This window comes from Acinetobacter sp. YH16051 (genome assembly GCF_013417135.1).
GTDB lineage: Bacteria > Pseudomonadota > Gammaproteobacteria > Pseudomonadales > Moraxellaceae > Acinetobacter > Acinetobacter towneri.
The window spans coordinates 57672-173014 of the sequence record NZ_VPEN01000003.1; the positions used below are offsets into that span (position 1 = coordinate 57672).

Genomic DNA, 115343 nt, shown 5'->3' on the forward strand with positions numbered 1-115343 from the left:
ATTTATGCGGCCCACCAGTCATGATTGATGCAGCAATTTCGACCTTAATGCAAAGCCGTTTGTTTGAGCGTGATATTCACACTGAACGCTTCTTGAGTGCTGCCGATGGTGCAAGTGGTCAGTCACGTTCAGCATTGTTTAAACATATTTAACACATATTTAAAAGTGGATAGGTGCTGCAATATTGTACTGAGCCTATCGAATTGCAATAGATAAAAAGTTTCCAAGGAAGTCGGTCAGTGTTGAGGCATTTAGCTCAGCACTGACACCATCATCAACACAGTAAGGCAGTGTCAAAAGCCAAAATAGCAATGCGACAACCAGCAAAGCCAAAATAGCCAAGGAGAGTTACATGGACCGTCAACAAATTGATACTTTAGTGAAGGAAATGAACGTAGACACCGCTACACGCCCTGTCGATCAGCGTGTGCAGCAAATAGTGGTGCGTTTAGTGGCAGATTTATTTCAAGCCATTGAAGATTTAGACATTCAGCCTTCAGAAGTGTGGAAAGGTCTGGAATATATTACCGATGCAGGCAAAGCCAATGAACTTGGTTTACTTGCAGCAGGTTTGGGTTTAGAACATTATCTAGATTTACGTGCCGATGAAGCCGATGCCAAAGCAGGCGTAACAGGCGGTACACCACGTACCATTGAAGGGCCACTTTATGTTGCAGGTGCGCCTGAATCAGTCGGTTTTGCGCGTATGGATGATGGTTCAGAATCAGACCATTTAGATACGTTAATTATTGAAGGTACAGTCACTGACACCAATGGCAATATCATTGAAAATGCCAAAGTCGAAGTTTGGCATGCCAACGGTTTAGGTAACTATTCATTCTTTGATAAATCTCAGTCTGACTTTAACTTACGCCGTACTATTTTCAGTGATGCCAATGGTAAATATGTGGCGCAAACGACCATGCCAGTCGGTTATGGCTGCCCACCAGACGGCACGACTCAAGCTTTATTAAACAAACTAGGTCGTCATGGCAACCGTCCATCTCACGTGCATTACTTCATTTCTGCACCAGGTTACCGCAAACTCACTACGCAATTTAACATTGAAGGTGATCAATACCTGTGGGATGACTTCGCATTTGCGACCCGTGAAGGTCTGGTTGCAACAGCGGTAGATGTGACCGATGCTGCAGAAATTCAGCGCCGTGGTTTAGACAAACCATTTAAGCACATCACCTTTAACTTTGAATTAGTCAAAGACACTGCAAATGCACCATCGACTGAAGTTGAACGTCGTCGTGCAAGTGCTTAATCCCACACCTTAAAACACAAAGTTTTAACACGTTCGCCAATACAGCATCAGCAAGTTCTTTGTTGATGCTGCCCTTAAAAGTCGGCTGTTCGCGCATGAATGATTCAGGCGCAGCAGGCAGACTTCATCAAAATTTCTATTGAATAGGATGTTCTATGAATAACAAAATTTGGGCACTCATGCTTTTGGGTGTCATGGCGACACACGTCAATGCAACAGAAAACGGTTTAGATACATTTGGATTAGGCGCAGAAGGCATTGCAGCAGGGGCTTTACCACCAGCTGGGGTATACTTACTCAACTACTATCAGAACTATCATGCCAGTGAGTTTAAAGACGGCCCAGACAATTTCCATGCCGATGTGAATGTCTATATTCCACGTTTGGTATGGATGACCCCCCAACACATTGCAGGCGGTCAGTTGGGTTTATATGCTGCACAGCCTTTGGTCGATTTGCGTTTAAATGTGATGGGCATGTCAGACTCTAACAGTGGTTTGGGCGATTTGATTATTGGCAGCATGTTGGGTTGGCATAAAGGCAATCATCACAGTGTAGCTGCTTTAGAAGGTGTGCTCGCAACAGGCGATTATGAAGATGCCAATCCACAACGTCCTGTAGTTGCCAACTTAGGTAAGAACTACAACACCATTCGTCCTATCTTTGCGTATTCTTATTTGCAGCCGCAAGGTTGGGAGTTTTCCACCAAAATGTCTTATAGCTTCAACAGTGAAAATGACGACACAAATTATCAGTCGGGGGATTATTTCGCTGGAGATTATGCAATCGGTTATCAATTGAATGATCAAGTCAAATTGGCACTCGAAGGTTATGTATTTAAACAAACCACAGATGATGAAGTGAATGGTGTCAGTATTGGCAATAAAGGACAGGCTCTATCTTTTGGTCCCGCGATTCAATACAAACGTGATAATTGGTCTTTGGAAGCAAAGTTTTTGAAAGAAACCGAAGTGGAACATCGTCCTGAAGGACACTCTTCGACTTTGAAATTGGTTTGGGCTTTTTAAAGCCCGAACCTGATTCTGCAGTGTTGCACATCAAGCTATCTTACAAAACAAAGTCAAGTTGAAAGACTTGGCTTTTTTGCAGCATCATTTTTCAAGATGGCTTGCTTCTAATTACGTGCTTCCATAAGTTGAGTTTGGTGGACTGAATTTTTAATCTCTCACGTGTTGCACTTATGCGCTAAGATTAGGCATAGCAACAGGGTGCGTATTGCGAGCAGGAGAGCCATTTTGAATCAAATAATGGATGCCGATGTAATTATTATTGGTGGCGGACAAGCAGCATTGGCCACGGCTTACTTTTTAAAACGGCAAAAAATCAATTTTCTGATCTTGGATAATCAAACGCAGTCGGGCGGTGCGTGGCAACATGCGTGGGATTCTTTACAGCTGTTCTCTCCAAATACATGGAGTTCTTTGTCCGGCTGGTTAATGCCAAAAACCGAACAGGAATATCCGAAACGATTAGAAGTGATTGACTATTTAACAGCGTATGAAACACGCTATCAATTTCCTGTGCTGCGTCCTGTGCAGGTCGAAAAAGTCCTGAAGGAAGGCAATGATTTAATTGTGTGTTCGGCACAGCAAAGCTGGCGAGCCAAAGCCGCTGTGAGTGCTACTGGAACGTGGAGTCAGCCTTTTATTCCTGCTTATACAGGACGCGAACGCTTTTTAGGCACACAAATTCATTCGGCTCATTACCGCAATGCCAATGCTTTTCAGGGCAAAAGAGTCATGATTGTCGGCGGGGGTAACTCAGGCGCACAAATTTTGGCAGAAGTGTCTAAAGTGGCCGAAACTTTTTGGGTTACACAGCAACCGCCAAGTTTTTTAGCCGATGATGTAGATGGACGGGTTTTATTTTCACGTGCCACGGAGCGCTTAAAAGCCCAGCAGGAAGGTCGCAGTATTGAACAACCGATCGGTGGTTTGGGCGATATTGTGATGATTCCAAGTGTCAAAGAAGCACGGCAACGTGATGTATTACATGGTCTGCCGCCATTTGACTATTTAACCGAACATAGTGCAGTTTGGGCAGATGGGCGCGAACAGGAAATTGATGCCATTATTTGGTGCACAGGTTTTAAGGCAGCATTGTCGCATTTACAAAGTTTGAATGTGGTTAATGCACAAGGCACAGTCGATGTGTTAGAAAATCGAGCGTTACAACAGCAAAATTTATGGTTGGTTGGTTATGGCGATTGGACAGGCGCAGCCTCGGCAACTTTAATTGGTGTTTCCCGAACCGCACGGAATGTGGCAGAGCAAATTGCTGCGTATTTGCAGACAACAGCGTAAAGTCATTAACGTGACAAAAACTGTGTTTAAAAAATGAATCATGCAATTTCAGCCATAAAAAAGCCCTCTGTAGAAGAGGGCAAGAGGGTAACTCAAAAAATTAAAGATGCTCAATCATAATAAGGTGACAGTCAGGACTTACTGTTTTGGTAAATCAAACCAAATGAACTGGCTGTCTTCTTTTGCTTCAATCACAGCATTATCAGCAAATAACAAAGCATCGCCCGCTTTAACTGTTTGCTCGCCAATGGTGATTTCACCACGAATTACATGCACATAGTTTACCGCTTGTGTTGCTGTAACTTCTAAACGATGTCCAGTTTCTAAAACAGCTGCTTTTACTTCTGCCTGTTGACGAATGTGCATTGGGGCATTGTCATTCGGGCCGACAATTAAATGCCACTGGTTGGGTGCTGTATTTGGGTCACGTTGAATTTGCTGATACGTCGGCTCTGCATCGCGTACATTCGGCTGAATCCAAATTTGCAGCATGTGTACTTCTTCATCACCATTGTTAATTTCGCTGTGCTGAACGCCTGTACCTGCGCTCATTAACTGCCATTCACCTGCAGTAATATGGCGTTCATTGCCCATGCTGTCGCGGTGGGAAATCGTACCACTTAATACACAGGTCAAAATTTCCATGTTGTCGTGTGGGTGAGTACCAAAACCATTATGTGCGGCAATACGGTCATCGTTAATGACACGTAAGGCACTAACACCCATATATTTCGGGTTATACCAATTACCAAAAGAGAAACTATGTTTGGTGTCTAACCACCCCATTTTCACATGACCACGATCTTCACTACGGTGTAAATAAGCATTCATGATAATGCTCCTATCATTTTTTTAACTTGAACTCATCTTAATCTTTTCACCGCAGCCGACCTAGAGGCGAACTGCAACATGCCGTTCTAAAATTGCAACATGTGTAGATTTTTTGCAGAACCTAGACATTTTAGAGTTTTATCGCGGCATTAAAAAACCCACGTAAAAACGTGGGTCTTTTGCGGTTTAAAGCGATCACTGATTATTCAAGGAATTTTACAGTCACGCCAGAACGTACTTTACGACCTAAATCGTTTGCATCCCAGTTGGTTAAACGGATACAACCATGCGACGCCGTTTTTGAAATGGTCGATGGGTTTGGTGTGCCGTGAATACCGAATGATTTTTTACTTAAACCAATCCAGATATTCCCCACAGGGCCGTTAGGGCCTGGTGGTAAAGACAGCGGTTTTAAGTTTTTGCCCTGAATAAAGTTACTTGGTGAATAGCTGTACCATGGGTTTGGTGCAACACCTGTCACTTTATAAGTACCTGTTGGCGATGGAGTATCTGCACTGCCAATGGTTGCTGGGAATGAGCCGACCATTTGGTTTTGTTTGTTGAACAAATACAGTTGTTTTGCACCTTTGTGCGCCACAATCAGGTGAATGTCTTCAGGTAAGTCATTGCGAACGTTGGTCACCAATAACTTTTCACCCACTTTATTAAATGTTGCATTCGGATTTAATTTCTTTAAGAAATTTTCATCCATGTGGAATTTTTCACCTAACATTTCACTTACGCGGGTGTAGTACAAGCCTTTCATTTTGGCTTGTTCTGCATAGTCATCCGGAATAGATTTCGCATAAGGACCTTTTAAGTCCGCTTCAGTAACCGTGTATTCTACAAATGCAGGACGTGAACCTTGACGTGCAACCAACGCATCCCAAGTTTCTTTGGTTAAAATACCCGTTGGGCTAATGCCATTCATTTGCTGGAATGATGCAATTGCTTTTAGGGTGTTCTTACCACTAGTGCCATCAATTGCACCTGGAGAAGCATGTGAATTGTTCAGCATCACGTGTGCACGTGCATACACAGGGAACTGACCTTTACCAATATTTTCATACCAAGTGGCATTATTTAAACCATCTAAAGTCCATGAAGCTTTTGGTGCTGCTGTGTTGGATGTAGCAGTTTGGCTTGCAGAGCTTTTTGTTGGTGCAGTGCCTACATCGGCAGTGGTATCTTCAGTTTTGTGTAGATCATCTAAGGTTTTTGAAGCCTTATTTAAATCATTTTGTTCTTGTTGCGTAATAGCAGTGTCTGTTGCATTTAGATTATTTTGTGCAGCCGATGCTTCTGTCGCTAAAGGATCAATCGGATCTTCAATAGCGGTATTGCTAATCACTTGTGGATTTAACGGTTGTTCAGCAGTAGATGCAGCAAAAGTAGTCCCTGCAAAAATGCAACTTAAACTCATTGCGAGTATTGTGCGAACCAACATGTAATTCAACCTTGAGAATTATTCATTTACATAGATAAAAACTAGCCAAGTATTGCAGAAAAACTAAGGAGATGCAGTAGTTGTTTTGTGTAAATATGCAAGATAACCCCAATTTTACAGTGACTTTTGTTTGTGTGATGTATTTCACATAAACGTAAGCTGAATTTGAACACTTAGAATAGGCTGAAAAGACGAGCAAGAAATGAAGTTATTAAAACTTCAACCTTTTTGATATGATGGCTGCAAGATTGAAAATGAGTTGGGAAAGTAAATGACGACCTTAAAAAATGATCGTTTTCTTCGTGCCTTATTACGTGAGCCAGTAGATTGCACGCCCGTATGGATGATGCGTCAGGCAGGACGTTATTTACCAGAATATCGTGCTACACGTGCGCAGGCAGGAGATTTTCTTTCTCTATGCAAAAATACTGAATTTGCCTGTGAAGTGACTTTACAGCCTTTGCGTCGTTATGAATTAGATGCTGCGATTTTATTTTCAGATATTTTAACTGTACCCGATGCATTAGGCTTAGGTCTGTATTTTGAAGTAGGCGAAGGGCCAAAGTTTCATAAAACGGTGCGTACCGAGCAAGACGTTGCCAATTTACCTAAATTTAATGCCAAGTCAGACTTAGACTATGTCATGAATGCAGTATCGACCATTCGTTCTGCTTTGGGCGGACAAGTGCCTTTAATTGGTTTTTCAGGTAGTCCATGGACTTTGGCAACGTATATGGTTGAAGGTGGTTCAAGCAAAGATTTCCGTTTCACCAAAAACATGATGTACGCACAGCCTGAAGTTTTACATGCACTATTAGACCGTTTGGCCGATGCAGTGACCGAATACTTAAATGCACAAATTGATGCAGGCGCACAGGCAGTACAAATTTTTGATAGTTGGGGCGGTGCATTGGCCCATCGTGAATATCTTGAATTTTCACTCCACTATATGCAGAAAATTGTGTCAGGTCTGCAACGTGAAAAAGATGGACGTAAAATCCCTGTTATTTTATTTACCAAAGGTGGCGGTCAATGGCTGGAGCCAATGATTGCAACAGGTGCAGATGCTTTTGGTCTGGACTGGACAACACCGTTAAATGTCGCACGTCAAACGGTGAGTGGTCGTGCCGCATTGCAAGGTAACTTAGACCCAGCCACTTTGTACGGTTCACCTGAAGCAATTGCCAAAGCAACACGTGCGATGCTAGATGATGCCTATGCCAATGGTGAAAAAACAGGTTATGTAGCCAACTTAGGGCATGGTATTACCCAGTGGGTAGACCCTGAACGTCCTAAAGTATTTATCGACACGGTTCATGAATACAGTGCCAAATATCTATAATCGCACAATGATATAGATGGATCATTTGTAGATGTATCGGTGTAATCTCAGCTTCAGTCAGGTTGTCACATCATGTGGATAACATGGCTAAAGTCAGGAGTTGAGTTTTCGACTAAGGCAGCTTCGGCTGCCTTATTTGGAATTTTATTGCTGATTGCATTTGCCCTGACTGCTTCAATGGGCAGTCAGGAATATTTCGGATTTTTCCGTTACGACTATTTATTATTCTATGCCTTAATTATTCAAGTTTGTCTTTTATATTTAAAACTGGAATCTTGGGCAGAAGCCAAAGTCATCGCTTTGTTTCATATTTTAGCGATGATCATGGAAATTTTTTTAACTCATCCACAAATTGCATCGTGGCAATATCCTCAACCTGCTGTCTTTAAAATTATGACCGTACCGCTTTTTGCAGGCTTTATGTATTCTGCAGTTGGCAGTTTCTTTGCGCGTTCTTTGCGTTTGTATCGGGTATCTTTACGGAATTTGCCGACTTTTAGCAATATGATGGCCTTGGCAGTGTTGTCGTACATCAACTTCATGAGCAAGTTTTTTATCCCCGATATTCGTTATGGCTTGTTTGCGTGGAGCGTTGTGATTTTCTGGAAAACCAAAATTCGTTTTCAATTACAACGGTCTCAATTACAACTGCCAATGTTGCCTGTATTGATGCTTTTGGCTTTTATTATTTGGGTCGCAGAAAACATTAGCACCTTTTATCAAATATGGTTGTATCCAAGTCAGGTCGATGCGTGGCACATGGTCGGCTGGGGCAAACTCGGTTCTTGGTATTTATTGCTGTTACTGAGTCTGGTTCTGGTCATGAAAATTTTGGGTTATCGCGATGCAGAAGGGCAGTGGACACTGAAAACTGAGGATCAACAGCAGCTGTAAATCTAAATGCTATCTTCAACACTAAAATCTATTTTCAAATTTAAGACCAATCTTTAAACTAAAAACCAATCGACGCTACAAAAATGCACAAAAATAATGCCTGATTTTGTGATAAATGTTTTGCCTTCTGAGTGACATCTCGCTATCTTAAAATAGTGTAATAAAAATTACACATAGCAATAAAGAATAACGATTCGAAGCATAATTTTTCGAATAATAAATCTCTGGAGTAAGGCGATGATTAAAAAATTAGCATTGGCTGCTGTCTTGGCAGTGGGTTCTACAGCAGCATTTGCAGACCGTGATGCAGGTTGTGGTATCGGTTCTCAAGTTTGGGCAGGTCAGTCTGGCAAAGTTGCAAAAATTTTAGCAGCCACCACCAACGGTATTTTTGCTAACCAATTATTTGGTATTACATTTGGTACTTTAGGTTGTAGCGGTACAGGTACAGTAACTGCACAAGTCGTGACTTTTACCAATGAAAACGCTGAATCATTGGCACGTGATATGGCAGTTGGTGAAGGTGAAAGCTTAAATGTATTGGCTGAATTGCTAAGCATTAAAGCTGAAGATAAAGCACACTTCTTTACAGTTTCTAAGCAAAACTTTGCTTCTATCTACTCTGCAGAAAACCAAACGTCTTTAGAAGTTCTGGCTTCTTTACAAAACGTAATGGCAAATGATGACGTATTAAAAGCATACGTTTAAGTTTGAATGAAAGCCCTGTGTAATTGCAGGGCTTTTTTATACCCAAATACAATGTTGAAATTCAAATTTGCCTATAAAAAACATATAAGATGTCCATGAAATTTTTTGTCTTGTGTACTGCTGCTTTTTTATCTCCTACGGTTTTTGCTTTATCTTCTGAAATATCAACCAGCCTGACTCAACAACTTTCTCCAAGTTCTGTGGCACAAAGGGCTGAAACTTTAGCCACATCTGCAAGCAATTATGTGCAAAAAGCCAAAGATTTGCACTTAGCAGAACAGGTGACTTGGCAGCGCTTAATGTATGCGCAGCAAGGCAAAAGTGAAGTGCAATATGCGGGCTATTTTGTGTCAGAACAAGGTGGAAGCAATTTAGACCAAGAGTTACTTCGCAATGTGCAGGCATTATTTGAAACAGCGCCTGCCAATCAATCGGTGCAGTGCAAATTTCCTGCACGTAGCCGCTGGTTAATTGAACAATTACAAATTCCTCAACAAGATTTGGCACAGGTGCAATGTCCTGAATTGGACGAATGGATTGGACAAATTAAACCTTATAAAGCAGTGCTGATTTATGCCACAGACTTTATGGGCAATCCAAGTTCTATGTTTGGGCATACTTTATTGCGCTTAGACCCAAAAGATCAAAAACAACTGAATTTAATTTCTTATGCTGTCAATTATGCAGCAACGGTAACGGGCAGCGAAGGTTGGTCTTATGCATGGAAAGGACTTACAGGGCAATATCCGGGTGAATATTCACTGATGCCGTATTACCGCAAAGTAAAAGAATATGGCGATTTAGAAAGCCGAGATTTGTGGGAATATGAACTGGCACTGAATGAGCAGGAAACCACATTTTTAGTGCAGCACATTTGGGAAATGAAGCATGTGCAATTTCCGTATTATTTTATCAGTGATAATTGTGCCTATCGCTTATTGGGTTTAATGGATTTGGTGCGCCCTGAGCTGAATTTACAGCAGCAGTTTAGAGTCGCATCTATTCCAATTGAAACACTAAAAGCTGTAGAGCAGGAAAATTTAGTGGCAGATGTTGTCTATCGTCCTGCTTTGGAAACTCAGTTATTGGCGCAAGCTAGACAACATGGCACAGCGTTGGCAAAAACTGCCCATCAAGTGGCCGAAGCAGAACCTGAAAATGTGGCGGCAGTTTTGCAAAATCACAGCCAAATCGATCAAGCTAAAATTCTGGAAATGGCTTATGACGATTTGTATCTGAAACTGATTGGACGCAAAATTGAAGCCAAAATTGCACAACCGCGACTGAGACAAATTTTAAGTTTAAGAAGTCAGATCAATTTAGAAAAACAACGTCAGGATGTCGCACGCCCTCAGGTCGATCCTGTGCAGGGGCATCATGCACGAAGCTTTGCTGTGCGTACTGGCGAGGTGCAAGGCGAGCATTTTGTAGAGTTGAGTCATCGACAGGCTTACCATGACTTACTTGATCCGCAAGGTGGTTTTCGTACAGGGACGCAACTCAACTTTTTAGAAGCTTCTGTGCAATATCGTGAAGACCGCTTAAAACTGAATCAGTTAGATTTACTCTCGGTGAACTCTTATAACCCAATGACCGCATTTAAAACACCACTTAGTTGGGGCTTTAATTTGGGTTGGCAGCAAGAAGCCCTGAATTCGCACGGGGCTTTTAGCGAAACGGAACAGCATGGTGTTTTAAGTTTAAAAACACAGTTTGGTTATAGCGTGGCTAATCAAGCGCGTGAACATTTGTGTTATGTGCAAATTCAAAATCATGTGCAAGCGGGTAAGGCTTTAGACAAAGTCTGGCGTGTTGGAATTGGCCCAACACTGGGTTGTCAAAATATCTGGTCAGCACGCATGAATAGTTTGGTTCAGCTTGAATTACCGTATTGGGAAGATCGTCACCAATGGCAATTTAAGCTGAACAGCCAGTTGCAATATGTACTCAACCCGCAGCATGTGTTGCGATTGGGTTGGGAATATCAACAACAGGACAAACAGGACTGGAACAAGACCAGTTTAGGCTATGTGCATTTTTTTTAAAGAGCTGTTGAATTTATACTGAATTGTAAAAAACCAGCTAAACAAGTTGAGTTGCTGGTGAAACCCGTTAAAATTTAGCAGTTTCTTTTGGCTGGGTTGTTGTGGATGTATCAAGAGTGTACGCATGAGCTTGCAGAGCAATGGAAGTCAATTTGCGAGCAATTTAAGCCAGAAGATTTGCAAGCGACATTCCAGTTTATTCAAGCACATGCAGAAGATTTTGTGATCGAGTTCTATCAGCAAATGTTGCTTGAAGAACATGCGACAGAATTTTTGTCTGCAGAGATGGTGAAGAATCGCTTAAAAAACTCTTTATATCAGTGGCTAATTTCCAGTTTTGAAGTTCCGTTTCAACACAATTATAACGAGATTGTAGAAAAGCAATTTAAAGTGGGCGATGTGCATGCACGTGTACAAATTCCATCTTGGCTGATTATTCGTGGTGTGCGCGTTATTATAAAAAAGGCTTTTGAGTTTTTTGCAACAGAAGCCAATAGCAACTTAAATCAGTTTAATTATTTAAGCCAAATTTTATGCTTTGCCACAGAAATTATGTGCCGATCTTATGAAATGAAGGTCGAAGTACATAATGATATGAAACATACCTATCGCTTATTTTCTGCCATGCAAGATGTTGCCGTGCACAAAGATCGACAACGCGGAACTTTGCTGGATTGGGAAAATGAACTGATGTTTCAGGTGGTGTCCGATCACACCAAAATGACGCAACCGATTTTATCTAAAACAGAATTTGGTTTATGGTTTATTCATAAAGCGGCTTATGCATTTTCAAGTTCGGAACAAGTACAAACTATTACTGAATTTATTTATCAGGTGGATGAATTAATTCAGAAAATTGGTCAATGTGAAAGTCAGGCACAGGCAATTGAAATGATTCAATCCATTCGTGCCAAGAATCGTGAAATTCTGCATTTAGTCGATCAAATTTTTCAGGTGTCTGAATATATCAATTCAGGCAATGATGCCTTAACTCAACTGCTCAACCGCCGTTATTTAAATACCATCGTGTCCCGTGAAATTAATTTTTCACGAAAAAATAATTCGCCTTTAACATTGTTGGCGATAGATGCCGATCATTTTAAATCAATCAATGACCGTTATGGACATGCAGCAGGAGATGATGCATTACAGTTTTTAGCTGATGTGATTTTGCAATATGCAAAAGGCAGTGACTATGCCTTCCGAATTGGCGGCGAAGAATTTTTACTGTTACAGATTGATACCACCATTGATCGTGCCTTGGTAGTCGCTGAAAATATTCGTAAACGTGTCGAAAAAGCCACATTAAAAACATCAACAGGTGAAGAATTTAACTTTACCATTAGTATAGGTGTGCATGAATATGATGGGCATCCAGACTATCAACGTTTTTTTGAAGAAGTGGATAAAGCCTTGTATATGGCAAAAAATAATGGACGCAACAATGTGTCTGTAGGTTGAATCTGAAGATGTATCAAGCTAATTTTTTAATCTAAAACCCAAAAATCCCGAACATAAATTTCGGGATTTTTTATTTGATTGAGGAACTTAGCCACAATTTAAAAACTCTCAGGCACCGCACTTAAAAATTCACGACGGGCTTCTTTATCTGTTTTAAAGTCACCTACAAAAGATACGGTACGTGTGGTCGATTCCTGTTTGCCTACACCGCGCATCATCATGCACATATGGGCTGAATCAATCACCACAGCAACACCGCGTGCTTTGGTCACTTCAGCCACAGCTTCCGCAATTTGCTGAGTCAGATTTTCCTGAATTTGCAAACGACGTGCAAACATTTCGGTAATACGGGCAAATTTAGACAAGCCTAAAACATTACCTTCAGGTAAATAGGCGATATGCACGCGACCATAAAATGGCAATAAATGATGTTCACACAGTGAGTAGAACTCAATATTTTTCACCAAGACCATTTCACGGTTGTCGGATGGAAATACGGCATTATTGGTCACTTCGGCTAAGGTTTGGCTATAGCCCGAAGTTAAATACGAAAAAGCTTTAGCAGCACGCATCGGCGTATCTTTTAGACCTGGACGATTAAGATCTTCACCAACGGCGGTTAGGATGTTTGCGTAGGATTGCTGCATAGACATAAGACGTGTTCACTTACACTGATATTGAACAAGGTCGGCATTGTAACAGAAAACTATTGCAATGCCTTGTTTAAAAGATGAAACCGATTACTGTTTAAACTTTGGGTTCTTTTCGCTGCGTTTAAGCAACACTAAAACTGCACCAGTGCCACCTTGTTTTTCAGGCGCACTCACAAAAGCCAAAACATCACGATGCTGACGCAGCCAGCCATTTACATAAGTTTTTAAAATGGCTTCAGGGCCTTTGCCATGCACAATTTTAATCACGTTCTGGTTTTCATCTTTAGCCATTTGAATGATTTGCAAAACGGCTACCCGCGCTTCTTCTACCGTACAACCGTGCAAATCAACAGCTTCAAACCAGCGTAAGTTGCCTGCTTTTAAATCTTCAAAGACTTTATGTTGCAAAGTTGCAATGCGATAGCTCAGCGAAGCTTGGCTGCCCACAGGGTTAAGCATGGCTTGCGTATCGGACAGCAAGGTATCATCGGTTTCCATAGGGCCTATGGCTGCTGCACGTTTGGCCAGCGTTTGGGCATCTGGTTTTTTCTTGGCAGTGTGTTCGATTTTTGCAATATTGCCTGCGTCCATTTTTTGAACGCCTTGCATTTGCTGACGAAACAATGCGAGATCATCTTCCTGTTGTTGCTCAGGCGTCTGAACTTTGGGTTCAGACGGCTTGGCAATGCTTGAAGTATGAGGCTGAGTGATTTGCTTTTTAAAAGATTTTAGTAAATTGTACTGTTCTTTAGAAAGCGAAGAATCATGTTTACTCATGGTATTTCAAATTGGATTATAGATTTTCAGGCTGACCAAACAGTGCCGTAAAGGCATGGTCAGGACGTGCTTGTTTCATAAAACTTTCACCGACCAAGAAACTGTGAATCTCATGGTCTTGCATCATGCGGACATCTTCTGGTGTGGCGATACCACTTTCAGTGACCAATAAACGCGCAGGCGGCAACAAGTTTTTTAAACGCAATGAGGTGTTTAAATCGACTTCAAAGGTTTTTAAATTTCGGTTATTGACCCCTAAAATACAACGCTCTGAAAGATTCAAAGCACGTTCCAATTCATTTTCATCATGCACTTCAACCAACACATCTAAGTGATGTTCAAAAGCCGTTTCCGACATTTCTTCCAACTGTTGGTCAGATAAGCAAGATACAATCAATAACACACAGTCTGCATGTAAGGCACGTGCTTCCACCACACCATACGGATCAATCAAGAAATCTTTACGCAGAGCAGGCAAGTTACAGTGTGAACGGGCAATCTGAATATTTTCATCTGCACCCTGAAAGAAATCGACATCAGTCAGCACAGATAAACAGGCTGCGCCTGCGGCTTCATATTGCTGTGCAATTTCGGCAGGGTCAAAGTTTTCACGAATAATGCCTTTAGATGGTGATGCTTTTTTAATTTCCGCAATCACCGCTGGGCGTTTGTTATGCAAGGCTTGTGCAAAGCCACGTGCAGGTGTTGCTGCACGTGCCAATTGTTCTAGGTCTGCATAACTGCGTTGTTTTAAACGCTCGGCAAACTCTTCTTTTTTACGTTCTACAATTTTACCTAAAATGGTATTGCTAATATCCACCATGATGCACCTTCCTGATTTGCTTTATGCTTCGTACTGTTTGAGCGTTTTGGTAAATTCAGACAACACGCCCATTTTTTCCAAAGCTTGTCCACCATAAATAATGTCATGTGCCAAAGCGACACCTTGTTTGTAGCTTGTAGTTAGACCCGAAACATAGATACCCGCACCCGCATTGAGTGCAATCATATTGGCCGCTTTTTCGCCTTTGTCTGATTTGTTTTTGCCTAAAGCATCTTTAATCAAACTCAAGCTTTCAGCAGAGTTTTCTACAATCAGTCCTGTTAAAGTTTGAGATTCAATTCCCACGCTTTCAGGGGTAAGTTCCCATTCGGTAATTTCACCATCTTTGAGTTCTGCAACATAAGTGCTCGAAGCAAGGCTAATTTCATCTAAACCATCTTTAGAATGCACCACCATGACATGCTCAGCACCGAGCTGTTTCATCACTTCTGCAATCGGGCGGCATAATTCATTGCTAAACACCCCAATGACAAAACGCTTTACACCCGCAGGGTTAGTCAATGGCCCAAGCAAGTTGAAAATACTGCGAATACCCAACTCTTTACGCGGGGTAACCGCATATTTCATGGCTTTGTGATGATTCGGTGCAAACAAGAAACCTACGCCCATTTCACGAATACAGCGTTCAGTTTGTTGCATGTTTAAGTCAAGATTAATGCCTGCTTGCTCAAGTAAGTCAGATGAGCCTGATTTGGTTGAAACCCCACGGTTACCGTGTTTGGCAATGGTTGCACCTGCAGCTGCAATGACAAAGGAAGAGGCGGTAGATACGTTAAATAGGTTTTGACCATCGCCACCTGTACCAACAATATCTACGAGAAAAGGAATATCGCTGACATCAATTTTGATGGCAAATTCACGCATTACACGTGCAGCAGCAGTAATTTCATCAATGCTTTCGCCTTTTAAGCGTAAGCCCATCATCAATGCACCAATTTGAGCGTCTGTTGCTTCGCCCGACATAATCGCGCGCATCACATCTTCCATTTGAGGCTGAGTCAGGTGAATTTGTTTTGTAATATGGTTGAGTGCTTGTTGAATATTCATGTGATTTGACTCGCTCATTATGCGTAAATTTCCAAAAAGTTTTTAAAGATTTGATGACCGTGTTGGCTCAGGATCGATTCGGGGTGAAATTGCACGCCTTCAACAGGCAAAGTTTTGTGCTTCACGCCCATAATTTCTTCCATCGAACCATCTGCTTCTTTGGTCCAGCATGTCACTTCCAGACAATCTGGCAAGGTTGCTTGATCAATCACCAAAGAGTGGTAACGGGTTGCAGAAAATGGTGAAGGCAGATTGCTAAAAATACCTGTGTTGCTGTGGTACATATCCGATAAACGACCATGCATCACGGTTTTAGCGCGCACAATGTTTCCACCAAAGGCTTGTCCGATACTTTGGTGTCCTAAACACACACCCAGTAACGGAATTTTGCCTGCAAAATGCTGAATTGCAGGAATAGAAATCCCTGCTTCAGATGGAGAACAAGGGCCTGGGCCAATCACCAAATACTTGGGTTGCCATCGCTCAATATCTTCTAATGTCACGGCATCATTACGAACGACTTTTACTTCCTGATTTAACTCGCCAAAATACTGGACGATGTTGTAGGTAAAAGAGTCATAGTTGTCGATCATTAAAAGCATGAGCTAACCTATTGAAAATTGAACACTTTAAGTGCTAAAGAGTCTGAGATAATTTGCTTTATTCCTGCGCCTATAACGAGAAAGGACTTTATTTTTCTTGTCGAAAAGAAGGTGGAATAAGGAAGCGCTTATCATCATAGCAAAAAATAAGCATTTTCTGCGGACTATTTATATGATAATCCCTGTTAAAGCTTATCAGCGCATTCACCAATTTATAGATTTTCAAAGCTTGCTGCGCAATGTTCAGGTTTGATCTGAAAGAAATGAACACATGATCAAACAGGGTCATTCACCAGTCATATTTTAGCTTCACACTTATAGATAACGTAAAAAATGCGCTAAAAAGTAGCATCATGGCGCATGTTATTAGCGGTTCACGTCAGGTAGTTTGAGTGCAGCGTTTCGATAGAAAATACAAATCTGCAGTATAGATATTTTCAATCAGTTTGATCGAAAATAATACAGGTTTAGGATTTTTAAACGATCTTATTATTTTTGCTCAATAAAAAATAAAGTGTTGTTTAAGATTGGTCGGATAATTTGCATTGCTTAATACAACCATGGCACAGCAAAATGCTTGCATAGATACTGTTTGAGCTATTTTTTGATCTACAATTCAACAGAAATAAAACATAAATGCACTAAAATGGTGCTATGTTTTGCAGTTTTAAATCAAATCAAATGAACAGTGTTTGAATATGGTGCAAATCGTATTTCTGACAGTATAATAGAGACAAAGTAATTTTTTTAAATGATGTATTCTCATACGGAATTCATGGTTTTAGCTTTGCTTTTAAAAGTTGGTACGCTAATTGCTTAATAACTGCCAACTACTAACACGCACTTTCGGGTGCAACAAAAAACATCGGAGCAAAATGAGCATGGCGAACAAGGTCCTTCAACTCATCCAAGAAAGTGGTGCAAAATGGGTCGATTTCCGCTTTACAGATACTAAGGGTAAAGAGCAGCACGTAACTTATCCTGCAGACAGTATCGATGAAGATACCTTTGAAGACGGTAAAATGTTTGATGGTTCTTCAATTGAAGGCTGGAAAGGAATCGAAGCATCAGACATGATCTTACGCCCAGATGCCAACACAGGTTTTATTGACCCGTTCTTTGCAGAACCAACAGTGGTTGTAACGTGTGATGTTATCGAACCATCGACAGGTCAAGGCTATGACCGCGATCCACGCTCTATTGCTCGCCGTGCTGAAGAATATTTAAAATCGACAGGTATTGGTGATACTGCTTTCTTTGGCCCAGAACCAGAATTCTTTGTATTTGACGAAGTAAAATGGGACATCGATATGTCTGGCGCGCGCCACACATTAATCGCTGAAGAAGCTGCATGGTCTACAGGTAAAGACTACGAAGCTGGTAACTCAGGTCACCGTCCACGTGTGAAAGGCGGTTATTTCCCAGTACCACCAGTAGATTCTTCTCAAGATATGCGTGCAGATATGTGTGCAAAAATTGAAGAAATCATGGGGCCTGGTCGTGTAGAAGTACATCACCATGAAGTTGCATCTTGCCAGTTAGAAATTGGTGTGAGCTTCAATACTATGGTGCGTAAGGCTGACGAAGTGCAACAGTTCAAATATGCAGTTTGGAACGTTGCGCATCAATATGCAAAAACTGCAACCTTTATGCCTAAACCAATGGTAGGCGATAACGGTTCAGGTATGCACGTACACATGTCTATCTCTAAAGATGGCAAAAACTTATTCGCAGGCGATGAATACGCAGGTTTGTCAGAAATGGCGTTGTACTTCATTGGCGGTATTATCAAACATGCCCGCTCTTTGAACGCGTTGACTAACCCATCGACCAACTCATATAAGCGTTTAGTACCGCACTTTGAAGCACCAATTATGTTGGCTTACTCAGCGCGTAACCGTTCTGCATCTATTCGTATTCCTTACGTGTCTAGCCCGAAAGGCAAACGTATTGAAGCGCGTTTCCCTGATCCAATGATGAACCCGTACTTAGGTTTTGCGGCATTGTTGATGGCGGGTCTTGACGGTATTCAAAACAAGATTCACCCAGGTGAAGCTGCAGATAAAAACTTGTATGACCTTCCGCCTGAAGAAGAAGCAAAAATCCCAACTGTGGCACACAACCTAGAAATGGCGCTTGATGCTTTGAAAGAAGATCACGACTATTTATTAAAAGGTGGTGTATTCACCAAAGACATGCTTGATGCTTATATCGAATTGAAAACTGAAGATGTACGTCGTTTGAACACGACGACTCACCCAGTTGAATTTGATATGTACTACAGCTTGTAATACATCAAAAATCTTAAATTTGAAAAACCCGCTTCGGCGGGTTTTTTGTTTTAGATGGTGCAATCATGGTTTTGAATTGGCATGGATTTTATCAAAATATAAGAATTCGCTTAATTTTTTTGGATAATTGCAGGGAATTGCGCCATCGGTCACAAAACTTTGCCTAAATTTGGGCTACACTAGGCTATCTTGTTAAGGTGGCGGAACATGCGAACACAGCCTATTTTTCCCAAGCAGGCAAATCTGCCTTCTGAATTAAAAACATGGCTATATGCAGCAGGTTCTTTGACCCAACAACTGACTCAGCTCGCAGGCGGACAATTTAAAGTTGAACCACTGCAGCAATCTTTTCAGCGTTTAAATTTACAAGATGCCCAGTGGATGCAAATGCCACATTGGCACACTTCATGGGTGCGTGAAAGCTATTTATATGGGTGTGATGAACAGCCATGGGTCAAAGCCAAAAGTATTTTTCCGATTCTAAGTTTGCAAAGCAAAGCCCGTTTATTTCAGCATATTGGCAATAAACCCATTGGCTGGTTTTTATTTCAGCGTACCAATCCGTTGTGTCAAAGGCGTGTGGTTTTGCTCGATGAAGGCTGGACACGACAGAGTTGCTATACTTGGCATGGCTGTAAATTTATTGTGCAAGAAACTTTTTTACCGCGTTTTGAGCAATTTATTCAACAACATTAAGATACGAGATTGGTATGGCATTGGCACAGCAGATCACGTGGCGTGAGCGTTTAGAAGCATATTATTATTTGTGTCGTTTCGATAAACCGATTGGCACAGAACTGGTGTTTTGGCCAACCATGTGGGCCTTGTGGATTGCTAATCAGGGCATGCCGTCTATCGGGATATTAATCCCTATGATTCTGGGCACAATTTTTATGCGCGCTGCAGGCTGTGCCATTAATGACTTTGCTGACCGTAAGGTAGATGGTCATGTAGAGCGTACTAAAACACGTCCTTTAGCCACGGGTGTGATTAGTGCCAAAGAAGCCATTTATGTATTCTTAGGTTTGGTTGCACTAAGCGCAGCCATGTTGTTATTTTTACCAATTGAAACTTTCTATTGGTCATTTGGGGCATTATTTTTAGCGTTTATTTATCCATTTATGAAACGCTACACTCATTTACCGCAAGTGTTCTTGGGAGCGGCATTTTCATGGTCTATCCCTATGGCTTATACCGCTGTAGGTGCAACGCCTGATCTTACTTGTTGGTTATTGTATTTTGGCAATTTGGCGTGGACTGTGGCTTATGACACTCAATATGCAATTACAGACCGTGAATATGATTTGAAAATTGGGGTGAAATCTACCGCAATTTTATTTGGTCGCTATGACATTCAAATTATTTCATTGTTGCAAGCGGGCAGTGTACTTTTGATTGGTACGGCATTGTGGTTAGAAAATTTACTGATTCCGTTTGGTTTAGCGGCATTACTGGTTGTGGTTGCAGACTTTATATACCAATGGAGTAAAACCAAAGATAAAGACCCGCAACGCTGTTTTTGGGCATTTCGTCATAACCGTTGGGTAGGGCTGATTATTTTTGTGGGAATTGTATTGGCTTTAATGTAAATATTTCTGTGCGATAAAAAACTGAGCAAAGCATCTGATGGTAGTTTGGTCAGGTGCTTTTTTATTCGATCGCTGATCAATTTTTGCTGTTAAAAATTAAACTGAGCATTAGAACGTGCGTACTTATGCACAAAGCACAATCAGCATTATTCTGATATATTGAGCCTCATTTTGAAGTTTGAATTAGGAATATATGATGTCACAGTCTGAGCAGCAAAGTCCTGAAAAAAAGCCAAGTCTAAAAAAGATGATTATCTTGGCAAGCTTAGGTTTGTTGATTCCTATCTTTTTGGTCAGCATGGCATTTTTAGCAGTCAATAGTGATGCCAAAAATCAGGAAAAATATAAACAACAGCAGGCAGAAATTATTGCGCGTATTGAAGCGCGTGAAGCTGCAGCACAACAAGCGAAGCAGGCCAGTCAGATACAAGCCGCTTCTGAAGCTACACCTTAATATCGAGTTGATGATTTCAGCTCAAATCTGATTGTAGTTGTCTGATACTTGGAATTTCGGTGTATCGGACAACGCGATAACCTGCCTCGTGAAACATTGCATCCCGTTCTGCATCTTCCTGTTCTTTGCCAATATGTGAGGGGTCATCTAACTCTATAATTGCAATGACCTGCATTTCTGCATTTAAGATCACAAAATCAGTCACTTTACGATTAAACAGCGCACGAATTTTATAGTGGTTGTTGGTGATTAATGCGCTAAACGCCACTTGTGCCAAGATGTGATGCTCAGGAAAAGCTTGTTTTAAACGCATAAACATTCTGCGTTCAAAAGCAGTCATCATCGGTTTGGGATAAAAGTTTTTCTTGGGGAAAAATAATTGCTTAAAAATTAAGATAAACAGGGCAAGGCTAGCCAAGCTGCCAATAAGCAAGAAAGTCGATTGACTGGATTCAAACATAGATGATGCGGTGTCGTTAGACCCTAAACAGCAGGAATAAAAAACCCACGTCATAATGCGTGGGTTTTTTAAGAATTTTGGCTCTCCCACCTGGGCTCGAACCAGGGACCTGCGGATTAACAGTCCGTCGCTCTACCGACTGAGCTATGGGAGAATCTGACACGCATTCTATGTGGGTATCTGTTTTTGGTCAAGCTGGAATTGAAAAAAAACCGTAATTATAGATTAACTGCTTTAAAAATAATCATCTAGCTTTGTTTCAACGCAGTTTTTAGAGTGCTTGAATGGCTTTTATATAATCTTCGCGTGTCTGTGGTGGGTTGGTTTTACGACATAAGTTAATTAATTGCAGCATCTCTTGCTGAGTCATTTCTGTTTTCACTTGGCTTTGAATTTGTTTTAAGGTGGCTTGTTGTTGTGCGTTCAGATCACGACTGCATTGATACAGACGTTCATACATGAGTGTCGCAGCAGTTTTATTGCTTTCAGATTTTTGCGTACATTGAAAAATTGCAAAAATCACCACAATCAGAATTGTCCAAAAAATCAGGGATTTTAACCAAGGCGCTTGCATGGGCTTTCAAGTTTTATTGTTGTTGATGAACCTAAGTTAGCGAAAAAATAGAGTCATCACAAGAGGGGATAGCCCGATCTTCACTGTATGGTTTTAATTTTGATTTAAGGGGAGAGTGAGGCCTGTTCCATTCGTTTAGAACATCATATCCACTATAAAAACAATAAAAATTGCAAAAAAAAATCCCACGTCATACTGCGTGGGATTTTTAGAATCTTGGCTCTCCCACCTGGGCTCGAACCAGGGACCTGCGGATTAACAGTCCGTCGCTCTACCGACTGAGCTATGGGAGAATAGATTGGCTCTCCAACCTGGGCTCGAACCAGGGACCTGCGGATTAACAGTCCGTCGCTCTACCGACTGAGCTATTGGAGAATCTGTGGGGCATTTTAGGGATGAAAGTTTAAGTCGTCAACACGTTCATCATCAGAAATGTATTGTTTGCTTTATAAATATTCATTTCATCTGCAAAAATAAAAAAACTGCCCATAAAGAGCAGTTTTTCTACAGAAAAATAGAAATTATTTTTCTACACCAGCATCTTGACCTGCGTATTTCGCATTTGCGTAATCCCAGTTTACAAGGCTTTCTAAGAAAGTTTTGATGTAAACAGGACGTGCATTACGGAAGTCGATGTAGTAAGCGTGTTCCCAAACGTCAATCGTCAATACTGCAACTTTGCCGTGCGCCATTGGTGTGTCAGCATTTGAAGTTTTCATAATAGAAAGTTTGCCATTCACTTCGTCAGCTACTAACCAAGCCCAACCTGAACCGAATTGAGTTGTTGCAGCAGCAGCAAATTCTTCAGCAAATTTTTCGTAAGAACCGAAAGCTTCATCAATTTTAGCAGCCAAAGCACCAGTAGCTTTACCACCACCGTTTTTCGCCATACAGTTCCAGTAGAACGTGTGGTTCCAAACTTGCGCTGCGTTGTTGAATACACCAGCTTTAGCTGCATCGCCTGCAGTTGCTTTGATGATTTCGTCTAAAGTTTTACCTTCAAGCTCCGTACCCGCGATCAAGTTGTTCAGGTTCACAACATAAGTGTTGTGGTGTTTGTCGTGGTGGAATTCTAAAGTTTCTTTGCTGATGTGTGGAGCAAGATCTTCGTAACCGTATGGTAAAGCTGGTAAAGTAATGGTTGTCATGTTTTCAATTCCTTACATTTTGCTGGGTTTTAACATTAAGTGGCTCTATTGTAATAGATTTCGAGATAAATTGCGCATTAGGTTTAAATAACCATACAGAATCAGACTCGAATGTATACATCTAAAGACGATGTTAAACACAGCTGTCATTTGAGTGAAATGTTAGTTGAAACAGTGTATTAAATTGGGTTATTTAATTCAAAATAACTATACTCAATATTAAACTGTTCTGAAATAGCTTTTGCGAGTCGTTGTACACCATAGCGCTCAGTCGCATGATGTCCGCAGGCATAATAATGCACACCTAACTCTTTGGCTTCATAATAAGTGCGTTCACTGACTTCGCCCGAAATAAAGGCATCACAACCTTGTTCAGCCGCTTTGCCAATAAAATCTTGTGCTGCACCCGTGCAGAACCCTACTTTTTGAATCTGACTTTTTTCGGCAGAAAGATGAATGGTATTAAAGCCTAAACGTGCTGTAAGATAATCACGAAATTCAGTTGCGCTCATGGCTTGCTTTAAAAAACCAATATTGCCAATAGGATGACGTTCACTAGGGTCTAAGGCTTGCAAATTTTCTAACGCTAAACATTCAGCAATGGCTGCGTTATTGCCTAGACTTGGATGTGAATCGAGCGGTAAGTGATAACCGACCAAAGAAATATCATGTTGGACTAAACTTTTGATGCGTTTACCGCGCATGCCTGTAATTGGGTAAGGTTCGCCTTTCCAAAAATAGCCATGATGCACCAACAATAAGTCTGCATTTTGCGCAATAGCGGCCTCGATAGCCTCTTGAGAGGCGGTTACTGCACAAAGAATTTTTTGAACGTCAGACCTGCCTTCAATTTGTAAACCGTTGGGCGCGTAATCTTTAAATTCATGTGTATTTAAAGTTTGATCACACCATTGAATAATTTCTTTTAATTGCGCCATAACTCTCTCAAATTGCACATATTTAGCGAATATCAAAACATATTTTGTATTGTAACTAAAGCAAGACAAAACTCTTGGGCTTTTTTATGTTTCTATTTGTGTTTCGTTTTACAATAGCTCATTCAATGACTTAATCATCAAAAAAAATTTACTTAGAGGTACAAAACGTGCGCCGGACCTTTACCTGGTTACCTTGGGTGTTACTCATTCTGGTTATTATTGGCTTTGTGACTTGGCAACAACTGCAAAAACCGAAAGTGCCTGTGGCTGCCGATGGGGTCAAAATGCCTGCCGAGAAAGTTGAACCATTAATTGATACAACACGGACAGGTGGGGTGGTGTCGTATAGCGCTGCGGTTAAAGTGGCAGCGCCTGCGGTGGTAAATATTTTTACCACACAAAAAGTGAAACAAATGGATCATCCATTGTTAAATGACCCTGCATTTCGTGAATTTTTTGGCAATCAGTTACCCGATCAATTTAAGCAAGGCCCAAATGAAAACAGTTTGGGGTCTGGGGTCATTGTTCGTCCAGATGGTTATATTTTAACGAATAATCATGTGATCGCGCAGGCTGAACAAATTGTCGTGGCTTTGCACGATGGACGCCGTGCGGTTGCAAAAGTTGTTGGAACTGACCCAGACACAGACTTAGCGGTCATTAAAATTGATCTAGAAAAACTGCCTGTATTGCCATTTAAACTGAGTGGCAATGAAGTGGGCGATGTCGTACTTGCGATTGGTAACCCATTTGGTGTGGGACAAACCGTGACTCAAGGGATTATTTCTGCGACAGGACGTTCTGACTTGGGTATTAATACCTATGAAGATTTCATTCAAACCGATGCAGCAATTAATCCAGGTAACTCAGGTGGTGCATTGATTGATGTGGCAGGGAATTTGATTGGGGTAAATACGGCAATTTTCTCGCAATCAGGTGGTTCATTGGGCATCGGCTTTGCAATTCCTGCACAAGTCTGTCAGCAGGTTTTAAACTCGATTTTAAAAGATGGACGTGTGGTTCGTGGTTGGTTAGGTATTAGTTTGTTGCCTGTGCAACAAGACAACATTTTAGAACCTGCACAAGGCGGTGTAGTGGTTGCTGATGTACTGCGCGGTGGCCCTGCAGCAGAAGCAGGTTTAAAACGTGGTGACAAAATTTTAAAAGTGAATGATGAAGCGATTACTTCAACCTCGCATTTAATTAATTATGTTGCTGCACAAGCACCGCATACGACGGTGACTGTTTCAGTTGAACGTGGTGAAGAAGCCTTAGATTTGGAAGTCGCAGTCGGTGAGCGCAAAGTTCAAAATACCGATAAGCAATTTATTCCATTGCCTGAATAATAGATTTAACAGTAACAATTTAGCCTTGCCCGTTTGCAGGGCTTTTTTGTTGGCTAAGTAAATGGAGATCGACTGGAAATAACCAAAGTGATACGGATAACGTGATTTGATTTATCTCTGGGTAGATACAAAGAGAAGGTGGGCTAAATAAACTGTATTGATGAATGATGATACTTTTTGATAGATCTAATCAATCGAGGGTTTGGTTTTGTGTGGCAAGTGTGGATGTATTCGGTGTTGATGTCTTAGAAGATTTAAACGTGCTGTTTAAACATGATGGGTCTCAACTTAGATAAAGAAAGGCATAAAAAACAGCAACCGAAGTCGCTGTTTTTCTAGATCCATTGAAATTATTGCTCTTGCTGAATACCTGCCACTAACCAGTCTTGATTAGAGCCTGCAGGTTTTACAAAGTGCCAAATTTCTGTAAATGGTTGCGGTAAACTGTTCAGGTCTTCGCTGACTGTACCTGTAAAGCGTACACTTATGACATATTGACCATTTTCAGTTGCAGAATCGACCACCATGGCATTCAAGTTAGAAAACTCTGCTACATCTTGGTCTTGGTTTGCCATAATGTCCTGATACATCGACTGATATAAATCAGGAGTTAAATAACGCTGAATTTCTGCGATATTACTGGCTGTGTTCATAGACTGAATATGGTTAAAACGCTGACGCGCTACACGTAAAAAGGTTGCAGGCTCTGAACCATCAGGCAATTGATTGCCACTGTTGGTATAAGCTGCACCAAATGGCGCGTTATTATTGGCAGCTTGACCAAAAGGCGCTTGGGTAGAAGCGGCAGACCCCCCAACAGATTGACCAAAAATATTGGTATTGTCGTTACGTGGCGCTGCAGCAGGTGGTGTTTGCGCAAACGGTGCCTGATTGGCACCGCTATTTGGCGCATACGGATTAGGCGTTAGTTTTTTTTTTGCGCCCATCTTACGGAAAATGAAGAAGGCAACAGCAGCAGCGAGTAAAATCCAAATCCAGCTTGGAATACCGCCTTTTTCCTCTTGCGCTTCGGCAGCACTTGCAGCTTGATCATCGGCCAAGGCATTGGCAGCAACCGCACCAATTGCCGCACCTGCAACACCTGCAGCAACCATACCACCTACGCCTGGACCAGATTTTTGCTGTGCTGGTGCAGTTGTTGGTTGTTGTGCTGGCGTTGTTTGACGAGGTTGTTGGTAAGACTGAGTTGGAGCAGCCGAACGACTCATGCCATGGCTTTTACCGCCACCTGCACGTTTTGCTTCTGCTGCTAACGGAGCTACCAATAAAGTCGCTGTGAGCATTGCTGCGATCAAACCACGCTGTCGAACTTCCATCAAATTTTCCTATATTAAAATAAAGTTAAGCTGTGTATTTATGCAGGCATTTGCTGCGAATTTCAATATAAATATGATATTTTTTCTTGAAACTGAAAAAATATCATCCAAGGATTTAACCTAAGTTTTCACTTAAATTCATGGCTTCAGTTAAGGCTTCATGCAAACGCGCCACCGCAATAATTTGCACACCTGCAATGGCTTTTTGTGGGGCATTGCCACGCGGCACAATAATATATTTAAATCCGTGTTTAATAGCTTCTTTTAAGCGTTCCTGACCATTTGGTACTGGGCGGATTTCACCCGATAAACCGACCTCACCAAATACTGCCAATTGTTGTGGCAGGGCTTTGCCACGCAAGCTAGAAGCACAGGCAAGTAGTACAGCAAGGTCTGAACCTGTTTCGGTAATTTTTAAGCCGCCGACCACATTCACATACACATCTTGCCCTGAAGTTTGTACGCCGCCATGCCGATGCATCACCGCCAATAGCATATTCAGACGGTTTTGTTCCAGACCTAAAGCCACACGTCTAGGCTGACCATGTGCATCATCCACCAAAGCTTGTACTTCAACTAAAAGTGGTCGCGTTCCTTCGCGGCTAATCATGACAATAGAACCTGGAATTGCCTCATCATAACGGCTCAAAAATATCGCAGATGGATTGGCAACCTCGCGTAAGCCTTTATCGGTCATGCCAAAAACGCCCAGTTCATTCACTGCACCGAAACGGTTTTTGACTGCTCGAATCATACGGTAGCGTGAGTCTGACTGTCCTTCAAAATACAAGACGCAATCGACCATGTGTTCAAGGACGCGCGGCCCCGCTAAAGCCCCTTCTTTGGTCACATGACCGACAATAAACAGCGCAGTGCCACTATTTTTAGCAAAACGAGTCAGCAAGGCAGCTGATTCACGAATTTGTGAAACACCACCTGGAGCAGACTGCAACGTTTCGGTATATAAAGTTTGAATCGAGTCCAGAATGGCTACCGCAGGGCGTTCATGCGCCAAAACTTCACAAATCCGTTCGACACAGGTTTCTGCCATGACTTTCAGTTGATCGGTGGGTAAGTCTAAGCGTTGAGCGCGTAACGCCACTTGCGAAAGAGATTCCTCACCTGTGATATATAAAGCGGTGTTATTGGCAGCCGCCATGTGAGTCGCAGTTTGTAGCAAAATGGTCGATTTCCCGATACCAGGATCTCCACCAATCAGTACCACAGAGCCCGTAACCAAACCGCCACCCAAAACACGGTCAAATTCCCCAATGCCTGTTGTTAAACGGGTTTCGTGCGATACAGACACTTTATTAAGCGTGGTAATGGCGGCCGCTTGTCCTGCATAGCCACCGCCCATTTTAGGTTGGGCACGATGCGTCACCGCAGGGGCAATACTGACCTCATGAAGTGAGTTCCATTCCCCACATTCTGAACATTGACCTGCCCATTTAGGATGATCTGCACCACATTGTTCACAGCGATAGACACTTTTTACTTTTGCCATAACCCAGTCATTGCATCAATTAAAAACTGACTACAGCATACAGAGGAATGTTCGCGAAATGAATGTTATCTGGATTTTTCATGGAAAATCATACAACCACGTGGGTGATTGTATGATTTATGATTTGAACGGAATAATTCAATGAATTGGGTTTATTTAGGGTTTGTTGACATTTCATAAATGGCTTGCGCTGTAGGCTAAAACTGAGCAGATTAGGCATGAAACGCAGGGAATAGCGAGACTATTGCCAAGTTTCATAACGCAATCTGAGAAAGTTTTAGCCACAGCCTTTCAGGGCAAGCATATTTTTTGCTGCTATTGCGTTATGCGCCAGTCATTTAGAATGACTAAATCTCCTGTCCCATGCCTTATATCAGCTAAAAAATATGCGTTGCCGCAAACATAGACGAATTGTCAACAGACCCTAATACAACTCGCCAGACTTGCGCTTCGCAATAAAGTCTTTGGATTCTTTGGCAATCACACCAGACAGTAACAACAAGGCAATTAAGTTTGGTACAGCCATTAAACCATTAAAGGTATCGGCAAATAACCAGACTAAATCTAGGGTGGCGATGGTGCCAATGAACACTGAAGCAATATAAATTAAGCGGTAAATCAACACGTATTTTTCGCCGAATAAATAAGTACAGCATTTTTCACCATAATAGCTCCAACCGAGAATGGTGGAATAGGCGAAGAAGATGATCCCGAAAGTGACGACCCAACCACCAAAGCCTGGCAATAACTGGTCAAAAACCTGTGTGGTGAGTACAGCACCTGTTGCACCACCAAAGCTATTACCTGCCATAATGAAGCCCATTACCAAAACAATCCCCGTGATGCTACAGACAATAATGGTATCAATGAAGGTACCTGTCATAGACACTAAACCTTGACGCGCAGGGTGGTCGGTTTTTGCAGCCGCAGCAGCAATTGGGGCAGAACCCATCCCTGCTTCGTTGGAGAATACGCCACGTGCAACCCCGTAACGAATTACTGCACCAATTGCACCGCCCGCAACTGCTTCACCAGTAAAGGCATCACGGAAAATTAGCTCAAATGCAGGCACGACAAGGTGTAAATTATTCAGGATAATAATTAAACCGCCTGTAACATACAGAATGGCCATAATCGGAACAATCACCGAAGATGCTTTGGAAATCGAGCTAATTCCGCCCAAAATCACCAATGCAGAAAATACGGTAATTACCACGCCAGTAATCCAAGTTTCTACACCTAAGCTATTTTCAACTGCTAAAGCTACGGTGTTGGATTGTACTGAACTACCAATTCCAAACGAGGCGACTGTGCCAAAAAAGGCAAAGATAATCGCGAGCCATTTCCATTTTAGTCCGCGTTCAATGTAGTACATTGGGCCGCCTGACATTTGCCCTTTTTCGTTTTTAATACGGTATTTAACCGCCAAAACACCTTCACCATATTTGGTCGCCATACCAAACAGGGCAGTCATCCACATCCAAAACACTGCACCCGGGCCACCGAGGACGCAAGCCGTTGCAACACCTGCAATATTTCCCGTACCAATGGTGGCAGAGAGTGCAGTCATCAGTGATGCGAAATGTGAAATATCGCCCGGTTCTTTTTGCGCTTTGTCGTGTTTGCAAAAGACTTGTTTAAAAGCCAGTGGCAGCATGCGGAATTGCCAGAACAATAAGCGGAAGGTGAGGAAGACGCCCGTTCCCACAATGAGAACCAGCATGTATGGACCCCAGACCCAACCGCTTAGGGTTTCCATCATCGATTGTAAATTTTGCATAAATTTCTTCTTATAAACGCAGTGTATAAATGCTTAGTTTGTGACTGTAGTTGAACAGTTGTAAAAATTAAGCAAGTGATATGCCAGTCTTTAAAACTTCCTGTTAAAAGAACTTGGTTTTAAGCACGTTATATTTTTTGCATAGTTTTTAGATTTTGACAATTGATGCCTTGAAATAAAATTGACTTTATCTGTGTCAGAAGTCGCAATTTTTCAGACCTGATAAGGTCAATCTATGCCAGCAGAATAGTAAGTAAGCTAGAATTTTTACTAAGCTCAATATAATCTCTCTGCATTAGCACTTTGGTCGCGGCAGTGATCGCGTTATACTTCATCGAAAATATTTTATAGGTGGTCAGATGCGTACCGTCATTTGCTGCATGAGTGTTTTGCTTACAACAGTGGTTTTGGTCGGTTGTGGTCAGTCAGGTACATTACAGTTACCCAATGACCCAAATTACGACAAACGCGCAAAATATTTGTTATATCCAGATGCTGCGCCTAAACGTGCAACGCAATCGGCAACATCGTCAGACACAGCCGTACCTGTGCAACAGCAGTTTGCTGCACCTGCTGCATCTACATCGACTACACCTTAACGCTTTCTAGATAAAGGATACATTCATGAGTTTTACCCGCATTCAAGGGGTTTTGCACGCCGAGCAATGTTCGCTACAACAACTCGCACAGCAATTTGGCACACCACTCTATGTTTATTCAAAAGCGACTTTTGAAAAGCATTATTTAGATATGGATCGTGCTTTCCACTTTATCGATCATCAAATTTGTTTTGCGGTAAAGTCAAACTCGAATCTTGCGGTATTGAATGTATTGGCTAAGTTGGGTGCAGGTTTTGATATTGTGACAGGCGGTGAATTGGCGCGTGTTCTCAAAGCAGGTGGTGATGCATCGAAAATTGTTTTTTCAGGTTTAGGTAAAACTGAAGCCGATATTCAAAAAGCGTTGGAAGTTGGGATTGCCTGCTTTAACGTAGAATCGCATGCAGAATTAGACCGTATTCAAAAAGTTGCGGCAAGCATGAATGTCAAAGCACCAATTTCATTACGGGTTAACCCAGATGTCGATGCCAAAACCCATCCTTATATTTCTACAGGCTTAAAAGAAAACAAGTTCGGGATTCCGTCTGATTCGGTATATAGCACTTATGAATATGCGGCTTCTTTAGCAAACTTAGATATCGTTGGAATTGACTGTCACATCGGTTCACAATTGACCGAAACACAACCGTTTGTCGATGCTTTAGATCGCGTGATTGTGATGATTGATACCTTAAAAGAAATGGGTATTCAGCTCAAACACATTGATATTGGCGGTGGTTTAGGGGTGACTTATAAAGATGAAACTCCACCAACGGTTGAAGAATATGCCAACGCTTTACGTCCCGCTTTAGAAAAGTTAGGTCTTAAAGTGTATATGGAACCGGGTCGTAGTATCTCTGCCAATGCGGGCGTGCTGCTAACAAAAGTTGATTTACTCAAACCGACCAATCATCGTAACTTTGCGATTATTGACGCTGCCATGAATGACTTAATCCGTCCTGCGTTATATGAAGCATGGATGGACATTCAGCCCGTAACCCCACGTACTGATGTTGAAACGCTAGAGTGGGATGTGGTTGGTGCAATTTGTGAAACAGGTGATTTCTTGGGTAAAGAACGTCAGCTTGCGATCAAAGAAAATGATGTTTTAGCTGTAATGGGTGCGGGCGCATACGGTTTTGTGATGAGTTCTAACTACAACAGCCGTGGTCGTGCAGCTGAAGTCATGGTCGATGCAGATCAAGCACATTTAATTCGTGAACGTGAAAGCATTGAATCGCTGTGGGAAAGAGAGCGTTTATTGCCATAAGGGGAATTCGAGATGTTATTAGAATTTACCAAAATGCATGGTCTGGGCAATGACTTCATGGTGGTTGATCTCATCAGCCAGCGTGCGTATTTGGATGCGCTGACTATTCAACGCCTTGCAGACCGCCACTTCGGGATTGGCTTTGACCAACTCCTGATTGTGGAACCGCCCGATTTACCAAATGTCGATTTTAAATATCGCATTTTCAATGCCGATGGTTCTGAAGTGGAGCAGTGCGGCAATGGTGTGCGTTGTTTTGCACGTTTTGTGCATGAACGTCAGCTTACGACCAAAACCAAAATCAAGGTGCAAACCAAGGCAGGCATTGTAGAGCCTGAATTGGGGCAAAACGGTTGGGTGCGGGTGAATATGGGCTATCCAAAATTCTTGCCGCATGAGATTCCATTCATTGCCGATGAGCCTGATAACTTATATGACATTGCGCTGAAAGATGGTGCTGCATTGACCATTGATGTGGTGAACATAGGCAATCCTCATGCTGTGACCATTGTGCCTGATGTATTGACTGCCGATGTTGCAGGTATTGGCCCACAAGTGGAATCACACGAGCGTTTTCCACAGCGCGTCAATGCAGGTTTTATGCAAATCATTGACGAAAAACATGCGCGTTTGCGTGTGTTTGAACGTGGCGTAGGTGAAACCTTGGCTTGTGGTACAGGTGCATGTGCTGCAGCCGTTTCGGGTATGCGCCGTGGCTTATTGTCTAATTCAGTTGAAATTGAACTGGCAGGTGGTAAGTTGCAAATCGAATGGCGTGAAGGCGATGTGGTGTGGATGACAGGGCCAACTGCTAATGTCTATCACGGTCGTTTGGATTTAAATTATTTTCAGGGCTGATGTTTCGTTCTAACATGAACAGCTCTTATCTTACTTAAAAGCACTTTTCAAAACGAATGGTGCTTTTTTGTATCTTGCAGCACGGATTAGGTATGCTGTACTGAATGTCACTCTAAAAACTTCTACTCATTATGCCGCAACTGATTTTTTTACCTGGCGCTTCAGGCAATACCGCATTTTTTCATCCGCTAATCGAAAAAATTGAAAAATTGCCGTGGCAGAATGCTGTAAAAATTGTGGCTTATCCTGAATTTAATCATCAACCTGCACATTCACAGGTACATGATTTTGCAAGTTTGCAGGCTTATGTGTTGGCGAATATCCCAGATGATTGCATTATCATTGCACAGTCGATGGGTGGTATTTTTGCAGTTGCTGCCGCGTTGCAATATCCAGAAAAAGTCAAAGGATTAGTATTGGTTGCAACATCTGGTGGCATGGATTTAAGCAGTTTTCAGGTGCAAGATTGGCGACAAGACTATCAAGCAAGTGATTTAAATTATCCTGACTGGTTTGTAGAGGCAAAGGCCGATTACACGGTAGACTTTGCTAAAATCAACATGCCTATTTTGTTGTTATGGGGTGATCAAGACCCGATAAGTCCACTGGCGGTAGGTGAGTTTTTACAACAACAATTTCCACAAGCCGTATTAAAAATTGTGCATGATGGTGATCATTTGTTTTTAGAAACACATGCAGATCAGGCGGCTGAACACATTGCTGCTTATTTATCTCAGTTTGCCGCAGTTCAGCAATCGGAGCGTGACTAATGTACGATCCGCAGCAACTATTAAAGATGTGGCTCAAAGAACGAGAAATACAACAGCAGTCACCGCATACGTTAAAAGCCTACGCACGCGATTTAAACGATTTTTTTAGCTTTTGTGAGCAACAACAACTTGCCTTATATGATGTAGAGGCTGCAGATTTGCGCCATTATTTAGCGCAAAAAGTAGAACAGCAACAGTTAAATAGCAGCAGTTTACAGCGCATGTTGTCAGCGATTCGTCAGTTTATGAAATGGGCCGAGCAAGGGCAGTATTTACAATTTAATCCAATTGATAATTTTCAGCTAAAACGTCAGCCACGACCTTTGCCGGGTTTGATTGATATTGAAACGATTCATCAAATTTTGGATCAGCCTGAACCTGAAACTGAAGTACAACAACAAATGTGGCGACGCGATAAAGCGATTTTAGAATTGCTCTATTCGAGTGGTTTGCGCCTAGCAGAGGTACAAAGTTTACGTATCCGCGATTTAGATTTTAACCGTCAATTGCTGCGCATTACGGGTAAAGGCAATAAAACCCGTATAGTGCCTTTTGGTCGCAAAGCCAAAGATGCGGTGATGCAATGGCTGCAGATTTACCCTTTATGGCAGGGCGATTTTGTACCCGATGCAGCATTGTTTATTACTCAAAAAGGTGAACCCTTAAAAGCACGCCAAATTGAAAATCGGGTGAAGTTTCAGGCGCAGCGTGCGGGCGTTAATGTCGATTTGCATCCGCACTTATTGCGACATTGTTTTGCAAGTCACATGCTGTCGAATAGTGGGGATATACGTGCAGTCCAAGAAATGCTTGGGCATAGCAATTTAAGCACCACGCAAATTTATACCCATGTCGATTTTGATCAGTTAGCGCGAGTTTATGATCAGGCACATCCACGTGCGAGTAAAAAGTAAAGCTTTACCTAAAGTCGGCATTATTTTTGCAAGTTAAAATATAGCTATTTCATACTGCAAATATTTTTCTCACAGTCAGTTGTAAAGCCTTTGTGCTGTACTTAATACTTTAAGTAAAAGCGCTTTCACCAAGATGTCATTGCAACTATTGTAGAATAATAAAAAAGTGCGTTATGCAGTATAAAGAAGCAGAAAGAGTGGGTCACACGAATAATAGACATGGATGACATTATTTTTTGTTCCACTGCATAACACTTTGGATATCAAATGATAGGCAAAACCATGATTTCGAATCTTCAAGAAAAATATGAACAATTAAGCCCAAGCCAAAAAGAAATTTTTGCAGGTTATGGCTTGCGTCAAGTGAAACATTTTGTCGAAATAAGCTTGCCGATGATCGAGCAAGAACTACCTGCCGATTGTTTAGTGCAGGGTATTAATGCCGAAGGTAAAATGCAGGCGATTCATCCGCAAACGCAACAAAGCTATTTATGGATTTCAGATCAGCAGTGGCAAGCACGCTCATCCGCTGGTAGTAAAATAGATGTAAAAGAAGATTTTATTGCAGTTTGGGAAATTTTTAATTTACAGGCCTATGAGTTGATAGATTTAAGTCATATCCACCGTGACTTTTTAGAAACTCAGCAAGTTTGAGCTGAGTTTTTTTTATGCCCTTTATCAGGGAGGTGGCGTGGTGAAAGCGCATAAATATCCATCAAAATAAAACAGATTGTTTATTTCATACCCAATAAACTGCTGAATACAGTTTTGTGAACCAGCAGTCACATTTTAAAAGAGCATTTATATCTGAAAAAATACTGCAAAAAATAAAGTTTTCTATCTTTAATGACAGTCAGATTATGGGGTTTTATGTAAGGAACTTTGCTTAAATTGTAGGCGGAACTCAATTTGAATTGCATTTCAATCAATCTTGTTGATGAGGGAAATAAATAAAAAACATAATATAAATCAAAGCTTAAAATTGCTTATATAATCGTCGCTTGGTTTGTTAATTTTTAGAAATAAAAAAGTATGAACGCATCGTTCAGTTAATTTTCGGCATTTTTAGCCTTGTTTAGACAATTCTGACTTGACCGAAATGCCGATCACATAGCAAGATAGGACACCTAAAAAATTTAAAGCGAAGAGTTATTATTAACTTTTCTCAATATTTACTTTTGCTAAAACAGCCGAGGATTACATGAAGGCTCTTGTTGCTGTAAAACGTGTGGTAGATGCCAACGTTAAAGTTCGCGTTAAGCCGGATAATAGTGGAGTTGACCTAACTAACGTTAAGATGTCAATTAACCCATTCTGTGAAATCGCAGTGGAAGAAGCGGTTCGTTTAAAAGAAAAAGGAACTGTTTCAGAAATCGTAGTGGTATCCATTGGTCCTAAAGAAGCGCAGGAACAAATTCGTTCTGCAATGGCGCTTGGTGCAGACCGTGGTATTTTGGTTGAAACAGCCGATGAGATTGGTGCACTTGAAGTGGCTAAAATCTTAAAAGGTGTTGTTGAACAAGAACAACCACAACTTATTTTATTGGGTAAGCAAGCTATTGATGACGACTCTAACCAAGTTGGTCAAATGCTAGGCGCTTTACTTGGTGCAGGTCAGGGTACTTTTGCTTCAGAAGTAAAAGTAGATGGCGACAAAGTTCAGGTAACACGTGAAATTGACGGTGGTTTACAAACTGTTGAGCTTGCACTTCCTGCAATCATCACCACTGACTTACGTTTGAATGAGCCACGTTATGCGGCACTTCCAAACATCATGAAAGCACGTAAAAAACCGCTAGACACCAAATCTCCTGCAGATTATGGCGTTGCAACAGGTACTAAGCTGAAAACTGTAAAAGTTGAAGCACCTGCTGAGCGTAAAGCGGGCGTACAAGTGAAATCTGTAGATGAGCTTGTAGAAAAATTGAAAAACGAAGCGAAAGTGATCTAATACAGAAGGATAAAAATCATGAGTATTTTAGTTATCGCTGAGCACGACAATAAAGCACTAAATGGTGCAACATTAAACGTTGTTGCTGCAGCTCAAAAAATCGGTGGTGATATCACTGTATTGGTTGCGGGTTCTGGTGCACAAGCAGTTGCAGACCAAGCAGCTAAAGTTGCAGGCGTAAGCAAAGTATTACTTGCTGACGATGCGGCTTATGCAAACCAATTGGCTGAAAACGTAGCAAAACTTGTTGCAGAATTAGGCAAAGGTTATAGCCATATCCTTGCTGCCTCTACAACAACAGGTAAAAACATTTTACCGCGTGCGGCTGCACTTCTTGACGTTAGCATGATCACAGACATCGTCGCTGTAGATTCTGCAAAAACATTCAAGCGTCCAATTTATGCAGGTAACGCAATTGCAACTGTAGAATCTTCAGAAGCGATTGTGGTGGGTACTGTACGTGGTACAGCATTTGATCCTGTCGCTGCAGAAGGTGGTTCAGCTGCAGTTGAAGCTGCTGCTTCACAAGGTGATGCGGGTATTTCTAAGTTCGTATCTGAAGAAATTGTGAAATCAGAGCGTCCAGAGTTAACAGCAGCGCGTATTGTGGTTTCAGGTGGTCGTGGTGTAGGTTCTGGTGAGAACTATCACAAAGTACTTGATCCATTAGCGGACAAACTTGGTGCAGCACAAGGTGCTTCACGTGCTGCAGTAGATGCAGGCTTCGTACCAAACGACATGCAAGTAGGTCAAACAGGTAAAATTGTTGCACCTGATTTGTACATTGCTGTGGGTATCTCAGGTGCGATTCAGCACTTGGCAGGTATGAAAGACTCTAAAGTGATTGTTGCAATCAACAAAGACGAAGAAGCACCAATTAATGCAGTAGCAGACTACTGGTTAGTGGGTGATTTGAACACTGTTGTTCCAGAATTGGTTTCTAAAATCTAAGTTCTGAGCACAGTTCAAGACGCCTCTATGTGAATTGCATGGGGGCGTTTTTTTATGGACAAATCTGTATTAAATATGAATGGTGCTTTCAGCATAAGCATTTAGTCCCTATGTTAAATACTAATATCCTATTTACCGTGTCTTAGTGGTCTGCGATAAAACTTGCAGAGCTATTATCCATCTAAAACATTTATGATATTATCCACCGTCTTTTTTAAGCTTTGCTCAATTTTATAATTTGAGTAGGAGTAGTCTTTTGTTGGTCGATACTCGGCTTACATGGCCCATAGTGGTTATTGTAGTGCTGTGCTGTTTATTTCCATTCTTTGCAGATTTAGAAGTGCCATTGCTAGATGGTGCAATGGTTCGCTATGTGGAAAATTTACAGGCACTGTTGTTGCTTTTTGGTGCAATATTCAGTTTTTTTTATATTCGACCGCTACAGCTACAAGGTGGAAACAAACAGTTTTGGTTATGGGCTGTACTTTGGTGGTTGCTGCTTTTCGGGCGCAGTACCAGTTGGGGGCGTGACTACTTTCCTGAAGTACCAAAGCCGTATTTTCGTGCAATTTCAGTCATGTTAATTGCGCCTGTAGTATTTATGCTGTTTTCACCCTACCTTAGAAAAGAAATTGCGAAAAAGTTGAAGTATTTTACGCTGCCTATATGGGCGCTAATGCTGGCATTTTCTGGACTAATCATTTCTGATGCAATTGAGCATGAACGTGCCATTGATGCATTATTTCTTCGAGATATTCAATATAAAGATTTGATGGAAGAGTTGTATGAATTTCCATTAATTCTCGGTTTGCTTTTCATTACCTATCATTTAATGAAGCAAGATAAGCCTGCAGAAAATTAAGTTTATTGCGTGTCGTGCTAAGCGTATTTCACTTTGAAATATGGTAGGTTCAGCCATTTTTCTGGGTGAGAATGATAACTACGTTAGGCTGAAATTTAATTTTTAAATTAGTATAAAAAAACACCACTAAATTTAAGTAAATTAACAAGATTAAGATCATCTCTAAAGCACAAAAACACAGGTGTATATGCTATAATTTTTCGCTGTATTTTATTTTTAGCCTGCATTTCAGGCTAATCATTTGCAAGTTTTACGACATATAAAATGCAAGCAAAATTTGTTTGCAGAATAAGGAGTATGCATGAGCGTATCGGAAATTAGACCGATTGCCATTGAGGATGAACTCAAGCACTCGTATTTAGACTATGCGATGAGCGTGATTGTGTCACGTGCGCTGCCAGATGTACGAGATGGTCTAAAACCTGTGCATCGTCGTGTGCTATTCGCAATGCACGAATTGGGCAATGACTACAACAAAGCTTACAAAAAGTCTGCCCGTGTAGTCGGTGATGTCATCGGTAAATATCACCCGCATGGTGACTACGCTGTTTACGAAACCATTGTTCGTATGGCGCAAGACTTCAGTTTGCGTTATCAATTGGTTGATGGTCAGGGTAACTTCGGTTCGATTGATGGCGATAGCGCAGCAGCTATGCGTTATACCGAAGTGCGTATGCGTAAATTGACTCATGAACTGTTGGCCGATTTAGAAAAAGACACAGTCGACTGGGAAGATAACTACGACGGCTCTGAACGTATTCCTCAAGTCATGCCTACTCGTATTCCAAACTTACTGGTGAACGGTGCAGCGGGTATTGCAGTAGGTATGGCGACCAATATGGCGCCACACAACATGACCGAAGTGGTACATGCATGTTTGGCTTATGCAGACAACCCAAATATTTCAATTGAAGGGCTAATGGAACATATTACTGGTCCAGACTTCCCTACAGGTGGCATCATCTACGGTAAATCAGGCATTGTCGATGCTTACCGTACAGGTAAAGGTCGTTTGCATATTCGTGGTAAGTATCATTTTGAAGAAGATCAAAAGTCTGGTCGTACCACCATCGTCTTTACTGAAATCCCTTATCAGGTCAATAAAGCCAAAACCATTGAGCGTATTGCTGAACTGGTAAAAGAAAAGAAACTCGAAGGTATTTCTGAACTACGTGATGAGTCCGATAAAGAAGGGATGCGTATTGCAATTGACTTAAAGCGTGGTGAAAACGCTGAAGTGATTGTGAACAATCTGTTCTTGAATACGCAATTAGAAAACTCATTCAGCATCAACATGGTTTGCCTAGATAATGGTCAGCCAAAGTTGATGAACTTAAAAGATATTATTGCGGCATTTATTCGTCACCGCCAAGAAGTAGTGACTCGCCGTACCATGTTTGAATTGCGTAAAGCGCGTGAACGTGGCCATATTTTAGAAGGCTTAACTGTTGCTTTAGCCAATATCGATGCCATCATCGAAACCATTAAATCTTCTGCCAATCCAGCCGAAGCGCGCGAGCGTTTACAGGCAGGCGAGTGGGCAGCAGGCGGTGTCGTGGCGTTATTGGAAAAAGCAGGTTCAGTATCTGTACGTCCAGATGAAATTGAAGGCGAAGACCCAAATCGTCCATTCGGTTTGGAGGGACAAATTTACCGTTTGTCTCCTGCGCAAGTGACTGCAATTTTAGAATTACGTTTGCATCGTTTAACGGGTCTGGAACAAGACAAATTACATGCAGAATATTCTGAAATTTTGGCACAGATTGCTGAATTGACCGCAATTTTGAATGACTTTAATTTGTTGATGGGTGTGATTCGTGAAGAATTAGCGCAGGTTTTACAACAGTATGGTGATGCGCGCCGTACTGAAATTGTAGAATCACGCATTGATTTCTCTCGTGAAGATTTAATCCCTGAAGAACAAGTGGTACTGACTGTTTCTCAAACAGGTTATGCGAAAACTCAGCCATTGTCTGATTATGCTGCGCAGCGTCGTGGTGGTCGTGGTAAATCTGCAACGTCAATGAAAGAAGACGATTATGTACAGCATTTAATTGTGACCTCTAACCACGCAACAGTGCTGTGCTTTACTGATGTAGGTAAAGTCTATCGTCTGAAAGTGTTTGAAGTGCCGCAAGCGTCACGTGGTGCCAAAGGCCGCCCAATGGTGAATTTGTTGCCATTAGATGCCAATGAAACCATCACCGCAATTTTACCTGTGATTGATGCACCGAAGAAATTTACAGAACGTCTGGCAGATTTCCGTAGCTATGTGAAAGCTAATGCGACACATCTACAGACTAATGCCATTATTGCAGCGCACTATGCTGAACTAGAAGCTGCATTTGCTGAACTTGCAGATGGTGATGATTTATCTGATGCACTGCGTGTTCAGTTAAAACAATTGGGTGTGGAGCTTTCTGCAACCGATCTAGATGATGAAATCATTGCTGAATTTGCTACACAAGCAGAAGCATTGCGTAAAAACTTCTATGTATTTATGGCAACAGCATCGGGCACAGTGAAACGTGTTGAATTGGAACAATTCAGTAACGTACGCTCGAATGGTTTACGAGCCATTGAATTGAATGAAGAAGATACCTTAATTGGTGTTGCCATCACTGATGGCGAACAACAAATTATGTTGTTCTCCAATGAAGGTAAAGCCATTCGTTTTGCAGAAACTGATGTTCGTTCAATGGGGCGTGCAGCCAAAGGTGTTCGTGGTATGCGTGTTAGCTTTGGTTCAGCGCAAGTTGAAGACATCGAAGATGCAGAAGTAGATGGTGATGATGAAGACAGTTCAGATTCAGCATTTATCAGTCGTATTGTGTCATTAGTTGTTGTTCCAGAAACAGGCGAAGTGCTGTGTGCTTCTGCAAATGGTTATGGTAAACGTACCCCGGTAGATGACTTCCCAACCAAGAAACGTGGCGGTAAGGGTGTGATTGCAATCAAGACCTCAGAACGTAACGGTGAGCTGGTCGGTGCAGTTGCGATTGACGCATCTAAAGAACTGATGCTGATTTCTGATGGCGGTACATTGGTACGTACCCGTGCTTCTGAAGTGGCACAGACTGGTCGTAATGCACAAGGTGTTCGTCTGATCCGTCTGGCTGAAGATGAAAAACTGGTGGGTGTAGAAGCGATTGAAGCTGTTGAAGAAGACGAGTTTGTTGAAGCGATTGAAGGTGCAGAATCTTTAGTGGCTGAAACGGATGCAGTTGCTGAAACTGAGCAAGTGGAAAAAGACGGTGAAAATTCAGTAGAAGAATAAGTTTTTTACTGATAAAAAGGGCGCTTCGGCGTCCTTTTTTATAAACGTTGACTGCATAAGGGTAAGCGATGAAAACCAAATTAATGTTGTTGGCAGCAGCGGTTGCATTGAGTGGCTGTAATTCAATGGACAATATTCCAGATCCGAGTCCTGAACAGGAAAAGGCGGCACAGCTAGCCTATGTGGATTTGCGTGATGGGAAGTATGACGAGTTTTTGGATCAGTTAGAGCCGCAGTTGCAAACCCAGTTTAAGGACAATGAAAAGCTGATGAAACGCTTTTCACGTTCAATTCCTCAAGGTGAATACAAGTCTAAGACTTTAATGACCAAAGAGATTGAAGAAGCAACCAATCAGCTTGGGCAATATAAGGTCAGCTATGAAATTGCCTATCCGGAAAATCTGGTTCAGTATGATGTTAGTTTTGACAAGCCGAATGGTAGCAACAAGATTCGTAATTTCAATATTCAAGTCTTTGGCGAATCGGGTAAATAAGTGGAATAGGAGCATTGCTATAATGCTCTATCTGCTTTGATGACCAGAAATTAAACGTCGATAAGCCAAAAAAAAGCACAAGCTACCGATCATTCCAAGATAGAGCAATTTAGGCAAGATCAGTGTTGTAGGCACACCCATCTGATTGAGTTGAATAAACATCTGCACAATTTGGGTAGAGGGCAGGATTTCGCCAACGACTTGCATCCAGGTGGGCATGGCAGCATGCGGCCAGGCCGCACCAGATAAAAAGAACAGTGGAATAGAAGTGAATACAATGACATGCCCCGCACGTTCCGGCAGATCCAGAAAACTAGCAAATAAGCAGGTCATGCCAATTATCGTGTAGATAAAAACCGCAACAGCCAGCAGCATCCCGAGCAGGTTGCCACCGCGCGGATAATCAAATAGCCAGAAGCTAAAGCCGAATAAATAGAAACATCCCAGACAACCAATGGTGAAGACCGCTAAACACATCCCAATCAATGCATTTGTGTTTAATTCTATTTTTCTTTCCCGATATACCAAAATCAGCATACTCAAACCCAAAAGAATGGTTTGGTGGATAATTAAAGGTGCAACCGCAGGAAAGACATAGCTGCCATAGCCGGACAGCGGATTAAATAAAGGAATTTGATGCACAGAAAGGGCAGGTGAAAAATCCGAGACCTTGCCAAAGCGTTCAGTATAATCTGCCAAAGTTTGCTCAACTGATGTGGCTAAGCCCAGACCAATTTGTTTGGTTACTAAAAAGTTGGCTGTACTTAAATACAGGCCAATGCCACCTGTTTCACCATGCCTTAAGCTTTGCGATAAATTGTCCGGTAGCAGTAAAATACCATCGGCTTTTTGAGATTCAACCCATTGTTTGGCTTCGGCAAAATTGCCGGTAATCGCCTCAATTTCCACATTGGGGCTTTGTGCCACCTGACCAATAATACGGGTGCTTAAGTTACTTTGTTCTTCATCGACAATAATAATCGGTAAGGCTTCAGCCTGCTGTGCCTGATAAGCGGTTGGATAAAAAAAGCTGTAAAACAAGACAGATAGAATCAGCGTGGTAAAGATCGTGCCGTGACTGACAATATCCTTGAAGCTTTGCAGATAGTAAAACCAGAGGGATTTCATTGGACTGCTCCTTTAGCTATTTTTTTAAGAAACAGATAAGCCAGCAGAGCGTAGACTAGGGCATAGATCAGCAGCATTAATCCAGCTTGCAGTGAAATATGCAATGGACTACCAATCACCCATTGTTCAGTTTGTAATTTGGCATAGGGCGTAAACGGAATAATATTGGACCAAAACTGGGTGAACAGGGGCGCATTATTTAAAGGGAGGGTCACACCTGCAAAACTCAAAGATGAACCACCATAGACCGCAATGATGCCAAAAGATTTACTTAAATCTTTGGTCGCCAGAACCACTGCACTGCTTAAAAATGCATAAGCGCTATATAGCAGAAATTGTGCCGATAGAATCAGAGCGAGCGAGCCAGCAACAAACCAGCCGCGAATTTCAATCAGCCAGAACATCCAGATCCAGGTCCATAGACTAAAAATAGCCACATAGACCAGGTTCTTAGACAGTAATGCCATCCAGATGGACGAGTTGCTAATCCAGCTTGTTAAGGTCTGTCGCTTCAGTTCCTGACCGACGGAAAATGCCACACAACAACACAGCAGTAAATGCAGAATTGCCGGAATGACATAGGGTTCCAGATAGAATTCATAATTTAGTTGCGGGTTATACAGCGGCGATATTTTGATATGCGGTGACGGTGCTTCGAGAGAAGGCAGCCGGTTGCCCAGATATTGCTGTCCGCTAAATTCAGCCAGTGCTTGCAGGGTACTGACCAGCATGGCAGACGAAATGGTATTTCCGATGCTGAAATAACTCTGGTTAAAGGCAATACTGATGTCAGCATCCCGGGCACGAACCAGACGTTGCTCGGCACCGCTGGGAATATGGATATAACCCCAAATTTTATTTTGATTTAACAGGCGCTCAATTTCAGCTGTTTGTTCCGACACTGTAGCAATTTTAAGAGTATGATTCAGCGCCACATGCTGATAAATGCTTTGACTCAGCGCACTCTGGTCTTGATCAATAATCGCAATCGGTAAATGATCCGGTTTCCCTTGAGCAAACATGCTGCTGAATAAAATAATCACCAGTGCAGGTGCGAGCGTGACCAGACACAGATCCCATTTTTCGCGGAGCAGATAGCGCAGTTCGCGCCATATACCCGTCCACATTATCGGGTCTCTTTCAGTTTAAATAACACGCTCATTCCAACTTTCAGTTCAGGAATCGCTGGTGTGGGCACAAGATGCAGCTTAAAACTTCGCACATCATAACCGCCGGTTTGGCGTGTGGTCTTAATGGTGGCAAATTCACCTTCAGCACTGATCTGCTTGATTTTAAAAGTGGCGGTTTTATCTAGGGCGGGAATATAACCTTCAATACTGCTCATTTTCTGAAACGGGGCATATTGGTCTTCACGAATATTCAGGCTCACCCACATTTGATCTTCAATCAGGCTGACCACAGGGACTGCGGTGGCTACCAGCTCCGAGACTTTGCCATAGGTTTTAGACACCGTTCCGTTTACAGGTGCTACTAATTGGGTTTCTGCCTCTAATGCATTGGCTTCATCCAGCGCAGCCTGGGCAATATCTACTTGTGCATCGGCAGAACTCTTTTGCTGCGAGGTGCTGCCACGTTTGGCACGTGCGTATTGCTGATACGCTGCTTCTGTCATTTGTGCCGCTGATTGACTGGCTGCATACAATTCATCACGGCGCTGGCGTGAAATCACACCTTCCTTAAATAAATTTGCACCACGCTCATAAGAAACTTTGGCTAAATTTTGCTGTGCTTTCAGCGATTGCCAGTTGGCATACAGGCTGGCGATATTTTCTTCTTGCGAGCCACGTTCAGCAGTCGATTGTAAGGCCAGCGCAGATTGTAAAGCCGCTGCGGCTTGCTGTTTTTTGGCCTGAATTTCCGGGCTGTTTAAGCGCACCAGCACATCGCCTTTTTTGACCCGCTGACCTTCTTCTACATAGATTTCTTCAATACGGCTTGGCACTTTGGTCGCCACCTGAACTGTTTCAGCTTCTACACGACCCTGCAATTCAAGCGGAGCTGGTTGGTAGCTTTTCCACAATCCAAAAGCGATGACTGCCAGCAGAACTGGAATCAGGGCGAGCAATAAATATTTTTTCTTTTTAGCGATTTCAGGAGCTTGTTGTTGCTCGGTCGAAGTCGTCGCGTTGTTTTCTATTTCAGTTTTTGTTTCTACCTGTTGCGCAGGCGATTTTTCTGTATCGCTGGATGAAGCCACTTCATTCACAGGATCATTGGGTTTTTGATCTTCGTTCATGTTCGGCTCCATTAGCGAATATAGTGGGTGTTGGCATGTTGAATGTAGGTTGGAAATTCTGCAATCGAGCCATGGCTTTGTAATAGTGTGGCCAGTGACATCACATATTTGTAAGCATTCAAGGCAGTTTCAGCTCGTAGTCCGCTCAGCATATTTTGTGCATCGATGACCTGTGTGGCGGTGCCCGTATCTTCTTTAAAAGACAATTCTTGGATGCGTAAATTTTCCTGTGCGGCTTTCAAGTTTTGTGCCAGAAGTACATCACTTTGCTGTGCACTAAGTGCTTCGCTATAAGATTTATAAATCAGATTTTCAATTTCCTGCTGGGTGCGTGCAGTAAGCAGTTCTGTTGCAGAGCGTTTGAGTTCGGCAGCCTGAATATTCTTGTTTTTATCGATCCCGGAAAACAGGTTATAGCGTGCGGCAACCCCGACAATCCAGTTTTCATTTTGATCCAGACTATATTCGCCAAAAGCAAATACATTTGGTTTTTTCGCTGCTTGCTGGGCTTTCACATTGGCTTGGGCCAATTGGGTATCCAGCTGCATTTTTTGAATCAGCGCAGAGTTCTGACTAAAAGTTTTTAGCAGATGATTTAAGGCCTGTGGCTCGGTTTTATTGACAAATAAAGGCGTCGAAAGCTCAGTGATGCTACTTTCCTGAAGCAGATTATTCAGCTGGAACAGCGCAGCATTCAAATTGGCCTGCGTATTTTGCTGGCTGCGCTCGGCATTATTACGTGCCACTTCAAATTGCATACGCTGGCCTTTACTGATAAAACCTTGCTGTTCCATTTTTAAGGCATTGCGATAATGCTGCTGCATGGCATTCAGATTAAACAGCGCAGCTGCATGCAATTGCTTTTGGAGCTGCACATTAAAATAACTTTGAATCAGTTCAAAACGCTGCGTATCTTGCTGCTGTTTGTTGCTGAGCTGACTACGACCGACCTGAATATTGGCAATTTCTTTGGCACTACGGGTGAGGCCTCCAGTATATATTGGCATAATCACGGAAACAGTGGGGCGAATCACCTGATCTTCAAGGATGACATTAGACGTATCCGGAATCAGACCAACTCCGCTATGAATAGTATTGTTAAGTCCATCACGCAGTGGATCGGTAATACCTGCAGGTAGATCCACGCCATTACTGGCCTCCCACTCATTAAGCCGGCCATTCACGCCTTGAGAGAGTGAATTCTCCAGATTATTTTTAAATTGCTTTAATGGAATATCGACTTCACTGTGAAAGGCATAGGCACGAACATTCAGGTCGACACGTGGCAGACCTACGCCTTTTACTGCTTCAGCTTCAAGTTTTGAAGCCTGTTCCAGACTTTGATAGGCTTGGCTGCTATAAGAATTTTGCAACAACTGACGTTCAGCATCCTGAAAGCTGATGCTCTGTGCATGAGCAAAGCTGCCATACATCATAGATGCAAGCAGATTTAAACCCCAGACAAGCTGTCTTTTATTTTTCTTTAAGTTCATAAAGTCGCTAAACTGATATAAAGCTGGTAATGTTATCCCGCTAGTATAAATCAAAGGTTCGCAGATAGAACTAGTGTAAAGTTATAGTATTGTTTCTTGTACATTTGTCTATAAAAAGCACGCTTATGCGTCCTCTAATCTTCTTTTTTTACCTTTTCTTTTTAAATAGCGTTTTTTAGCTACTTTTTCTCTATATTCTTTTAAAAGTCTTGGATTTTTTGCGATTAATTCATCCATATTGCTTTTTCCCCCCTCGAAATTCAGGATGTTGCTCTCGCATTTTTTTACATTCACTCTTTTCTCGCCAGATTTTAAAGAATAAATAAAGCTTGCTGAAGCATCTCTACGTAAAACTTCTTCTTTAAATAAAGGGGTGGCAATAGATCTCTTGCGAAAGTTAATTTAAGAGCATCCAATTCACCATTCCAGCAATTAAATTCATTCTTAGACCAAATCGTTTCCGTCTATTTCTATGGCGTTCTGTTAATATCCGAAAATGTTTAAGTTTGCCGTTGATATGTTCAATTGTGATCCTACGCCGACTGATTTCTTGGTTGATCTGTTTTGCTATTTGGGGTAATGATAAATTGTTAGGTTTCTTGATTAGAATGAGTAACTTACTCTTAATCTGATGAAATCCTTTATAGGCTAAATCTGCTATGATATAAGGATAAATAATCATCTCCTTCAAATGCTTACGCGCAATGTTCAGATCGTGTTTTCTGCCATCTTCAATCTGTATACTTACAATTTGCTTTAATTGGGGGTTAAAAATGACCTGTGTTTTTAGCGTATGTTTCTTCTTTTTACCACTATAGAATTTTCTTTGTTTTTTTGGGACGCTCAATCTGTGACTCAGTAACATCAACGATTACATAATCCCCCTCATTAAACTTTTGATTCCTTTTCGGCAATGCGAAAATCCGTGATTGAATCAGAGCATTTTCAACTTTCTGAATCGTACGATTCACATTACTTTCAGCTAGGTTATAGTCGGCGGATAACTCAATTTGAGTTCTATAACAGCGTAAGTAATTTAAAGTTAACAACAATTGATCCTCTAAACACAACGAATGAGGTCTTCCAGATTTTTTCTTGGCAAGTTCAGCATGTTGTAACACTGATACCATTTTTAAGAATAATGGACGAGGAACTCCAACAAGTCGTTTAAATTCTTCATCATTAAATCTTGTTAAATTTTCATATTTCATGAGATGAGTATAAACAATTTTTTACTTTCGCAAGAGGTCTAATATTAGTGAAAAAATAATTAGTTTTATAGCTAATCATAGATTCCAAGATATTTTGAGGTAACAAAATTACAGGTCCAACAACTTTATTAGGCCCCCAAGGAGCGTGAGGAAGTGAAAATTTTGATTTTTTCCATTCGTTATCGATTGCACAAAAGAAATGAATAGCCTCTTTTGTTTCAGTCGTTTCTATACCTAATTTTTCACATTGTTCTAATGTATATTCTGCAAAATGTTTAAAGCAAATATTAGGGTTTGTTGACAATTCGTCTATGTTTGCGGCAACGCATATTTTTTAGCTGCTATAAGGCATGGGACAGGAAATTTAGTCATTTTAAATGACTGGCACATAACGCAATAGCAGCAAAAAATATGCTCGCCCTGAAAGGCTGTGGCTAAAACTTTCTCAGATTGTGTTATGAAACTTAGCAATAATCTCGCTATTCCTTGCGTTTCATGCCTGATCTGCTCAGTTTTAGCCTACAGCGCAAGCCATTTATGAAATGTCAACAGACCCTAGTCGTTATATCTGAAATAGTGTCCGGACCTATACCATCTGCAACTAATATTAATTCTTCAAGATCTTCTAATAAGCCTGTCTGAGCTGCCTGAGAAGACTTTAAGCATGTGAGTATATATTCAACTTTAATATCGTGTGATCCTTTGCCATTTACTCCTTCTTTAGTTGCACCAATGCCAGTATATTTGGGCTCAGGAAAATGGGAGCATAATTTTCTTGCTTTAATTTCATCTTTTTCTTTAAGAGCTTCCATTAAACATTTCATAAAATTTTGCTGAGTAGTCAGAGCAGACTTGGAATGTATGTTCTCACAACGAGTTAAATAATAACTATCAATGTATAAGCGAGTATCTGTTTCCAGATTAGGGTCAAAGAAGTCAACTTCAAGTAAATTTTTATCTACCTTAAAGTGATTGAGGAATGTTGTCATTGTTTATTTCTCCTTTAATATTTATTCAAAATATCATTTAATTAGGAGTAGTGGGTGGTTTTTTTGATCAATTTGCGACAGATATTGTCGCACACATTTCAACCTCTTTTTTTGATTTAGTAAATTTATCCCTCGAATCTACATTGATTTTTTGACTCTATCTTGGCTCATAGATTGAAATAATTTTGTGCAAGACCCTGCCAGATATGGTTAAATGCCATCATTTTATTGTGTTTCACTCTGAAAGGAAAAATCATGCGCGCGTACAACTTCTGTGCTGGTCCTGCAGCATTACCGACTGCCGTACTTGAAAAAGCTCAAGCTGAAATGCTTGACTGGCATGGCAAAGGTCTTTCGATCATGGAAATGAGCCACCGTAGTGCCGACTATGTTGCCATGGCTGAAAAAGCGGAAGCAGACCTGCGCAAACTCATGAATATTCCTGAGAACTACAAAGTATTGTTCTTGCAGGGTGGTGCATCGCTACAATTCTCTGCGATTCCATTGAATTTGTTGGGTAAAAACAACAAGGCAGATTATATCCACACGGGTATTTGGTCTGAAAAAGCCTTAAAAGAAGCGCAGCGCTATGGCAATATTCATGTCGTTGAAGCGGGTATTCAGATTGAAGGTAAGCATGCCATTAGTGAACAAAGCCAATGGAACTTATCTGCCGATGCTGCCTATGTGCATTATGCAGATAACGAAACAATTGGTGGTTTGCAGTTTGCCAATATTCCAGAAACAGACAAACCGTTGGTATGTGATTTCTCATCAAGCATTTTATCTGCACCTTTAGATGTATCTAAATTTGGTCTGATTTATGCAGGTGCGCAAAAAAATATTGGCCCAGCAGGCTTAACCATTGTGATTGTACGTGAAGATTTGCTTGATCAAGCCAAGCCTGAAATTCCAAGCATTTTGAAATATTCAGCACAGGCAAAAAATGATTCCATGGTGAATACACCTGCAACTTATGCATGGTATTTGTCTGGTTTAGTGTTTGAGTGGTTATTGCAAAACGGTGGTGTAGATGCGATTCATCAAGCTAACCTAGAAAAAGCGAAATTATTATACGGTTATATCGATTCAAGCGATTTCTACGCGAATCCAATTTATAGCGCAAACCGTTCAATTATGAACGTTCCGTTTACTTTGGCTGATGCCGCACTGGAAAAACAATTCTTGCAAGAAGCTGAAGAAAACCGTTTGTTGAACTTGGCAGGTCACCGTTCTGTAGGTGGTATGCGCGCAAGTATTTATAATGCAGTGCCATTAGATGGCGTACAAGCTTTGGTTAACTTTATGGATGACTTTGCAAAACGTCACGGTTAATTGATAGTAGTAAAAAGCAAAAACCCAGCTGAATTAGCTGGGTTTTTTTTATAGAAATAGGTGAAAAGTCATAGAGGCTTGTTGATGAGTGAAACTCAGAACACAAAATAGTGTAAGCCGTAGGCGGAGAGCAGCATGCCTAATGCAAAAAATAGGCAAGACATCGGGTCGAGCTGATAGCGTTGCTCAAGTTGATGTTCTACATGCTGTAAGTTTTCTTCTTGCACGATTTTCATAGATATTATTTTCCGATGATCTATTTATCGTTAAATATTTAAATACGGCTATATTTTTAGCATAAAAAATTGATTAAATAAAGTACTAATTTTATTTTAAATATAATATCTGCCAATAATGAATTAATTCTGTGTTGATTTTTAAAATCCGCACCACTCAAGGCTTTCAGATTATCTACGGTGCTTGGTGCAGATGTTTGGGTTTTAAAATAACTTATCCACATATTCGATTTAAAATATGGCTTATTTTGAATTTATAATAAATTTAAAGCTGTGGATAACTGCGTTTTTTTGAATTTAAAATGCTTAAATAAGCATCAATATATTCATACTATCAATAGCACGCTTTTAACAATCAAAAATTGATTATAAGCCATCAGTGAAATAAGTATTGAAAGTTCCTTCTCCCTGAGGAGAAGGCGAGGATGGGGGGATGATGAATATGAATTTATTATTTAGACAGCTACTTTGAGGTTTATTTTTAATAAACTACTGTTTTATATTGTGAATATTGGCTTGAATCCAAATATTGCCACGAATGTATTGTCCAATTTCAAAGTTTTGGTGCGCAGGATTTTTAGTTGCAAGACGAATTAAAATCGCAGGCTGATTTTCATCATGAATTAGAGTGACATCATAAACAGTATAGGCTTGATTCATGAATTCAAAACTGGTTTTACCAACAACATTGCCCTGAAACCAAGCTTCATCTTCCTGACCGATATTTTCGCCATATAAATATGCGACCATTTTAGAAAAATCCACCGTTACAGGTGCTTTGTCATCTTCGGACTTAGGTTGCCATGCGTCAATTTGTTCTTGCAGATTGGCAGGTGCAACACCATCATTGGCTGCTAAAATATCATTCAGCGCACGATGGTGTTTAATTGACGCAGGATCATCGACCACCAATTGTTCGCCTTCAGCAACAGCTTCAAGTTCATACGCCCATGCGTTTAAATGCACCCAGTAGGTTTGATCTTTTTGGTATTGTTGATGGTTGACGCTGTATAAACTGTCAAAAGCATAGACAATACTGTTGTTGCCTAAATTGAGTCGAAGCACCGCTTGAGTGTTAGATTTGCAGCTAATGATACGTTCAATTTTAGCTTCAACTTTGTAAGGACTTTCAAAGCAAGGGAAAGCCGTTTTTACAGCTTGTGGTTTGTTATTTTCAACCGCAATCACTTGTGTCAATTGAATTGCCTCTTTGCTTGGGCCTTGAATCAGCCATGTGCTTTGATCCATTTCTGCTTCTTGGCGGCATAAACCCATTGGCATAATTGGTGCATCTAGAGCCAGTCCTAACCATTTTGGAACTTCGGTGCAGGGTTCATCCGTGAGTAAATTCCAATGTTCAACATGGCTGCCGAAGTTCTGATCTTCAATGCGGATGATTTCTGGTCTATTTTGATTGTTCATAAGCACTTTGAGATGTTGGGTTCTTTTCTTTACTCTTAGATCGAGGGTTATTTCGATTTTTCAAGTCTTTGGCTGAAATTTCATGTAATGCCACTGCATTTGTACAGATTGTGGACAGCGATGCAGCAGAAACAAAATCACATCCATCTACACTTTAGCATGCAATTCTGAGCATTTTAAACATACTGCAATGTAATGAGTTTGATACACTAGTCGCATATTATTATCAGGGTTGCACAGTGCTGCCATTTAAACTTTGGGTTGATGCAGATGCATTACCTAAAATTCTAAGAGAAGTCATTTTACGTGCTTCAGATCGTTACCAACTTGAAGTCACTTTTGTTGCCAATCAATCGGTCGGGATTACGCCTTCGGTACGGATTAACTCTATTCAAGTGATGCATGGTGCCGATGCCGCCGATCAGGAAATTGTAGATCGCATGAAGGAACACGACATTGTGATCACGCAGGATATTCCACTAGCGGCACAAGTGATTGAAAAGGGCGGAATAGCGATTCATCCACGTGGTGAAATTTATACTGTTGCCAATGTGAAAGCGCGTCTGCATTTGCGTGATTTTATGGATACTTTGCGTGGTGCAGGCGTACAAACAGGTGGGCCAGCACCTATTTCAGAACGTGATAAACGTGAGTTTTCAAGTAGTCTAGATCAAACCATCCAAAAGCAAAAACGTAAAACTGCTTAATACGAGTCACGCATGCCTTCTAAAACCAATATTATGATGACCTATGCCTTATTGGTTTTCATTTGGGCAACAACGCCTTTGGCAATTGTCTGGAGTGTGTCAGATTTACACATGCTTTGGGCTTTGGTGCTACGTTTTTTCATTGCTTTGCCCTTAGCTATTATTTTATTGCTGCTGTTAAAAGTGAAATTTCCACATCATCTACAAGCGTGGCATAGTTATTTGGCAGGTTCGTTTAGTCTGATCGGTTCACAAATTTTCACCTACATTGCCACCGCTTATTTAAGCTCAGGCATTATCGCCCTGATGTTTGGTCTGACCCCCATCATAGCAGGTTTGATTGGTCGTTTTGTGTTTCAGTTGCATTTGGCACGTATTCAATGGATCGGAATGACAGTGTCCATTTTAGGGCTTGGCATCATCTGCTTTGGCGGCGAAACACAGCATGTGCATCCTCTGGGTATTGTTTTAATGCTGTTTAGTGTATTGACCTACACCATGTCTATTTTCTGGGTGAAAAAAGTTAATGCGCAAGTTGAACCTGTAGCACAGGCAACTGGCTCGATTTTGGTATCAACCATTGCGGCTTTATGTATTGTGCCGTTTATTTGGCAATATGTACCGACTAGTTTGCCGAGTCTTAAATCTATCGCAGCTTTACTTTATACCGTGATCATGGCTTCTTTGATTTCAATGTTCTGTTATTTTAAATTGGTGCAGAATATTCAGGCGACCACCTTATCTTTAACCACCGTCATGACGCCAATGATTGCTTTGTTGATTGGTGCTTTACTCAATCAAGAAGCTTTATCGGTCATGGTATTTGTGGGCGCTTTGGTTTTATTGTCAGGCTTAGTGCTGTATTTTTATCGTGATCTTAAAGCAAGTCGGGCATTGGCTCAGAAAATCAAAACACCATCCTAACGATATGCAAAGATGGCGTTATCCACGTGATTTTATATACGCGAACATGCAGAAATGATTTATTTTATTTCTTAGATTATGCTTGTTTTAAAGCAACGGCTTCTGCAAGTTTGACGCGATCTTGAGGGTGTAGAGTAATAAAATACGCCCCAGTACGATATTGTCCATTTTCTTCTTCACGGCTGTAAACCACTTGCGCGGTTGCGGCTATATGGAAAAAGTTTTCAGGATGGCTGAGCGTGACATGAATATAACTGCCCGTGTTTAATTCACGTTCACTATAAAAACTGAAACCACTTTCTGAAAAATTGACCTGTTCAGGGATAGGTAACATGCTTTGTACAATTGCATCGTATAAAGACCCTGTAATAAGGTTTAATTTTTGGTTGAATAAGGATAAGATTCGAGCAATTTGTTGATCTTTTTCAGTTAATTGTTCTAATTCGTAGTTTAATGCATGATCAAATTGATCTAATTCTGCGAGTAGTAGAAAATAACGCGGTAAAACAAAATTAGCATCGTAAGGGTCGTTCAGCGCAACATCGTCAGAAATGATCTGGTAATTGATTCTCAGGGCAGCATCAATTCGTGACATGACACGACGTTCAGACGCGACGCTTTGATGCTGTAAATTTTCCATAATGTATTACCTCGGACTTGATGGTATGTTTAAACCAATCTCGCTATATATAGGGTTGAGATATACGCGCGCTCGGCGCAGTAACCACTTTATTTCTTTTATTGCCTTAGTTTCGATGATCGGTCTAACTTTGGGTGTTGCCGTCCTCATTACCGTACTTTCAGTGATGAATGGTTTTGATCGTGAATTAAAAAATCGTGTCTTGGGCATGATACCTCAAGCCACTGTTTCATCAACACAAATTTTAACAAATTGGCCAGAACTTGCAACGAAAGTTGAGCAACATAAGCATGTTGTTGGTGCTGCACCATTTACGCAATTGCAAGGCATGTTGACTGCACAAGGGCAAGTGTCGGGCATTATGGTCACGGGAATTGAACCCGAATACGAAAAGAAAGTATCCATCATTCAAAACCACATGGTTGCAGGCAGTATCGACAATCTGAAAAAGGGTGAGTTCGGTATTGTTTTGGGCAAACAAATGACTGATGCCTTGGGTTTGGGTTTAAACGACAGCATCACCTTGGTTTTACCTGAAGCAACGCCATCCCCTGCAGGGGTTGTACCGCGTTTTAAACGCTTCAAAGTGGTTGGTATTTTTAGTATTGGTGCAGAAGTCGATTCGATGATGGGATATATCGCCCTGAATGATGCTTCGACTTTGCTGCGTTTACCCGATGGTGCGCAAGGTGTACGTTTAAAACTGGATGATATTTTTGCTGCACCACAAGTATCTCGAGATATTGTGCAAGAGCTACCTGCCAATTTTTATGCTTCGGACTGGACTTATACGCACGGCAACTTGTTTAGCGCCATTCAAATGGAAAAGGCAATGGTGAGCCTATTGTTATTCCTAATTGTTTTGGTGGCTGCATTTAATATCGTGTCGTCTTTGGTGATGGTCGTGACCGATAAAAAATCGGATATTGCGATTTTAAGAACTTTGGGTGCATCACCAAGCACGATTACCAAAATTTTTATGGTGCAAGGTACGGTCATTGGGGTTATTGGCACGGTTTCAGGTGCAATCTTGGGGATTATTTTCGCGTCCAGTATCAGTGGCTTTATTGCATGGTTGAATAATGTATTAGGGCTAAACTTATTTGATGCCTACTTTATCAACTACTTACCTTCATATTTAAGATGGCAAGATGTGGTGGTGATTGTGAGCTTGTCATTAATTTTAAGTTTCTTGGCGACGATTTACCCTGCATTACGTGCCGCGAAAATTCAACCAGCAGAGGCATTGCGTTATGAGTAAGATTGTTCTGGAAGCCAAACAAGTTTCTAAATACTTTACCGATGGCAAAACCACTGTTGAAGTGATTCGTGGTCTAGATTTACAAGTTCAGCAGGGGCAATTTATGTCTATTGTTGGGGCGAGTGGTTCGGGTAAAAGTACCTTATTGCATGTTTTAGGTGGCTTAGACCGACCAAGTACAGGCGAAGTATTTTTAAATGGTCAGCGTTTTGACAATTTAGGCGAAGCTGAGCGCGGTTATTTGCGTAATCAATACCTCGGTTTTGTTTATCAATTTCATCACTTGCTGCCTGAGTTTAGTGCGCTTGAAAATGTGGCGATGCCGTTAATGTTACGCGCAGGCACGAACTATAAAGAGGTGAAGGCACAGGCAGAGTATCTGCTTGAGCGTGTCGGTTTGTCGCATCGTTTAACCCACAAACCGGGTGAGCTTTCTGGAGGGGAGCGTCAGCGTGTTGCGTTGGCACGTGCATTAGTAACAAAACCCGCACTCATGCTTGCCGATGAACCCACTGGAAATTTAGACCGCAAAACTGCAGTTAAAATTTTTGAATTGCTGCGTGAATTACGCAGAGAGTTTAATATGGCGATGTTGATTGTGACTCATGATGAAGAGTTGGCAAAATCTGCCGATACCATTTTGCACATGCAAGATGGTGTTTGGGTAGATGCTTAAGGGGCATAGTTCGTAAAGCCACTCAAAAGCGATTGCGTTTAAAACAGTAATTGCTGGAATAAGATTGTTTTGTTGAAGCCCACTTCGGTGGGCTTTATGATGCATGCCAATAAAAATAATAAGTTTAATATTCATGCTGCAATTGATTGGTCTGGCTTGGGTGATTGGGATCGCCTGTGTCGGAATACGTTCTTCTTCTTTTCCAATACATTCATTGACTTCCATGCCTAGTGCAATGGTTTTACTGATTTTATGCAGTATCGTTGTGCAATACTTGTTGCAAGCTCGCTTATCTTCAATCTATTGGAAATGTTTGAATGTAGGCGTAGCAGGTGTTTTGAGTCTTGTTTTCGGTTTGATCTATGCGGATACGCAGATGCAGCAGCGTTTGCAATGGCGTGAACTACAACCTGAATTTGCTGAAGTCGTGGTTTATGTCAGACAGTTAAATCAGCTAAATGACAACAGCATTTCACAAAGGGTTGAGGTGTTAAACCGACATCCTCAAACAGTGACATGGTTAGCAACTTTAGCACAAACTCAGGTAGATCAAGAGCAAAATTTAGAACTTGGACACTATTACAAATTAAGTGGAAAAATTCGCCCTGCGCATAGTTATGCCACAGCAGGTGCATTTGATGTAGAGCGGTGGTATTTACAGCAAAATATTATGAGTGGTTTTCGGGTTGAGCAGATTCAGCCTATCTCGGCTGAACAAATTTATGCCATGGGGTTTACACAACATTGGCGTGCCCAACAGACGCTATGGGCAAAATTTCGATTATGGATTGAACAGCAGCGTTATCAAATTCGACTGTTTATTCAGCAGCAACCTTTGCATCATCAAGGTTTAATTCTTGCATTACTCACAGGAGATAAAAGCCTATTAGATGCAGAAACTGAAGCACAGTTTCAGCGTTTTGGAATTAGCCACTTATTGGCTATTTCAGGGCCACATGTGCTGATTTTTGCAGGCATGCTATGTTGGGCATTACGTCAGCTGATTAGGTATTACCGTCCGCATTGGTATTTGTGGATGCCTAAACAATACTTGCTCATGTTGCCATTTTTAAGTTGTGTATTGCTGTACACCGCCTTTGTCGGTTTTGAAATTCCTGCATTAAGAACCTTGCTGATGTGCAGTCTAGTGACAGTAATGTTAGTGCTGAAGCAGAAGCTTCAAGGCTTTGCCTTGCTGATTTATAGTGCTGCCTTATTATTATGGTTTGATCCTTTAAGTGTACTGTCTGCTGCTTTTTGGCTGTCTTACGGGGCCTGTTTTATTCTACTGCGTATTTATCAGAGCTTGAGTGCGCAACCACGTATAGAGCTGAATCGTTGGCAGCAACTGAAACATGCCAGCAAAATTCTAATCGAGTCGCAATGGAAAATTTTTATTGCCTTATTTCCTTTGGTGATTGTGTTTTCTAAACAAGTGGCGTGGATTGCACCGCTTATTAATATCATCGCAATTCCATTGATTGGTATGCTGATCGTGCCTTTAGATGTTTTGGCAGGAATTTGCTTTTTTATTTTTGAACCCTTGGCGTCAATACTGTTTCAATTGAATGATCTAGCTATGGCTTTGTTGCGCTTGATTTTTCGGGGGATGGAAACCGTTTTTGTACCACGGTTACATACTTTGTCGATGTCTGCAGCGGTGTATGTCTGTCTATGTTTAGGCTTATTTCTGCTATTTTTACCACAATCGGTATTGCCTAAAACTTGGGCAATCTTATGTTTTGTTCCACTGATTATAGTCGATAGCCAACGACAACCATTTGAATTGACCGTACTGGATGTGGGGCAGGGACAAGCTTTATTTTTACGTTCAGGTCATTACAACATGATGATTGATGTGGGCGGTTCTTATGATGAAAGTAAGTTTAGTATTGGACAGCAAATTTTACGTCCATTTTTAGCGGTGCATGGTATTAAACAACTGGACTTGGTGGTTTTAAGTCATTTAGACCAAGACCATAATGGTGCATTTCCTCATTTGCAAAATGAAGTCAATATTCAGCATGTCTTTGCCAATCAGACCGTAGATGTGGCAGTAAATAGCAAGTTTAATTTGTGTCAGCAAGGGCAACAGTGGTCTTTACCACATCAGGTACAGATACAAGTTTTATCTCCTAAACCGAGTCAATTACCCTATGCCGCACAGCAACAAAATGAGTTGTCATGTGTGTTGTATATTTCAGTGCCATCCGCACAGCCATATCAGCATTTTTTAGTGATGGGCGATGCAGGTTGGGCAACTGAATATCAATTGTTGCAGGAATATCCTGATTTAAAAGTAGATGTGTTAATTTTGGGTCATCATGGGAGTAAGCACAGTTCTGCCTATGATTTTTTAGCACATTTTAAACCCAAATTGGCCGTGGCATCTGCAGGTTTTGATAATCGTTATGGACATCCTAGTTCTTTAGTTCAGCAACGCTTGGCTGCGCTCAATATTCCGTTCATGAACACCATACAACAGGGCAGCGTACGTTTTTCTGTAGATGCACAACAGCGTATGCTTATACAGCCGTATCGGCAGCAGAAATTGTGGTTGCAGCGTTAGTTTGGTTCTGTGTCTGGGCACGTACAGCCTGCACATCTGCCAAGGCTTCTTGCACAGGTTTATGATAGACCCCGCGTAAATCTGGATGGGCTTTATAGCGTTTATAACTCCAGTGATAATGTGTAGGATAACGACGGATCAAATCTTCAATTGCACGGTGAATAATAGCTGTCCCTGCATTGGCATCACACTGATAAATGTGCTCATCTATCGCTTCGATATACATATCAAAGCCTTGATCTGCATTTCTTAACGCATATAAGAACAAAGCTTTTGCTTTAGTTTTCTGAATCAATTTGGCGCTTAAATTACTCGATTCCAACGGAATACCAAAAAAAGGAATCATCTCACCACCTATATTTGGGGTATGGTCTGGCAAAATGACAGTGGTTCCGCCTTGTTTGAGTGCTTTAAAAATTTGACGTACCCCAGATTCATCTGTTGGGACTAAATGTGCCTGTTCACGGCTACGTGCTTGGCGCACAAAATCATCTGCCGCAGGGTTTTTGACAGGTTTATACATGATGGTCATTTGCGTATATTGAGCGATCCACGCATTCATAATTTCCCAAGTGCCAAAATGCGGCACAATTAAGACCAAACCCTTTTGTGCAGCCAGTGCATCTTGTAATAGTTCTAAACCATGTACCTGATGGATTCTTTGAATATTTTTTTGATTGCTTGATCCCCAAATATGAAAAAACTCAAAATAAGAGGTCAGTTCGTTACGAATTGCTTGCTGGGTAATCTGTTCGCGTTGTTGTGAGTTCAGCTCAGGAAGCGCAATTTGTAGATTGAGTTGAATGGTTTGAGAGGTTTTACTCAAACGCAGTGTATTGACCAAAAAAGCCAAAGATTTTGCAAAAAAACGCGCAACTGTTAAAGGTTGTCGACTGACAAAATCAAGCAGGCGCGATAAAGCCGTTGTCGGTGCAGGTTCGGTCATAACGACAGCATCAATTGATAGAAAGGATAAAGATGTAAAATATTATAGGAGAAAATACAGGCTTTAGACAGTTTTTGCCAATTCCGTGTATATAATGGAGCAAATTTACTATTTTTTGGATTGTTTCATGTCCGATTGGCCACCAAAACCACAAAATGAATCACAACAAATATCTCCACAAGCACAGCAGCCCACAGGCAATGAGTGGAAACTATTAGAAAAAGCTGTTTTAGCTTCAGTTGAAGAACAACGTCGTGCACGTCGTTGGGGGATTTTCTTTAAGTTTTTAACTTTTGCTTATATATTTTTACTGTTGGTGATAATGGGCAAAGGGTGCAGTACCACGACCACGAATCCATCGGCAGCGAGTCCACATATCGCGGTGGTGGATATTGTTGGCACAATTGCATCTGATAAGCAAAGTGTGAACAGCAATGACACCATCAAGTCACTGAAAAAAGCCTATGAAAACAGCAACAGTCAGGCGGTGGTGCTAAATATTAATTCTCCGGGTGGTTCACCTGTGCAGTCAGATGAAATCTGGCAAGAAATTCAATATCTGAAAAAACAGCATCAAGGGAAAAAACTCTATGCCGTGATTGGCGATACTGGCGCTTCAGGTGCGTATTACATTGCTTCCGCTGCAGATGAAATTATTGTCAATCCATCAAGTTTGGTGGGTTCAATTGGCGTGATTATGCCAAATTATGGGCTGAGCGGTTTAATGCAGAAGATGGGTGTGGAAGATCGTACTATGACCTCAGGTGAAAATAAAGCCTTATTGTCGATGACGCAACCTGTCGATCCTGCACAGAAAAAGCATGTACAAGCAGTATTGGATAATGTGCATGGTCATTTTATTCAAGCAGTGAAAGATGGACGTGGTGCGAAACTGAAATCACAAGATCCTGCGATTTTCTCTGGTTTATTCTGGACAGGTGAGCAAGCAGTTACACTGGGTATTGCCGATAAAATTGGTAGTCTAAATAGCCTAAAGCGTGACTTAAACCTTGATAAAGCTGTGAACTATACGATTGAACATAGTCCTTTAGACTCTGTACTGGGTCGTATGGGGGCCGCAGTGGGAGAGGGTTTTGCCACTTCAATTTCTCAACAGCTTCAGACTGAGCAAAACGCGAAATTACAATGAAACCACTGATTCATTTTGCACATGCCAATGGTGTGCCATCAAAGGTCTATCAAAAACTCTTTGATTCACTTAAAGATGATTACGATGTGATTGATGTCCCGTTGCTAGGGCCAGATAAGCGTTATCCAATTGATAACCATTGGCATAGCTTAACCCAGCAAGTGATTGACAGTATTGTACGTCAATCGCAAGGCCGTAAAGTCATAGCGTTGGGACATTCTTTAGGTGCGGTCTTGTCTTTTCAAGCAGCATTGCAACGTCCTGAGTTGTTTGAGCAAGTGATTATGCTTGATCCACCTTTAATTATGGGCAAAGCTTCAGTGTTTTTGCATTTTGCTAAAATGTTGAAACTCAAAGCGGTCGATCAAATGTCACCCGCAGCGTTGTCTTTGCGACGTCGTGATCATTGGGAGAGTCGTGCGCATGCTGCAGAATTATTGCGTCCTAAAGGTTTTTACAAAGACTTTGATGCAGACTGTTTTCAGGCCTATATTGATCATGCGTTAACAGAAGACAGTGTGCGTGGTGGGGTAGAGTTGACCATTCCAAAAATGGATGAAGTCAATATCTTCAGAACCAATCCATCGCTTTGGTGGTTGCCGCAGTCTAAGCCGCAAGTGCCAATGCAATTGGTAATTGCAGAAAAAGGGCCATTTTTAAAGCCTGGTTTTCCACAGATTACGTCCAAGAAATTTGGGATACCGTATCAGGTTACGGCAGGCGGGCACATGTTCCCCTTAGAAAAGCCTATAGAGACTGCGCAGCTGATTAAAGACTTAATTCAAGCCCAGCAAACAAAAGCAAGCGTGGTGTAAAAAAGATACTTGTTTGCACCGCGCATAAAAAACGCCTGATAACAGGCGTTTTTTATTTTGTACCCATTAAGCCAATTGCTTAAATACGGCAAAACTGTACTGGTTGCTGTAACAGTTGCTGACGATACATCACGCCTTGTGCGGTGTGTTCAAGGCTACCATTGCAAATCCATTCAACCACTTGTGGGTAAATTAAATGTTCCAATACATGTACGCGATTGGCCAAACTTTCAGGCGTATCATGCAGATTTACCTGTAATACACCTTGTGCAAGTGCTGGGCCTGCATCCAGTTCAGCTGTGACATAATGGACTGTACAGCCATGTAAGGTATCACCAGTATTGAGTACACGTTGATGGGTATGCATGCCCTTATAATGTGGCAAGAGTGAAGGATGGATGTTGAGCATTTTTCCTTCCCAAGCCTGCACAAACTTGGCACTTAAAATTCGCATAAAGCCCGCAAGAACAACTAAATCGACATTCCAAACCAGCAATTGCTGATGCATAACATCATCAAAGGTTTCACGGTCAGGGTATTGCTTATGTTCAATGACTGCGGTTGGAATACCTGCATTTTGCGCACGGGTGAGGGCATAGGCATCAGGCTTATTGGAAATGACCCCAACAATATGCCCTGAAAGATTGGCATCTATCAGGGCTTGTAGGTTACTTCCGCTGCCTGAAACAAGAACAGCTATTTTGATCATGGGTGTTGAATCACGCAAAAATTACGCGAATTTTTTCATCTGCGCCTTCAACAGATTCGGCATTATCTTGAATGCGACCCATTACCCACGCTTTTTCGCCTAAGCTGTTGAGAAGTGCTACAGTTTTGTCTGCATCATTGGCATCTACAGCAACAACCATCCCTACACCACAGTTAAAGGTACGATACATTTCAAACTGTTCTACACCACCTTCGCGTTGTAATAGTTTGAATAGTTCAGGCCATTCCCAAGAAGATTCATCAATCACTGCTTGCGCACCATTTGGCAATACGCGAGGTAAGTTACCAGGTAGGCCGCCACCAGTGATGTGTGCCATAGCATGCACATCTACTTGTTTGCATAATTCAAGCATAGATTTAACATAAATGCGTGTTGGTTCCATGGCAACGTCAGCCAGTGGACGACCATCAACCAATTGAGTTAAATCAACATTTTTTACGTCTAAAATTTTACGAAGTAAAGAGTAACCATTTGAGTGTGCGCCTGAAGATGCAACACCAATTAAAACGTCACCCGCTTTTACTTTAGAGCCATCAATAATTTTGCTTTGCTCAACCACGCCTACACAGAAGCCTGCAAGATCGTAATCTTCACCTTCATACATGCCTGGCATTTCTGCTGTTTCACCACCTACAAGCGCACAACCTGCAAGCTCACAGCCTTTACCAATACCTGTAACAACATTGGCAGCAACGTCTACATTTAAGTGACCTGTTGCATAGTAGTCGAGGAAGAATAAAGGTTCAGCACCACATACCAGCAAATCGTTTACACACATTGCGACTAAGTCTTGACCAATGGTGTCGTGGCGGTTTAGGTTCAACGCTAAACGTAATTTAGTCCCTACACCATCTGTGCCAGATACGAGGACAGGTTCTTCATAACCTTTCGGAATTTTACAAAGTGCGCCAAAGCCACCTAATCCACCCATCACTTCAGGACGAGTAGTACGCTTAGCAACAGATTTGATACGATCGACTAACGCGTCGCCCGCTTCAATATCGACACCAGCATCTTTATAGCTTAAACCAGTGGTAGGGTTAGAAGTTGAGTTGCTCATAATGAAGTCTCCGCATTCGCGGGGCCGATTATACCTGAATATACGAAACTCTTATGTTATTTATGCGCTAAAATGCTATCTTTATTCAAATATTTTAACTTCTATAACGAATAAACTGAAAAAAGGCGAATTTCTATGGTCGATCGTACCTTGCGTCGCATTTTTATCCTGTCTGGGATAGTTCTGCTCCTTTGGGTGCTGTACTTATTAAAACCGGTTGTCATTCCTTTTGTTGTTGCATTTTTCATGGCTTATTTATTTAGCCCATTGGTTGAACAATTTTGCAAAGTCGGTTTGCCACGTTGGCTATCTATCAGTTTGGTTTTTATTGGGATTGGCATCGCGCTGACTTTGGCAGTTTGGTACATCATTCCTTTGGTTTGGAAGCAGTTGATGATTGCGCGTGACAGTATTCCTGTCGGTATTAACTGGATCAATTCGACCTTCTTGCCGTGGGTGTCTTCGACTTTTCATATTGAAGAAATGGAAATTGATACCTCGCACATGAGCAGCATCGTCATGGATTATGTGCAAACCAATTATAGTGCCGATAGTATTCAGGCCATGTTATTGAGTGTTGCACAGTCTGGTCTGAATTTTATTCAAATTGGTGGTACCGTAGTGCTGATTCCAATTATTGCTTTCTATTTTCTACTCGACTGGCAGCGTATGCTCGACAGCCTGCGTCGCTTAATTCCGCGTCCTTATGAGCAAAGCACTTTAGCTGTGGTGCAAGAATGTCACAGTGTATTAGGTGCTTTCGTTAAAGGTCAGTTTTTGGTGATGATCTTGTTGGGCGTCGTTTATGCGACTGGATTGCAACTGATTGGTTTAGAAGTCGGTTTGATTATTGGGATGGTTGCGGGACTTGCTAGTATTATTCCGTATTTAGGTTTCGCTGTAGGGATTGTTGCAGCCATTATTGCCACTTTCCTACAATTTGGCATTGACTGGATGCAATTGGTTTTAGTCCTTGTGGTCTTTATGATTGGACAGGCGGTGGAAGGCTATATTCTACAACCGTTTTTATTGGGTGATAAAATCGGGCTTTCGCCAGTCGCGGTGGTGTTTGCTGTTTTAGCAGGTGCACAACTGGCTGGATTCATGGGTATGTTGATTGCTTTACCAGTAGCAGCAGTGATTGTGGTTTTACTGCGTCATTTACGTGATTTTTACGAAAAAAGTTATTTGTATGGGCAACCTGTGGTGGTGTCGGAAGATGGTGCATCGGGTGACATCAGCATTGATACAGCACAAGTTCATATTGATATTGAGCTTGATCCTCAGTCAGCAAATTCACTGCAACAGACTGAAAAATCAAGTAAGATAAAGCCCTCAGATCAGCAAAACTCCTAGGTGATTACAATTCTATGCGTCAACTGCAGTTAGATATCGAGCCTCAATTAGATGCACGGATCAGTGATTTTTCTGGTCCGGGTTGGGGGCATGTGATTGATGCAGTTCGACAGCTTCATGCAGGATTGGTCAATCGCTTTTATGTCTATGGTGGTGCGGGCACAGGCAAAAGTCATTTATTGTCTGCAATTTGCGATTCCTATTTAGAAATTGGCAAATCAGCTATTAAAGTATCCTTACTTGAATTATTGGATGCCCCAACAGAAGCAATTACCTCTTTAGACCGTTATGATTTGGTTGCTTTAGACGATATTGAAGCGATTAGTGGTGTACCACATTGGCAACGTGCGGTGTTTCACTTAATCAATTACAGCAATGAGGTTGGTGGTCAGTTGGTGTTTTCATCACGTTTTGCACCGATTGAATTAAAGCTTGAATTGCCCGATTTGCAATCACGTTTGACGCAGGCAGTGAGTGTTAAAGTGCCTTCAGGCAGTTTGTATGCAGACCGACAAGCTTTAGTGAGTTCCGTGTTAGAGCGTCGCGGGATTATCATCGACCCACAAATTATTGATTATTTGTTGTTACATGGCCCACAGCAGACCTCGATTTTGCTGCAAAGCCTTGAACAGTTGGTGCAATTACTTAAAGGAGAGAAAACGAAATTAAGTGGAGCAAACCTGCGTCAGATTTATGCTTTAATTGACGAATATCGGTAAAAATTAAAATTACTTGAGAATTTGCGCAAGCTATGCCAAATTATTCGGAAAATAATTCGAAGTTGCAGGGAATTTGCAACTAAAGAAGAAAAAAAACAAAGAAAATTACAAGGAGTACGCTTATGCTCAAGCAGAGCATCGGCATTGGTATGCTGTTTATCGCAGGTCATGCATATAGTAGTAATATCATTGTCACCACCACTGCTGACACCAAAGCAGATGATCAACAATGTTCTTTGCGTGAAGCCATTGAGTATATTAATTTAGGCATGCCCGAAGAAGGCTATTTGGGCTGTGGCGGCAAAAATGCCTCAAGTGTGATTTTATTAGAAAAGAAAGCCGTCTATCAAATTGATACTCAACTTAAAATTACAGAAAACCTTGAAATTAAAACCACCTATGACAGTAGTCTGAATGATAAAACTGCCCCAGGTTTGAATAATGCCACGATTCAGATGCGCGGCAATGAGCGAATTTTCCACATTGAAGATAGCAAGGATCGTTTCTTAAAAGTTTCTTTAAAAGAATTAACTTTACAGGGCTGCGGTGAGGAACGCTGTCGTCAGCAACAAGGTGGTCTGATTTATAATAATGAACATTTAATTTTAGACTATGTGAAACTGAGTCAGGGTGTAGCCAATCAAGGTGGGGCAATTTATAACCTCGCACAAATGACTGACGAGAAGATCCCTGCAGGTTTTATTGAGATCAAAAATAGCTTGCTTGAAGCTAACCAAGCGCAGGAAGGTGGCGTCATTTATACGCAATTCCCACGCTTTGTGATTACAACTTCAGTATTTAAAGGCAACAAAACCATATCAGTTGCTTCAGCCAATCTCTATTCTGCAGCAAGTTTGGCAGATGAAGAAATCAAAGCCTTTCCTAGTATGGGGAATATGATCGTGAGCAGTACTTTTACTGCAAATGAAGGCTATGTCATGAATGTGCTGGATGATATTGGTGTCAATAACATTAGCTTGATTGGTAACAGCCGTGGTGTGTATCTCAACGCACCTTTGGGTAAAGCCTATATTGCCAATAGTGTGATTTTGGGTAATCCACATCCTGTGAGTGTGAATACTGCAGCAAACTGTGTGCAAGCAGGTTCAGATGCAACAAGATTGCAAAATAATTTAGTCGGCGCAGGCTGTGGAGCAGGCGATAGCAACTATCCAAATACGCTATGGACTGCAAATTCGGTGCTTGCAGGTAATCTGCTTGAAGGTGCATGCCAAACCCTCAGTCAAGATAAAACGGCACTCTTTTGTCCATATCAAGTTCCTGAAAACTCATTCTTGGGCTTTATGCGCCCACGCGTATTGCTCAATTATAACAGCCTGAAAGATTCTGTGGTGTTGAATCAGGGGCAATTACAACTGGGGGATAATACGGTAGTCGGTTGTGCTGCTTCAGATCAGCGCGGTAAAAACCGTCAGTCAGATATTACCTTATGTGACCGTGGTGCAATAGAGGTGATGGTTCCTGAAACTATGGGGCTTATAGGTCAAGATATTTTGGCGGGTCAAATTGCTAAAATGTCGGTGAGTGATTTGTTGGGTGATAGTGATTTGGTGCCTAAAGAATTTTGTGATCAAGTCTATCCAAACAATCCGACAGGCCAAGCATGGCAAGCAGGTTGTGTGCAAATTGAGCAACTCGATACACGTTCTAAAGGAAAATTGACCGTAGATGAGTTGGGGAATTTGGTATATACCCCAGATTCTGCTTGGCATGGTGCAGATGTTTTTAAAATTAAATTAGTCACCAGTACCACACGTTTTAACAGCACAACACCTTATATGGAAGTGAAAGTCCAAGTTATTCAAGAACATGAAAATCGTATGGAAAGCGATAAAATAAAAGTTTCTGGCGGTGCATGGAGCGCTTACGGATTAATGGCTTTATTGGGCTTGTTGGGTTTACGCCGTAGAAAAGCATAAAGGATGAATATGAAAAATAATAAAAAAACACTATTAGGGATAATGGTGCTGTCTGCTATGTCGCTTATGGCAGCAGATAATCGTGTGATTCAGGTCACGACCTTTGAAGATCAAAATGGTGAAGACTTAAGCAAATGTTCATTACGTGAAGCGTTAGTTGCGGCCAAGCAGAATATTGCGTTCGGTGGATGTAGCGCAGGCAATACCAACCGTGGTGCAACCGATATGATTCAGTTGCAGGCTGGGGAATATATCTTAAACTCAGAATTACGCCCGCAATCTATGGTGCGTATTTATGGGGCGACAGCGGTCGACTATAACCAAGTAGATCCGATTACCCATCGTTATCCTTCAATTGCACCGTTAAAAACCAGTATTAATGCACAGGGCAATAGCCGTATTATCAATACTTCAGATACCCAAGCCAGCGTGGCGCTATACGATGTCATTCTAAAAAATGGGGATGCCAATGGTGGTGGTAATGCGAACCCTGTAGATGCAGGCAAAGGTGGTGCATTATTTGTGGCAGGCCCACTAGCTGCGAACAATGTCGAAATTCAAAATTCGCATGCAGAACAAGGTGGTGCAATTTACGTTGTTGCTCATCAAGCGGAGCGTCAAGTCAATTTAGAGAATGCTTATATCCATGCGAACCAAGCCAAAGTAGGTAGTGTGTTGGCAATGGATTGTAGTGCCAACTTGGTCAATACACGCTCTATGGTGAAAATTGACCGCAGCAGTATTGTGAAAAATGGTGCTGCAAATAGTCTTAGTACTTTTGATCTTTGCGGCCAACCAGATCTTGCGTTGACTGCCAGTACGATTGCACAAAACCAAGCTGATACCAGCAAAGGTCATATCTTTAACTTAAGTAATGCAGAAAATCATCCGCTTAGCACTTTGTCACAGGTGTATTTGCAAAGTAATACCATTGTTGAAAATAAAGCATTGAGTACTTTGTTTTATGACAATTATCCACGTATTGTCCTCTCTTTTAATATGTTGGCCTTTAACCAAGGTAAATCTTGTCGTTATGCATTCCCTGCGAGCTTAGAGCAGGCGCGCAACATCAACACAATTCGCAATGCCTTATTCGCAATGGGATCAGCGACAGAGCAAGGCGAGTGTGATTTGCCTGAAACAGCAAATAGTTCTTATGATGGTGCTAAAAATTTGGATTTGACAGGGCTTAGCTTTGATCAAGTATTGCAGCCCTTGCAAGAACCATCTGCTTATAATTTATTCCTGCCGTTGTATTATCCAAAACTTGGTTCAGACCCTGCGAAAGATTTGATTGATGTAAACAGCATGGGGTGTAGTGATTATGAACAACGTGGTTTAGCGCGGGTGAGTAATGCAACTTTAACTTTAAATCCTGATGCAAAAAATACCTGTGAAATTGGCTCTGTAGAAGTGATGCGCTTAAATGCAGCCGATATTCAAAGCTTGCGTAATGTCTCTTATGAAAGTTTATTTGCCAATTATCAGCAACAAATTGACCGTATTCAGTCTGCGATAGATCAAAGTAAAGATGCTGCATCTTCGGTCGTTTCTCAATCGCGTACTGATTTGAAAACGATGCAGGATTTGTTGGCGAATACCAAAGCTAAGCAGCAATATCGTGCCATTTATGTTGATCCATTTGCGATGGCATTAAAGCAAGATGAACCAACTGCAGATGGGAAATTTGTTCAGTTAAGACAGCTTAATTCTGACAACTTTAGCATTAGCACTGAAGTATTGGGGATTGGTGCAATTTCGGGTTCAGGTACCACATTTAGCACAGATAAATTGACCCAAGACCCATTATTCAAATGTGAATGGGATGCACAGTTGCAACGGATTGTGATGTATCGATTGAATGATAAAGTCACAGAAGCAACCGATTCAGCGTATTGTAAATACACCATTACCTCAAAATTAGACAGCAATTTGCATTCTTCGGGCTTACTTGAAGGCAAATTTAGCAATATTGCCCCAATTGCAAAAGATGATCGTGTACGACTTGAATATGGTACAGATCTTAAAGTGAGTTTTAATCCATTGCTGAATGATAGCGATGCAGGCGATGGTTCTATCAGCACTCTGAAAGAAAATACCAATAAGCCTGCATTCTATAAAGATAGTACAGAACAAGAATTGGCAATTCGTTTTAAGGAATTGCCTTCAGGTGTGATAATTACGGCAGATCGACAAGCACCTTGTCCTGGGGATTATGCAGGTGAAATTTGTTATGGTGGCAATATTCAGGTTCAAGTACGAAATAGCTTTAGCCCATTTGATTATGAGCTGAAATACACGATTTTCGATCATGAACTGGAATTTTCGCCTGAAGCGACCATTACTTTAGAAAATACAGCGAAAAATACCAATTATGAAGCCAGTGGTGGCGGTGGGGGAAGCTTAGGTTTCTGGGGTATGTTTGGTTTAATCGGATTGGCGTTCTATCGTCAACGTCCAAGAAAATCGTAATCTACCGACTCTTTATTGCAAAAGCCTCATCTGTTTTACACGATGAGGCTTTTGTTATTGGTGACTTCAAGTACTTTCTATTATCCATGAACAGATAAAATTAGTGACTCATTGCAGGCTGCTGATATTTAAGAATGTATTCCTGACGAATTAAAGGTCGTTGTTCAGGTGTTGCTTGTTGCAAGCGTTGTCCTAATTCACGACGTTCTTGCGTGCTCATTTTTTGCCAAGTTTCACGCATTTTTTGTTTTTCGCTATCAGGCAGTTGAGTAAACCAATCCATCCGCTGCTGTAAAGCTACGCTTTTTTCTGCAGGAATTTCTTTTAAGTTTTGATAGCGCTTAATTAAGGCCAATTGTTCTTCTTCAGAAAGAGTTTCCCAGGTTTCTGAAATTTGCGTATCTGCATCTTTGGAAAAAATCCAAAAACGCTCAAACCCTGCAAAACTGGTTTGTAAAAAACTGAGCGCACAACACGCAATCACAATTCGTTTAGCTGCCATGTGGAACTTTGTCCTCACCCAACACCATTAACATTTCTAAATCTTCCACCATTTGTGGAGAAAGTTTAGGAACAGATACAGCTTGATTCTGCGGCTGTGTGGTCATTTCCATTGAATTTGGCAAGACCACAAAACCTGCAATTGCCGCAGCCAATGCAAAACCTGACATTTTCCAAAGCCCATAGCGCGATGTTTTCTTGTCTTGAATATTGTCCAAGACATGATTCATGACCGCGGCTTTGTCTTGATGGTGGCGAGCCAATCCATCAAGTTTAGATGTCACTTGTTTTAAGAAATCATCTTGTTTCATTCTGATGATCCTCCCAGATACGGATTCATATGTGCCAAACTGTTGCGTAAAGCTTGAATAGCACGGTGATAATGCGTTTTTACACTGCCTTCAGTGCAGTTCATAATTTGTGCGGTGGTTTGCGTATCAAAACCTTCCCAAGCACGTAACATAAAAGCTTGTTGTTGCCGCACAGGAAGCCCCGCAATTGCTGCCTGAATTTCTTCTACAGTCACAGCTTGATCTAAAAACTCTGCAGGATTGAGTGCTTGCTCATCGACAATATCAAGTTGTTCAACATCGTCATCATCTAAACTAATTTTTTTGAACCATGAAAACGGTTGAGCGCGGCGAGCTTCTTTACGACGCCAATCTTGTAATTTGTTATTTAAAATGGTGTAAAACAGGGGATACCATTCCTCTGTGGCTTTGTCAGCATAAGATTTATGCAAGGAAATAAAGGCTTCTTGCACCAAATCCATAGCAATGCCGTGCTGTCCTTGCGTTGCACTTTCCATCATCACTAAGGCACGCCCCGTTACGTCTTGCATGAAATTCTTCAGACGTTGCTCAGCCGTACTCTTAAGAGCACTCAAATTTTCCGAGTGTGACGACTTCGGGTTTAAATCCATAGAGATGGAAAATCCTGTCATTGGATACCCACCATTATTTTTAACATCATATTTTTATAACGCTAAAAACAATGGTTTGGTTGACATTGCAAGTTATTATTTTCAGTCTAATCTATTTTTTTTGCAGGGCTAGTCTTTTTAAAATAAATTAACCATTTACAGACGTTGGCGTACCATTTCAAAGAAACAGATTGAGCCTGCAATTGCCACATTCAAAGATTCCTGTCCACCTGGTTGTGGAATACTTACCGCTTCTGCATGCTGTAAGGCATAATCGGACACACCTTGACCTTCATTGCCTAGAATCCAGACGCAAGCCTTACGCAGATTTTTGGAATAGAGACTTTCTGCATGGTGTGAACTGGTCACATATACAGGAATCTGAAATTGTGCTAAGACATCTTCGAGTTCAATATTTTCAAAGGTATGCAAGCTAAAGTGTGCGCCCATGCCTGCACGTAACACCCGTGGCGACCAAAGTGAGGCAGAACCTTTGGTACAAATAATTTGTTCAATACCTGCTGCTGCTGCAGAGCGCAATAAGGTGCCGACATTACCCGGATCTTGCACATTTTCTAAAATCAGTGTGTCTGCTTTAAAGTCTAAAGCTTGGCTTGAACTTGGCACGTCGACAATGGCTAAACAGGCAAGGGAAGTGCCTAAAGTGCTTAAATCTTTATATAAAGATTCGCCAATGACAAAGACCACGCCTGTGTATTTAGCCAAAATACGCTCATAGTCAGGATGGCTTAGTGCATGTTCGGTGGTAAAAATCGAATTGATTTTTTTATTTTCATGTAACCACGCCAGACACAAATGTGTACCTTCAAGTACCGTTTGTCCCTGTTTTTTGCGATAGTTATTTTGTTCAATTAAACCACGTAAGTGTTTAATTTTCTGGTTATCTTTTGATTCTAAAAAAATCGTAGGCATGCGATAAAATCCACAGCAGTCAGCGAATGGCCGACTGCTGTTGTTAAAAATTATTGATGGTAGCTGCTGACCAAATCGACTTCATTTTTTGAGCCAATGATGACAGGCACACGTTGATGTAGGTCTGTGGGTTGGATGTCTAAAATACGCACACGACCTGTGGTTGCCGCACCGCCTGCTTGTTCCATGAGCATACTCATTGGATTGGCTTCATACATTAAACGTAAACGACCTGCTTTTTTCGGGTCTTTTAAGTCGTATGGATACATGAAAACCCCGCTACGGCAAAGGATACGGTGAATATCGCCCACCATACATGCAACCCAACGCATGTTAAAGTCTTTTTCGCGTGGCCCAGTTTTACCAGCCAAAAGTTCATCAATATAGCGTTTTACAGGTGCTTCCCAATGGCGTTGGTTTGAAGCATTGATCGCGTATTCTTTTGTATCGGCAGCAACTTGAATGTTGTCGGCAGTCACCAAAAACTCTTGGCTTTCTGGGTCAAAGGTAAAGAATACCACGCCTGCACCAACAGTGAGCGCCATCATGGTAGATGGGCCATACAGGACATAACCTGCAGCAACTTGTTGTGTACCTGCTTGCATAAAGTCTGCAGCTTGGGTCACGGCATTTTTTGCAGGTAAAATTGAGAAAATGGTACCCACACACATATTGATGTCGATGTTGCTTGAACCATCCAGTGGGTCAAATAACACTAAATATTGACCATTTTCCTGAGCAGGAGTGAATTCGTCTAATTCTTCCGACGCCAAACCACCCACATTAGGATGTTTTTGTAACGCTTCAATTAAATAATCATTTGAAATAACATCTAATTTCTTTTGTTCTTCGCCTTGTACGTTTTCATTTTGTGCACTGCCTAATACGCCCGCCAATGCACCTTTTTGTAATGTTTGGTCAATTGTTTTGCAAGTATTGGCTATAGTTTCAATTACTTGAGCAAGTTCGGGTGTTAAATTTCCAGTTTGTTGTTGTAGAAATTGGGAAAGGGTGCGGTATGACATGACTGGAAAACTCCGAATGACTGCAAAAATGAGGATAACAATATGCTGCAATAGTTTAGATGAGAACGCGTTAAAAGAAAAATTAAACTCGACTATTTGCTGTGATTTTACCCTTGCAAGTCCTGCAGAAAGTGCTATGTTGATGTGAAGGATTTAATTTGAGATAGGAGCACAGATATGACAACGTTAAAGTTTGATGCGACTCCAACGCCAAGCGAAGGGATTAGTTTAGACGATATTTCTGAGGACAAGATGAAAGCCGCTTGGAAAGATTACGAGTCTAAACCTGAATATAAAAAGTTTAACAAGCATGATTTGATTGAATCTATGCAAACTGCAAAAGCTGATACCGAGTCGGAATAACTGAAGCAAAGCTGTATTTCTGCACTTATCTGTTAGTTTTTAAAATATTCGTTTGCCCAGTTTTTTATGTCATAAAAAAGCGCCCTTGTAATAAAGAGCGCTTTTTTCGTATTGGGGAAACACGTTCTAAACGAGTTTTTCCCAAACAGCAAATTATTATTTCAATAATGGTGGAACAGCTTCGTAGTTAATTTCTACGCGACGGTTTTCTTTCCATGCATTTTCATCATGTCCAGGGTTGACTGGCATTTCTTTACCATAGCTCACTGCTTCAAGCTGACCTGCGTTAACGCCGCTGGTGATTAAGAAGCTCTCAACCGCTTTGGCACGACGCTCGCCTAAAGCCATGTTGTATTCGCGTGTACCGCGTTCATCGGTATGACCTGTAAGCGCTACTTTAGAGTTGGCATTCGCCATTAGAAACTGTGCATGTGCTTGTAGGGTCTGGTAATCATCATTAGATAATTCGCTACTGTCGTAGTCAAAATGCACCACACGCTTTGCCAAGAAAGCTTTGTTGGCTTCGGTTACACCTTTGGCAGATGCACCTGCAAGGTTTTGTGCATTTAAAGCTGCATCTTCACTCAAACCTTGGGTGTTGACTGTAGTTGCACCGTTTGGTGTTTGACCTGCTTGTAAGTCAGTTGTTGGTTTGCGGTTTGCACAACCTGTCATCACTAAAGCTGATGCCAAAACAGGGAGTACCAATAATTTAACTGCGTTCATCCTCATCTCCATGAAGCTTGATTTTTGGTTTTAAAACAGAACTGAAAAGTGTTTACCTTGCGGATACTCATTATTTTGGCGCCCACGCAGGTTCACGCACTTCACCTTGTTCACTTGGTAAGTTCATGCGGAAGCGACCGTCTAAAGACATAATTGACAATAAGCCACGTGCGCCTTCGCGCGTTGCATACACCACCATTTGCCCATTTGGTGAGAAGCTTGGCGACTCATCCAAACTGGTTGGGGTTAAAATATTGGTGATATTGGTGTTGATGTCTTGAATTGCGACTTTGTAATTACTGCCACTTGGGCGATGCACCAATGCCAGTTTACGACCATCGGCACTGAGCGTACCACGTGCGTTAAATGCACCGCGGAAGGTTAGGCGTTTGCTGCTGCCTGTGGCAAAGTCATAACGATAAATTTGTGCGGAACCACCACGATCTGAAGTGTAAATAAATGATTTACCATCTGGTGCATAACGTGCTTCGGTATCAATCGCACTGTCATTGGTCATGCGTCGCAGTTCACGGGTGCTTAAATTCATTTGATAAATTTCTGGATTGCCATGCATGGATGCGGTAAACAACATGCTTTGACCATCTGGTGAGAAGCTTGGAGCACCATTTAAACCACGGAAACTGGCTAATTTTTCACGCTGACCTGTCGCCAAATCTTGCACATAAATAGCAGGGCGTTTGGTTTCAAACGACACATAGGCAATTTTTTTGGCATCTGGTGTCCACGCAGGCGATAAAATAGGATCACGCGAAGTCAAAATAGTTTTAGGCTGTTCACCATCAGTATCGGCAATTTGCAGCGTATAGCGTTGCTCAGGCGTTGCAGGGTTGCGCAGTACATAAGCAATGCGTCCGCTAAAGTCACCTTTAATGCCCGTGAGTGCTTCATAAATGGCATCACTGATCATGTGTGCAGCAGAACGTACCCGTGACGCAGGAACGCTTAATAATTCATTCAATAAGTATTGCTGTTTTTGCACATCATAAAGTTGGTAATGAACTTCATAACCGCCTTCTGCAGTGGCTTTGACATTTCCTGTCACCACATAAGGTACACCTGCGGCTTGCCATGCAGCTGCATTTGGATTGTTCATGCTTGCAGTTGCAGCAAGGTTTTTAGATGAACTGGTGAATTTGCCTGAACGGTTTAAATCGTTTTCTACAATAGGATAAATACTTTGATCATTGCCAAACGGCACAATGGCAATTTTAGGTGCTTCTTCTGGTGCTTTGGCAATTTCTAAATGCAGTTGTGCAAAAGATTGTGTGCTTAAAACTGGACTAAGCGCAGTTAAAATAGCAAGACAAAGTAGGTGTTTACGCGTTGTTTCCATCATTCGCTATTTTCTCAAATCAACATAACTTTTTTGGATGTAATTGTGGTACATAATGGCATGCTTTGGTAGGAATGAAAGCATGAATTTATAATAAAACTGTTATAACACTGTGAAAATTTAAATTTATTTATACTCGTAAATATTTTGAGAAGGAGTTAGCCAAATAGATGTTATTCGGCTAACTGGTAACTTATTGCGCTGTAAAGGTAGAGGTGAAGCTACGTGCTTCGCGTCGTGCATCTGGGTCTGATGGCATCGGATAAGGTGCGGCAGCACGAACAGCAGCTTCTACACTGGCTTTCATATCAGGATCGCTAGAATTAACCACGACAGATTGAACAGCGCCACTGTCACTTAAAGTTACACGGGCAGTTGCACGTTGACCTGAAGAACCTGCTGGGGTATCCCATGCTCGTCTAATTTTATTTTCAAAATCTCGTTTAGCTGTGGATGCAATGCGTCGTACTTCGGCCTTTTTCTGAGCGGCTTCTTCTGCAGCTTTTTTGGCAGCTGAAGCTTTAGCTTCAGCGTCGGCACGCGCCTTCGCTTCGGCATCAGCTTTGGCTTTTGCATCTGCGTCAGCTTTACGTTTTGCATCAGCATCTGCCTTGGCTTTTGCATCTGCGTCAGCTTTACGTTTTGCATCGGCATCAGCTTTGGCTTTTGCATCTGCTGCAGCTTTACGTTTTGCATCGGCATCAGCTTTGGCTTTTGCATCTGCGTCAGCTTTACGTTTTGCTTCGGCATCTGCTTTGGCTTTTGCGTCTGCAGCAGCTTTACGTTTTGCCTCAGCATCCGCCTTGGCTTTTGCATCTGCTTCAGCTTTGCGTTTTGCTGCTGCATTGGCTTCGAGTTGACGTCTTTCTGCCGCTTCTGCTTTTTTCAGGGCTTCGGCTTCTTTACGACGTACAGTATCTGCTTCAGCACGTGCTTTGGCATCGGCTTGGGCTTTTGCTTTGGCGTCAGCTTCTTGTTGAGCACGTTTTTCAGCGCGTGCTTGTTGTGCTTTTAAGCGTTCAGCTTCTAATTTTTGTCGCTCTGCAATTTGTTTGGCTTCGGCAGCTTGTCGTTCTGCGCGTGCTTGAGCCTCTGCCGCTTGAGCTGCTTTTTGTGTATCCACTTGAGGAGCGGGTGGTGTAGGAGTCGCTGCATGTGTCGGAATGACAGGGGCAGGTTCAAGCGCAGGTTCAGCAGTTTGAGTAATTTGCTCTGCTACATTTTCATGTGTGGTTTCAGCAGATTCAGTTTCTAATAAGGGTTTTAAATCTTCGGGTTTTATTAATACCGTTTTAATGGGTTTAGGTGGCTCGGGTGCTTTACTCATGCCCAAATAAAGCAAGCCAACCACTGCGACAAGGTGGACACCTACAGTGAACCCAATCGCGATAGCTTTTTGTTGAAAAGGTGGCTTTTTAAAATCTTTCATAAATTACTTTAAAGGCTCGGTCAGCAATCCAACTTGGGTTAAACCTGTGTTTTGAAGTGTGTTCATCAGTGACATAACTTCACCATAAGAGCGTGATTTGTCGCCTTCAATAATTACTCTAAACTCTTTATTTTCAGTCTTAGCCTGTTCCTGAGCTTGAGTGAGTATTGTTGTAAGTTCTTCAAGTGAAATAGGTTGGTTAGAACCAACATCTTTATATTTTAACGAGTATCGTCCATCTTTATCTAAAGTTACCAAAGCAGGGGCATCTTTCGATTCAATTGGGTTGCCATTGGCTTGTGGTAAATCGACTTGAATCCCACTGGTAATCATTGGTGCAGTGACCATAAAAATCACCAATAACACCAACATGACATCAATATAAGGCACTACATTCATGTCACTTTTGAGTGGTTTCTTAATGCGCTCGAAGCGTCCTGAGCGTTGAATGGCCATTAGTCGTGATCCTGAGTATTGCCTAAAGATTGACGTTGTAATAAAGCCACCATTTCTTCGGCAAATAAAGCACGATCAGAATAAACCGCTTCACCTTTGGCGGTGTAATGGTTAAAAGCAAGTACTGCAGGAATAGCGGCAAATAAACCAATGGCTGTGGCAATCAGGGCTTCGGCAATCCCAGGTGCGACTGTTGCTAATGTGACTTGATCGACATCTGCCAGTCCAATAAAGGCATTCATAATACCCCAGACGGTACCAAATAAACCCACGTATGGCGCAACCGAACCAATGCTGGCCAATGCACCTAAGCCTTGTTCAAGTTGGGCTTGGTCGCGACTTAAACCGACACGTAAGATACGCTCTGTGCCTTCAATGGTTTGTGAAGCATGCGCTTGGCGCTTTTTCAGTTTTAAAAACTCACCTAAGCCTTGATAAAAAATATCTTCTAAACCGACACGTTTTGAATTGAGCTGTGCGTTGTTGTAAAGCGTATTCAGTTCTGCACCAGACCAGAAGATTTTCTGGAAATGCTGATCCTCTGCCTGTGCTTTTTTATAGCTCATGTGTAACTTGGCAATCAGATACCAGCTGTATAATGATGCTAAAAGTAGCGACAGCATTACCAGCTGAACAACAGGACTAGCTTGTAAAATAAGATCTGATACTTGAAGAGATGATTCGAGTTGTGTTGCCATAGTTACTACATGTGCCAATTCATTTTTTTAATCTTGTCCTAATTCTTTCAGAATAAGGCTACGAATTTCATCTGGCAGACGACGTGGTTTCATATCTGAACCAAGACAGGCCAATTCAACCTCGCCAGATGCAAGCATGATTTCACCACGATAAATATTTTGTTGCAATACAAATGATGACGCTTTACACGAAACTACACTTGCTGTAACAGTAATTAGGTCATCCATTAAGATTGGACGTGAATATTTCACGTTAATTTTATGCACGACAAAGTTGTAATCTTGTTGATGCCAATAATGATCAACACCCGATGCACGAAGCCATTCGGTACGGGTACGTTCCATAAAGCGAATATGGTTGGCGTGGTAAACAATGCCGCCTGCATCAGTATCTTCCATATAGATACGAATTTTAAATTCAAATTTATTCGCCATGATGATGTTCCGCTTCAATGTTGCAAAGTTGTTTGATAAGCAATACTTATAGCTTACGCCGTGTCTGTGAAATTGACGTGAATCGGGGCTATAAGTCAAGCTGTGTATAGCGTGGCAGTTTATCATTCTCAACGCTTCGTCCAATGGCACAAGATTTCAAACATGCTTTTAAGTTAAAATTAGCTGCCTGCCTGATACATGCAGATGATCCACCCCAATGAGCAGCACATGAGCCGTTTAGTTAAATTTTTTGTGGTAATTGCCATATTGTATTTGTTGTGGATGACGCTGTTCCAGCCAGATGGAGGAATTGCGGATAGCACAACCTATCAGTCATCGCAGCAAGTGCATCAATTTAAAGACTATACCATTCAAGCTTTGGAAACCTATGAAGGTGAGTTTCGGGTATTGTCACGTGAAAATTATAATTTTGGACGTGAAGCCGAACTTAGCCCTGTCGATTTTGCTTTGGGATGGGGCGAAATGGCCAAGCCTGAAGTGTATAAACAGTTGTCTATTCGTCAAAGCAACCGTTGGTATCATTGGCGTTATGAACAAGCACCACCGATTCCTGTGCAAGAGATTGCAAGTTTGAGCGCTAATACGCATTTAATTCCTGCCACACCCGCGATTGCGACACAGTTAAAACAGATTGATGAAGATGATTTGATTTATTTGAAAGGTAAATTGGTTGAAGTTACTGCCGCAGATGGGTGGCAGTGGCGCAGTTCTTTAAGCCGTCATGATACAGGGGCGGGCGCGTGTGAATTAATGCTTGTTGAAGATGTGCGTATTATTGAAAATTAGGGTCTATCTACAGACCCAATTGACCTAAATATTTAATAACTTAAAGGGAGATAGCTCCCTTCAAGCTATTTTTTCCTTTGAGCTATTTTTCTTTTGGCTCTGGCGGTGTCATCCCAAATTGTAAATACGCCATATTGGTCGCAATACGCCCGCGAGCGGTTCGCATTACATAACCTTGTTGAATTAGGTATGGTTCAATTACATCTTCCAAAGTGCCAGAGTCTTCAGCCATAGCAGCGGCCAAAGCTTCCACACCTGCAGGCCCACCATCAAAACGCTCTAATAACATTGATAAATAACGACGGTCTAAGGTATCTAAACCATCTTTATCGACATTCAGCATATCTAGCGCACGTTGTGCCATCTCTTGCGTGACTTCACCTGTGCCTTTGACCTGCGCATAGTCACGAACGCGACGCAATAATCGGTTGGCAATACGTGGTGTACCGCGCGAACGACGAGCGACTTCATTGGCTCCTGCATCGGTCATTGGCACATCCATTAAACTCGCCGAGCGTTTGACAATATGGGTCAAATCTTCAACCGAATAAAATTCCAAACGCTGCACAATACCAAAACGGTCACGTAACGGTGAGGTGAGTAAGCCTGCACGTGTGGTAGCGGCGACAAGGGTAAATGGTGGCAAGTCCAGTTTAATGGAGCGTGCTGCAGGCCCTTCACCAATCATGATGTCCAGTTGATAATCTTCCATCGCTGGATACAAAATTTCTTCAATCACAGGTGAAAGACGGTGAATTTCATCAATAAATAACACATCGCCTTCTTCAAGATTGGTCAGCATGGCGGCTAAATCGCCTGCGCGCTCTAAGACAGGCCCTGAAGTAGATTTAAGATTGCCGCCCATTTCACGGGCAATAATATTGGCGAGTGTGGTTTTACCTAAACCTGGTGGTCCAAAAATCAGGGTGTGGTCCAATGCTTCTGCGCGTCCACGGGCTGCACCAATGAAAATTTCCATTTGTTCACGCACTACAGGTTGCCCAATATAGTCATCGAGTGAAGTGGGGCGAATGGCGCGATCAATTTGATCTTCGGGTTTTTCAGAACCACTGATTAGACGGTCTTGCATATCGTGTTAACTAATCTCTTGAGCTGGGCATTTTGATGCTGCATGCACAGCCTCAAAGTATGAGTTGCGTTTAAATGCCTTTGCGAAGGCATGATTTTACTTTTGAAAGATCAAAAGTAACAAAAATCTTATGTTGAGTTGAGGGTATATCCCTATACCCCAACTCAACGGGCGACATCCATGTCGCCAGTCATGTATCCAATATTGGAAAGATGAACTTACGCTAGGTTTGTTGGCATCTTTTATTTATTCATCGACTTTAATGCTGCACGGATAATATCACTGGCTTCGGTAAAATCGGCCTTGACTGCATTAATCAGTTTTTGTGCTTCGGCAGGTTTATAACCTAAAGACTGTAAAGCGGCTTCGGCTTCGGCAACAGCAGAATTGCCCGTAAAATGGATTTGAGTCGCAGTGGAATTGCTGCTGCTGACTTCGTTGGACATGGCTTTAAAGCGATCACGCAATTCAATCATCAGGCGTTCAGCGGTTTTTTTGCCCACACCTGGCACTTTAATCAGGGTGTTAATATCTTCATGTTCTACGGTGTGAATCAGTAACTCGACACTCAAGGTCGATAAAATACCCAGCGCCATTTTCGGGCCGACACCATTGACTTTGAGTAAGGTACGGAAAATGGTTTTTTCTTGGGCTTCTAAAAAGCCATACAACAATTGAGCATCTTCACGCACAGCTAAATGCGTCCACAGGGTAATTTTATGCCCTTTTTGTAATTGGCAAAATGTGGTGAGTGGCGTGTCAATTTCATAGCCCACACCATTCACGTTCAGTAACACGGTTGGTGCTTCTAAAGCCAATACTTCGCCAATAAGACATCCGATCATATTTGTGATTCACTGATTAATTTAAAATAAGTTGCTGTTCGCATAGTAGAGTGCATTTTCACAAAAGGCAAAATCTGCGCTTAAATCCTACTTCTATTTATATACAAGTATTGATATGCAAATTATTCATTACAGCAAGCCGACCTTATTGCCTTGTAATTCTTGCGATAAGTTATAGGCTTGGTGATCTGAAAACTTAGAGATAATATCCAAGACTTGCATAATATTGTCATAGTGATTATGCGCAAAATCTGCCCCTGAGCGTTGCAAGATTGACATTAAACGCTGCTCTTTAAAACTTAGGGTTTTATGTGGCGTGGTGAGTGGAATAAACGCATCCAAAATGTTTTGTAAACTTTGATGCGCAATAATTTCCAGCCCTGCCTTTTGTGGATGCTCGAAAATTTTCTCACGGGCTAAGTCTTTGGCGCGATTAATACCAATTTCAATATCTGCCGAGCAATATTGTAAAAGACTGCCTTTGAGCTGTCCCATTAGAATTTCCAAATGGTGTTTGGCAAACGCTGTGGTGACTTCATCGACCAAACGTTTCATGACCCGACCACGCAAAGCGGCAATTTTTTGTTGCCATGTGGTACGTGCCATCGCCAGTTCTGCTGGAATACCGTAGTCACCAATCAAGTTTAAAAAGATCAGTTCAACTTCTTCATAGCTGAGCATGTTTAAGATAATGCCATCTTCCAAATCAATTAAGGCATAGCAAATATCATCTGCTGCTTCCAATAAATATGTCAGTGGATGACGGCAATAGTGATAATCGCCCAATTGAATCAGACCAAGCTGTTCTGCAATTTGTTTGAGAATTTCTTTTTCGGCTTGGTAACAACCAAACTTATCACGTTGATTGGCAGGGCGGTTGCCTTGTTCGGCAATGGTTTTGGAGAGCCATGGATATTTTAAATAAGCGCCTAAAGTGGCATAGGTTAAACGCATGCCGCCATCATTTGGATGATAGTCAATTTTGGTGAGTAGACGTAAACCTTGTGCATTGCCTTCAAACTGACGGACATCAGCTTCTTCTTCATCGCTGAGTTTGGCGAGGAAATTGCCGTGTGAAGCATCATCAAACCATTCACGAATGGCATATTCGCCTGCATGCCCGAAAGGTGGATTACCAATATCATGTGCCAAGCAAGCAGCTTGAATAATCGCACCGACATCGGCAGGGGAAATCCACATAGGCAAGTGGTCTCTAATTTTTTCTGCAGCCAACATCCCTAATGAACGTCCAATACAAGACACTTCTAAAGAATGGGTTAGGCGAGTGTGAATACCATCGTGTTGAGTCAATGGATGGACTTGGGTTTTACGGTTTAACTGTCTAAAACTTTGCGAAAAAATAATACGGTCATAATCTTTATGAAAAGGGCTGCGCGCCTGTTCTGTACTTTGTTTTTTACTACCAATTCGAACTGTGGAAAGCAGTTCTAACCAACGCATTTGAGTCATTTATCATTATTCACTATGTGCTTGTTTTGCATCATGCCAAAAAAATGACAAAAGCTCTAGGGGCGTGCGACATGGCTTGTCTTTTTAAATCTAAATTTATACAAAATGGGGGATAAGTTTGTGGCGAAGCGTACTTTAAATTTTTTTTTGGGGCTATATAAATTGAGGATTGGATGATGCGTATAGGTTGCCAAAATAGCAACAATGCTCAAATTTTTATGCTAATTTCTAATTAATTGTGAAATGGATAGCGAAGCTTAAATATGCTCAAACTGATTTATTATGTGCCTGAATCTCATCTTGAAGAAACCAAACTGGCTATTTTTGCAGCGGGTGCAGGTGGAATTGGCAATTATGAACATTGTGCATGGCAGGTTTTAGGCACAGGGCAATTTAAACCTGTCAAAGGAGCAAATCCGTTTGTTGGCGAGTTAGATGCTTTGGAACACGTTGCCGAGTGGCGCGTGGAAACTATTGTACCTGAGCAAAATGCTCAGGCAGTCGCAAAAGCGCTCAAGGCAAGTCATCCTTACGAAGAGCCTGCCTTTGAGTTTATGCAACTTTTAGATATTAATTTTTAAAGACTTAAATACCAATTTTTAAAGAAAAATAGAATTGCACTATCACTCATATATGGATTGGGGCAAATATAAGTTGCGTAGATAGAGTTTACTTTTCACGGGCGAAAAGTAACAAAAGCCCTCTGTTAGACTGATGGTACGTCCTGTACCACAGTCTAACGGGCGACATCCTTGTCGCCTTATCACGAGTCAAAATGTGGCTAGGTTTTAAAAATACAGTTGAAATATTAGGGTCTGTTGACACTTCATCTATGTTTGCGACGTGAGAGATATATCTCGCAAGGTTTTTTAGCTGCTATAAGGCATGGGGCAGGAAATTTAGTTATTCTAAATGACTGACTCATAACGCAATAGCAGCAAAAAATATGCTCGTCCCCTTGCGCAGCAAACAAAGCAGCGCTTTGTTCTTGCTCATGTGGCTAAAACTTTCTCAGATTACGTTATGAAACTTGGCAATAGTCTCGCTATTCCTTGCGTTTCATGCCTAATCTGCTCAGTTTTAGCCTACAGCGCAAGCCATTTATGAAATGTTAACAGCCCCTAGACTTTCTGAATAAATAGGTCACGGTCAAAACGGTATTGCGGGAAAAAGACACCATCTTCGGCACGTTCACCTGCAGCAATCACCATCACTGGAAATTGTTGATCATTCAGTTTTAAGAGTTTGCGTACCATCGGCTCATCAAAACCTTCCATCATACAGCTATCAAAACCGTGTGCGCGAAGGGCTAAGACCATATTTTCACAGGCGAGTGCTGTAGTTTTACTTGCCCAAAGTTTGGCATCTGCAGGGTTAAACGCAGTTACAGGTAATTGTTTATCTAAACTACGTGCAATTTTGAAAGCGACTTTCTTAAAGTTACCTACTGCGTTTAAATAGCCAGTCATGTAGTTATAAGGAATAAACTTGTAATATTTTTTGACTGCAGCAGGTGCTTCAGGAAAAGGGAACTCGCTGATATTCTTTTTTGCCATTTCATCAACACGGTCTGTACGTGCAATACACACGATTAGCTCTGCTGCAGTACGAGCAGCGAGTTGTCCTAAGCAGGCTTTAACCAGTTGTTTTTTCTTGGCAGGATTTTGCACCACGACAAAAGTCCACGGTTGTAAATTAGATGAGTTTGGAGCCAATAAAGCCATATCTAAACAATCATCCAATACTTCTGCAGGAATGGCTTTGTCGGTAAATTTACGCACCGAACGACGGCTTTGAATGACTTTTTTAAAGTTTTCTACATCAATATCTTGTGGTGCAGGTTCAAAATAACGTTCTTTTTTTTCAGCTTTAACATCGGTTGGATTTGGATTAGACATTACAATTTTCCTCAATTTTTTAATGATTGACAGCACATTGCAGAATATGGGGGCGAATAAAGAAAAAACCACATTCAGCCAAAATGAATGTGGTTTTAAAACATCTAGTTCACTTGAAATGGGTGTAAGTACATTTCAGCTAAACAGCGCTTAATTAAATTGGCTGAAATCAGGTTTACGTTTTTGCATAAAGGCCTGCACCGCTTCCATCATTTCTGCTGAGCCGACACGTTGCATAAAAATCTCTGCTTCATGGTCAATCCACGCCACAATTTCATTGACATTATGTTTCATGAGGGCTTTAGATTGTTTAAGTGATGCCAATGGTAAAGCTGCCAATTGTGCTGCTTTTTGTTGCGCCGTTGCATAGACATCGGTTTCAATGCTATTAACTAAATTTGCCGATAATGCCGTTTCGCTATTGAATTTTTGTGCAGTTAGCAACAGTTCAGCCGCTTTGTGATAGCCTGCTTGTTCTACTAGAAGTTTGCTTGATGCACCTTCAGGCGATAAGCCCAAGCTCACAAATGGAATTTGGAATAGGGCAGTATTGTCGCTATATACCAAATCTGCATGTAATAGAATTGTGACACCAATGCCAATTGCCACCCCACGTACAGCTGCAATCAGCGGTTTAGAAAACTTAGCTGCAGATTTTAATAAGATGAATGGAGGGCCTTCGGCAGCAGGTAGTTGTCCTTTAAGTGCAGCAGACTTCATAAAGTCATGCATGTCATTGCCAGCACTAAAATCTGCATCTGTGCCACGTAAAATTACACAACGTACTGCGTTGGACTGATCTGCTTCATCTAAGGCTTGTGCAATCCACAAATATAATTCACCATACAGCGCGTTTTTTGCTTCTGGTCGGTTGATGGCTAAAGTCAGTACGCCATTGTCTAAATTCGCATTCAAATGTGGGTGAGGTTGTTGAATACAGCTCAGTGTCATCGTACTATCCTTGCTTTGATTGGTTTGAATTTATGGCTCATTATGTCGCAAATTCGCAGCGCTGGCACAACTCATGAGTTCATAAAAAGTTAGTGAATGATGAGATTTGCGTTCCTAATTCAATGTGAAATTTATTTAGAATTTGGGGTTGTTCATTTAAAAAATGAATAAGCAAGGCGGAATCTTAACGTCTATTAATTCTATTTTAGGATTAACCTTCGGTTCGACCTACTTTTGTTTTGGCAAAAGTAGGCAAAACCATTTGTCATCCACGAAACCTGCCCAATTATTGTTTTTGATTTATTATCTTGCAAAAACAATAATGAGTTGATACCACGCAGGTTGTGGATGACATTTCCGCGTATCAGATAGCATCATGTTGTTATCAAAATTAGGATTGGCGTATTTATTATGCAATATACGTTTGATTATTTGGTTTTCATTGGCCGCTTTCAGCCATTTCATTTGGCGCATTTGCAAACCATTCAAATTGCGTTATCACGTAGTCATTATGTGATTTTGGCATTAGGTTCTGCACAAAATGAGCGCAATTTAAAAAATCCGTTTTTAGCCAAAGAACGTGAGCAGATGATTTTGTCTAACTTTTCACCTGAGATGCAAGAACGGATTAAGTTTGTGCATGTCGTAGATGTCTACAATGATGAAAAATGGCAAAAACTAGTCAAATCTTTAGTCGGTGAATTGATTCAACCGCAAGATCGTGTTGGTTTAATTGGGCATTTTAAAGATGACTCGTCTTATTATTTAAAGTTTTTCCCTGAATGGGAGATGGTAGAATTAGACAGCTTGCAAGATGCCATGTCTGCTACGCCTGCACGTGAGGCTTATTATCGTGGGGAAATACAGCCTAATTTTTTCCCGCAAGGCACAATTGATTTCTTAACCGCATTTCAAAACACGGAAATTTATCGTCAATTACAAGACAAATACCAGCAGCAGGACAGCAGTAATTTGACGGAGTAATCCAGTTTTTAAATGAAAAAGGATGATTGAAAAAGCTTTCAATCATCCAGAACATTGTGTTTTTTTAGAGGCTGAAAATTAAGCCTGTAAAGCGGTTAAATCCGCAAGCACTTGCTCGGCATGTCCTGCAGCTTTGACTTTACGATATTCTTTCAGTAATTGACCTTGATGGAAAATAAAAGTAGAGCGTTCAATGCCCATAACTTTTTTGCCATACATATTTTTTTCTTTAATCACATCAAACAACTGACACAATACTTCTTCTTTATCGCTAATCAAGTTGATGCCTAAAGATTGTTTTTCGGTAAAGTTTTGATGGGCTTTGACTGAGTCGCGCGAAATGCCAATGATGGTGGTATTAAGCGCATCAAATTGTGGCTTTAGCGCAGTAAAATCGACAGCTTGTGTGGTGCAGCCTGGGGTAGAATCTTTCGGGTAAAAATACACCACTAACCAATCTGTACCAAGTTCGGTTAAATTGACTTCGCCTGTGGTTGCAGGAAAAGCTTGATTTGGTAATTGAATTGTCGTGCTCATATTTTTCTCCAAAATCATGCACATAAAAAACTAGCCACATAAAGTGGCTAGTTGAAATTGTTAAGAAAAATTATTTTTTCTCAGCCGCTTTCATTGCTTCTTCAGTTAAGGTTTTTAATTTACCTGTAAGCTGAGGACCAAAACAAGTTTGCAAATCTTTATTTTGCTTTTGTACAAAAGCTAAAGTCGCAGGGCTCTTTTTCTGGTTAATTGCGCTTTGAATTTCCCATTTTTGAGCGTTGGTTAATTTACCATCTGCTTCTACTGCACAAGTACAATATTTGCTTACTTCAGCTGTAGTCAGTTTTTTGCCTTTTGCAGTTTCTTCTTTACAAACATTAATTAAAGCTGCTTTTACATTGGTGCTTTTATATGCTTGTTGCAACTTGTCATTATTTGCGTGTGTCGTTGTTGCGAATAATGCAGCAACAGACATAATCGCAGAAACTATAATGTTTGATTTTAAATTTTTCATACACTTTACCTTGTTATGACGGTATATAACGCGTTGGGTCTGCAACACCGGCATCGGCAAAACCTTGTTTGCGTAAGCGACAGCTGTCACATTTACCACAAGCACGTCCTTGGTCATCTGCTTGGTAGCAAGAAACCGTTTGACTATAGTCTACGCCATGTTCAATACCTAAGCGAATAATATTTGCTTTGGATAAATGTAACAAAGGTGTCTCAAATTTTAACGGTTTGCCTTCTACGCCAACTTTGGTTGCCAAGCGTGCCATATTGGCAAAAGCATCAATAAATTCAGGACGACAGTCAGGATAGCCCGAATAATCTACCGCATTAATACCAATCACAATTGCTTCTGCATCAAAAACTTCGGCAGCTGCCAAAGCATAAGACAGGAAGATGGTATTACGCGCAGGCACATAAGTCACAGGAATACCTTCTTGCTCATGATCAGGTACTTCAATGCTGTGATCGGTCAGGGCAGAACCGCCCAAGTTGCCTAAATCAATATTAATCACACGATGCTCAATGCCTGCATTTTTAGTCAAGGCACGTGCAGCATCTAGCTCTGTAGTCGAGCGTTGACCATACATAAAACTAAGTGCAATACATTCATAACGCGCTTGTGCCCATGCCAAACACGTGGTTGAGTCTAATCCACCAGATAACAATACAATGGCACGAGGGCGCATAATTGAACTCCAAATTTTAAAATATAGCGATAGAACTTGAGCAAAAGTGTGAAGATTGACGTCAATACGAATGGGGATTCGTGAGGAGATTAACGACCTGTTTCATCATTCCAAAGCAATTTATGTAATTGCAATTGGAAACGAACAGGGAGATGGTCGGCTAAAATCCACTGTGCCAAATCACGTGCAAGTTGTGGCAAGGCGACTGCACCTTTTTCGACAGCAAATGCAGGGGAGAACCACACTGTATCGACTTTTTTATGCAACTGATATTGCTCAACTTGCTGCTTCGCCCAAAGATAATCGTCATGATTGCAAATCACAAATTTGATTTGATCATGTGGGTTTAAAAAATCTAAATTTGATAATAAGTTGCGTGACATTTCACCCGATGCAGGGGTTTTTAAATCCAGCACCTTCGACACACGGTTATCCACTTTAGAAATATCTAAAGCTCCACTGGTTTCCAAAGACACTTCACAACCTAAATCTGCCAAGCGTTGCATGAGTGGCAGTGCATTCGGTTGAGCCAGAGGTTCACCGCCCGTCACACATACATACGGTGTTTTAAATTCTAGCGTGGTTTGGATGATGTCATCTAAAGATTGACGTTCGCCACCTTCAAAAGAATAAGTGGTATCACAGTAATGGCAACGCAATGGACAACCCGTTAAACGAATAAACACGGTTGGCAAGCCCGATGTATTGGCTTCGCCCTGCAATGAATAGAAAATCTCCGTGATGCGTAAACCCGCAGACGGATCAGAAACAGGAATAGCGGAAGATCGGAGGGTATTCATAAAATTCATCACAGTATGTAAAAAAACAAAAATCCCTACGGTCATTGCTGGCCGTAGAGATGGAGAAAACTAAAAAAAGTTTAGTCTTCGCGTAATAAGTCGTTCAAACTGGTTTTTGCACGGGTTTTCGCATCTACTTTCTTCACAATGATAGCAGCATACAAGCTATAAGTGCCACATTTAGAAGGCAGGTTGCCAGAAACTACCACCGAACCTGCAGGTACACGACCATAATGGATTTCGCCAGTTTCACGGTCATAAATTTTGGTCGATTGACCAATATAAACGCCCATAGAAATGACAGAACCTTCTTCCACAATCACGCCTTCAACAATTTCAGAACGTGCGCCAATGAAGCAGTTGTCTTCAATAATAGTTGGGTTTGCTTGAAGTGGCTCAAGTACACCACCAATACCTACACCACCCGATAAATGCACGTTTTTACCAATTTGTGCACATGAACCTACAGTTGCCCATGTATCAACCATGGTGCCTTCATCTACATAAGCGCCAATATTGACATAAGATGGCATTAACACCACATTTTTGGCTTGGAATGAACCTTTACGTGCAACTGCTGGCGGTACAACACGCACACCTGCTTGTTTGAATTGCTCGTCAGTCCAACCTGTAAATTTCGTGTCTACTTTGTCGTAGAAACGCAAATCGCAAGATTCAATTGGCTTGTTATCATTGAGTTTAAAAGATAACAAAACTGCCTTTTTTAACCATTGGTGAACGATCCACTCACCATTAATTATTTCAGCAACGCGTAATGTGCCGTTATCTAAACCTGCAATTGCTTGTTCAACTGCCTGACGAATTTCAGCGGGACAATCTGCAGCGCTGAAATTAGCGCGGTCTTCAAATGCTTGTTCAATGATTGTTGAAAGCTGAGACATCGATGTTCTTACCAGAAAAAAATTTTCCAAAGATTTTACACTATATTGAGTGAGGAATAGATAAAAATTGGAGTTGATTGCAGTTTATCCTTGGCAAGATAAAACAAGTCAAGTTGAGCGCTAAATTGTTGAAGTTTTGAAAATAAATGCTTTTGCAATAAACAATAAAAATAAATTTGTATCAAAAAATAACAAAAACGGGGTGAATTTTGCATAAAAGCTGAGCGGAACATGCTCTATAGTTTTCTCATGACAAAACGAATGAAAATTCAAAAAGTTTTAGTTTGAGGAGAAACACAATGAAAACTTTACACACAATTTTAGCCGCTTCGGTATTGGCAGCAGTTGCAGGTTCTGCAATGGCAGATACAGCTGTAATCCAAGATGGTTATGCGTTTGATCGTAACCAACTCATTCCAACAGGTGTCCGTGCTGAAGTAGGTACAACTGGTTATGGTGGTGCATTGCTTTGGACTGCAAACCCGTATGTGGGTTTAGCACTGGGTTATAACGGTGGCGATATTTCTTGGTCAGATGATCTGTCTATCAATGGATCAAAGTATGATATGGACATGGACAATAACAATGTCTATTTGAATGCTGAACTCCGTCCATGGGGAGCAAGTGAAAATCGTTGGGCGCAAGGTGTATATGTAGCTGCAGGTGTAGCTTATTTAGATAATGATTACAAACTTGACCGCCGTGTAGGTGGTGTAACTAACTTCTCAGTAGGGAAAACTGACTTCCAGTCTGGTGCTGAGGGTGTACACATCAATGGTGAGTTACAATACGAAAATGATATTGCTCCATATTTAGGCTTAGGTTTTGCACCAAAAATCAACAATAACTGGGGCGTGTTTGGTGAAGTTGGTGCTTATTACACAGGTAATCCAACTGTATCTTTAAATCGTGTTTCTGGTTCAGCAACCAATAATAATGGTGTTGCTTTAGATACTGCATTGGAGAGAGAAGAAGCAGACATCCGTAATGATAATGAACACGAATGGATGCCAGTAGCGAAACTAGGTGTAAGCTACCATTGGTAATTCAAGTCAGTGTTTGAGTAAACATAAAACGAGCTTCGGCTCGTTTTTTATTTGTGTAGGTTTACGTGTATATTAAAAACGATGGGCAAGACGTAAACCATAAACAAGGGCATTGTTATTATTGGACGTTGCCAGCGAGGCAAAAGACACAGCACTGTCAGTATTGGTATTGATTTTGGCTTTTCTAAACTTTAAATAATGTGCGCCAAATGTAATCTCATTTTTTTGATTTACACGATATACCACGCCTGTTCCAAAACTTGAAAAGCCATCTGAAGGGTTGAGTGTAGACACAGTATTGCCAGTCCCAGAGTCCCATGAGCTTTCAATAAAACTGACCCATGTGGGTGTCCAACGGTGCGCCCAGCCTATTTTTGCCGACCATTGGTCTTTAGGGTAGGAAATCAGTTGATAACCTGAAATTTCGGGTACATACGGTGCATAGGCAGCAATGACCGCATTAAATTGTGGCGGTTGAATGCTAAAGTCAGACCAGTTTACCCAGCGTAAATCTGCATAGACGAGGTTATGTGTCGAAATCGCTGTTTGTAAGTGTGCATTGACAGATTGTGGAGTTTCTACCACGCTCTGATTTTCGGGCACAAGATTTAAAAGCGTGTGTTGCGTATGTTCGTAAGTATTTAGACGATGTTTAATTTTAGCGCGATAAGTCACTGCGGTTTTAAATGCATACTCTGGAATTTGATAACTAAATCCTGTTAACCAACCTAGGGCAGAATCACGTTCAAATGCTACGCTATAACCATTAAACACAGCATAATCTTGTCCAAAAACCTCTAAATAGCCTTTAAAGTCTTGCCAGCTAATACCTGTAAAAAAATTCCAGCGAGGGGTAGGTTGATAGCCGATTAGTGCAGTCATATTGCGACTGTCAAACTGAATATGACTGGACTCAATTTCTATTTTTTCAGCATATATTTCAGGGGTATATTGATAATTAACCCGCCCACCAAACGGTTGGTCGAATAATAAACCAAAGGAAAGTTGTGGGCTAAGCTGTAATTTTAAGCCCGCATTGATGAAATGTTTGCTTTCGACCAAATCTCCAGTCGAAAAATCAGTAACTCCCAGTTCACGGAGTTGTTGTTGATATTGTACTTGCCCAGAAACATTCGGCTCTAAATAAAGCAAGGTTATTTCTGCATAATTATTTTCTTGTAAAAAGGCGCTTACAGATTGATGGCTTTGTTCTAGAGCTGCAGCATGACTATACACTATGGGCAGGACGTACAAGCATGCAGTGCAAAGATGATATTTCATGTGACGTCCCGCATTTGAGTGATAGAATCGTGTTTAAAATCAAATAATCATTTTTATTGTTGATTATATTTTATGCATAATTTGAATCAATTTAAAACATTATTTTCCTGTTTTAAGATAAACGAAGATCGTGGCGAAATAATGAAACATAAGAGAGCGAATGCGCTCTCTTATGTGAATGGGGTTATTCGTCAGGATAAGCAATGCGCTTTAACGCTTTAATATCGGCATTTGGTGCACATAAAGAAATAAACTCATAACCATAGCCACGTAGTAAATGTCCTTTGCGAACCGCAATCCATGTGGTGTTTACCCCAAAAATATCGGTCTGGATTTGTTTTAGACGGTAATCGCGTTCTGCATCGTATGCCACATTGTTTACCACGCCTACGCCCATGCCCAATTCAACATAGGTCTTAATAACATCGGCATCAAGTGCAGACATAACGATATTGACATCAATTCCTGCATCGGTAAATGCTTTGTCAATTTTAGAACGTCCCGTAAAGCCGCCGTGATAAGTGATGATTGGATATTCTGCCAAATCGGTCAGGCTAATCTCAGTTTTACTGGCTAAAGGATGATCTTGCGGGGTAATAATGCTGTGGTGCCAGTCATAATAAGGCACACTTGCCAAGTTCTCTTCAGTGGTTAGAGATTCGGTTGCAATACCAATATCGGCTTCACCTTGTAGCAGCATTTCGGCAATTTCAACAGGGCTGGCTTGTTGCAAAATCAAATGTACTTTAGGGAATTCTTTTTTAAACAAATTCACAATAGGCGGCAGCACATAACGCGCTTGGGTATGTGTAGTCGCAATGGTGAGCGTGCCTTCATCTACTTTATTAAAGTCATCAGCAAGGCGTTTAATGTTATCTGCATCAACCAACATGCGTTCGACAATACTTAGCAACGCTTGTCCTGGCTCGGTTAAACCTAATAGACGTTTGCCTTTGCGCACAAAAAGCTGCACACCAAGTTCATCTTCAAGGTCTTTAATGTGCTTACTCACGCCCGATTGAGAAGTGTATAGTGCCGCAGACGCTTCGGTTAAATTAAAGTTTTGCCGAACGGTTTCTCTAATAATTCTAAGTTGTTGGAAGTTCATAGTGGTGCAACCCTAAAAAGGATGGAGCGGGTTAGGCTCCATCTTGATGTCCTTATGCGACTTGATTTTCAAATAAATGTAAAGTGGTTACACTTAACCAAACCGTTTGATTTGGGCGGAATTGGTGCAGTTTCGCTTCATCTGCAGTGAGTGCAATTTCAATTAAATTCCCTTGGCGATCTTGCAATTCTGCAACTACTTTACCAGCAATCCAAACCTCACGTAAGAAGGTCGCTTGAATGGTATTTTCCTGTGGTTGGGCATGAATATGCAACTCATCTGGACGCGCAAATGCAATCACTTTGCCTTGTGGTGCATTCGGTTGATTGAGAAGTTGTACGCGATCTTCACCAATTTGCACAACCCCTTGATGATGTTGTCCTTCAAAACGGTTGGCTTGACCTAAGAAGTCAAATACAAACGGAGTTGCAGGCTGTTCATACACTTCACGCGGTGAACCAATTTGTTCGACATTACCTTTGTTCATGACAATAATTTGATCGGCAACTTCGAGTGCTTCTTCCTGATCGTGGGTCACGAAAATTGAAGTGATGTGTAATTCATCATGCAAAGTTCTTAACCAACGACGTAATTCTTTACGCACTTTGGCATCAAGCGCACCAAAAGGTTCATCCAATAACAATACGCGTGGTTCTACCGCTAAGGCACGTGCCAAAGCAATACGTTGACGTTGTCCACCCGATAATTGTGCAGGATAACGGTCTGCTAAAAAGCTTAACTGTACCAAGTCGAGTAAACGCATAACACGCTTTTTAATCTCGGCTTCTGAAGGTCGGGTTGCACGTGGACGTACCCGTAAACCAAATGCGATATTGTCAAATACGGTCATGTGGCGGAATAGGGCATAGTGTTGGAAAACGAATCCAACTTGACGTTCGCGCACATGCACATCGGTTGCATCCTGACCCTCTAATATCACTTGCCCACGATCTGCCGACTCTAATCCTGCAATAATACGCAACAAGGTGGTTTTACCACAGCCTGAAGGCCCAAGCAGCGCCACCAGTTGGCCATCTGGAAAATCGAGGGAGATGTCTTTAAGTGCATGGAATGCACCAAAATTTTTTTCAATATTTTTAACTTGAATACTCATGCGGTCATTCCTTAAGAAACAGTTGAATCTTCATTGCGTTGGTTTTGCTTTTCTTGGCGAATTTCAACCCAAGTTTTTAAAATCAGGGTCACAATCGCGAGAAGTGCCAAGAGAGAGGACACCGCAAACGCAGCACTAAAGGTATATTCGTTATAGAGAATTTCGACGTGCAGCGGTAGGGTGTTGGTTTCTCCGCGAATATGCCCCGATACCACAGATACCGCGCCAAACTCACCCATTGCGCGGGCATTACACAGAATCACGCCGTAAATTAACCCCCATTTTATGTTTGGCAAAGTGACTTTCCAGAAGGTCTGCCAACCCGATGCACCTAATACAATCGCAGCTTCTTCTTCCTCTGTGCCTTGCGCTTCCATTAAAGGAATCAATTCACGCGCCACAAAAGGTACAGTAATGAAGATGGTGGCAATCACAATTGCAGGCACGGCATATAAAACTTTGATGTCGTGTTCCATCAACCAGCCGCCCATCCAGCCTTGTGTGCCAAAAATCAGGACTAACATTAAACCTGCAATCACAGGAGAAACTGAAAAAGGCATATCAATTAAGGTGGTGAGAATTGACTTGCCACGGAAATTGAATTTCGCCACTGACCACGCTGCGGCAATACCAAATATCACGTTTAAAGGCACGGCAATGGCTGCAGTGAGTAAGGTTAATTTCACTGCTGATAAAGTGTCAGGATGCACCAATGCTTGGGCATAGACACCAATGCCTTGTTTAAACGCTTCTACAAAAACCAAAATCAGCGGCAAAATCAGACAGCTTAAGAAGAAAATGAAGGCAATTGCAATCAGGGTATAGCGTACCCAAGTCGGTTCACGTGTTGCATCGCGTGATTGTAGTTTTTCAGCCAAAGCATTGCTGTTGGTATTTAAACTCATCGTGCAGTTCTCCCTGTGCGACGACTTGCCCATGCTTGTAATAAGTTAATTAAGAACAGCATGACAAAAGAAATCAGCAACATCACCACAGCAATTGTGGTTGCACCTGCGTAGTCATATTCTTCTAAACGAGAAATAATCATTAAGGGTGCAATTTCAGTTTTAAATGGTTGGTTACCTGCAATGAAAATCACCGAGCCATATTCACCCACGCCACGCGCAAATGCGAGGGCAAAACCTGTAATCAGTGCAGGCAATAAAATAGGGAAAATCACTTTGGTGACAATTTGAAAGCGGTTAGCCCCTAGCGCAGATGCTGCTTCTTCCAACTCGGTTTCTAAGTCACTGAGTACGGGTTGCACGGTACGCACAACAAATGGAATACCAATAAAAATCAGGGCAAGGGTAATCCCGATAGGGGTATACGCGACTTTAATGCCTAATGGTTCTAAATATTGTCCAATCCAGCCAGTCGGTGCGTATAAAGAAGTTAAGGCAATACCCGCAACTGCAGTAGGCAATGCAAAAGGTAAATCGACCAAAGAATCTATAATACGTTTGCCTGGAAAGCTGTATCGTACCAAACACCATGCCAATAATAAGCCGAAGACGACATTAATAAAGGCTGCAATGAGCGCAGCGCTAAAACTGAGTTGCAAAGATTTTTGGATACGTTCTGAACTTAAAATTTCCCATAAACCATCCCAACCGATACCCAGCGATTTAATAAATACAGCCGATAAGGGAATAAGAACAATTAAGGATAAATACGCTAGGGTAAAGCCTAGAGAAAGACCAAATCCTGGCAGCACTTTGGATCGCTGCGACATGATGACTCCTCAAAAGAGAGAATGAGTGTTTGAAAACAAACAGATAAAAGTAAAAGATAAATTCGGCACAAGCATAATTTGCGAAGATTAAATTGCAAATTTGAATAAATACTTGTTGTTATCAGAAATACTGATATGTGATTGCATATTTTCTGCAATCAAATAATCATAAATTTCAGGAAATGCCCCAAAGCCTGATGCAACATTAATATGACCCACTTGTCCTAAATTAATCGGTGTTAATTGCCATGCTTGGGCAAGTGCCTGTGCATCTGCAAAACTTAGCCACGGGTCATTTTCACTGATCAATAAGCGTGTCGGTACAGCCAATTTAAGTTGCTGAAAATAAGCCGAATAATTGCTTTGGCTGTGTTGTGCAAAACCAGATTCACCAAAACGGGCAGGGTTAGCAGGTGCAACCAAAACCACATTTTTAATTTTCGCCTGCAATTTAGGTTGCTGTGCTAAGGCTGCCACTGTGGTCAGACAACCAAAGCTGTGCGCCACAATTTGAATATCGTTCTGGATCGGGGCAACTGTTTTGACAAATTCAGCAACCCAGTTCTGTAAAATTGGGCTATTCCAGTCTGACTGTTGTACACGCGAGCAAGACATGAGTTGTCGTTGTAACCAAGATTGCCAGTGCGCATATTCACTGCCACCTACACCTGGAACAATTACGGTATGAATCATGTCGATGCTCCTTCGCATATTTCAGCCTGAAATAATGATCTGAATAACGCTTGAATATGAATTGAACCCATCATTTTCAGCTTTGGCTGTGATCACTTGGATTCAAAACTCAGTAAGATAATGCTGTAAAATTCATGTTTTAAATAATCTGCAACAAGGATAACTAGAGTTTCTATGCAAAAAAAATAATTAAAAATGAATTTTATATGAATAAAAGAGATATATGTGAATCAGGTAAAAATGCGTTTGTGAAAACACCCGCATTTTTCAATTTGGGTGTTTTCAGCTAGCGCTTTGGTATGATTTGCCTTTCAGTATTATTTGGTTTGATTGGCTTTGACAAGCTGGTCGAAAATGCCACCATTTTCAAAGTGTTGCTTCTGAACTTTGCTCCATCCACCAAACTCTTGATCAATAGTCACCAACTTCAATGGTTTAAATTGCGACTTATATTGTGCCAACACCGTAGCATTACGTGGTCGGTAATAATTCTTCGCAGCAATGTTTTGACCCGCAGGCGAATAGAGATAGTTTAAATAGGCTTTGGCTAAGTGTTGATTGCCATCTTTTTGCACATTTTTCTCTACAATCGCCACAGGCGGTTCAGCCAAAATAGATAGAGAAGGCGTGATGATCTCAAATTTACCCGGTTGTTCACGCACGGCTAAATAGGCTTCATTTTCCCAAGCTAACAAAACATCACCAATGCCACGTTCTGCAAAAGTGGTGGTTGAGCCACGTGCGCCTGAATCCAATACTTTGGTTTGTTTATAAATTTGGCGAACAAACTCTTGCGCTTTAGCATCATTGCCCGCAGGTTGATGTTTTGCCCATGCCCACGCTGCCAAATAGTTCCAGCGTGCACCGCCAGATGTTTTTGGATTTGGAGTAATGATTTCCACACCAGGTTTGACCAAATCGCCCCAATCTCGAATACCTTTTGGGTTGCCTTTACGCACTAAAAATACAATTGTGGATGTATAAGGGGTCGAGTTGTGCGGAAATTTCTTTTGCCAGTCTTTAGGTAATAGACCGCGTTTGGCAATTTCATCAATATCGGCAGCCAGTGCCAAAGTCACGACATCGGCACCTAGACCATCAATCACCGCACGTGCCTGTTTGCCCGAACCGCCATGTGATTGTTTAAAGTTAATGTTTTGCCCGGTGGCTTTTTTCCAGTACGCACCAAAATCTTAGTTAAAGTTATCGTATAATTCACGGGTTGGATCGTAGGAAACATTCAGAAAGTCTTTTGCAGAAACGCTCAAGGTTGTTGCCGAAAGTACTGCCGCCAGTAGTCCAATTTTCAGTTTTGTAAAGTTCATGTTTGACCTCAGGTATTAAATCTGTTGTTGAATGAGGCAAGCATATCGGTAGTCTATTTGCTGAAAAAATAATTTAAAATGCGGTGAATATCAGTAAATGATAAATATAAATTTCTTCATTGTTTTCTATATTTAGAGATAAATAACGAGTACTTCTTCCATGCAGTGTTATAAAAATGCCAAGCCTACCGAGCAGATTCATGTGTTAGATCGCGCGTTTCATTATGGTGATGGATGCTTTAGCACTGCACGTTTTCGCCAAAATCAAATTGAATTATTTGACCGCCATTTGGCGCGTTTGCAATATGCCAATCGCCAACTTTCTTTAAATGCCAATCTTGAGTTAATCACTGAAACGCTGACAATTTTAAAGCAGGCGCATGGCGAGTTAAATGGTACTTTGAAGATTGTTTTAAGTCGTGGTGTGGGGCAGCGTGGCTACAGCTTGCCTGATCATCCTGCCGATGTTTGGGTGTTTTTCTATCCACAAGTACAAGCGGCTTTAGATACGGCATATCATTATGACATCATTCAAAGTGGCATCTTGGCACAAGCGATTGGACTAAGCATGCCGAATTTAGTTGGGCTGAAAAGTCTAAACCGACTTGAACAGGTATTGCTCAAACAAGAAGCCGATCAAAAAGGCTGGACAGAAGCTTTGGTTACTGATGTACAGGGCAGTGTGGTTGAAGGTGTGAGTAGTAATTGTTTCATTCGTATAAACAATACATGGATTACGCCACAACTTGGTTATAATGGCGTGCACGGTGTCATGCGGGCAGAAATTTTATCGCGCATGCAACAACAGAATTTGCATTGTGAACAGCGTGATATTCATGTTTCGGAAATTGCGCAGATTCAAAGTCTGTTTTTCTGTAATGCCTTAACGCCCATGAAAATTGTCAGCCATTTAGGGCAGCAGGTTTTAGATGTGCAGCCGTGTGTGGAACTATTTAAGCAACTTCAACTGAATCAGATTCATTCTTATGTCTAAGCGTCCATCAAAATCTAAAAAGAAAACCAAACCTATATGGTCTAAGCGTGCTATTCAGGGTGCGCTTATTTTTGTACTCGGACTGTTTTTGGTCATTGGCATGATCTTATGGTCAAGCTTATTTAAAGATTATCCTGTTGAAGGCAAAAAACAATTATTGGCAATTAATGATGGTGATACCTATTCACGCTTTATTGATCGTTTGGCAGAACAAGATCATGTGAATTTTCCAATTGTTTTAAAGCTCTATCAACGAGTGATGATTCACGACAGCATGAAAAAAGGCGTGTATGAAGTCCGTCAGGGCATGAGTGTGCGTCAGGTTATGGAAATGATCGCCAATGCTGAAAATGCACAAATGAACCGTATTTTGGTGATCGAAGGCACGACTTTTAAACAATTGATTGATGCGTTAAAGAAAGATGAGTTGGTCACCAAAGAAGTGTCGCATTTGCCATATGATCAAATGCTAAAAGCTTTAAATATTCCTTTTACACATCCCGAAGGTTTATTTGCGCCGAATACTTATTTCTTTGCCAAAGGTGAAACTGACCGTAAAATTTTAACCGATTTGTATCAGCGTCAAATGAAATCATTGGATGATGCTTGGAATAATCGTGCAGCAGATTTGCCCTATAAAAATAAATATGAAGCTTTAATCATGGCATCTATTATTGAAAAAGAAACCAATGTTGATGCGGAATTAGAGCAAGTTTCAGGTGTGTTTGTACGTCGTTTAAAACTGGGTATGCGTTTACAGACTGACCCAACCGTGATTTATGGTATGGGAGATCGTTATCAGGGCAATATCACCCGTCAGGATTTGCGCACTCCAACGCCATACAACACCTATACCATGAGTGGCTTAACGCCAACACCAATTGCTTTGCCAAGTCAAAAAGCCATTGAAGCGGCTATGCATCCAGACCAATCTGACAATATTTATTTTGTCGCGACAGGTAACGGTGGGCATAAATTTAGCACCAATTTGCAAGATCATAACCGTGCCGTACAGGAATATTTAAACGTACTACGCACAAAAAAATCAGGGGAATAAGTATGTTTATCAGTTTTGAAGGTACTGAAGGGGTAGGCAAAACTACACTTATTCGCCGTATTCATGATTATTTTACTGCACAAGGTCAGTCGGTGGTTTTAACCCGTGAACCGGGTGGAACCTCTATGGCAGAGCAAATTCGTGCTTTGTTGCTCGCGGTCAACCATGAAGAAAAAATGTGTTCAGACACTGAGTTATTGTTGATGTATGCAGCGCGTGCCCAGCATTTAGATCAGGTGATTTTACCTGCGTTGGTTGTAGGGAAAACTGTGCTATGTGATCGTTTTAGCGATGCCAGTTTTGCTTATCAGTGTGCAGGACGTGGTTTGAGTGAAAGCAAGTTGCAGACTTTAAATAATAACTTTGTTGCACGTATGCCTGACTTAACTTTTTGGCTGGATGCACCGATTGAACTGGGTATGACCCGTGCACGGGCGCGTGGAGAACTTGATCGTTTTGAACAAGAGAAAGCAGCTTTCTTTGAGAAAGTAAGAAGTGGCTATCAAACTTTGTGGGAGCGACATCCTGAGCGGCTGAAACGCATAGATGCAACACAAAGCCCCGATCAAGTATTTGCACAGGCGATGCACTATTTGCAAGCTAAGGCATAACAAACAAAGGTATAACAAGCCAATGGGTCATGGTTATGCATTTGATTGAATGGAAAAATCTTCTATAGTGGAAATGCTTTAGAAGATTTTTTTATTTAAATAATAGCGAATAGTAAATATGACCAAAGACGAAATTATTGAATTTTTAAAAGTTGAGTTTCCGCAAAGTTTGGAAAAATGTGAAATTGTGTCCATCACGCCACGTGGGGCATTGGTGAATTATCACATCGATGAACGTGATTTACGCCCAGGTGGTACGGTATCAGGGCCGACTATGATGACTGTTGCAGACTATGCACTTTATATCGCCATTTTAGGGGAGTTGGGTTTGGTGGCTTTGGCGGTGACCAGTAATTTAAACATCAACTTTTTACGCAAGCCCGCAGCAGGCCGTAATTTACGTGGTGAATGTCGCTTAATGAAAGTAGGGAAAAACCTCGTGGTCGGTGAGGTTTGGGTATATTCCGAAGGTGTAGATGATGCCGTGGCGCATGTCACAGGGACGTATTCGATTCCACAGATTGGCTGAGAATAAAGTCAGCTTTATCTTAATTTTAGTTACTTATATTTACCATGTGGTTACATATGTACACATACCACATGAAAATCAGGGTTTGATTGGTTGAAAAATAATCACAAATATTTCATTTTATGTTTTTCATATAGATCAAATCTGCTTTTGTCTAAGCTAGCAACCCGTAAGTAATAAAACAAGGGAGCTAAATGCTTAAATTTAAGAACAATATTGTTCATGGAGCAATCTTTGATATGGATGGAACAATGTTTGATACTGAACGATTACGGTTTCAAACATTGAAGCAGGCATCTCAGGAGCTCATTGGCGTTGAATTTTCAGACGTATACCTCATGCAATGTTTGGGTTTGAGTGCAAAGAGCGCTGAACAACTGGCTCAAGCAGAATATGGTGCAGACATTCCTTACCGTGAGATCCGTCAGCGTGCTGATGAACTAGAACTAGAAAGTGTGCGCAATTTTGGTGTGCCCATTAAAAAAGGTTTGTTGCAGGTATTAGAGCGGTTACGAAAGTCTGGCTTGAGAATGGCGGTTGCTACGTCTAGTCGTCGTGCCATTGCCGAAGAATATTTGATTAATGCCAATGTCTATAAGTTTTTTGATGTATTAGTTTGTGGCGATGAGGTGCAACAGGGCAAGCCACATCCTGAAATTTTTATAACAGCCGCACAAAAAATTAATCTAGAACCCAGCGAATGTTTCATGCTGGAAGATTCTGAAAATGGAATCAAATCTGCACATGCAGCGGGTGGCATAACCATACTATTTCGGGATATCAAAAAACCTAATGCTAATATGTTGTTACTCACGCAGCATTATTACGCAAGTATGCAAGCTTATTTAGATGACTTAAATCAAGTTATTCCTGTATTGGAAATGCCGAGTTTACAAGAGGCCTTCCCGCAAACTTTAAATCAGTTGAGTGTGGGGATTCATGGTTTTGGTGCAATAGGTGGGGGCTATTTGGCCCAAATTTTATCGCACTGGGATGGCTATACCCGTCCTAAACGTATTTATGCTTCTACACGGAATACCTTATATCGTTCTGCAGTAAACGCCTTTGGAACGTATTCAATTCGTTATGGACAATGTTCTTATGATGAACGAATTGAAAATATGCACATCATTGATGCGGAGAACTTGCAGCAGACGCAGCAAATGTATGTGGAGTCGAGCCTAATTGCATTATGTTTGCCTGAACATGCTTTACAGCAAGAGGCTAAAGTAATTGCGCAGGGCTTATATGCCCGTTTTATAGCGCAAGTTGAACTCCATCAGCCTTTAACTATTTTGGTAATTTTAAATAAAGTTGGGGCAAAACAGCTCTTGATGACGCATATTCATCAGGCGTTAGAGGCGTTGTTGGATCCCGATACGGCAGCCAAAATTATGGCGCAGCATTATTTTTGCGATACTGTCGTAAATAGAATGGTCTCTAAATTAAGCGATCAAAACTTATATCGCCAATTACGCATCAAGTATAATATTTTTAAGCAATTTCAGTTGGATGACGAAGCAGAGCCAATTGAAATTGAAGACAATACTCGATTGCAGCCTGAGCAAGAGCGTCAAGCCACCTTATATGTAGAAGATTTAAGACGCAATTTTCAGCCCAGTCACATTTTGCAAAGTATGGATTTAATTTTATTTCATGCTGAAAGTGACATGCCTATTTATGTGGAAAATGCCAGTCCATTATTGCAACACATGCGTCAAATGATTTTGGTAGATGATATTGCCGAAATCCAACTCATTAAAAATCGTTTATGGAATGGTGTACATGCCATGATGGCTTGGTTATCCAGTTTAATAGGGCATAACAGTATTGGTGTCGCAATGGCAGACCCATTGGTTGCAGATTTTACCCGCGCTGTTTCGGCACAAGTAGCGTTGGGATTAGCTGCACAGTTGCCGCATCGTCAGCAAAACTTAAAGCATCTGGCACAGAGCTTTCTGGACTCATGTGAACATGCCTATAAAGACCCGTGTCAGCGTGTGGCACGTGACCCTTTGCGTAAACTCTCAGCCAATGAACGGGTGATGGGTGCTTTGATTTATCATCTGCAGCATGATTTAGCTGCAAATTATGTGCAGAAAGGAGTGGTGTTGGGCTATCTGTATGCAATTAAAATGCAGCAGTTGGGGGCTCAAGCAGCATTACAGCATTTGTCAAAACAATTGCAAAATGCGCCTATAGACGAACAGACACGGCAGCAATTGCAGTACATAATTAGCCACCAATTACAGCAACTATTGGCTGGTCAAGTTCGCTTAGAAGCATTTATTCAAGATGGTACTCAAGTTGCAGCCGTAATCTAAAACTCAACTTGATGAATTCTTGGGGGGAGGTTTAGTAAGTTAACGTCATCATATTCAAAATGATAAAATATCGAATCGTGTTATGGAACACGATTCGGTGCTTTCTTGCATTAGAATTCAAATGCACTTTATTCACAGATACTTTTATGCAAATGCTGTTGTGTAACAAGCAATCAGATCACTCATTCACCAATGGAGTTTCCACTTGGAAATTTGGTGGAATGAGCACAGTTTTACGCAATTCAGGCGCAAGCTCTGGATAATCTAGCGTGAAGTGTAAACCACGTGATTCTTTGCGTTGCATGGCACAGCGCACAATCATTTCAGAAACCAGAACCAAATTACGCAGCTCAATCAAGTTTTTACTGACTTGATAGTCCTGATAATACTCGGTGATTTCACGTTTTAGCATTTCAATACGGTGTAAGGCACGCTCTAAACGCTTAGTGGTGCGTACAATGCCGACATAGTTCCACATGGTTGCACGTAGCTCATCCCAGTTTTGTAAAATCACCACATCTTCGTCAGGGTTCGTCACTTGCGAATCATCCCAAGCAGGAACTTCAGGCGAGCTATAATCTGCAGTGTAATGGGCTTCAATATGTTTGGCGGCAGCCATTCCATAGACAAAACATTCTAAAAGAGAGTTACTTGCCATACGGTTAGCGCCATGCAAACCTGTATAAGAAGTTTCACCAATCGCATATAAACCTGCAATATCGGTTTGACTATGTTCATCCACCATTACTCCGCCACAAGTGTAGTGGGCAGCAGGTACAACAGGAATCATATCGGTAGTGATATCAATGCCCAATTCCAGTAAACGTGCATACAGCGTTGGGAAGTGTTCTTTCACAAATTCTGCAGGTTTATGGGTGATGTCTAACCACACATGACGAATACCTAAGCGTTTGATTTCATAGTCAATCGCACGTGCTACAATGTCACGTGGCGCCAATTCTGCACGCTCATCAAAACGCAGCATAAAACGCTCACCATCGGGTAAACGCAAATATGCACCTTCACCACGCATGGCTTCAGTAATTAAAAACGAACGTGCTTGGGGATGATACAAACAGGTCGGGTGGAATTGATTAAACTCCATATTTGCCACACGGCAACCTGCACGGTATGCCATGGCCATACCATCACCTGTGGCAATGTCTGGGTTAGATGTATATAGATAGGCTTTCATTGCGCCGCCGCAGGCAAGTGCAGTAAATGGAGCAAGGAAGGTATGTACTTTTTGAGTACTTTCATCTAGTGCATATAAGCCCAATGAGCGATTAGCTTCGTTTAAACCAAGCTTTTGTGAGGTAATCAGGTCAATGGCAATATAGTTTTCAAATATCGTGATGTTTTGCTGTTCTTGAGCACGTTGCACCAAAGTCGTGGAAATTGCACGACCTGTTGCATCGGCAGCGTGAATAATACGGCGCTGAGAATGGCCACCTTCACGGGTTAAATGCAATTGCTCTTGTTCGTCTAAGGTAAACTGCACACCATGTTTGAGCAGAAAATCTACCGAAGGTTTACCGCCTTCCACCGTTTGTTTTACGGCGTCAATTTCACATAAATGTGCACCTGCAATCATGGTGTCATCTATATGTTGTTCAATTGAGTCGGTTTCATCAAGGACTGCAGCAACACCACCTTGCGCATAGAAGGTGCTGGCTTCAGTTAGGGTAGATTTTGCCAAAACGGCGATTTTGAAATGCTGGGGTAATGAGAGCGCTAAACTCAAACCTGCACCACCACTTCCCACAATAATCACATCAAATTGATGTGTTGTGTTTAAATTAGGCATGTCCATCAGCTAATTTGAAAAAAGTTGGATAATGACACCCCTTTTTACAGAAAAAGGCAAGTGCGAAGTGGATTTGAATAATGAAAAAAAAGAATAAACTGGCAACTTTTATGGAATATCCCACTTTTATTGTGATTCGATTCCACGCTTTTCATTTATAGCACTTTGGCGCATCATTTTTGATGGGTCAAATATAAGATGCTATCTCAGCTATCCTCCACAGTGCCTGCCAAACCGTAATTGAAAAAGATTCAACATTTTATTACGCAAAAGCCTATTATTTTGTGCTAAATAAGGTGAGTTCAAAGTCATAATTATTATTGAGTGAATGCTATTTATGAAAAATCGCAACTTAAAAAAAGGTTTATATGCGGCTGTTTTTACTATGGCAACTGTGCAGACTCAAGCAGCACCACCAGTAGACTTTTCTAATTTGGTTGAGCTGGTTAGTCCTGCGGTGGTGAGTGTCAATGTTGTCAAAAAAATGAGTCAGGAAGAACTCTTACAACAACAGGTTCCAGAAATTTTACGCCGTTTTTTTGGCAATCAAGTGATTATTCCTCAACAGCAAATTCCACAAGAAAAAACAGGTTACGGCAGTGCCTTTTTTATCAGTAAAGATGGATACCTTTTAACCAATCACCACGTTGTTGAAGATGCTTCTAAAGTTACCATTGTACTGAATGACCGCCGTGAACTTGATGCAACTGTCGTGGGTAGTGATGAACGTACCGATGTCGCGTTATTAAAAGTGCAGGGCAGCAGTTATCCAGAACTGCGTACAGGCAATGTCGATCAATTACGTGTAGGTGAGCCTGTACTTGCGATTGGTTCACCATTTGGCTTTGACTATTCTGCATCGGCAGGAATCGTGAGTGCCAAAATGCGTAATATGATGGGTGAAACTTCAGTGCCATTTATTCAGACCGATGTGGCGCTTAACCCAGGTAACTCAGGCGGGCCACTATTTAACCAGCGCGGTGAAGTGGTCGGCGTGAACTCCCGTATTTTTAGTGGTACGGGTGGTTATATGGGCTTGTCATTCTCCATTCCTATTGATGTTGCCATGGATGTTGCCGATCAGTTAAAGCGTAACGGTAAAGTGACTCGTTCTTATTTAGGGGTGAGTTTGCAAGATATTGACCGCAATTTGGCAGAATCTTATAAACTCAGTAAGCCTGAAGGTTCATTAATTACTCAAGTTGCACCAAACTCACCTGCGGCACGTGCAGGTTTGCGCGCGGGCGATGTGATTCTTAAATACAACGGCACACCTATTTCCAGAACGTCTGAATTGTTGAACTATTTAAACCGTTCAGTGCCAAATCAAAGTATTCAGCTTGAAGTATTACGCGATGATAAACGCCGTAATATTACCGCTACGGTGAGCACAGCACCTGACGACACGCCTGCCAAAAACAACCCTGACACAGCAGCCAAAGGCCCTGTTTTAGGGGTGTCGATTCGTGATTTAAGCGTTGCAGAACAACGCCAATTAGATATTAAAGGCGGTGTGCTGATTCAGGAAGTGCGTCGTGGTGGTTCGGCAGCTCAGGCACGTATTATGCCAGGTGATGTGATTGTGCAACTGAATAACACCACCATCCAAAATGCCAACCAATTTGTTGAAACAGTATCTACCTTGAAACAAGGTACAATTGCGCGTGTGGTGATTATCCGTCAAGGGCAACGTGCGATTATTGGCATGCGTATTCAATAAGTTGAAGTGGCATAAAATCGTAAATCTAACTAAATTTAGCATATTGCTAAACTTTAGATAGTCACTTATTTTAAGAAAGTCGCTCTTGAACTGGAGCGACTTTTTTTATGTAACTCGGTATTTTTGTTAGACTAGACCGACATCGCCGTTTTAGTTAAAAGGATGACATGAGCAGCATATTTGATTTAAAAATCACCGTACAGCCAGAACATATTGATATTTTAGGGCATGTAAATAATGTGGTGTATGTGCAGTGGATGCAGGATGTAGCATCGGCACATATCGAAACATTAGGTTTAGGGGTGCTGGAATACTTAAAACTAAAACATGCGATGGTGGCGGTGGAACATCATGTGCAATATCGTAAAGCGGCACTCGAAGGTGAGGAGCTGATTTTGCGTACATGGTTAAGTGATTTGAATGCGTTGTATTCATTCCGCCAATATGCGTTTTATCGCCCTCAAGATAAAAGTCTGCTGTTTATGGGCAATACACAATGGGCTTGTGTGGAAATTGCTACAGGTCGTCCAAAACGCATGTCACCGACATTTACGCAAGCCTATCAACCCCTTGCTGCTGATGTGAATCCGTTGGATTTTAGTGAGTATGATTCATTAAGATGAGTTGAAGCACCAAGTGTAGCGTCATTGAAAGTTGCTGCATGTTATTGCTGTCGATGTTGTTAAAGAGGGTATTCACCTGTTTCAAATAGCATGAAGTATTCTTCAATTCTCACTTTAATTACGACACACATCTCTGCATAAAAAGCCTGAAACTCTCGAATAAAAAGAAAAACGCGTGAGGCTGCAAAAGGAAGTCATTATTATGGATACATTGAAAAATCCATCTGCTATAATCCTTCGCAATTTCTATTCGGCTTTTGCTCTGCATGAATTTTGAGGTGCAGAGCGTGTTATTTTTCAAGGTAACCCATGGCGCAAGCTAAAAAAACTGTTGATATTAAAAACATCCGTAACTTTTCGATCATTGCCCATATTGACCATGGTAAATCGACTCTAGCAGATCGTTTCATTCAAACCTGTGGTGGTTTACAAGATCGTGAGATGCAAGCTCAGGTGTTGGATTCTATGGAGCTTGAGCGTGAGCGTGGGATTACCATTAAAGCCACCTCAGTGACTTTATACTACAACCATCCAAATGGTCAGGAATACCAGTTAAACTTCATTGACACCCCAGGACACGTTGACTTTTCCTATGAAGTATCACGTTCTTTGGCAGCTTGTGAAGGTGCGCTATTGGTAGTCGATGCGGCACAAGGGGTAGAAGCGCAATCAGTTGCAAACTGCTATACCGCAATTGAGCAAGGCTTAGAAGTTTTACCTGTACTGAATAAAATTGATTTACCGCAGGCAGAACCTGAGCGCGTGATTCATGAAATTGAAGAAATTATTGGTATCGAAGCGCAAGATGCACCCACCTGTTCGGCTAAAACAGGTTTAGGCATCGACAATGTATTAGAAACCTTGGTGAATGTCATTCCTGCACCACAAGGTGATCGTGATGCGCCATTGCAAGCCTTAATTATTGACTCATGGTTTGATAACTATTTGGGCGTTGTGTCGCTGGTACGTATCAAGCAAGGTCGCGTGCGTAAAGGCGATAAAATGTTGATGAAATCGACAGGTCAAACGCACATTATTACCTCAGTTGGTATTTTTAATCCAAAACATACCGAAACAGGTATTTTGGAAGCAGGTGAAGTTGGCTTTGTTATTGCGGGTATTAAAGATATTTTTGGTGCGCCAGTGGGTGATACCATCACACTTGCAACGACACCAGAAGTAGAAACCTTACCAGGCTTTAAAAAAGTTAAGCCGCAGGTTTATGCAGGTTTATTCCCAATTGATGCCAGCGACTTTGAACCGTTCCGTGAAGCCTTGCACAAACTACAAATTAACGACTCAGCTTTGTTCTTTGAACCTGAAAGTTCAGATGCTTTAGGCTTTGGTTTCCGTTGTGGTTTCTTGGGCATGTTGCACATGGAAATCGTACAAGAGCGTTTAGAGCGTGAGTACGATTTAGACCTAATTTCATCGGCACCAACGGTTATTTATGAAGCTGTGATGAAAAATGGCGAAACTGTTTATATCGACAGTCCATCTAAAATGCCTGATGGTTCAACTGTAGAAGATTTGCGTGAACCGATTGCGGAATGTCATATTTTAGTGCCGCAAGAATACTTGGGTAACGTCATGACCCTATGTATTGAGCGTCGTGGTGTGCAAAAAGACATGAAATTCTTGGGTAACCAAGTGTCTATTACTTTTGAAATTCCAATGGCAGAAGTCGTGATGGATTTCTTTGATAAATTGAAGTCATGTTCACGTGGTTTTGCATCGTTAGATTATAACTTTGTGCGTTTTGAAAGTTCATCTTTGGTTAAAGTAGATGTACTGATTAACGGTGAAAAAGTTGATGCCTTAGCGATGATTTGTCACCGTCAGGATGCACGTCACCGTGGTATTGCCTTGGTTGAAAAAATGAAAGACTTGATTCCGCGTCAAATGTTTGATGTGGCTATTCAGGCTGCCATTGGTGCACAAATTATTGCGCGCTCAACCGTGAAAGCGATGCGTAAAAACGTACTTGCGAAGTGTTATGGCGGTGACGTTTCTCGTAAGAAGAAACTACTTGCCAAGCAAAAAGAAGGTAAGAAACGTATGAAGCAAGTGGGAAGTGTTGAAATCCCGCAAGAAGCTTTCTTAGCTGTACTTAAAGTCGAACGCTAAAATTATAAGGATAATAAACCCATGGATTTTGATTTTAATTTGATTCTCGTTCCTGCCACATTATTTTTTATTGCGGTGTGGCTGCTCGATAAATTTGTATTTAAGCAAAGAGCAACGAAAGGGCGAGGCAATGAAAACTTCATTATCACATGGGCTTATGATTTTTGGCCTGTTTTGGCAGTGGTGATGGTACTGCGTTCATTCCTGTATGAACCATTTAATATTCCGTCAGATTCTATGGTGCCAACCTTAGAAACGGGCGATTTTATTTTGGTGAACAAGTTTGAATATGGCGTGCGTTTGCCAATTATTAACAGCAAAATTATAGATGTGGGTTCGCCTGAGCGTGGCGAAGTTGCGGTGTTCCGTTATCCACCACAACCAAGCATTAGTTATATTAAGCGTATTGTCGGTTTACCAGGCGATCATATTGTTTATGATCATGGTCAGCTGAGCATTAATGGCGAGAAAGTAACGAAAACCCCAATCCAGTTTAGCCGTGAAAAAGACAGTCTAGATACACCTACTTCAATTTACCATCAGGAAACTTTAGGGGCGCATACATTTACCATGCGCGAGCTTGAAGGTGTAAACGTGGCGCGTCAGGCACCATTCCTGAACTATGTAGACAATGGTAAATATTCAGCAGAAAATGGTTTATATTGGGAAGTCAAAGTACCTGAAGGTCATTACTTCGCGATGGGGGATAACCGCGATCAAAGTGCTGACAGTCGTTTTTGGGGTTTTGTACCAGAGGAAAACCTAACAGGTCGTGCATTCTATGTGTGGATGCATAAAGAGCCTGGGTTTAATTTGCCGTCATTTAGTCGTAACGGCAAAATTGATTAATACAGCAGATTAGGAAAATAAAAAATGCGTCATCAACAAGGGGCATCCTATATTGCAATTTTAATTGCAATTATTGGTTTTGCATTTATGGCAAAAGTGGCAATTGCGGTTTGGGGACCATATTTCGATGATCGAATGTTGGACAATCAAATTGAAGAGCAATTGTTGAATGGGCCAAAAAACCTATCACCACAAAAGTTTATTGGTGAAATGGACAAGCGTTTAAGCATGAACAACATTCGCGATATTAAATTTGCAGATGTAGCTCAAGTGACCAACGTAGATGGTTTAGAAGTGAAAAAAGAATATGAAATAAGAAAACCTTTCTTATTGAATATTGATATTGTAATGAAGTTCGAGAAAAGTTTTGATCAAAGCTCAGTCCAAGCTAAATGAGACCCGTCTAGCCAGCCGAATCGGTTATCAGTTTAAGCAACCTGAATTGCTTAAACTGGCTTTGACTCACCGCTCGGTGAGTCATAAACACAATTACGAACGTCTGGAATTTCTAGGCGATTCGTTATTGGGAATGATTGTTGCCAATTATTTATATGTGGCTTATCCACATGAAAATGAAGGGCGTTTAACGCGCATGCGGGCAACACTGGTACGTCAGGAAGCCTTAGGCAAAATTGCCAATGATTTAAAGCTCAGCCAAAATTTAATTCTCAGTACGGGAGAATTGAAATCTGGCGGTCATCATCGTGAGTCTATACTGGCAGATACCGTAGAAGCGATTATTGGCGCTATTTATGTCGATAGCGGTGATTTGAATTTGCTGCAAACGATTGTGCTAAAATGGTACAGCCCTTATTTAGATCATATTGAGCCAACTGATCAACTCAAAGACCCTAAATCACGCTTACAAGAGTATTTACAAGCACGTAAAAAACCTCTCCCGGTTTACGAGGTTGTAGATATTCAGGGCGATGCACCGAATCAGCATTTCATTGTGGAATGCCGAGTCGATAGCTTACCTGTAATGAAGGGTGAAGGTTCAAGCCGTCGCTTTGCCGAGCAGGCAGTTGCGGCAGATATTTTAAAATTCTTGGAGCAAAAGTCTGAATGACCATCCATTCCGATCACGTAGATGCTGATCACGAGTCGAATAACGACGCCAATGACCTAATTAACCAATTCTTTAGCGGTCAGGGAACTGAAATTCCATCTGATTTCCGCAGTGGTTTTGTTGCGATTGTTGGTCGCCCGAATGTGGGTAAATCGACCCTCATGAACCACTTATTGGGTCAAAAACTATCCATTACTTCACGTAAACCGCAAACCACACGTCACAAAATTGTGGGAATTGATTCACGTGAAAAATCTCAGGCTGTGTTTGTAGACACACCAGGGATGCATAAAAAAGAAGTCCGTGCCATCAACAAAATGATGAACCGTGCTGCATCATCTGCTTTGCGTGATGTGAACTTGGTTTTGTTTGTGGTGGATGCACAAAAATGGACGCAAAATGATGAGTTAGTCCTAGAAAAGCTGAAAAATGCAGAAATGCCAGTGATTCTGGTGATTAACAAACTCGACACTTTTGAGAATAAAAATCAGGCTTTGCCGATTATTCAAGAACGTGCCAAGTTAATGAACTTTGCCGAAATTGTACCTGTATCGGCATTGCGCGGCGCGAACCTAGATCATTTGCGTGACACGATTGAACGCTATTTGCCATTCCAGCCACCGTTGTATTCGCTAGATCAAATCACAGACCGTTCAGAACGTTTCTTGGCATCTGAAATTATCCGTGAAAAGATCATGCGCCAATTGGGCGAAGAACTGCCTTACGATTTAACCGTGCAAATCGAATCATTTAAAACTGAAGATGCGGTTTTAAATGAAAAAACGGGTCGTATGAAAGCACCATGTACCTATATTGATGCCACTATTTTTGTAGATCGCTCTGGTCAAAAAGCCATTGTGATTGGTGAAAAAGGCGCGAAGCTGAAAAAAATTGGTATGGATGCACGGGTCGACATGGAAAAAATGTTCGAGCAAAAAATCATGCTGACGCTTTGGGTGAAAGTCAAAGGTGGTTGGTCTGATGATGAACGTGCATTAAAAAGCTTAGGATATAGCGATATCTAAGTTTGACGAAAAGGGAACTGTGATGATGAAAGTGTTGGCCATTGTGGCATGTATGTTTGTCTTGCAAGGTTGTATTCACAAAGTTGTGACAGTTCCCGTAAAAGTTGCCTACAAAACTACAAAGGGTGTGGTGAAAGGCACTGCTGCTGTAGTTGGTGCTGTCATTCCAGATGGTGATGACGAAGAAAAATCCAAACAAGAATCCTCTAAAGAACAGGATTAATTGACGCTATCATGCGTAATGAAATCTTGCATGGTTATTTAATCCATCATCGAAAATACCGCGAACGTAGCCATATTGTGCACTTGTTTACCCGCGAACATGGGCGGGTTGATGGTATTTTAAGACAAATGCCACCGCCACAATATCAACCGATTCGCATACAAGCTTCGGGAAAATCAGACCTTAAAAATTTCACCAAGCTGGAAATTGTTAATCAACCGGTTTTCTTCTTTGGTGATGCATTTTTTTCAGGCTTTTATTTAAATGAAATCGTGCTGCGCTTATGTTCTGCCGAAGTGGAAATGCCAGAAACTTTTGTGCAATATCACCAGACTTTGGCGCATTTACAACACTTATCTAGTCAAGAAAATCCCAATCTATTCTTAAGACAAATTTTGCGTCAGTTTGAACATACTTTATTGGAAGAATTAGGCTATGGGATTGATTTTTCAGTCGATGCGAACCAAGAGCCGATTCAGCCCAATCTACATTATCATTTTCAACTGAATGATGGTTTTATCCCCACCGCGCAAGTATCACGAGCAAATTTGCTTGGCGCACAGATCCTGAGTATGTGCGACTATGAAAAAGGTAGGGATTTTAACCCAGAGCAGTTACAATTACTGTCTCGGCTGTATCGACAAATGATTAGTTCACTGTTGGGTGATCGACCTTTAAAAAGTCGCCAATTGTGGATTCAGAATTCTCAAACCCAAGCGTAATGTAGGAACCTATTATGGCTTTACTCGGTGTCAATATTGACCATGTGGCAACTTTAAGACAAGCGCGTGGCACGAACTATCCAGACCCTGTGAAGGCCGCATTAGTTTGTGAACAGGCGGGTGCAGAGGGGATTACTTTGCATTTGCGTGAAGACCGTCGTCATATTCAGGATGATGATGTGCGTCGTATGCGTCCGTTGCTAAAAACTCGTATGAATTTGGAAATGGCAGTTACTGAAGAAATGATCGAGTTTGCCAAAGAAATTCGTCCACAGCATGTATGTTTGGTACCTGAGCGCCGTGAAGAAGTAACCACTGAAGGTGGTTTGGATGTAGTAGGCAATTTTGCAGCAGTTAAGGCCGCTACTCAGGAATTAACAGCAATTGGCTGTGATGTGTCACTGTTTATTGATGCAGATCTTGCACAAATTGATGCGGCCGTTGCATGTGGTGCACCGACCATTGAAATTCATACAGGCGCGTATGCCAATGCAGGAAATGAAGCTGCACAGCAAGCCGAATTGACCCGTATTGTTCAGGGCGTAGAATATGCAGCTAGCCGTGGCTTAGTGATTAATGCAGGGCATGGCTTGAACTTGGACAATGTAGGTGCAATTGCCGCTATTCAACACATCCATGAGTTAAATATTGGTCATGCTTTAATTGGTGATGCTGTATTTGTCGGCTTGGAACAGGCTGTTAAACGCATGAAAGCTGCGATTGATGCAGCGCGTTAATCTGCATATTTAAAATTGAAAGATAAAATTTGAAACGTTATGTCCAGCATAAATTATGATGAATTGATGCAGCCTGTGATAGCATTTTTAGGCTGCGAAACACCCAAAGAATGGTTGAACGAAGCATTAAATAATTTAGATATTTTGATGCAAGATCATGCTAACTGTGAGAAAAAAGCAGCAGGCACAGCCATGAATCTGATGTTTCGTTACAGCTTTTTTACCGATTTGCAGGTCAAACTGGCACAGTTGGTACGCGAAGAAATGCTGCATTATGAGCAGGTGCTAGAGTTCATGGCAAAGCGTGGGCAAATGTGGCAGGGTTTAAGTGCAGGGCGTTATGCAGGCGGTTTACGTAAAGAAATCCGTACCTATGAACCTGAAGCACTAATTGATGTTTTGGTGATAGGTGCCTTTGTAGAAGCACGTTCATGCGAGCGGTTTTATGCGCTTGCGCCATTGGTAGATGAAGAATTAGGTAAGTATTACCGTTATTTACTGAAATCAGAATCACGGCATTATGAAGATTATTTGGCACTGGCTTTGGATGTAGCAAAAACAGCAAAACTGAAAAACCCTGAAGAAGATATTCAGGGGCGAATTCAGCATATACGTGAAGTGGAAAAGAATCTTATTTTAAGTCCAGATGATCTGTTCCGTTTTCATAGTGGTGTGCCTGTGCAA

General features: G+C 41.5%; 114 protein-coding genes, 3 tRNA genes and 1 pseudogene (2 of these 118 cut by a window edge). 59 read left to right on the forward strand and 59 right to left on the reverse strand.

Annotation, left to right across the window (positions count from 1 at the left end; genetic code table 11):
• The 4 genes from FTV41_RS03710 to FTV41_RS03725 all read left to right on the forward strand — a co-directional run.
• Positions 1-152: the final stretch of an NADH:ubiquinone reductase (Na(+)-transporting) subunit F gene (locus FTV41_RS03710; protein WP_004971960.1), read on the forward strand. It extends 910 nt beyond the left edge of the window; the window shows 152 of its 1062 coding nt (coding positions 911-1062); its start codon lies off the left edge, out of view; its stop codon occupies positions 150-152.
• Between the two features lie 200 nt (positions 153-352).
• Entirely contained in the window at positions 353-1273 is a 921-nt protein-coding gene (gene catA / locus FTV41_RS03715; RefSeq protein ID WP_004971957.1) for a catechol 1,2-dioxygenase, read from the forward strand.
• A gap of 155 nt (positions 1274-1428) precedes the next feature.
• On the forward strand, positions 1429-2301 hold the full coding sequence (locus tag FTV41_RS03720) for a transporter (RefSeq protein ID WP_004971953.1): 873 nt from the start codon (positions 1429-1431) through the stop codon (positions 2299-2301).
• Positions 2302-2541: 240 nt separating this feature from the next.
• Positions 2542-3597: an ArsO family NAD(P)H-dependent flavin-containing monooxygenase gene (locus tag FTV41_RS03725; protein WP_373682949.1), complete on the forward strand. Its 1056-nt coding sequence runs from the start codon at positions 2542-2544 to the stop codon at positions 3595-3597.
• 138 nt (positions 3598-3735) lie between these two features.
• Here FTV41_RS03725 and FTV41_RS03730 read toward each other — a convergent pair whose 3' ends face one another.
• Together FTV41_RS03730 and FTV41_RS03735 are read right to left on the reverse strand one after the other, a co-directional pair.
• Entirely contained in the window at positions 3736-4428 is a 693-nt protein-coding gene (locus FTV41_RS03730; RefSeq protein ID WP_004971950.1) for a pirin family protein, read from the reverse strand.
• Positions 4429-4630: 202 nt separating this feature from the next.
• The gene (locus FTV41_RS03735) at positions 4631-5875 is read right to left on the reverse strand and encodes a L,D-transpeptidase family protein (protein WP_179996148.1); all 1245 of its coding nucleotides are present in this window, start codon (positions 5873-5875) and stop codon (positions 4631-4633) included.
• A gap of 271 nt (positions 5876-6146) precedes the next feature.
• Here FTV41_RS03735 and hemE point away from each other — a divergent pair, with 271 nt between their 5' ends.
• The 5 genes from hemE (at position 6147) to FTV41_RS03760 (ending at position 12325) form a co-directional block, all read left to right on the forward strand.
• On the forward strand, positions 6147-7217 hold the full coding sequence (gene hemE, locus FTV41_RS03740; protein WP_004971944.1) for a uroporphyrinogen decarboxylase: 1071 nt from the start codon (positions 6147-6149) through the stop codon (positions 7215-7217).
• 72 nt (positions 7218-7289) lie between these two features.
• A complete protein-coding gene (locus tag FTV41_RS03745; RefSeq protein ID WP_154320930.1) occupies positions 7290-8111 on the forward strand; it encodes a DUF817 family protein in 822 nt (273 codons plus the stop codon).
• Positions 8112-8348: 237 nt separating this feature from the next.
• Positions 8349-8819, forward strand: coding sequence for a DUF3015 family protein (locus FTV41_RS03750; RefSeq protein ID WP_179996149.1), 471 nt, complete (start codon positions 8349-8351; stop codon positions 8817-8819).
• A gap of 95 nt (positions 8820-8914) precedes the next feature.
• Positions 8915-10864, forward strand: a complete 1950-nt coding sequence (locus FTV41_RS03755; RefSeq protein WP_179996150.1) for a DUF4105 domain-containing protein — start codon at positions 8915-8917, stop codon at positions 10862-10864.
• A gap of 105 nt (positions 10865-10969) precedes the next feature.
• Positions 10970-12325, forward strand: a complete 1356-nt coding sequence (locus FTV41_RS03760; RefSeq protein WP_104853199.1) for a diguanylate cyclase — start codon at positions 10970-10972, stop codon at positions 12323-12325.
• Positions 12326-12423: 98 nt separating this feature from the next.
• Here FTV41_RS03760 and folE read toward each other — a convergent pair whose 3' ends face one another.
• The 5 genes from folE to FTV41_RS03785 all read right to left on the reverse strand — a co-directional run bounded on the left by folE (position 12424) and on the right by FTV41_RS03785 (position 16248).
• Positions 12424-12972 carry a GTP cyclohydrolase I FolE gene (gene folE / locus FTV41_RS03765; RefSeq protein ID WP_171062567.1) on the reverse strand — a complete coding sequence of 183 codons (549 nt, stop codon included), beginning with the start codon at positions 12970-12972 and terminating at the stop codon, positions 12424-12426.
• Positions 12973-13065: 93 nt separating this feature from the next.
• Complete coding sequence (locus FTV41_RS03770) at positions 13066-13755, reverse strand: Smr/MutS family protein (RefSeq protein ID WP_104853200.1); 690 nt, start codon at positions 13753-13755, stop codon at positions 13066-13068.
• 16 nt (positions 13756-13771) lie between these two features.
• Positions 13772-14578 (reverse strand): indole-3-glycerol phosphate synthase TrpC, encoded by an 807-nt coding sequence (gene trpC, locus FTV41_RS03775; protein WP_104853201.1) that lies wholly within the window; start codon positions 14576-14578, stop codon positions 13772-13774.
• A gap of 21 nt (positions 14579-14599) precedes the next feature.
• Positions 14600-15646, reverse strand: coding sequence for an anthranilate phosphoribosyltransferase (gene trpD / locus FTV41_RS03780; protein WP_104853302.1), 1047 nt, complete (start codon positions 15644-15646; stop codon positions 14600-14602).
• Positions 15647-15663: 17 nt separating this feature from the next.
• Positions 15664-16248 (reverse strand): aminodeoxychorismate/anthranilate synthase component II, encoded by a 585-nt coding sequence (locus FTV41_RS03785; protein ID WP_004971915.1) that lies wholly within the window; start codon positions 16246-16248, stop codon positions 15664-15666.
• A gap of 875 nt (positions 16249-17123) precedes the next feature.
• Between FTV41_RS03785 and glnA the strand changes: the two genes are divergently transcribed.
• The 4 genes from glnA (at position 17124) to FTV41_RS03805 (ending at position 20582) form a co-directional block, all read left to right on the forward strand.
• Positions 17124-18539: a type I glutamate--ammonia ligase gene (gene glnA / locus FTV41_RS03790; RefSeq protein WP_171287402.1), complete on the forward strand. Its 1416-nt coding sequence runs from the start codon at positions 17124-17126 to the stop codon at positions 18537-18539.
• Between the two features lie 207 nt (positions 18540-18746).
• On the forward strand, positions 18747-19235 hold the full coding sequence (locus tag FTV41_RS03795) for a chorismate lyase (RefSeq protein ID WP_004971911.1): 489 nt from the start codon (positions 18747-18749) through the stop codon (positions 19233-19235).
• Between the two features lie 14 nt (positions 19236-19249).
• Positions 19250-20128 carry a 4-hydroxybenzoate octaprenyltransferase gene (gene ubiA, locus FTV41_RS03800; protein WP_178318581.1) on the forward strand — a complete coding sequence of 293 codons (879 nt, stop codon included), beginning with the start codon at positions 19250-19252 and terminating at the stop codon, positions 20126-20128.
• 196 nt (positions 20129-20324) lie between these two features.
• Positions 20325-20582 carry a hypothetical protein gene (locus tag FTV41_RS03805; protein WP_179996151.1) on the forward strand — a complete coding sequence of 86 codons (258 nt, stop codon included), beginning with the start codon at positions 20325-20327 and terminating at the stop codon, positions 20580-20582.
• 16 nt (positions 20583-20598) lie between these two features.
• Here FTV41_RS03805 and FTV41_RS03810 read toward each other — a convergent pair whose 3' ends face one another.
• The 7 genes from FTV41_RS03810 to FTV41_RS03840 all read right to left on the reverse strand — a co-directional run bounded on the left by FTV41_RS03810 (position 20599) and on the right by FTV41_RS03840 (position 23702).
• Positions 20599-21042: a DUF2726 domain-containing protein gene (locus FTV41_RS03810; RefSeq protein ID WP_004971902.1), complete on the reverse strand. Its 444-nt coding sequence runs from the start codon at positions 21040-21042 to the stop codon at positions 20599-20601.
• A 78-nt stretch (positions 21043-21120) separates the two neighbouring features.
• A tRNA-Asn gene (locus tag FTV41_RS03815) sits at positions 21121-21196 on the reverse strand.
• 117 nt (positions 21197-21313) lie between these two features.
• Positions 21314-21616 carry a hypothetical protein gene (locus tag FTV41_RS03820; protein WP_004971899.1) on the reverse strand — a complete coding sequence of 101 codons (303 nt, stop codon included), beginning with the start codon at positions 21614-21616 and terminating at the stop codon, positions 21314-21316.
• Positions 21617-21833: 217 nt separating this feature from the next.
• Positions 21834-21909 (reverse strand) — tRNA-Asn (locus tag FTV41_RS03825).
• A gap of 6 nt (positions 21910-21915) precedes the next feature.
• A tRNA-Asn gene (locus FTV41_RS03830) sits at positions 21916-21991 on the reverse strand.
• A gap of 146 nt (positions 21992-22137) precedes the next feature.
• A complete protein-coding gene (locus FTV41_RS03835) occupies positions 22138-22764 on the reverse strand; it encodes a superoxide dismutase (protein ID WP_026438302.1) in 627 nt (208 codons plus the stop codon).
• A 179-nt stretch (positions 22765-22943) separates the two neighbouring features.
• Positions 22944-23702, reverse strand: coding sequence for a Nif3-like dinuclear metal center hexameric protein (locus FTV41_RS03840; protein WP_179996152.1), 759 nt, complete (start codon positions 23700-23702; stop codon positions 22944-22946).
• A 167-nt stretch (positions 23703-23869) separates the two neighbouring features.
• Between FTV41_RS03840 and FTV41_RS03845 the strand changes: the two genes are divergently transcribed.
• Complete coding sequence (locus tag FTV41_RS03845) at positions 23870-25048, forward strand: trypsin-like peptidase domain-containing protein (RefSeq protein ID WP_179996153.1); 1179 nt, start codon at positions 23870-23872, stop codon at positions 25046-25048.
• A 350-nt stretch (positions 25049-25398) separates the two neighbouring features.
• Here the strand turns inward: FTV41_RS03845 and FTV41_RS03850 are convergent, their stop codons facing one another.
• The 3 genes from FTV41_RS03850 to FTV41_RS03860 form a co-directional block, all read right to left on the reverse strand.
• Positions 25399-26385 carry a Tim44 domain-containing protein gene (locus FTV41_RS03850; protein ID WP_004971891.1) on the reverse strand — a complete coding sequence of 329 codons (987 nt, stop codon included), beginning with the start codon at positions 26383-26385 and terminating at the stop codon, positions 25399-25401.
• A 115-nt stretch (positions 26386-26500) separates the two neighbouring features.
• Complete coding sequence (gene radA / locus FTV41_RS03855) at positions 26501-27892, reverse strand: DNA repair protein RadA (RefSeq protein ID WP_104853204.1); 1392 nt, start codon at positions 27890-27892, stop codon at positions 26501-26503.
• A gap of 424 nt (positions 27893-28316) precedes the next feature.
• Positions 28317-29672, reverse strand: a complete 1356-nt coding sequence (locus tag FTV41_RS03860) for a sodium:alanine symporter family protein (RefSeq protein WP_096900947.1) — start codon at positions 29670-29672, stop codon at positions 28317-28319.
• A gap of 359 nt (positions 29673-30031) precedes the next feature.
• Here FTV41_RS03860 and FTV41_RS03865 point away from each other — a divergent pair, with 359 nt between their 5' ends.
• From FTV41_RS03865 to FTV41_RS03915, 11 genes are all read left to right on the forward strand, one after another.
• Entirely contained in the window at positions 30032-30271 is a 240-nt protein-coding gene (locus FTV41_RS03865) for a lipoprotein (RefSeq protein ID WP_004971884.1), read from the forward strand.
• Between the two features lie 25 nt (positions 30272-30296).
• Entirely contained in the window at positions 30297-31541 is a 1245-nt protein-coding gene (gene lysA, locus FTV41_RS03870) for a diaminopimelate decarboxylase (protein ID WP_004971882.1), read from the forward strand.
• 12 nt (positions 31542-31553) lie between these two features.
• Positions 31554-32399, forward strand: a complete 846-nt coding sequence (gene dapF / locus FTV41_RS03875) for a diaminopimelate epimerase (RefSeq protein WP_004971880.1) — start codon at positions 31554-31556, stop codon at positions 32397-32399.
• 131 nt (positions 32400-32530) lie between these two features.
• Positions 32531-33169 carry an alpha/beta fold hydrolase gene (locus FTV41_RS03880; RefSeq protein WP_096900946.1) on the forward strand — a complete coding sequence of 213 codons (639 nt, stop codon included), beginning with the start codon at positions 32531-32533 and terminating at the stop codon, positions 33167-33169.
• Positions 33169-34083, forward strand: coding sequence for a site-specific tyrosine recombinase/integron integrase (gene xerA / locus FTV41_RS03885; RefSeq protein ID WP_004971874.1), 915 nt, complete (start codon positions 33169-33171; stop codon positions 34081-34083). Before FTV41_RS03880 ends, xerA begins: the two co-directional genes overlap by 1 nt.
• 282 nt (positions 34084-34365) lie before the next feature.
• Complete coding sequence (locus FTV41_RS03890) at positions 34366-34737, forward strand: hypothetical protein (RefSeq protein WP_004971871.1); 372 nt, start codon at positions 34366-34368, stop codon at positions 34735-34737.
• 547 nt (positions 34738-35284) lie between these two features.
• On the forward strand, positions 35285-36034 hold the full coding sequence (locus FTV41_RS03895; protein ID WP_096901145.1) for an electron transfer flavoprotein subunit beta/FixA family protein: 750 nt from the start codon (positions 35285-35287) through the stop codon (positions 36032-36034).
• 18 nt (positions 36035-36052) lie between these two features.
• Positions 36053-36985 (forward strand): electron transfer flavoprotein subunit alpha/FixB family protein, encoded by a 933-nt coding sequence (locus FTV41_RS03900; protein ID WP_131261593.1) that lies wholly within the window; start codon positions 36053-36055, stop codon positions 36983-36985.
• Positions 36986-37241: 256 nt separating this feature from the next.
• Positions 37242-37847, forward strand: a complete 606-nt coding sequence (locus FTV41_RS03905; protein ID WP_168417751.1) for a hypothetical protein — start codon at positions 37242-37244, stop codon at positions 37845-37847.
• 301 nt (positions 37848-38148) lie between these two features.
• On the forward strand, positions 38149-41124 hold the full coding sequence (gyrA, locus tag FTV41_RS03910) for a DNA gyrase subunit A (protein ID WP_179996154.1): 2976 nt from the start codon (positions 38149-38151) through the stop codon (positions 41122-41124).
• A 68-nt stretch (positions 41125-41192) separates the two neighbouring features.
• On the forward strand, positions 41193-41618 hold the full coding sequence (locus FTV41_RS03915) for a DUF3887 domain-containing protein (protein WP_179996155.1): 426 nt from the start codon (positions 41193-41195) through the stop codon (positions 41616-41618).
• A 27-nt stretch (positions 41619-41645) separates the two neighbouring features.
• Here the strand turns inward: FTV41_RS03915 and FTV41_RS03920 are convergent, their stop codons facing one another.
• From FTV41_RS03920 to FTV41_RS03950, 7 genes are all read right to left on the reverse strand, one after another.
• Positions 41646-42746, reverse strand: a complete 1101-nt coding sequence (locus FTV41_RS03920) for an ABC transporter permease (RefSeq protein ID WP_179996156.1) — start codon at positions 42744-42746, stop codon at positions 41646-41648.
• Positions 42743-43873, reverse strand: coding sequence for an ABC transporter permease (locus FTV41_RS03925; RefSeq protein ID WP_127800765.1), 1131 nt, complete (start codon positions 43871-43873; stop codon positions 42743-42745). The genes FTV41_RS03920 and FTV41_RS03925 overlap by 4 nt, the downstream gene beginning before the upstream one ends.
• Positions 43873-45003, reverse strand: a complete 1131-nt coding sequence (locus tag FTV41_RS03930; protein ID WP_154320913.1) for an HlyD family secretion protein — start codon at positions 45001-45003, stop codon at positions 43873-43875. The genes FTV41_RS03925 and FTV41_RS03930 overlap by 1 nt, the downstream gene beginning before the upstream one ends.
• Before the next feature lie 11 nt (positions 45004-45014).
• Positions 45015-46496 (reverse strand): TolC family protein, encoded by a 1482-nt coding sequence (locus tag FTV41_RS03935; protein WP_004971852.1) that lies wholly within the window; start codon positions 46494-46496, stop codon positions 45015-45017.
• A gap of 397 nt (positions 46497-46893) precedes the next feature.
• A protein-coding gene (locus tag FTV41_RS03940; RefSeq protein ID WP_179996157.1) for an IS5 family transposase occupies positions 46894-47707 on the reverse strand; the annotation gives its coding sequence in 2 pieces (ribosomal slippage) (positions 46894-47319 and positions 47321-47707; 813 coding nt in all).
• A complete protein-coding gene (locus FTV41_RS03945; protein WP_035310653.1) occupies positions 47697-48011 on the reverse strand; it encodes a hypothetical protein in 315 nt (104 codons plus the stop codon). The genes FTV41_RS03940 and FTV41_RS03945 overlap by 11 nt, the downstream gene beginning before the upstream one ends.
• 241 nt (positions 48012-48252) lie before the next feature.
• A complete protein-coding gene (locus FTV41_RS03950; protein ID WP_004971845.1) occupies positions 48253-48696 on the reverse strand; it encodes a hypothetical protein in 444 nt (147 codons plus the stop codon).
• Positions 48697-48951: 255 nt separating this feature from the next.
• Between FTV41_RS03950 and serC the strand changes: the two genes are divergently transcribed.
• The gene (gene serC, locus FTV41_RS03955; protein ID WP_179996158.1) at positions 48952-50031 is read left to right on the forward strand and encodes a 3-phosphoserine/phosphohydroxythreonine transaminase; all 1080 of its coding nucleotides are present in this window, start codon (positions 48952-48954) and stop codon (positions 50029-50031) included.
• Between the two features lie 95 nt (positions 50032-50126).
• On the opposite strand, the gene FTV41_RS03960 is transcribed toward serC, so the two are convergent.
• Positions 50127-50267 carry a hypothetical protein gene (locus FTV41_RS03960; RefSeq protein WP_004971840.1) on the reverse strand — a complete coding sequence of 47 codons (141 nt, stop codon included), beginning with the start codon at positions 50265-50267 and terminating at the stop codon, positions 50127-50129.
• A 489-nt stretch (positions 50268-50756) separates the two neighbouring features.
• Entirely contained in the window at positions 50757-51689 is a 933-nt protein-coding gene (locus FTV41_RS03965) for a hypothetical protein (protein WP_019837949.1), read from the reverse strand.
• 239 nt (positions 51690-51928) lie between these two features.
• On the opposite strand from FTV41_RS03965, the gene FTV41_RS03970 reads away from it, so the two are divergent.
• Complete coding sequence (locus FTV41_RS03970; protein ID WP_004971836.1) at positions 51929-52396, forward strand: YaiI/YqxD family protein; 468 nt, start codon at positions 51929-51931, stop codon at positions 52394-52396.
• A 12-nt stretch (positions 52397-52408) separates the two neighbouring features.
• Positions 52409-53320 (forward strand): DMT family transporter, encoded by a 912-nt coding sequence (locus tag FTV41_RS03975; protein WP_179996159.1) that lies wholly within the window; start codon positions 52409-52411, stop codon positions 53318-53320.
• A 76-nt stretch (positions 53321-53396) separates the two neighbouring features.
• Here the strand turns inward: FTV41_RS03975 and FTV41_RS03980 are convergent, their stop codons facing one another.
• Positions 53397-53960: a PilZ domain-containing protein gene (locus tag FTV41_RS03980; protein ID WP_004971830.1), complete on the reverse strand. Its 564-nt coding sequence runs from the start codon at positions 53958-53960 to the stop codon at positions 53397-53399.
• A 25-nt stretch (positions 53961-53985) separates the two neighbouring features.
• Here FTV41_RS03980 and FTV41_RS03985 point away from each other — a divergent pair, with 25 nt between their 5' ends.
• The 4 genes from FTV41_RS03985 to FTV41_RS03995 all read left to right on the forward strand — a co-directional run bounded on the left by FTV41_RS03985 (position 53986) and on the right by FTV41_RS03995 (position 58466).
• Positions 53986-55221, forward strand: a complete 1236-nt coding sequence (locus tag FTV41_RS03985; RefSeq protein ID WP_104853304.1) for a lipoprotein-releasing ABC transporter permease subunit — start codon at positions 53986-53988, stop codon at positions 55219-55221.
• A complete protein-coding gene (gene lolD / locus FTV41_RS03990) occupies positions 55214-55897 on the forward strand; it encodes a lipoprotein-releasing ABC transporter ATP-binding protein LolD (RefSeq protein WP_154320911.1) in 684 nt (227 codons plus the stop codon). Before FTV41_RS03985 ends, lolD begins: the two co-directional genes overlap by 8 nt.
• A gap of 69 nt (positions 55898-55966) precedes the next feature.
• Positions 55967-56128: a hypothetical protein gene (locus tag FTV41_RS15190; protein WP_253115564.1), complete on the forward strand. Its 162-nt coding sequence runs from the start codon at positions 55967-55969 to the stop codon at positions 56126-56128.
• Positions 56121-58466, forward strand: a complete 2346-nt coding sequence (locus tag FTV41_RS03995) for a DNA internalization-related competence protein ComEC/Rec2 (RefSeq protein WP_257221908.1) — start codon at positions 56121-56123, stop codon at positions 58464-58466. The genes FTV41_RS15190 and FTV41_RS03995 overlap by 8 nt, the downstream gene beginning before the upstream one ends.
• Here FTV41_RS03995 and FTV41_RS04000 read toward each other — a convergent pair.
• Entirely contained in the window at positions 58423-59412 is a 990-nt protein-coding gene (locus tag FTV41_RS04000; RefSeq protein ID WP_004971822.1) for a lysophospholipid acyltransferase family protein, read from the reverse strand. The two genes, FTV41_RS03995 and FTV41_RS04000, sit on opposite strands and share 44 nt — an antisense overlap.
• 127 nt (positions 59413-59539) lie before the next feature.
• Between FTV41_RS04000 and sppA the strand changes: the two genes are divergently transcribed.
• Both sppA and FTV41_RS04010 read left to right on the forward strand, forming a co-directional pair.
• Positions 59540-60562, forward strand: a complete 1023-nt coding sequence (sppA, locus tag FTV41_RS04005; protein WP_179996161.1) for a signal peptide peptidase SppA — start codon at positions 59540-59542, stop codon at positions 60560-60562.
• Entirely contained in the window at positions 60559-61377 is an 819-nt protein-coding gene (locus FTV41_RS04010) for an alpha/beta fold hydrolase (protein WP_179996162.1), read from the forward strand. Before sppA ends, FTV41_RS04010 begins: the two co-directional genes overlap by 4 nt.
• 79 nt (positions 61378-61456) lie before the next feature.
• Here FTV41_RS04010 and purN read toward each other — a convergent pair whose 3' ends face one another.
• The gene (gene purN / locus FTV41_RS04015) at positions 61457-62086 is read right to left on the reverse strand and encodes a phosphoribosylglycinamide formyltransferase (RefSeq protein WP_179996163.1); all 630 of its coding nucleotides are present in this window, start codon (positions 62084-62086) and stop codon (positions 61457-61459) included.
• 10 nt (positions 62087-62096) lie between these two features.
• Positions 62097-63167, reverse strand: a complete 1071-nt coding sequence (gene purM, locus FTV41_RS04020) for a phosphoribosylformylglycinamidine cyclo-ligase (protein ID WP_168460155.1) — start codon at positions 63165-63167, stop codon at positions 62097-62099.
• 135 nt (positions 63168-63302) lie between these two features.
• Here purM and cxpE point away from each other — a divergent pair, with 135 nt between their 5' ends.
• From cxpE to FTV41_RS04040, 4 genes are all read left to right on the forward strand, one after another.
• Positions 63303-64523, forward strand: a complete 1221-nt coding sequence (gene cxpE, locus FTV41_RS04025; RefSeq protein WP_167845886.1) for a chloramphenicol efflux transporter CxpE — start codon at positions 63303-63305, stop codon at positions 64521-64523.
• 14 nt (positions 64524-64537) lie between these two features.
• A complete protein-coding gene (gene hda, locus FTV41_RS04030) occupies positions 64538-65242 on the forward strand; it encodes a DnaA regulatory inactivator Hda (protein WP_004971812.1) in 705 nt (234 codons plus the stop codon).
• 122 nt (positions 65243-65364) lie between these two features.
• On the forward strand, positions 65365-67182 hold the full coding sequence (gene rbtA, locus FTV41_RS04035; protein ID WP_167845887.1) for a rhombotarget A: 1818 nt from the start codon (positions 65365-65367) through the stop codon (positions 67180-67182).
• Positions 67183-67239: 57 nt separating this feature from the next.
• Positions 67240-69654: a CSLREA domain-containing protein gene (locus FTV41_RS04040; RefSeq protein WP_257221909.1), complete on the forward strand. Its 2415-nt coding sequence runs from the start codon at positions 67240-67242 to the stop codon at positions 69652-69654.
• Positions 69655-69754: 100 nt separating this feature from the next.
• Here FTV41_RS04040 and FTV41_RS04045 read toward each other — a convergent pair whose 3' ends face one another.
• The 5 genes from FTV41_RS04045 to FTV41_RS04065 form a co-directional block, all read right to left on the reverse strand.
• Complete coding sequence (locus FTV41_RS04045; protein WP_004971806.1) at positions 69755-70156, reverse strand: DUF3106 domain-containing protein; 402 nt, start codon at positions 70154-70156, stop codon at positions 69755-69757.
• Positions 70146-70466 (reverse strand): hypothetical protein, encoded by a 321-nt coding sequence (locus tag FTV41_RS04050; RefSeq protein WP_004971804.1) that lies wholly within the window; start codon positions 70464-70466, stop codon positions 70146-70148. Before FTV41_RS04050 ends, FTV41_RS04045 begins: the two co-directional genes overlap by 11 nt.
• Entirely contained in the window at positions 70463-71077 is a 615-nt protein-coding gene (locus tag FTV41_RS04055; protein ID WP_004971803.1) for an RNA polymerase sigma factor, read from the reverse strand. The genes FTV41_RS04050 and FTV41_RS04055 overlap by 4 nt, the downstream gene beginning before the upstream one ends.
• A 156-nt stretch (positions 71078-71233) precedes the next feature.
• Entirely contained in the window at positions 71234-72010 is a 777-nt protein-coding gene (locus tag FTV41_RS04060; protein WP_179996165.1) for an RNA methyltransferase, read from the reverse strand.
• Positions 72011-72060: 50 nt separating this feature from the next.
• Complete coding sequence (locus tag FTV41_RS04065) at positions 72061-73035, reverse strand: class 1 fructose-bisphosphatase (protein WP_004971801.1); 975 nt, start codon at positions 73033-73035, stop codon at positions 72061-72063.
• Positions 73036-73212: 177 nt separating this feature from the next.
• Between FTV41_RS04065 and FTV41_RS04070 the strand changes: the two genes are divergently transcribed.
• Entirely contained in the window at positions 73213-73398 is a 186-nt protein-coding gene (locus FTV41_RS04070; RefSeq protein ID WP_179996166.1) for an NF038105 family protein, read from the forward strand.
• A 156-nt stretch (positions 73399-73554) separates the two neighbouring features.
• Here FTV41_RS04070 and pal read toward each other — a convergent pair whose 3' ends face one another.
• The 6 genes from pal to ybgC form a co-directional block, all read right to left on the reverse strand.
• Positions 73555-74124 carry a peptidoglycan-associated lipoprotein Pal gene (gene pal / locus FTV41_RS04075; protein WP_179996167.1) on the reverse strand — a complete coding sequence of 190 codons (570 nt, stop codon included), beginning with the start codon at positions 74122-74124 and terminating at the stop codon, positions 73555-73557.
• Positions 74125-74194: 70 nt separating this feature from the next.
• A complete protein-coding gene (gene tolB / locus FTV41_RS04080; RefSeq protein WP_026438303.1) occupies positions 74195-75478 on the reverse strand; it encodes a Tol-Pal system beta propeller repeat protein TolB in 1284 nt (427 codons plus the stop codon).
• A 193-nt stretch (positions 75479-75671) separates the two neighbouring features.
• Positions 75672-76907 carry a cell envelope integrity protein TolA gene (tolA, locus tag FTV41_RS04085; RefSeq protein WP_179996168.1) on the reverse strand — a complete coding sequence of 412 codons (1236 nt, stop codon included), beginning with the start codon at positions 76905-76907 and terminating at the stop codon, positions 75672-75674.
• 3 nt (positions 76908-76910) lie between these two features.
• On the reverse strand, positions 76911-77363 hold the full coding sequence (tolR, locus tag FTV41_RS04090) for a protein TolR (RefSeq protein WP_019837724.1): 453 nt from the start codon (positions 77361-77363) through the stop codon (positions 76911-76913).
• Positions 77363-78061, reverse strand: a complete 699-nt coding sequence (tolQ, locus tag FTV41_RS04095) for a protein TolQ (RefSeq protein ID WP_179996169.1) — start codon at positions 78059-78061, stop codon at positions 77363-77365. Before tolQ ends, tolR begins: the two co-directional genes overlap by 1 nt.
• 27 nt (positions 78062-78088) lie before the next feature.
• Complete coding sequence (gene ybgC / locus FTV41_RS04100) at positions 78089-78496, reverse strand: tol-pal system-associated acyl-CoA thioesterase (RefSeq protein ID WP_004971791.1); 408 nt, start codon at positions 78494-78496, stop codon at positions 78089-78091.
• 228 nt (positions 78497-78724) lie between these two features.
• Here ybgC and FTV41_RS04105 point away from each other — a divergent pair, with 228 nt between their 5' ends.
• A complete protein-coding gene (locus FTV41_RS04105; protein WP_004971789.1) occupies positions 78725-79303 on the forward strand; it encodes a hypothetical protein in 579 nt (192 codons plus the stop codon).
• Between the two features lie 82 nt (positions 79304-79385).
• On the opposite strand, the gene ruvB is transcribed toward FTV41_RS04105, so the two are convergent.
• The 3 genes from ruvB to FTV41_RS04120 form a co-directional block, all read right to left on the reverse strand.
• Positions 79386-80393, reverse strand: coding sequence for a Holliday junction branch migration DNA helicase RuvB (gene ruvB, locus FTV41_RS04110; RefSeq protein WP_004971787.1), 1008 nt, complete (start codon positions 80391-80393; stop codon positions 79386-79388).
• Between the two features lie 242 nt (positions 80394-80635).
• Positions 80636-81238, reverse strand: a complete 603-nt coding sequence (ruvA, locus tag FTV41_RS04115; protein ID WP_154320901.1) for a Holliday junction branch migration protein RuvA — start codon at positions 81236-81238, stop codon at positions 80636-80638.
• 129 nt (positions 81239-81367) lie between these two features.
• Positions 81368-82708 carry a deoxyguanosinetriphosphate triphosphohydrolase gene (locus FTV41_RS04120; RefSeq protein WP_179996170.1) on the reverse strand — a complete coding sequence of 447 codons (1341 nt, stop codon included), beginning with the start codon at positions 82706-82708 and terminating at the stop codon, positions 81368-81370.
• Positions 82709-82971: 263 nt separating this feature from the next.
• Between FTV41_RS04120 and FTV41_RS04125 the strand changes: the two genes are divergently transcribed.
• The gene (locus tag FTV41_RS04125) at positions 82972-83289 is read left to right on the forward strand and encodes an NGG1p interacting factor NIF3 (protein WP_096901118.1); all 318 of its coding nucleotides are present in this window, start codon (positions 82972-82974) and stop codon (positions 83287-83289) included.
• Positions 83290-83829: 540 nt separating this feature from the next.
• On the opposite strand, the gene FTV41_RS04130 is transcribed toward FTV41_RS04125, so the two are convergent.
• Both FTV41_RS04130 and FTV41_RS04135 read right to left on the reverse strand, forming a co-directional pair.
• Positions 83830-84606: a nitroreductase family protein gene (locus FTV41_RS04130; protein WP_179996171.1), complete on the reverse strand. Its 777-nt coding sequence runs from the start codon at positions 84604-84606 to the stop codon at positions 83830-83832.
• Between the two features lie 150 nt (positions 84607-84756).
• Positions 84757-85557, reverse strand: a complete 801-nt coding sequence (locus FTV41_RS04135; RefSeq protein WP_179996172.1) for an enoyl-CoA hydratase-related protein — start codon at positions 85555-85557, stop codon at positions 84757-84759.
• A gap of 411 nt (positions 85558-85968) precedes the next feature.
• On the opposite strand from FTV41_RS04135, the gene FTV41_RS04140 reads away from it, so the two are divergent.
• The gene (locus FTV41_RS04140; protein ID WP_179996173.1) at positions 85969-86541 is read left to right on the forward strand and encodes a nicotinate-nicotinamide nucleotide adenylyltransferase; all 573 of its coding nucleotides are present in this window, start codon (positions 85969-85971) and stop codon (positions 86539-86541) included.
• Positions 86542-86619: 78 nt separating this feature from the next.
• Here the strand turns inward: FTV41_RS04140 and FTV41_RS04145 are convergent, their stop codons facing one another.
• The 5 genes from FTV41_RS04145 to dapD all read right to left on the reverse strand — a co-directional run bounded on the left by FTV41_RS04145 (position 86620) and on the right by dapD (position 89940).
• Positions 86620-87078 (reverse strand): peroxiredoxin, encoded by a 459-nt coding sequence (locus FTV41_RS04145; RefSeq protein WP_096901114.1) that lies wholly within the window; start codon positions 87076-87078, stop codon positions 86620-86622.
• 70 nt (positions 87079-87148) lie between these two features.
• Positions 87149-87553 carry a hypothetical protein gene (locus FTV41_RS04150; protein WP_004971768.1) on the reverse strand — a complete coding sequence of 135 codons (405 nt, stop codon included), beginning with the start codon at positions 87551-87553 and terminating at the stop codon, positions 87149-87151.
• A 13-nt stretch (positions 87554-87566) separates the two neighbouring features.
• Entirely contained in the window at positions 87567-88238 is a 672-nt protein-coding gene (gene queC / locus FTV41_RS04155) for a 7-cyano-7-deazaguanine synthase QueC (RefSeq protein WP_136144778.1), read from the reverse strand.
• 89 nt (positions 88239-88327) lie between these two features.
• The gene (queE, locus tag FTV41_RS04160; protein ID WP_136144777.1) at positions 88328-89038 is read right to left on the reverse strand and encodes a 7-carboxy-7-deazaguanine synthase QueE; all 711 of its coding nucleotides are present in this window, start codon (positions 89036-89038) and stop codon (positions 88328-88330) included.
• Positions 89039-89118: 80 nt separating this feature from the next.
• Positions 89119-89940, reverse strand: coding sequence for a 2,3,4,5-tetrahydropyridine-2,6-dicarboxylate N-succinyltransferase (gene dapD, locus FTV41_RS04165; RefSeq protein ID WP_179996174.1), 822 nt, complete (start codon positions 89938-89940; stop codon positions 89119-89121).
• 299 nt (positions 89941-90239) lie between these two features.
• On the opposite strand from dapD, the gene carO reads away from it, so the two are divergent.
• Positions 90240-90986, forward strand: coding sequence for an ornithine uptake porin CarO (gene carO, locus FTV41_RS04170; RefSeq protein ID WP_179996175.1), 747 nt, complete (start codon positions 90240-90242; stop codon positions 90984-90986).
• Positions 90987-91058: 72 nt separating this feature from the next.
• On the opposite strand, the gene FTV41_RS04175 is transcribed toward carO, so the two are convergent.
• The 7 genes and pseudogenes from FTV41_RS04175 to FTV41_RS04205 form a co-directional block, all read right to left on the reverse strand.
• Entirely contained in the window at positions 91059-92267 is a 1209-nt protein-coding gene (locus tag FTV41_RS04175; protein WP_131261164.1) for an OmpP1/FadL family transporter, read from the reverse strand.
• A gap of 184 nt (positions 92268-92451) precedes the next feature.
• Entirely contained in the window at positions 92452-93375 is a 924-nt protein-coding gene (locus FTV41_RS04180) for a CysB family HTH-type transcriptional regulator (RefSeq protein ID WP_179996176.1), read from the reverse strand.
• Positions 93376-93427: 52 nt separating this feature from the next.
• The gene (locus FTV41_RS04185) at positions 93428-94489 is read right to left on the reverse strand and encodes a sulfate/molybdate ABC transporter ATP-binding protein (RefSeq protein ID WP_179990088.1); all 1062 of its coding nucleotides are present in this window, start codon (positions 94487-94489) and stop codon (positions 93428-93430) included.
• Positions 94490-94500: 11 nt separating this feature from the next.
• A complete protein-coding gene (gene cysW / locus FTV41_RS04190; RefSeq protein ID WP_104851751.1) occupies positions 94501-95394 on the reverse strand; it encodes a sulfate ABC transporter permease subunit CysW in 894 nt (297 codons plus the stop codon).
• Positions 95391-96224, reverse strand: coding sequence for a sulfate ABC transporter permease subunit CysT (cysT, locus tag FTV41_RS04195; RefSeq protein WP_004971748.1), 834 nt, complete (start codon positions 96222-96224; stop codon positions 95391-95393). The genes cysW and cysT overlap by 4 nt, the downstream gene beginning before the upstream one ends.
• 87 nt (positions 96225-96311) lie before the next feature.
• Positions 96312-96917 carry an alpha/beta hydrolase gene (locus FTV41_RS04200; RefSeq protein WP_096901106.1) on the reverse strand — a complete coding sequence of 202 codons (606 nt, stop codon included), beginning with the start codon at positions 96915-96917 and terminating at the stop codon, positions 96312-96314.
• 317 nt (positions 96918-97234) lie between these two features.
• Positions 97235-98242, reverse strand: a pseudogene (locus FTV41_RS04205) (sulfate ABC transporter substrate-binding protein).
• Between the two features lie 160 nt (positions 98243-98402).
• Here FTV41_RS04205 and pabC point away from each other — a divergent pair.
• The 5 genes from pabC (at position 98403) to mtlD (ending at position 103757) form a co-directional block, all read left to right on the forward strand.
• Positions 98403-99236, forward strand: coding sequence for an aminodeoxychorismate lyase (gene pabC, locus FTV41_RS04210; protein WP_179996177.1), 834 nt, complete (start codon positions 98403-98405; stop codon positions 99234-99236).
• A complete protein-coding gene (gene mltG, locus FTV41_RS04215; protein WP_131261158.1) occupies positions 99229-100293 on the forward strand; it encodes an endolytic transglycosylase MltG in 1065 nt (354 codons plus the stop codon). Before pabC ends, mltG begins: the two co-directional genes overlap by 8 nt.
• Positions 100294-100295: 2 nt before the next feature.
• The gene (gene tmk / locus FTV41_RS04220; protein WP_179996178.1) at positions 100296-100904 is read left to right on the forward strand and encodes a dTMP kinase; all 609 of its coding nucleotides are present in this window, start codon (positions 100296-100298) and stop codon (positions 100902-100904) included.
• 118 nt (positions 100905-101022) lie between these two features.
• Entirely contained in the window at positions 101023-101433 is a 411-nt protein-coding gene (locus tag FTV41_RS04225) for a PaaI family thioesterase (protein WP_096901103.1), read from the forward strand.
• Between the two features lie 194 nt (positions 101434-101627).
• Entirely contained in the window at positions 101628-103757 is a 2130-nt protein-coding gene (gene mtlD / locus FTV41_RS04230; RefSeq protein WP_179996179.1) for a bifunctional mannitol-1-phosphate dehydrogenase/phosphatase, read from the forward strand.
• A 178-nt stretch (positions 103758-103935) separates the two neighbouring features.
• Here the strand turns inward: mtlD and nadB are convergent, their stop codons facing one another.
• Positions 103936-105570: an L-aspartate oxidase gene (nadB, locus tag FTV41_RS04235; protein WP_179996180.1), complete on the reverse strand. Its 1635-nt coding sequence runs from the start codon at positions 105568-105570 to the stop codon at positions 103936-103938.
• Positions 105571-105901: 331 nt separating this feature from the next.
• Here nadB and FTV41_RS04240 point away from each other — a divergent pair, with 331 nt between their 5' ends.
• From FTV41_RS04240 to FTV41_RS04290, 11 genes are all read left to right on the forward strand, one after another.
• Positions 105902-107284 (forward strand): Do family serine endopeptidase, encoded by a 1383-nt coding sequence (locus FTV41_RS04240; RefSeq protein ID WP_096901100.1) that lies wholly within the window; start codon positions 105902-105904, stop codon positions 107282-107284.
• 167 nt (positions 107285-107451) lie between these two features.
• Positions 107452-107907, forward strand: a complete 456-nt coding sequence (locus FTV41_RS04245; RefSeq protein ID WP_004971726.1) for a thioesterase family protein — start codon at positions 107452-107454, stop codon at positions 107905-107907.
• Between the two features lie 309 nt (positions 107908-108216).
• A complete protein-coding gene (gene lepA / locus FTV41_RS04250; protein ID WP_004971725.1) occupies positions 108217-110034 on the forward strand; it encodes a translation elongation factor 4 in 1818 nt (605 codons plus the stop codon).
• A gap of 21 nt (positions 110035-110055) precedes the next feature.
• The gene (gene lepB, locus FTV41_RS04255; RefSeq protein ID WP_004971724.1) at positions 110056-110883 is read left to right on the forward strand and encodes a signal peptidase I; all 828 of its coding nucleotides are present in this window, start codon (positions 110056-110058) and stop codon (positions 110881-110883) included.
• A gap of 24 nt (positions 110884-110907) precedes the next feature.
• Positions 110908-111279 (forward strand): DUF4845 domain-containing protein, encoded by a 372-nt coding sequence (locus tag FTV41_RS04260; protein WP_004971723.1) that lies wholly within the window; start codon positions 110908-110910, stop codon positions 111277-111279.
• Positions 111251-111952: a ribonuclease III gene (rnc, locus tag FTV41_RS04265; protein WP_004971722.1), complete on the forward strand. Its 702-nt coding sequence runs from the start codon at positions 111251-111253 to the stop codon at positions 111950-111952. Before FTV41_RS04260 ends, rnc begins: the two co-directional genes overlap by 29 nt.
• Positions 111949-112977 carry a GTPase Era gene (gene era, locus FTV41_RS04270; RefSeq protein ID WP_004971721.1) on the forward strand — a complete coding sequence of 343 codons (1029 nt, stop codon included), beginning with the start codon at positions 111949-111951 and terminating at the stop codon, positions 112975-112977. Before rnc ends, era begins: the two co-directional genes overlap by 4 nt.
• Positions 112978-112999: 22 nt before the next feature.
• Positions 113000-113200, forward strand: a complete 201-nt coding sequence (locus tag FTV41_RS04275; protein ID WP_019837686.1) for an NF038104 family lipoprotein — start codon at positions 113000-113002, stop codon at positions 113198-113200.
• An 8-nt stretch (positions 113201-113208) separates the two neighbouring features.
• Positions 113209-113922, forward strand: coding sequence for a DNA repair protein RecO (gene recO / locus FTV41_RS04280; protein ID WP_026438306.1), 714 nt, complete (start codon positions 113209-113211; stop codon positions 113920-113922).
• 11 nt (positions 113923-113933) lie between these two features.
• On the forward strand, positions 113934-114659 hold the full coding sequence (gene pdxJ / locus FTV41_RS04285) for a pyridoxine 5'-phosphate synthase (protein WP_179991220.1): 726 nt from the start codon (positions 113934-113936) through the stop codon (positions 114657-114659).
• 39 nt (positions 114660-114698) lie between these two features.
• On the forward strand, positions 114699-115343 hold the 5' portion of the coding sequence (locus FTV41_RS04290) for a tRNA-(ms[2]io[6]A)-hydroxylase (protein WP_004971715.1). It continues 9 nt past the right edge of the window; 645 of the gene's 654 nt are visible here — the first part of the coding sequence; it begins with the start codon at positions 114699-114701; its stop codon lies beyond the right edge, outside the window.

Coding starts and splice junctions, on each gene's coding strand:
- catA (WP_004971957.1), top strand. CDS start 353: ATGGACCGTCAACAAATTGATACTTTAGTGAAGGAAATGAACGTAGAC.
- FTV41_RS03720 (WP_004971953.1), top strand. CDS start 1,429: ATGAATAACAAAATTTGGGCACTCATGCTTTTGGGTGTCATGGCGACA.
- FTV41_RS03725 (WP_373682949.1), top strand. CDS start 2,542: ATGGATGCCGATGTAATTATTATTGGTGGCGGACAAGCAGCATTGGCC.
- FTV41_RS03730 (WP_004971950.1), bottom strand. CDS start 4,428: ATGAATGCTTATTTACACCGTAGTGAAGATCGTGGTCATGTGAAAATG.
- FTV41_RS03735 (WP_179996148.1), bottom strand. CDS start 5,875: ATGTTGGTTCGCACAATACTCGCAATGAGTTTAAGTTGCATTTTTGCA.
- hemE (WP_004971944.1), top strand. CDS start 6,147: ATGACGACCTTAAAAAATGATCGTTTTCTTCGTGCCTTATTACGTGAG.
- FTV41_RS03745 (WP_154320930.1), top strand. CDS start 7,290: ATGTGGATAACATGGCTAAAGTCAGGAGTTGAGTTTTCGACTAAGGCA.
- FTV41_RS03750 (WP_179996149.1), top strand. CDS start 8,349: ATGATTAAAAAATTAGCATTGGCTGCTGTCTTGGCAGTGGGTTCTACA.
- FTV41_RS03755 (WP_179996150.1), top strand. CDS start 8,915: ATGAAATTTTTTGTCTTGTGTACTGCTGCTTTTTTATCTCCTACGGTT.
- FTV41_RS03760 (WP_104853199.1), top strand. CDS start 10,970: ATGTATCAAGAGTGTACGCATGAGCTTGCAGAGCAATGGAAGTCAATT.
- folE (WP_171062567.1), bottom strand. CDS start 12,972: ATGCAGCAATCCTACGCAAACATCCTAACCGCCGTTGGTGAAGATCTT.
- FTV41_RS03770 (WP_104853200.1), bottom strand. CDS start 13,755: ATGAGTAAACATGATTCTTCGCTTTCTAAAGAACAGTACAATTTACTA.
- trpC (WP_104853201.1), bottom strand. CDS start 14,578: ATGGTGGATATTAGCAATACCATTTTAGGTAAAATTGTAGAACGTAAA.
- trpD (WP_104853302.1), bottom strand. CDS start 15,646: ATGAATATTCAACAAGCACTCAACCATATTACAAAACAAATTCACCTG.
- FTV41_RS03785 (WP_004971915.1), bottom strand. CDS start 16,248: ATGCTTTTAATGATCGACAACTATGACTCTTTTACCTACAACATCGTC.
- glnA (WP_171287402.1), top strand. CDS start 17,124: ATGAGCATGGCGAACAAGGTCCTTCAACTCATCCAAGAAAGTGGTGCA.
- FTV41_RS03795 (WP_004971911.1), top strand. CDS start 18,747: ATGCGAACACAGCCTATTTTTCCCAAGCAGGCAAATCTGCCTTCTGAA.
- ubiA (WP_178318581.1), top strand. CDS start 19,250: ATGGCATTGGCACAGCAGATCACGTGGCGTGAGCGTTTAGAAGCATAT.
- FTV41_RS03805 (WP_179996151.1), top strand. CDS start 20,325: ATGTCACAGTCTGAGCAGCAAAGTCCTGAAAAAAAGCCAAGTCTAAAA.
- FTV41_RS03810 (WP_004971902.1), bottom strand. CDS start 21,042: ATGTTTGAATCCAGTCAATCGACTTTCTTGCTTATTGGCAGCTTGGCT.
- FTV41_RS03820 (WP_004971899.1), bottom strand. CDS start 21,616: ATGCAAGCGCCTTGGTTAAAATCCCTGATTTTTTGGACAATTCTGATT.
- FTV41_RS03835 (WP_026438302.1), bottom strand. CDS start 22,764: ATGACAACCATTACTTTACCAGCTTTACCATACGGTTACGAAGATCTT.
- FTV41_RS03840 (WP_179996152.1), bottom strand. CDS start 23,702: ATGGCGCAATTAAAAGAAATTATTCAATGGTGTGATCAAACTTTAAAT.
- FTV41_RS03850 (WP_004971891.1), bottom strand. CDS start 26,385: ATGGAAGTTCGACAGCGTGGTTTGATCGCAGCAATGCTCACAGCGACT.
- radA (WP_104853204.1), bottom strand. CDS start 27,892: ATGGCAAAAGTAAAAAGTGTCTATCGCTGTGAACAATGTGGTGCAGAT.
- FTV41_RS03860 (WP_096900947.1), bottom strand. CDS start 29,672: ATGCAAAATTTACAATCGATGATGGAAACCCTAAGCGGTTGGGTCTGG.
- FTV41_RS03865 (WP_004971884.1), top strand. CDS start 30,032: ATGCGTACCGTCATTTGCTGCATGAGTGTTTTGCTTACAACAGTGGTT.
- lysA (WP_004971882.1), top strand. CDS start 30,297: ATGAGTTTTACCCGCATTCAAGGGGTTTTGCACGCCGAGCAATGTTCG.
- dapF (WP_004971880.1), top strand. CDS start 31,554: ATGTTATTAGAATTTACCAAAATGCATGGTCTGGGCAATGACTTCATG.
- FTV41_RS03880 (WP_096900946.1), top strand. CDS start 32,531: ATGCCGCAACTGATTTTTTTACCTGGCGCTTCAGGCAATACCGCATTT.
- xerA (WP_004971874.1), top strand. CDS start 33,169: ATGTACGATCCGCAGCAACTATTAAAGATGTGGCTCAAAGAACGAGAA.
- FTV41_RS03890 (WP_004971871.1), top strand. CDS start 34,366: ATGATTTCGAATCTTCAAGAAAAATATGAACAATTAAGCCCAAGCCAA.
- FTV41_RS03895 (WP_096901145.1), top strand. CDS start 35,285: ATGAAGGCTCTTGTTGCTGTAAAACGTGTGGTAGATGCCAACGTTAAA.
- FTV41_RS03900 (WP_131261593.1), top strand. CDS start 36,053: ATGAGTATTTTAGTTATCGCTGAGCACGACAATAAAGCACTAAATGGT.
- gyrA (WP_179996154.1), top strand. CDS start 38,149: ATGAGCGTATCGGAAATTAGACCGATTGCCATTGAGGATGAACTCAAG.
- FTV41_RS03915 (WP_179996155.1), top strand. CDS start 41,193: ATGAAAACCAAATTAATGTTGTTGGCAGCAGCGGTTGCATTGAGTGGC.
- FTV41_RS03920 (WP_179996156.1), bottom strand. CDS start 42,746: ATGAAATCCCTCTGGTTTTACTATCTGCAAAGCTTCAAGGATATTGTC.
- FTV41_RS03925 (WP_127800765.1), bottom strand. CDS start 43,873: ATGTGGACGGGTATATGGCGCGAACTGCGCTATCTGCTCCGCGAAAAA.
- FTV41_RS03930 (WP_154320913.1), bottom strand. CDS start 45,003: ATGAACGAAGATCAAAAACCCAATGATCCTGTGAATGAAGTGGCTTCA.
- FTV41_RS03935 (WP_004971852.1), bottom strand. CDS start 46,496: ATGAACTTAAAGAAAAATAAAAGACAGCTTGTCTGGGGTTTAAATCTG.
- FTV41_RS03950 (WP_004971845.1), bottom strand. CDS start 48,696: ATGACAACATTCCTCAATCACTTTAAGGTAGATAAAAATTTACTTGAA.
- serC (WP_179996158.1), top strand. CDS start 48,952: ATGCGCGCGTACAACTTCTGTGCTGGTCCTGCAGCATTACCGACTGCC.
- FTV41_RS03960 (WP_004971840.1), bottom strand. CDS start 50,267: ATGAAAATCGTGCAAGAAGAAAACTTACAGCATGTAGAACATCAACTT.
- FTV41_RS03965 (WP_019837949.1), bottom strand. CDS start 51,689: ATGAACAATCAAAATAGACCAGAAATCATCCGCATTGAAGATCAGAAC.
- FTV41_RS03975 (WP_179996159.1), top strand. CDS start 52,409: ATGCCTTCTAAAACCAATATTATGATGACCTATGCCTTATTGGTTTTC.
- FTV41_RS03980 (WP_004971830.1), bottom strand. CDS start 53,960: ATGGAAAATTTACAGCATCAAAGCGTCGCGTCTGAACGTCGTGTCATG.
- FTV41_RS03985 (WP_104853304.1), top strand. CDS start 53,986: ATGTTTAAACCAATCTCGCTATATATAGGGTTGAGATATACGCGCGCT.
- lolD (WP_154320911.1), top strand. CDS start 55,214: ATGAGTAAGATTGTTCTGGAAGCCAAACAAGTTTCTAAATACTTTACC.
- FTV41_RS03995 (WP_257221908.1), top strand. CDS start 56,121: ATGCCTAGTGCAATGGTTTTACTGATTTTATGCAGTATCGTTGTGCAA.
- FTV41_RS04000 (WP_004971822.1), bottom strand. CDS start 59,412: ATGACCGAACCTGCACCGACAACGGCTTTATCGCGCCTGCTTGATTTT.
- sppA (WP_179996161.1), top strand. CDS start 59,540: ATGTCCGATTGGCCACCAAAACCACAAAATGAATCACAACAAATATCT.
- FTV41_RS04010 (WP_179996162.1), top strand. CDS start 60,559: ATGAAACCACTGATTCATTTTGCACATGCCAATGGTGTGCCATCAAAG.
- purN (WP_179996163.1), bottom strand. CDS start 62,086: ATGATCAAAATAGCTGTTCTTGTTTCAGGCAGCGGAAGTAACCTACAA.
- purM (WP_168460155.1), bottom strand. CDS start 63,167: ATGAGCAACTCAACTTCTAACCCTACCACTGGTTTAAGCTATAAAGAT.
- cxpE (WP_167845886.1), top strand. CDS start 63,303: ATGGTCGATCGTACCTTGCGTCGCATTTTTATCCTGTCTGGGATAGTT.
- hda (WP_004971812.1), top strand. CDS start 64,538: ATGCGTCAACTGCAGTTAGATATCGAGCCTCAATTAGATGCACGGATC.
- rbtA (WP_167845887.1), top strand. CDS start 65,365: ATGCTCAAGCAGAGCATCGGCATTGGTATGCTGTTTATCGCAGGTCAT.
- FTV41_RS04040 (WP_257221909.1), top strand. CDS start 67,240: ATGTCGCTTATGGCAGCAGATAATCGTGTGATTCAGGTCACGACCTTT.
- FTV41_RS04045 (WP_004971806.1), bottom strand. CDS start 70,156: ATGGCAGCTAAACGAATTGTGATTGCGTGTTGTGCGCTCAGTTTTTTA.
- FTV41_RS04050 (WP_004971804.1), bottom strand. CDS start 70,466: ATGAAACAAGATGATTTCTTAAAACAAGTGACATCTAAACTTGATGGA.
- FTV41_RS04055 (WP_004971803.1), bottom strand. CDS start 71,077: ATGGATTTAAACCCGAAGTCGTCACACTCGGAAAATTTGAGTGCTCTT.
- FTV41_RS04060 (WP_179996165.1), bottom strand. CDS start 72,010: ATGCCTACGATTTTTTTAGAATCAAAAGATAACCAGAAAATTAAACAC.
- FTV41_RS04065 (WP_004971801.1), bottom strand. CDS start 73,035: ATGTCATACCGCACCCTTTCCCAATTTCTACAACAACAAACTGGAAAT.
- FTV41_RS04070 (WP_179996166.1), top strand. CDS start 73,213: ATGACAACGTTAAAGTTTGATGCGACTCCAACGCCAAGCGAAGGGATT.
- pal (WP_179996167.1), bottom strand. CDS start 74,124: ATGAACGCAGTTAAATTATTGGTACTCCCTGTTTTGGCATCAGCTTTA.
- tolB (WP_026438303.1), bottom strand. CDS start 75,478: ATGGAAACAACGCGTAAACACCTACTTTGTCTTGCTATTTTAACTGCG.
- tolA (WP_179996168.1), bottom strand. CDS start 76,907: ATGAAAGATTTTAAAAAGCCACCTTTTCAACAAAAAGCTATCGCGATT.
- tolR (WP_019837724.1), bottom strand. CDS start 77,363: ATGGCCATTCAACGCTCAGGACGCTTCGAGCGCATTAAGAAACCACTC.
- tolQ (WP_179996169.1), bottom strand. CDS start 78,061: ATGGCAACACAACTCGAATCATCTCTTCAAGTATCAGATCTTATTTTA.
- ybgC (WP_004971791.1), bottom strand. CDS start 78,496: ATGGCGAATAAATTTGAATTTAAAATTCGTATCTATATGGAAGATACT.
- FTV41_RS04105 (WP_004971789.1), top strand. CDS start 78,725: ATGAGCCGTTTAGTTAAATTTTTTGTGGTAATTGCCATATTGTATTTG.
- ruvB (WP_004971787.1), bottom strand. CDS start 80,393: ATGCAAGACCGTCTAATCAGTGGTTCTGAAAAACCCGAAGATCAAATT.
- ruvA (WP_154320901.1), bottom strand. CDS start 81,238: ATGATCGGATGTCTTATTGGCGAAGTATTGGCTTTAGAAGCACCAACC.
- FTV41_RS04120 (WP_179996170.1), bottom strand. CDS start 82,708: ATGACTCAAATGCGTTGGTTAGAACTGCTTTCCACAGTTCGAATTGGT.
- FTV41_RS04125 (WP_096901118.1), top strand. CDS start 82,972: ATGCTCAAACTGATTTATTATGTGCCTGAATCTCATCTTGAAGAAACC.
- FTV41_RS04130 (WP_179996171.1), bottom strand. CDS start 84,606: ATGTCTAATCCAAATCCAACCGATGTTAAAGCTGAAAAAAAAGAACGT.
- FTV41_RS04135 (WP_179996172.1), bottom strand. CDS start 85,557: ATGACACTGAGCTGTATTCAACAACCTCACCCACATTTGAATGCGAAT.
- FTV41_RS04140 (WP_179996173.1), top strand. CDS start 85,969: ATGCAATATACGTTTGATTATTTGGTTTTCATTGGCCGCTTTCAGCCA.
- FTV41_RS04145 (WP_096901114.1), bottom strand. CDS start 87,078: ATGAGCACGACAATTCAATTACCAAATCAAGCTTTTCCTGCAACCACA.
- FTV41_RS04150 (WP_004971768.1), bottom strand. CDS start 87,553: ATGAAAAATTTAAAATCAAACATTATAGTTTCTGCGATTATGTCTGTT.
- queC (WP_136144778.1), bottom strand. CDS start 88,238: ATGCGCCCTCGTGCCATTGTATTGTTATCTGGTGGATTAGACTCAACC.
- queE (WP_136144777.1), bottom strand. CDS start 89,038: ATGAATACCCTCCGATCTTCCGCTATTCCTGTTTCTGATCCGTCTGCG.
- dapD (WP_179996174.1), bottom strand. CDS start 89,940: ATGTCTCAGCTTTCAACAATCATTGAACAAGCATTTGAAGACCGCGCT.
- carO (WP_179996175.1), top strand. CDS start 90,240: ATGAAAACTTTACACACAATTTTAGCCGCTTCGGTATTGGCAGCAGTT.
- FTV41_RS04175 (WP_131261164.1), bottom strand. CDS start 92,267: ATGAAATATCATCTTTGCACTGCATGCTTGTACGTCCTGCCCATAGTG.
- FTV41_RS04180 (WP_179996176.1), bottom strand. CDS start 93,375: ATGAACTTCCAACAACTTAGAATTATTAGAGAAACCGTTCGGCAAAAC.
- FTV41_RS04185 (WP_179990088.1), bottom strand. CDS start 94,489: ATGAGTATTCAAGTTAAAAATATTGAAAAAAATTTTGGTGCATTCCAT.
- cysW (WP_104851751.1), bottom strand. CDS start 95,394: ATGAGTTTAAATACCAACAGCAATGCTTTGGCTGAAAAACTACAATCA.
- cysT (WP_004971748.1), bottom strand. CDS start 96,224: ATGTCGCAGCGATCCAAAGTGCTGCCAGGATTTGGTCTTTCTCTAGGC.
- FTV41_RS04200 (WP_096901106.1), bottom strand. CDS start 96,917: ATGATTCATACCGTAATTGTTCCAGGTGTAGGTGGCAGTGAATATGCG.
- pabC (WP_179996177.1), top strand. CDS start 98,403: ATGCAGTGTTATAAAAATGCCAAGCCTACCGAGCAGATTCATGTGTTA.
- mltG (WP_131261158.1), top strand. CDS start 99,229: ATGTCTAAGCGTCCATCAAAATCTAAAAAGAAAACCAAACCTATATGG.
- tmk (WP_179996178.1), top strand. CDS start 100,296: ATGTTTATCAGTTTTGAAGGTACTGAAGGGGTAGGCAAAACTACACTT.
- FTV41_RS04225 (WP_096901103.1), top strand. CDS start 101,023: ATGACCAAAGACGAAATTATTGAATTTTTAAAAGTTGAGTTTCCGCAA.
- mtlD (WP_179996179.1), top strand. CDS start 101,628: ATGCTTAAATTTAAGAACAATATTGTTCATGGAGCAATCTTTGATATG.
- nadB (WP_179996180.1), bottom strand. CDS start 105,570: ATGGACATGCCTAATTTAAACACAACACATCAATTTGATGTGATTATT.
- FTV41_RS04240 (WP_096901100.1), top strand. CDS start 105,902: ATGAAAAATCGCAACTTAAAAAAAGGTTTATATGCGGCTGTTTTTACT.
- FTV41_RS04245 (WP_004971726.1), top strand. CDS start 107,452: ATGAGCAGCATATTTGATTTAAAAATCACCGTACAGCCAGAACATATT.
- lepA (WP_004971725.1), top strand. CDS start 108,217: ATGGCGCAAGCTAAAAAAACTGTTGATATTAAAAACATCCGTAACTTT.
- lepB (WP_004971724.1), top strand. CDS start 110,056: ATGGATTTTGATTTTAATTTGATTCTCGTTCCTGCCACATTATTTTTT.
- FTV41_RS04260 (WP_004971723.1), top strand. CDS start 110,908: ATGCGTCATCAACAAGGGGCATCCTATATTGCAATTTTAATTGCAATT.
- era (WP_004971721.1), top strand. CDS start 111,949: ATGACCATCCATTCCGATCACGTAGATGCTGATCACGAGTCGAATAAC.
- FTV41_RS04275 (WP_019837686.1), top strand. CDS start 113,000: ATGATGAAAGTGTTGGCCATTGTGGCATGTATGTTTGTCTTGCAAGGT.